This window comes from Microbulbifer maximicatervae (SeqCode) (assembly GCF_052467695.1).
The window spans coordinates 180,515-295,857 of sequence record NZ_CP174320.1; the positions used below are offsets into that span (position 1 = coordinate 180,515).

Sequence of the window (115,343 nt, forward strand, 5' to 3'; positions counted from 1 at the left end):
AAACGATATCCGCGCTCAGCAGCGGGCACTACCTGCAGTTTGGCCAAGTGGAACACAAGGGTAAGAGCGAGCAGGCACAGCAGGACCGCCACCAGCGCAAAGCGCCAGCGGGCTATACCCGGCTGAATATCCTTTTTTTTGACTGCGCCCATGTTTTCCCAGTTGGCGTTATCTATTTATTTTGCATCCCGGCTGAGCATGCCACTCTCCAGGGCCTGAACTCCAAAACTCAATTAACGCAAAATTCTTTATAATTATTTAAAGGCCAAAGCCCCCAAACGCAGAAACCCCACCGGGCAAGCAGTGGGGTACTTACGTCTTAATCCAAGGCGGTTAAAACTTAATCCGCCACTACCAATACCTGTTCCGAAGGTGCTGGCATATGCATTTTTAATTTTTCTCGGGCGACCTGTTCGACCCGGCTATAGGCAGACCAGGCACTTTTCTCCAAAAGGAGACGCTCCTGCTCATAGCGCAATTCATCGTGGGCTTTTTGTGCCTTACCCAGCTCAGCAGTTAACTCTCGGCTTTGTTGGGTGGTATGAATAACGGACAGCGACGACAGTATTACCGCTATCCACATTACCCCCACTCCAAGTAGAGCCTTTCCAGACATAAACTCAGCTTCCCGCCAGCTTTTCTGCCACCCGCATTACTGCACTGCGGGACCGCTGATTTTCATCCACTTCAACCGTATTGGCTTTCACTGCCTTGCCCACCGAGCGCAGTGACTTGGCTATCTGACTATCCATAACCGGAAGGCCACGAGGCAACTGGGGACCGCGCTCTTTTTCCCGAATAAAACGCTTCACCATTCGGTCTTCAAGAGAGTGGAAACTGATAATCACCAAGCGCCCACCCGGTGCCAGCAACTGCAGGGATTTATCCAATGCGCTCTGCAGATCATCCAACTCGCCATTAATATGGATACGAATAGCCTGAAAGACTCGGGTAGCGGGATGTTTACCTTTTTCCCAAGCCGGATTCGCCTCTTTCACAACCTCGGCAAAATCGAGGGTGCGCTCAAATGGTTTTTCCAGCCGGCGCTTCACAATGGCAGCAGCCATTCGACGGGCAAAACGCTCCTCGCCGTACTCTTTAAACACCCGGGCCATTTCGGCCTCAGCTTCAGTGTTGACCCACTCCGCTGCACTGATACCCCGACTGGTATCCATACGCATATCCAGGGGGCCATCCTGCATAAAGCTGAAACCGCGCTCGGCCTGATCCAGTTGCGGCGAAGACACTCCCAGATCGAGTAATATTCCACTGACCTTGCCGGCAGCTTGCCCGGCAGCCTTATCCATATCGGCAAAAGACCCATGCCAAATGGAAAAACGGGATTCACCGGAAAACCGCTGCTCTGCAAATTCAACAGCCTGGGGATCTTTATCCACCCCTACCAACTGGCCATTGGGCCCCAAGTGCTCAAGGATTGAGGCGCTGTGCCCACCCCGGCCAAAGGTGCCGTCGATATAAAACCCATCCGGCTCAGTCACCAGAGCGTCTACGGCCTCGCGTAACAACACACTGCGATGCAATTCTTGAGACACCCGGTACTCCCCTTATAAAGAGAGGGATGCCATTTCCTCAGGCATACCCTCTTCGTCTTCACTATCATCGAGCCAGGACATCCAGCGCTCCTCACTCCAGAGCTCCAGCTTTTTCCCCTGACCCACTAACATCAATTTCTTTTCCAGCCCCGCGTACTCTCGCAGAGTTGGCGGAATCAATACCCTGCCATTGCCATCCACCTGCAGCTCACAGGCATACCCGATCAGCAGGCGCTGAGCGCGCCGAGCCACTTTGTTAAAGCTGGGCAATGCTTCAATCTTCGGGAGAATTTGCTGCCACTGGGGCGACGGATACACCAACAAACAGCGTTCCTCTGTATGGGCAGTCACCACCAAGTACCCCGCACACTCATCCAACAGCCTATCGCGGACGCGTGCCGGTATTGCCAGACGCCCCTTGGCGTCCATATTGATTGCATGGCTGCCCAAATACACGTTTAGTGGTTCTCGCTTTGGAGATCGCGCCTTTCGCGACTCACTCCCATATGGCGGGTCAATGGAGAAAGATGTTCGACTTTAACCTGGCGGTGTGAACACCCACTTACTTATCGCGAATAAACCACAAATTTCCACGATTTTCCACTTTTTCCCACTCTCGACACTATAAAACTGGTCGACACAAAGTCAAGGAATTCGACCCCAAAGTCCCCATAACCCCTTGTAAAATCGCGGCCTCCAGAGAAGTGGCGCATATTGGCACATTGAAACTAGTCGGAACAGCCCTATCTGGCACGATCGCCCCCTTAGCAGTTAATCAATTTTTTTACGCCAAGAAGAGGCTTTAGCCGAAATTAAACGAGAAGAAATAGGCGAATACAAAGAGGGCTACCGGAGCCGGGACCACCACATCAGGCAAACAAAAAAGCCCGGCGAATGCCGGGCTTTTGAAATTGTTGAGCTGGCCTGTAAGCCGGGTTCTGTCGAGGACAATCATTCATCTGGGATGCCTGTCACCAGACACCTCAAGCGACCTACCCGCCCTCAGTGCGGGTCACACCTATAGAGGGCCTATTTGGTCTTGCTCCGAACGGGGTTTACCATGCCGCGGACTGTTACCAGCCGCGCGGTGCGCTCTTACCGCACCCTTTCACCCTTACCTGTACTCCCCAAAAAGGAGCCATCGGCGGTCTACTCTCTGCTGCACTTTCCGTAGGCTCGCACCCCCCAGGCGTTACCTGGCGTTCCACCCTATGGAGCCCGGACTTTCCTCCATCGCACAAGGCGACAGCGATTGCCCGGCCAGCTCGCGGCGAAGAGTAAAGAGGCGACAGACGGATTGCAACAGGCAATTGCAGCAATCAGTGCCTTATTTTTGCTCCAGGCTCCAGTTGTACAGGACTTTCTTTTTCACTCCAGTAATTTCGGCAGCGATCGCCGCCGCCTTTTTCGGCGGTAACTCCGCCAGCAACAGCGACATTACACGCTGTGCCTCCCCATCCAGCTCACTTTCGCGAGAGCGCTCTGCACCACGCACCATCAAAACAATCTCACCGCGCTGCTGATTGCTGTCAGCTCGGACCCACTCAACCAACTCAGCCAGAGGCATCAACTGAAAAGTTTCAAAGGCTTTGCTGACCTCGCGGGCTATCACCGCCTCTCGATTACCGCCGAATACGACAGCCATTGCTTCCAGAGTATCAGCAACCCGATGCGGGGCCTCGTAGAACACCAGGGTACGGGTATCACTGGCCAATTCCTGCAGGGCTCGCTCACGGGCACCGGACTTGGCCGGCAGAAATCCCTCGAAACTAAACTTGTCACTGGGGAGTCCGGCGGCACTCAGTGCAGAGACAAAAGCACAAGCCCCCGGTATCGGAGAGACTTTGATTCCTCGCTCCCGGGCTTCACGCACCAGGCGATAACCGGGGTCTGAGATCAGTGGGGTGCCCGCATCGGAAATCAGGGCAATGGTCTGGCCCTGCTCCAAACGCTGCAAAATCTGCTCTGTGCGCTTGTCATCCGAGTGATCGTGATATGCCATCAATGGCGTATCGATATTAAAATGGGAAAATAATCGCTGACTGTGACGTGTGTCCTCCGCCGCAACCAGATCGGCACATTGTAGAACTTCGATCGCTCGCGGTACCATATCGGCCAAATTACCAATGGGCGTAGCGACAATATAAAGCAGCGCCTGATCCGGCCCCATAGCTGTTCACTCCAAATATAAATATTGCGGGAGAAGATTATGTCCGCCTCTTCCCGGCGCACCTCTACTGTAATCACCAGAATGGCAGCTGCCTCACTGGCAGTCGCACTGGCTGCTTGCCAGACACCGGCTTCCCGGCCAAACGTTTACCAGCCGGATTATTCGGCCGGCCACACCGCAAGCCGCAGTGAAGCTGTACGTATGCTGCGCAGTGCCGACACCCTGCCGGCACCGGCGCGGGATCAACAGCGCCTGCAAGCGGCCGCTATTCTATACGAGCTGGGAGATAAAGAGACGGCAAAAGAGGCGGTAATCAAAATTACGCCCGAACAGCTGGACGACAACCACTTCGCCAGCTATGCACAGGTCTATGGCAGCCTACTTGCCGCAGACGACGACTTCTTTGAGGCCCTCGACCTGGCAGCCTCTCCACGCCTGGAAAATGTGTGGTCGGAGTTGCCACAGAAGACTGCCTTACCTCTACGCAGCCTGCGCGCTGACCTATGGGGACTTCTGGGAAATCTCGACAGCGCTATTAGTGAGCGGCGCGAAATCTCCTATATCGCCCAGTCCGACGAAGCGATCACAGAGAATAACAACGGCTTTTGGCATCTCTTGACCCAGCTGCCCTCCAGTGAATTGCAGGCTCGCGCCACCCAAAGCAATGACACCCAGATGCGCGCCTGGTATCAACTCGCCCTGCTGGGCCGCGACACCCAGACGGATATCAGCTCACAGCTGACCGCACTCAGCCGCTGGCGCGAGCGCTGGCCCGCCCATAGTGCCAATTCCCATCCGCCACAGGCATTGCAGCTGTTAGAGCGCTTGGCCGCCCAGCGGGCAGACCGCGTGGCGCTGCTCCTGCCACTGTCCGGCCCCCTGGGCAACGCCGGCAGGGCAATCCGGGATGGCTTTATGGCCGCCCACTACACCGCTCTGAATGCTGGCGGCGCAACTCCGAAAGTGATGGTTTACGACACCGGTTCCGGTCAGCCATTCGAGGAAATTTACCAGAGCGCCGTAGATGCCGGTGCGCAGATGATTGTTGGCCCACTGGATAAGAGCAAGGTAGCCAACCTGCTTGCCACAGAAAAACTGCCAGTGCCTACTCTCGCCCTCAACTACGGCGATGAGGGGCGCCTGACCACAGACCTGGTCCAGTTTGGTCTGGCAATTGAAGATGAAGCGCGGCAAATTGCCCAGCACGCTTACCGGCAGGGCAAGCGACAGGCAATGGTCCTCACCGCTGACAATAGCTGGGGGCAGCGCGGCGCTGAAGCATTTGAAGAAGAGTGGCTGCGCCTCGGTGGCTCAGTCAACATTCGCCGGACATTTAAGGACAACAGCAAGTTCTCAGCCCTGATCAGCGATGCCCTGTTAATTCCCGCCAGCAACGCGCGCAAGAAGGAATTGCAGAGTCGCCTGGCGGCAAAGCTGGAATTTACCCCCAGACGCCGTGACGATGTCGATATGGTATTCCTGGCAGCACAACCCCAACAGGCGCGCCAGCTCAACCCCATGCTGACCTACTACTACGCCAGTGACCTGCCCGTATACGCTACCTCTCATGTCTTTGGTGGCAGCATCAACCGCAATCGCGACAGGGATATGAACGGTATTCGCTTTACCGCCCTGCCCTGGCTGTTTGAAAGCAATCAAACCAAGCAGGATATCGAGGAGCAGGCGTCGCCCGCACCGGCTTTTGCCAGACTGTATGCCCTAGGTGCCGATGCCTTCCGCCTCTACCCGCGCTTGCCGATGTTGCGCCAATTCCCGGAACAGAAAGTACACGGTCTCACCGGCGCATTGAGCCTGAGCGCTGATGGCCGCATAGTGCGCGAACAAATGTGGGCGCGAATCGACAAAGGGGTGCCGGTGCCCATCACTACCGTCGAGCCCCAGTTGCCGCAGCGGGAGCCGATCGAATTAAGTGGGAATCGTGAGGCTTTTTAAGGGCTCAAGCGGCACTATCGGCAGCCAAATGGAGGCTGCCGCGGCCCGCTATTTGCAGCGCGCGGGGCTCACCTTATTGGAGCGCAATTATCGCAGTTCACACGGAGAGATAGACCTTATCGCCCGTGAAAGCGATACTGTCGTGTTCGTGGAGGTGCGCTTCCGCCGTAAGAGCCAGTTCGGCGGGGCCGCAGCCAGCGTGGATTCACGCAAGCAAGCTAAGCTACTGGCCACTGCCAGCCGCTATTTGCAGCAACATAAACTGGACTGTCCGTGCCGCTTCGATGTCCTTGCCATAGATGGCGATGCACAAAACATCCAGTGGATTAAAAGCGCCTTCGAAACCTGAGGCAAAACCGAGATTTACCCCGTCAAGTTATGGTGAGTTCGAGCTCACCTGAATTAAGGACACAATGGAACAGCGAGTCGTAACCCTTTTTCACCACAGCCTTGAAGCCACAATGAACGCTGGCGAGATACTGGCCCCGCTGATTGCAGAAGCCAGCGAAATGGTGGTGCATACACTCTTGGCAGAGAGCAAAGTCCTGCTCTGTGGCAATGGTGTCAGTGGCGCATTGGCGCAAAGTTTTAGCTCGCAACTGACCGGCGGCTTCCAGCGCGAACGCCCCGGCCTACCGGCTATGGCCCTCAACAGCGACGGCGTCTCCATGGGCACCGTTGCCTCGAACCACGGCGGTGCAGACACCTTCGCACACCCGGTTCGCGCCCTGGGGCAGCCCGGTGACCTTCTCGTAATTATCAGCAGCGATGGACGCGACTCAAACCTGGTTCAGGCCATGCGTGCGGCTCGGGACCGGGATATGGGCATACTCGCACTGACCGGCGGTGATGGCGGCGACTGCGCCGCCCTGCTCGATACCCATGATATTGAACTACGGGTGCCATCCGATGTCGCAGCAGAGGTACACCAAGTACATCTTCTGACAATTTTTTGCCTGTGCGACCTAATCGACAGTAGTTTGTTTGGTGGCTACGAGGAATAAACGATGAACAACAAAAAGTTGACCCTGGGGAAATATCTCCTGGCTGCCCTTGCGGCAACCACCTTGTTAGCGGGATGCAGCACTGTATTGGAGGCCACCCATGACGGCCCCATACAACAGGACCCCGGCGAGCGATCTTTTGGCACCTATATTGATGACCAACGTATCGAGACGGTGACCACAGTCAATATCAACAAAGCTCACCCGGACCTGAAAACCTCGAATATCAATATCAATTCTTTTAATGGTGTTGTACTGCTCACCGGCCAGGTGCCCAGCCAGGAACTGCGCCTGCTCGCCGGACGCACGGCGGAACAAGTACAAAATGTTCGCCAGGTCTACAACGAAATTCAGGTGCGCGGTAAAGTCACTTTACTGGCTAGCACCAGCGATACCTGGCTAACCACCAAGGTGAAAAGCAACCTGTTTGCCAATAAGGAAGTAGACAGTGGTCGCATCAAAATCGTGACCGAGAATGGAGTTGTTTATTTGATGGGACTGCTAACTCCTGCCGAAGCGGAACGGGCAGCCGAAGTGACCCGCTCGGTAGGCGGGGTACAGAAGGTTGTAAAAGCAGTGGAATACATCAACTAATAGTTCCCGCACTACACAAACAAAAACGGAGGCAACTGCCTCCGTTTTTGTTAGCGCTCAAGTCTGTAACTTATACGCGCTCGATAGCAACCGCTGTAGCCTCACCGCCACCAATGCACAGGCTTGCCACGCCCTTCTTGGCATCACGCTTTTCCATCGCTGCCAACAGGGTAACCAGGATACGGGCACCGCTAGCACCTAACGGGTGGCCGAGGGCACAGGCACCACCGTTAACATTGACCTTTTCCCAGGGCAAATCGAGCTCACGCATTGCAGCCATAGTCACTACCGCAAATGCTTCATTAATCTCGAATAGGTCCACATCCGCCGCAGACCAACCGGCATTTTCCAGCAGCTTGTGCATAGCGCCGACCGGAGCCGTAGTGAACCACTCGGGCTCACGGGCAAACTGGGATTGCCCCTTGAGAACAGCCAGAATTTTCAAGCTGCGCTTCTCAGCTTCACTTTTGCGCATCAACACCAGCGCCGCAGCACCGTCAGAAATAGAGCTTGAGTTCGCTGCAGTTACAGTGCCGTCTTTACGGAACGCCGGTTTTAGCTGAGGGATTTTGTCTGGACGGGCATTACCTGGGGCCTCATCGACGCTCACCTCAATCTCACCTTTGCGAGAGGCAATCGTGACCGGGGAGATTTCACGAGTAAAATCACCACCTTCAATCGCGGCCTGGGCACGCGCCAGAGATTCCAGGGCAAAAGCGTCCTGCTCTTCGCGGGTGAAATCGTACTTATCGGCAGTAGATTCGGCGAAAGTACCCATCAGCTTGCCATCTGCAGCATTTTCCAGGCCATCCAGGAACATGGAATCTTTGACCTCTCCATGACCGAGGCGCATACCAGAGCGGGCCTTGGCCAGCAGGTAGGGGGCATTGCTCATGCTTTCCATACCACCAGCAACGATAACCTTACCCTCACCCACCAGCAGGGCATCGCGGGCCATCATCACAGTCTTCATTCCGGAGCCACACACCTTGTTAACAGTGGTGCAAGGAGTGCCGACAGGGATGCCTGCACCCAGTGATGCCTGGCGTGCCGGAGCCTGACCGACACCTGCCGGGAGCACACAACCCATGAGCACTTCATCCACATCGGCAGGTGCCACACCCGCGTCCTCAAGGGCTGCGCGAATCGCCGCAGCACCCAACTGCGGGGCAGTGAGGGCTGAAAGGCTGCCCTGCATAGCGCCCATTGGCGTACGCGACATTCCGACAATCACTACAGGGTCCGAAGTTACATCACTCATTCTGGCTGCTCCAAGTTCTGTGCCGCCATCACTGTGGTGGCGGCAATTGTTTTAATGTCGCCGCATTATAGCCGAAGCCCCACCCCGCTCCGCCAGGGGTGCGACCGGTGCGTATCAGTATCAGCCCATCGTGTTACTATTTACGCCACCAACAGGGATAAATAGGGGAGCGTTATGGGGTCTACGGGACTTATTGTGCTGGCGGTGGTCATCGCACTGTTCTTTTTCATCATCAGTATCTTTAACAAACTGGTTTCACTGAAAAACCACAGCGAAAATGCTTTTGCGCAGATAGAGATACAGTTAAAGCGACGCCACGACCTGGTACCAAATCTGGTAGAGAGTGCCAGGGCATACCTAAATCACGAGAGGGAAACCCTGGAAGCGGTAATCAGTGCGCGTAATACCGCAATTTCAGACCTTAAATCTGCCGCTAAAAACCCTACCAATCCGGCCGCTATCGATAAGCTCGGCCGCGCAGAAAGCCTTCTCAACAGCGCTCTGGGTCGCCTGAATATGGTGATTGAGGCCTACCCGGAATTGAAAGCCGACCAGACCCTTCGCGAACTCAACGAGGAGCTAAACAGCACCGAAAACCGCGTGGCATTTGCACGCCAAGCTTTTAACGACTGCGTCACCAGCTACAACATCTACAAGCAGAGCTTCCCCCCAGTATTTCTGGCCGGCTTTTTTGGCCACAGAGCCAACGCCCAACTGCTTGAGTTCGCAGACTCAGAAACCTTTCAAGTCGCGCCACGTATCGAGTTTTAAATATGAACTTTTACGTTCATCAGGACAAAGCCAAGCACAGCAGTCGTTTGCTGGTTTTCCTGTTCAGCCTGGCCCTCATTGCCCTAATTAGTTTGAGTACCCTGGCTACGGCGGCCATGGTGTCACTGTCTCGCGGCCAACCATTTACTCCCTTTGAAGTTGTGCAACTTCTGGGCTGGGAGACCCTTGGCTCAATAGCCTTTGTCATCGGTACCGTCGTTATCCTGGGCAGTCTGTACAAGTTCCATCAATTATCCCCTGGGGGAAAGGCTGTGGCGGAATCCCTAGGAGGGCACAAGCTTAATACTTCCGCGCGAACTGAGCGGGAAAAGAGAGCACTCAATGTTGTGGAAGAGATCGCTATTGCAACAGGTATTCCGGTACCCGATGTCTACATCATTGAGGACAGCACCATCAATGCCTTTGCCGCTGGCCAAAACCCTACCGACGCCATTATTGGCCTGACGCGGGGCTCCTTGGAAAAGCTTACCCGGGAGGAGCTACAAGGAATTGTTGCCCACGAGTTCAGTCATATTCTCAATGGAGACATTCGTCTAAACACCCAGATCACCGGGCTGTTACATGGAATCTTAATTATTGGACTTTTGGGGCAGCTCCTTGTCAGAAGCCCGGCACCCCACAGGCGCATAACCCCCATAAGATATCCTCTACTAGGCCTGGGAATAACTCTGATTATCCTCGGCTACACCGGTACGCTAATCGGCAACCTGATCAAGGCCGCTGCCAGTCGGCAACGGGAGTTTCTTGCCGATGCCTCCGCAGTACAATTTACTCGCAACAACCTCGGTATTGCCAACGCACTGAAAAAGATCGGTGGCCGCGATTTAGGCTCAGAACTCAGCAGCCCCAACGCAGCAGAGTTTAACCATATGTTGTTCGCGGTTGGGGTAAAACACTCGCTGCTCAGCCTTTTTGCCACTCACCCTCCACTACCGGTGCGTATAAAGAGGTTAGAACCCGCCTGGAACGGCCTATTCGCCAATACGGAAGAACAGGTAAAAAGTGAAGCCCAGACTGTAAAACCCAGTGAATTGCAAAATCCTCAGTTCGCCATGGCCGCTCCTACAACGCCTTTCCAGGCTGCTCTGGATGCGGTGGACAACAGCATTGCCAAACCAGATACACACCAAGTTGAGCTTGGGCATCAACTGCTGGGTTCTATTCCACCTCTGATCCAACAGGCTGCACACGAACCTTTTACCGCCCGGGCACTGGTTTACTACCTTCTTCTGCACAAGGATAAAACCGAGCGAGACAAACAGCTTAACCTCTTGGAGAAAATTGCCCATCCCGCTGTTATCCGCGAGATGAAAAAACTCACACCACATATGGAATCACTGCCGAGCAACGCCCGCCTCGCATTGATTGACCTATGTATCCCGGCCTTACGTGCCCTAGTCCCTCAGCAGTACCAGATCTTTAAACGAAATCTTATCAAGCTTCTTCACAGCGATGGGAAAGTTGAAGTTTGGGAATGGGCCCTGTACCGGGTATTAATGCACGCGCTCGACGGCGCTCCAGATCGACAGCGCCTGTCCCACAGCAAACATGCCAACAAAGATGCTTCACGATTTATCATTGCAGCCATCGCCCATGCGGGAAACAGCCAATACCTTCCAGCAAAACGTGCTTATGAGAAGGGACTCAGTGCTCTCAGGCTTGAAATAACCCCGCTACCAGGCATCGCTGATATCACCCTGCCACGACTGGACAAGGCCATTGCAATCGCCAGCCTTATACCGCCCCTGGAGAAACCTGACTTACTGAAAGCGATTGTGATCACCTTGAATCACAATGGGGTAATTAAAGCGGAGGAGATCGAACTGTTAAGGGCCGTCGCTGACAGCCTGGACTGCCCTATGCCACCGATTATCGATAAGTCTAGGTAGCCGCACAACGCCAGCACAAATGCTGGCGTTGTGAAGCCTTAATAGGCGTGGTGCTGATAAACCGGCCCGATGCCCACACTCCATAAAATGACGGAGCCAATAAGCACCGTAACCATCATTACCAGGGCAACGGTTAATACTGCACAGGCATACAGAAATGCTCGATCCTTATTCATATTCATCAGGATCGGAATGCCGGCAAAGACCAGGTAAATAGAATACATCCCGGCAATGCCTACCGACGCCATCGTGAGCCAGGGGTGCGGATAAAGGACGACGATACTCGCCAGGAAGATTGGCGTAGTAATAAACACCGCAAGTGCCGTCCCTTCATAATGGCGCGTGGGCTCATCGCCCTCAACCCCGTAGGATCGCGCCATCCAGTTAATAAACTCTCCGAGGCAATAGACGCCAACCAGCAATGCAAAGTAAGTAACAACCGACAGAACAGCTGCACTTTCAGGTGTCAGCTTTGCTAGATGTCCCCCAACCTGAAAGCCTACCCGGGTAACCCCAAAGTAACCGGCCACAGTAGGAATCAACGCCAGAAGCGGCACATGAGTTACAAACACCTCAAAAAAAGAATGGCGATCAGCGCGTATCGCTTTCCACTCTTTTTCCGGGTTGGTAAGAATACCTATTGTATGACTGAGTATCCGCACACCAAATCTCCCTTCCAATACCCTGCTTTGCAGTATCGGTGGCGCACAACAGATTGACCAATGCCAAAAGGGAATTAAGCGTCACTTTCAAATTTACTTGATTTATATCAGCTGTGGACCGACAGGCAATTTCGCCCGCTGCGCTTTGCTTTATAAAGCGCTTGATCAGCCGCTTTAAGGATATTCTCGGGTTTCTTTAGTTTTTTATTGCGGTGGGCAACGCCAATACTCACAGTAACTTTTACTGGCCTCCCTCCGCCCTTCCCCCTTAGTGAGGCCCCTGCGGCAAGACGCCCCGATGACCTTAGGCGCAGCGGGTAGCTTGAGATTTTCTCCCTGATTTTTTCCAATAAAGCTTCTTTCGCCTCGCGACTGCGGCCCGGAAGGTAAATAACAAACTCCTCGCCACCATAGCGAAACACGGCACCGTGAGAGTGGCGCGCGAGTTGAGCCGCAACCATTTGCAAAGCCTGATCACCCACTTGGTGCCCATAGCGATCATTCAGCCTCTTAAAATGATCGATATCAACCATGGCAAGGCTGTAATTCCATGTTGGCGTCAGCATCTGATAGCGGAAGGCCCGCCTGGAATGAAGCCCAGTCAGCTCATCGCGAAACGCCAATTCATAACTGGCCCCAAGCAGCGAAGCGACCAACAATATTCCCGCTACAGACCCGGTAAACTCGAGAGGAAAGCCCAACCAAACACTGCACAGCAGCAAAATAGAACAACTAAACAGACCCATAGCGGTGGGGCCAGGGTAGAGAAAAAGTAAGGCAAAAGCACCGAGAGCGGAGACACTGCCGATCAATTGTGGCAACGAAAATGCGTCGGGTAAAAACCCGGACAACCCCCTGGGTAAATTCTCGACCGGAAATGCCAGCCTCAGCGGCGCGCAGCAATCGTAGAGCAAGACAAAACCCACCCCCTCAGCCAGCAAAAACAGGCCCCACAGCAGCCCAAAAATACTGAAGACACTGCGATCACGACTGCAAGTAAAGAGAACAAGATTTACCGCTACCAGTGAGAGATATAGCGGGAGATCCCTGTCCAAGCTGGGGAGCAACTGGGAGTGAGCCGCGATGTATAGGGCCATGATAAGCAGCGCTGAAAGCGCAACCCGGCTTGAGCGAAAACCAAAACTGAGCAATGCTGCCATAGCCAATAGCAACACAGGCAGCTGCGGACTGTATAAGTGGGTCAGATCGATCCAGGGAAGATACTGCGCAACGAGAAGCACCAGAAGCATCCCTGGCAGCCAAATAAAGCGCAGCCATTGAAGGTACGGCGGCATGACATTCGCGGCAATAAAAGATAACGCGACATTATACGGACTTGGGACAAGCGTATACCCGGAACTAGATCACAAAATTGAAGCAGGGGCGGGGGGGACTGGCAGGGCTTCAGAAATCTGCCCTACCAGCGAAAAGGAGCACTATTTAACGACACGCAGAGCCGGTTTTTTCACCGATTTTTTACCCAAACTGGTGGGTGGCGTCGGTTCGGGCGGCTCTGGAGTTTCCTCGGCCTCAAATACCATCCCCTGCCCATTTTCCCGCGCGTAGATTCCGACCACAGACCCCACAGGAACTTGGATATCTGTCGGAACCCCGCCAAAACGGGCGTTAAACCTGATGGCGTAATTATCCATAGTCAGACTGGCAACCGCTGATTCCGAGATGTTCAGCACTATCTGACCATCGTCGTTCACATGTTGTTGCGGCACCAAAACACCGGGGAGGTGCGTATCAACCAGAATATAAGGAGTGCACCGGTTATCGGTTATCCACTCGTAAAACGCCCGCAGAATATAGGGACGATTGGATGTCATGGCCGGCTTGCTCACCAGTATTCCCTCAACGCATTTCCCGTTCGTATTCGGTCAGACTTTGCTGGAATGCCTCGCGGGCAAACAGGCGGTCCATATAATCCAGCAACGGCTTAACCTGCTTGGTTTTCGGAAGGCTGATCTCAAACTGCTCGAGGCGCCACAACAGCGGGGCCATGCAGCAATCTACCAGAGAAAACTCTTCATTAAAGAAGTACGGCAGGTCGGTAAACATCGGAGCGATACCAACCAGGTTGTCGCGCAGTTCTTTGCGAGCGGAGGCCGCGTCCTTACCACCGGCAAGGATCTTGTCCACCAGAGGACACCAATCGCGCTCGATACGATGCATGATCTGGCGGCTCTGCGCGCGGGCAACCGGGTAAACCGGCAGCAGCGGCGGATGCGGGAAACGCTCGTCCAGATACTCCATCATCACTTTGGTCTCGAACAGAACCAAGTCGCGATCTACCAGGGTTGGCAGGGAGTTGTAAGGATTGAGGTCAGCGAGTTCAGCTGGTTTATCATCGGCGTCCACATCGGTGATATCGACGGAAACCCCTTTCTCTGCAAGTACGATACGTACTCGGTGGCTATAGTGGCTGCGACCATCGGAGAAGAAGGTCATCGAGGAGCGCTTGTTGGTAGGCACACCCATGTTCAAACTACCTCAAACTTTAAGCCGGCTAGAGCCGACCATTTATTCAAAATATAAAAGGGCAGTGAGTAAACCCACCACCCATTAGAGACAAACTAGCGACGGCTTTAGTGGTGCACGTCTTTCCAGTATTCGCGGTTCAGCAACCAGGCGAAGATAAAGAACACAAAAATAAACGCCAGCACATAGAAGCCAACACGTTTGCGATCTTCAGCCATCGGCTCAGCAATGTACTCCATAAAGTTGACGAGGTCATACATTGCCCCATCAAACTCTTCAGGTGTCATAGAGCCTTTCACCTTACCGACCTCCAGGCTACCACAGGCGGCATCCATAATCGGGTTGCCCAGCTCATCGCGGACAACTTTACCGTGGTCGCGCTTGGGACCAGGGGCACACTCCTGCAAGCCTTGCAGCTCCATCAGAACGTGAGGCATGGCCACACTCGGGAAGACCTTGTTATTTACCCCGGTAGCACGACTGTCGTCCTTATAGAAGCTGCGGAGGTAAGTGTAGAGCCATTCCGGTGAGCGAGAACGAGCAACCAGCGTCAGGTCCGGCGGCGCGGCGCCGAACCATACTTTGGAATCATCTGGACGCATGGAGATCGTCATCAGGTTGCCGATTTTGTCGTCACCCAAAACCAGGTTCTCCATCATCAACTCAACCGGGATATCCAGGTCAGTGGCCACACGCTCCCAACGGGAGTAATTGGCACTGTGACAACCCATGCAATAGTTGACGAAGTACTTGGCACCACGCTGCAGAGACGGCTTGTCCCGCAGGTCGATATTGATGTGATCCAGCTCCACTTCAGATTCTGCACCTACCGCTTTAATCGGGATAAAGGTCAGCAGGCCGACAACGATAATACCGATAAACAGGATGCCGAAAGTTTTACCACCAGACGGGCTGGTTACACGCTCAGGCTCAGGGTAGACCTCATCGCGATTGGTAATCCAGGGCAGCAAAGTAAAGAAGGCAGAGAGCAGCAGAGTTACAACCACCATGAAAGTATTCACGGAGTAATTAGCTACCGCCATCCACAAGAACAGCACGCCGAAGATGACACAAACAGCCCAGGAGCCAATGCCTTTCTTACTCTTCGGATTCGTCCAAACCGGCATGGTCAGGAAGAAGGCGAAGTAGAACAGCGTCGCTACCTGAGACAGGAAGTTACGATCCGGGGTCGGAGATTTAACACCCAGGTAGCCAAGGATAATAAATACTGCAGCAAACAGAAGCAGCAAGCCCTTCGGCAACCAACCCTTGTAGCGGATCGAGCGAACCGGGCTCTTGTCCAGCCAAGGCAATACAAACAGCACAGCAATAGCGGCACCCATGGCTACCAAGCCAAGGAATTTCGCAGTAAGCGGACCGATATCCATGGTAACCGCACGCAGGATTGCGTAGAACGGCGTGAAGTACCAAACCGGAGCAATATGCGGTGGTGTCTTCAGCGGGTTCGCTTCTTCGAAGTTAGCGTACTCCAGGAAGAAGCCGCCCATTTCCGGGAAGAAAAACACAACAGTTGCGAAGATAAACAGGAATACCGCGATACCTACCAGGTCGTGAACAGAGTAGTAAGGGTGGAAAGCAATACCGTCTTTGGGGATGCCATTCTCATCCTTGTTCTTCTTGATCTCGATGCCGTCTGGGTTGTTGGAACCCACTTCGTGCAACGCCAGGATATGCAGAACTACCAGCAATACCAATACCAGCGGCAACGCAATAACGTGCAGGGAGAAGAAGCGAGTCAGGGTAATACCAGAGATCAGGTAGTCTCCGCGAATCCACTCAACCAGGCTATCGCCAATGCCGGGAATTGCTCCAAACAGGGAAACAATTACCTGGGCACCCCAGTAGGACATCTGGCCCCAGGGCAGTACGTAGCCCATAAAGGCTTCTGCCATCAGCACCAGGTAGATACACATACCGAAGATCCACACCAGCTCGCGGGGCGGCTTATAAGAGCCGTACATCAAACCGCGGAACATATGCAGGTATACCACCACGAAGAAGGCAGACGCACCTGTGGAGTGAAGATATCGTATCAACCAACCCCACTCCACATCGCGCATGATGTATTCAACCGAGGCAAATGCCTCCTCGGCAGAGGGGTTGTAGCTCATAACGAGCCAAATACCGGTCAACAGCTGGTTGACCAGGACCAATAGGGAGAAAACGCCGAAGAAATACCACAGGTTAAAGTTTTTGGGCGCGTAGTACTTGCCCATGTGCTTATCCCAGGCCTGGTAAATGGGTAGTCTCTGATCTACCCAATCACCGAAATCTGCGAGCCATTTCATGCGGTGCCCTCCTGGTCTACGCCAATCACGATTACATCGTCGTTTTCATAGGAATAAGGCGGCACCTCCAGGTTGGTAGGCGCGGGAACACCGGTATAAACACGGCCAGCCATATCGTATTTGGAACCGTGACAGGGACAGAAGAAGCCACCCATCCACTCATCGCCACCCAGATCGGCAGCACCCACTTCCGGGCGGTACATAGGCGCGCAGCCAAGGTGCGTACACAGGCCAACCAACACCAACAGCTTTGGCTTGATAGAGCGGTTTTCCGGATCTACATAAGCTGGCTGGATAGACTCCTCGGAGTTAGGGTCGCGCAGTAGAGGCTCCACTTTCTCCAGGTCTTGCAGTATTTCATCGGTACGGCGCACAACATAGACCGGCTTACCTCGCCACTCTACTGTGACCATTTGGCCCGGTTCAACTTTGCTAATGTTGTATTTAACCGGAGCGCCCGCAGCTTTCGCCTTGGCACTCGGCTTCCAGGAAGCGACGAAGGGAACGGCAACCCCCACCGCACCCGCGCCACCAACAACTGAGGTGGCAGCGGTTAGAAAACGGCGCCGTCCTACATTTACACCGTCATCACTCATGACGTAGTTCTCCCATCACAGCGACCCCGATAACCCGGAGATTCGCTGGCCCAAACCCAAAAAGTCTTGAAAGAAGTCCCGCCCCGGCAGATTGCCCGCGCGAATAAACCCCACAAATCAAGCGGATACAAATCGGCGCAATGTTAAAGAAAATGCCAATTTGATACAAGGCAATGCTATGGGGAACGTCGGGAATCACGCGGCGAAACCGCGATAAATCCAGCAAAAGTCATAAGAGCGCTGGATAACCACAGATACGGGAATATAAAAAAGCCCGGCAAAAGCCGGGCCAAAAAGAAAGCTTAACGCTTGGAGAACTGCGGCTTCTTACGCGCTTTGCGCAGACCCACTTTCTTACGCTCAACCTCACGGGCGTCGCGGGTAACATAACCAGCGGCGCGCAGCGGTTGACGCAGCGCTTCGTCGTACTGCATCAGGGCACGGGTCAGGCCGTGACGGATAGCACCCGCCTGACCAAAGGAACCGCCACCTTTAACAGTAACAGTGATGTCGAATTTCTCGACCATTTCAACCTTTTCCAGCGGCTGACGCACGATCATGCGAGCCACTTCACGGCCGAAGTATTCGTCCAGAGTGCGACCGTTTACGGTGATCTTACCTTCGCCTGCTGCGAGGAATACACGAGCAGTAGAGGTCTTGCGGCGGCCGGTACCGTAGTATTGAGTAGTTGCCATCAGATTTATTCCCGTTTAGATCGCCAGTTCAATCGGCTGTTGAGCCACATGAGGATGTTCACTGCCGCTGTATACTTTCAGCTTCTTGAACATGGCACGACCCAAAGGACCTTTCGGCAGCATGCCTTTAACGGCGCTTTGAACGGTGCGCTCGGGCGCTTTTTCGATCAGCTTTTCGAAGCTGATGGATTTAAGACCACCAGGGTAGCCGGAGTGGCTGTGGTAGATCTTGTCTTTGGCCTTGTTACCGGTCACGCGAACCTTTTCTGCGTTGATTACAATGATGTAATCGCCAGTGTCCACGTGGGGCGTGTATTCAGGCTTGTGCTTGCCGCGCAGGCGGGTTGCGATCTCGGCAGAAATACGGCCGAGGGTCTTGTCCGCAGCGTCAACAATGTACCAGTCGCGTTTTACCGCCTCTGGCTTGGCACTGTAAGTCTTCATGTTATAAACACCTGTAATATGACCCCCAGAATTAGGGGCCGTCCCACAAAAGAGCGCGGATAGTACAAAAGGAGTGTATGCTTTTCAAGCGGAATTTACCCCGACTCGACAGACTTATTCGGGGCGATGGGGCCGCTCCAGATATTCGCGGGACTGCATCTCCAAAAGCCGACTCACCGTGCGCTCAAACTCAAACTTAAGATTCCGGCCGACGTACAACTCCTCAGCTGGAACCTCCGCAGAAATCACCAACTTCACGCACCGGTCGTAAAATTCATCTACCAGATTAATGAAGCGACGCGCCTGGGCATCCATACGCTCATCAAACTTGACCACCGACCCCAGAAGCACCGTATGGAACTCCCTGGCCAGCTCGATATAGTCATTTTGCGATCGCGGCCCATCGCACAGATCCACAAAATCAAACCAAGCAACATCATCCGCTACTTTCAAGGCTCGAATTGGGCGCCCCTCCACTTGCAGCTGAACCTCGCTACGAGCTTCGCAGCCGCTGACACTCAGCTGTGAAAAACTCTGCTCCAGACTGTTATCCGCCTCAGGTCCCAGCGGAGAATGATATAATTCCAATATCTCCAGGGTGCGCAGCCGGTAATCGGTACCGCTATCGACATTAACCACCTTGGTGTACTTCTCCAGCAGATCAATGGCCGGAAGAAACCGTACCCTCTGCAACCCATCCTTATATAAGCCTTTGGGCACAATATTCGAGGTCGCCACCAGGGCCACCCCCCGGCGGAACAACGCATCCAACAGGCCGGCCAATATCATGGCATCGGCAATATCTGAGACGAAAAACTCATCAAAGCAGAGCACCCGAGCGCGGCGGGCAATCTTATCTGCCACCTTCTCCAGCGGATTCTTCTCCCCTGCGTACTCCTTTAGATCCTGGTGAACTCGACGCATAAAGCGATGAAAATGGGTACGCTGTTTTTCCGCGAACGGCAGGGACTCAAAAAACGCATCCATTAGGTAGGTTTTTCCGCGGCCTACCCCACCCCAAAAGTAGAGCCCCTTCTCCGGCTCATTAGCGCCACTGCGAATACGGGACCAAAAACTGACGATCGCACCGCGCTCAGACCGAGCCACCAAGCGTCGGTGAAGATCCTGCAACTCCTCAACTGCCTGACGCTGAGATTGATCCTCAACAAAGTCAGGGCGCTGAAGGTCACTCTCATAACGCTCAAGAGGGGAAGAAAATAGTGGTTTGGCGGGCAACATAGAGGAAAATTTCTTCGACTACTGAATAACTGGCGCGCACTCTATCAAATTCAACCAATCTACGCATAGACCGCAGAGCGACGGGGTTGGCATCCTTTACAACAGTGCAACCACCCGAAATAGCCAGCCCTCCCCGCAAACTGGAACCAGGCACTAACCATTCTGTCGCAATTGACCGACAACATTAATTGTCAGCGTAATAATCGCGTATACTGGCCTCTCTATTATGAGGGGCAATAGCCACGAACGCGGGCTACCCAAAGTGCAGAAACCGGCTGGGCCAAGATTGGCAGCCTCATCTCTCCACGAGGCGATCTGTACAATAAAAAAGCAAGTTGAGGAGGTAGTAAGTGCACTCTACATCGGTATTAATTCTAGTCGGCGTCCTCGGTATGACCCTGGGTGCATTCCTCGCATTCCTGGCTGTGCGCGGGCGTACCAGTGTGGAGCGCTCAGAGGAACTGGAGCAGAGACTTCGCGAAGCCAACAACAAACTCGAAGATTTCCAGTTGCAGGTCAACGATCACTTTGACCAAACGTCACAACTTGTTCACAACCTCACCGAGAGCTATAAAGAGGTTCACGAATACCTATCTAATAGTGCGCTGCGCTTATCCAGCCAGGATATTGGCCGCCAGATGCTAAAAGCCGGCAGTGGAAAATTAAAAGACAACGATGAGAAATTGCAGGATATAGAGCCGCCTCGCGACTGGGCCCCTAAAGAGCCTGGCGCCAAAGGTACCCTCGCTGAGGACTATGGGCTCGAAAAAGAGGCCCATGAGAGCAGCTAATAATTAACAAGCTGTACGAGATGATGAAACGCAGATTTCCAAGAAATAAAAAAGGCGGGTAATCACCCGCCTTTTTTATTCAGAACTTACAGGCTCTGATAGTAATCCATCAAAATCTGCGCCACTTCAGGGCGAGAAAACTCTGGGGGCGGCGCAATACCATCACCCAACATTTCACGCACTTTAGTACCTGAAAGCAGAATAAAGTCTTCTTTCGTGTGATCAGGAACATCACGCATCATCACCACCTTATTCAGTTTTTTGGAATAAGCAGTGTGGTCAGCACGGAAAATCTCAATCTCTAGAGCGCCTTCAGGCACCTTTTCATCGAAGATTGTCTGAGCATCGAAAGCGCCGTAGTAATCGCCAACGCCGGCGTGATCGCGACCGACAATCAGGTGACTACAGCCACAGTTCTGGCGGAATACCGCATGCAATACCGCTTCGCGCGGGCCCGCATACAGCATATCGAAGCCGTAGCCGGTCACCATCACAGTATTCGCCGGGAAGTACAGCTCTACCATCTTGCGAATGGAAGCATCGCGCACCGGAGCGGGGATATCACCGGGCTTCAGCTGGCCAAGCAGCATATGAATCAGCACACCATCGGCCTCTACCCCGTCGAGGGCCATCTTGCACAGCTCTTCGTGCGCGCGGTGCATCGGGTTGCGAGTCTGGAAGGCTACAACCTTATTCCAGCCACGCTCCTTGAATTCATTGCGAATCTCTACCGCAGTGCGGAAAGTATCCGGGAAGTCATTCTGGAAGTAGCTAAAGTTCAGCACTTCGATCGGGCCCGATACTAGAGTTCGACCCGCAGACTTAAAGGTTGCGACACCGGGGTGTTTCTCATCCAGAGTGCCAAACACCTGCTCAGCCATGGTGTCCATTTGCTCTTCTGAAATGGTTTCGATCGCCTCAACATCCATCACGGCGAGAACCGGATTACCCTCGACATTTGGGTCACGCAGGGCAATACGGGAGGCACCCTCAATTTCACTCGCGTCTTTAACAACATTAACAACCGGCACCGGCCAGAACAGGCCATCTACTGTGCGCAAGGTTTCAGCAACACTCATGGCATCTGCCAGGTTCATATAGCCGTGTAACGGATTGAAGTATCCTGCCCCGAGCATCACCGCGTTGGCGGCAGCTGCCGAACTGACCACGATTGACGGCAGGGACTCCGCTTCATGCATCAACTGGTGATGCCTCTCACTGTCATATACAAAGCGTGGCTGAAGTTCAACGCTGCCATGGGGGCGAACTAGGGACATTTAGGTCTCCAAAAACAGTAGTTACCGGTTAGTCTTAAAATTTCGATTGGCCATTATACGCATCTATCGTAAGCGACCAATGTCATTGCCATACAGGAGTTAGATTATACCTCCCAAATTCCACTCCCTGAGCAACTCCAGGGTCTCAATAACCAAGTAAGCAACCCGGGTACTGGACAATCGCTATATAGTAGAGTGAGAAATACAAGCGCCCTCCATTTAGGCTCACAAACTACCCCTCTATTCAAGCTATTTTGTAGAGCCCTTACATGCTAATTGTTGTGACGTGAACAACCACCCCGCCAAAAGAAACAATTTCCTCTAACAAACGCCATGTGCAGCGATTCCGCTTGGAGACGTGTGTATAATCAGCGCAAAGAGGAGTCACGAGTGTCCCAAAACCGATTTTTACAAGATTGGATCCTACCAACCCTGGTAGGCCTTGCCATGGCTGCCCTGCTCTTGGTTATATTCCCACAACTGCGCGGTGTCGCCCCCGAGGCCAATGGAAATAATACCCAAGGTCCGGTTTCCTATGCCCACGCTGTCAATGTGGCAGGCCCAGCTGTAGTCAATATCTACACCCGAATGGCCATGCCGCAGCGCCAGCACCCCCTGTTTAATGACCCCCTTTTTAGGCGCTTATTCGACAACATGGATGTCCCACAAAGACAGAGGATGCAATCCAATCTTGGCTCAGGTGTCATTGCCAGTGACAACGGTTATATCCTGACTAATCATCATGTGGTCGACCAGGCAGATGCCATTGTTATTCTTTTAGCTGATGGGCGGGAAGCGCAAGCAAGACTCGTCGGAAGCGATACAGATTTTGACTTAGCCGTCCTCAAAATTGACCTCGACGGCCTGACCTCCATTTCTGTTGGCGAGCCCGACAGGGCACAAGTGGGCGACGTCGTCCTAGCAATCGGCAACCCTTTTGGAGTTGGGCAAACAGTGACTCAAGGTATTATCAGTGCGAAAGGCCGCCACCTTGAAAACTCAGGTACCGGCAGCTACTTACAGAACTTTTTGCAGACAGATGCTGCGGTCAACCCTGGAAACTCTGGTGGCGCACTGGTTGACTCACAAGGGCGCCTACTCGGCATCAACACCTCAATTCTCAACCAATCCGGCTATTCAGGCGGGATCAGCTTTGCCATTCCCGCCAATATTGCCTTCAAGGTAATGCAGGATATTATTGCTTATGGCCGCGTCGTACCCGGCTGGCTGGGCATTGAAGCTACTGGCATTAGCCCTCAAATGGCCAAGGAGTTCAATTTAAACTCTACTGGTGGCGTATTAGTAACAGCTATTTACAACGAGGGCCCCGCGCACATTGCAGGTCTTCAGCCAGGAGATGTCATCACGCATATTGACGGTCTCCCTATCGGCGATGGCAAACAGGGCGAGGCCACTATGGCCACTCTGCGCCCCGGTGATACCATCTCAATAACCTTCATTAGAGAAGGCACTTCCCATACGGTTAATGCCACAGTTTCAGAAGAGCCACAGACAAAAACAGCAATAGAATAACCCCTCAAGGAGGAGCCTCCATGCGCTCAATGGTTTTAGCTCTGCTTTTTACAATAACTGTAACTCCCGCAGTAGCGGAAGATAAAGAAGACTTACAAAAACTGCTGATTGATTTTATCAGCAAAGCTGCCTCTGATCCCCTGGCCCACCAACGCTTTTGGGCCGAGGACCTGGTATACACCAGCTCAAACGGAAAGCGCTTTGGCAAAAGCGAAATTATGCAAGGAATGCAAACACCTCCCACTGAACCAGTGACAACGAGCTATGCCGCCGAGGAAATTGACATTCGATTGTTAGGAGATATCGCTATTGCTGCATTTAAACTATCGGCTAAAGACAGCAGTAAAGGGGAACAAAGCTATTACTTCAACACCGGCATGTTTGTTAAACGAGACGGTGAGTGGCGCGCCCTAGCCTGGCAGGCTACCCGCATACCCCCTACAGAATAAGTGCACTATGTACACACCCCGCATAGAGGAATCTGTCGGGGTGTATTACTCAGAAATCCTTGACCCGAAAACCCGCAGAGCGGGCATGAGCTTCTAACCCCTCCCCGAGCGCAAGAGTATGCGCTACGCGCCCCAAGGTATCAGCACCTTTTTCAGAACAGTAGATCACCGAACTGCGCTTCTGGAAGTCGTAAACTCCCAGCGGTGAGGAAAAACGGGCAGTGCCACTGGTAGGAAGGACATGATTAGGACCAGCACAGTAGTCCCCCAATGCCTCTGCCGTATAGCGCCCAAGGAAAATGGCTCCGGCATTCCGGATCTCAGGAAGGTATGCCTCAGGGTTATCTACTGAAACTTCCAGGTGCTCCGGCGCAATCCGATTAGAGATTTCGATCGCCTGCTGTATGGACTCCACTTGGATCAACGCTCCACGATCAGCAAGGGAACGGGAAGCAATCTCAGCCCGAGGTAACTCGACCAAAAGCCTTTGCAGCGAACTCTCAACCCGATCTAAGTACTTGGAGTCAGGACACAACAGAATTGACTGCGCCTGTTCATCGTGCTCAGCCTGTGACAACAGATCCATGGCAATCCAGTCAGGATTTGTTTGCCCATCACAAATCACCAGAATTTCAGAGGGGCCAGCAATCATGTCGATAGCAACATGACCAAAAACAGCTCGCTTGGCACTGGCCACAAAGATATTCCCCGGGCCAACTATTTTATCCACCGCGGGAATAGACTCAGTACCATAGGCTAGCGCCGCTACTGCCTGGGCACCACCAATCGTAAACACCTGGTCCACTCCAGCTATTGCCGCTGCCGCCAACACCAGGTCGTTCAGCTCCCCCTTCGGAGCCGGCACCACCATATATACAGTATCTACGCCAGCTACTTTTGCTGGAATTGCATTCATAAGCACGGAGGAAGGGTAACTAGCCTTCCCGCCGGGAACATAAATGCCAACACTTTGCATAGGGGTAATCTGCTGCCCCAAGACAGTCCCATCGGCTTCCGTATAGCGCCAGGACTCCTGCCTTTGATGCTCGTGATAGCGCCTCACCCTATCAGCGGCTGCCTCCAGGGCCTCGCGCTCCTCGATACCAATACGACCTAGAGCTGCGGTAAGCTCAGCGGCCGATAGAGCAAAGTCTTTCGCGCTTTCCAGATGCCGATGATCAAAGCGGTTGGTGAACTCGATAACAGCCTTATCACCAAGGGAGCGAACACGCCGCAATATTTCTGCAACGATACTTTCGACCTCTTGATTCGCCACTGCCTCCCAAGCCAATAGCTGCTTCAATTGGCCATCGAAATCTCTATCGACCGTATTTAGCCGACGAATTACTTTGCTCGTCATAATGCTTCGGGTATCTATTTGGTTTGTGCCACAGCCGATGCCAGCCTCTCAATCAAACTATTGATTGGCGCATATTTCATCTTCATGGCTGCCTTGTTGACGATCAATCGACTGCTGATTTGCGCAATAGTCTCTCGGGCTTCAAGGCCATTGGCCTTTAGCGTATTGCCACTATCAACAATATCGACAATCTCGTCGGCCAAATTCATTAGCGGAGCAAGCTCCATAGCCCCATACAACTTAATAATGTCAACCTGACGGCCAATCGAGGCATAGTGCTTTTTGGCACTCTGTACAAACTTGGTAGCGACCTTAATTCGGCCACTGGGCAGTTGCCCCCCCTTAACACCAGCGGTCATCAGGCGGCAGCGGGCAATGCCCAAATCGAGAGGCTCGTATATACCATCAGAACTATGCTCAAGTAGAGTGTCTTTCCCCGCCACACCTATATCTGCGGCTCCATGCTGCACATAAGTGGGCACATCCACTCCCCTCAGGAGGAGGAGATGCACCCCTTCGCGATTCGTCGGAAATATCAACTTTCGACTTTTAGTTAGGTCTTCAGCAGGCTCCAACCCCGCCGCCTTAAGAAGCGGTAGGGTCTCCTGAAGAATCCGCCCTTTTGTCAGTGCGATTGTAATTTGTGCAGTCATTTCGATTTACGCCAGTCCGTCATTGGCTCTTGGGATTAACTTCGTAGCAATCAGCCGGGAACACGCCGAATATTCGCGCCCAGCTGTCGGAGCTTCTCTTCAATACACTCGTAGCCGCGGTCAATATGGTAAATACGATCCACCATAGTAGTGCCCTCTGCCACCATACCAGCAATAACCAAGCTAGCTGACGCGCGCAGATCTGAAGCCATTACTGGAGCGCCCTTAAGCTTCTCCACCCCGGTAACAATTGCCGTATTGCCTTCCAGGGTGATATCTGCTCCCATTCGATTCAGCTCATGAACCTGGATTAAGCGGTTTTCAAAGATTGTCTCAACTACAGTCCCCTTTCCTTCGGCTACAGCATTCATTCCTGTGAACTGGGACTGCATATCTGTAGGGAAGGCTGGGTAAGGCGCTGTACGGAAGCTCACCGCTTTAGGGCGATTGCCTTTCATATCCAGCTCAATCCAATCGTCGCCACAACTGATATGAGCTCCGGCCTCCTCGAACTTAACCATAACCGCATCGAGGATATCGGCACGAGTATTGAGCAGGCGCACTTTGCCCCTCGCCGCAGCAGCTGCCGCAAGGAAGGTTCCGGTTTCAATACGGTCCGGCATAACAGTGAACTTGCAGGGGGTAAGCTTAGGTACACCGTGAACACGCAGGGTGTCAGTGCCAACCCCTTCAATCTGAGCCCCCATAGCAATAAGGAACTCTGCCAAATCGACGATTTCAGGCTCGCGAGCGGCGTTGTGCAGAGTCGTAGTTCCCTCTGCCAGTGCCGCTGCCATCAACAGGTTTTCAGTGCCGCCAACTGTCACTTTCTCCATGACAATATTGGCTCCCTTAAGACGACCATTGGAGCGCGCCCGAATGAAACCACCATCGATGGTTATCTCAGCACCCATTGCCTCAAGGCCCTTCAGGTGAATATCGACTGGGCGGCTACCAATTGCACAACCACCAGGAAAGGAGACATTCGCAACCCCATGCCTAGCCAACAGGGGCCCAAGAACCAAGATTGAGGCCCGCATTGTCTTAACCAGCTCATAGGGAGCGGTCAGGTCATTGACTGAGCGAGGGTCAATCTCAACTCCCAACTTTTCATCAATAGTGACATCACACCCCATACACCGGAGCAAGGTGATCATGGTGGTAATATCATTGAGATGCGGCAAATTATCGATTTGCACAGGCCCGTCAGCCAATAAAGCAGCAGCCAATATCGGCAAGGCTGAATTCTTAGCTCCAGAAATCCGCAGAGTCCCGGAAATTGGGCTGCCGCCCTCTATTATCAACTTATCCATTCAATCTCTTTCTAGATAGCCAACACCTCAGTGGCAATGGCAAGTTAACGACTGGCTTCTTCTGGGGTCAGAGTCTGCATTTGCACGGCATGCAAGGTGCCATCGGCGATTTTTTCACCAAGAGCGGCATAGACAAGCTGTTGCTTTTTTAAACGACTCAGACCCTCAAAGGAACTGCTCACTACAGTGACCATCAGGTGACTACCTTCAAAAGCCACTTCAACAGTACTATCGGGAATTTGCCCTTCGATTAGGGCCTTGATTTCGTCTGGTTGCATAGGAGGGACTTGCGATTGGTTAAAAACAGCACGCAAGTGTACTTGAATCAAGCGGAGTGCGCAGCTACGCACTCCAAAGTTCGCGGATCAACTCACTTTATTTGCGGCATCGTCTGCCGCTGACCAATTAGAAATCACCTTGTCGATGTCCCCATAAGTCTGCATTGACTGCGAGAACTGACTGCGGAAAGTCTTACCCAGGTTGACCCCATTCAGAATCACATTGATCAACTTCCACTGGCCTGCCCGATTGCGCACCAAGGTATACGAAACTTTTGTTATACCCTCTTTGCTGCGAACTTCCTGCAGCACATTTACACGATTACCTTGAGGTGTGGTGCCGGGATTGACCACTTTTACATCCAGGTCGCCAAAATTTGCCACGCCGCGAGCAAATGTCGCTACAAGATCGCGACGAAAAGCATCCGTAAAGCGAGAGCGTTGGTCGGCAGTCGCCTGCTTGGCATAGCGCCCCATTACACCGCGAGCGATAAAGTCAAAATCAACAACCGGGGTCAGCACCCCTTCAACAGCACTGTAGTATCTTTGTGGGTCTGAATTTGCATACTGAGCGTTGGTACGAATTACCCCCAAAAGCTCATCGGAAACCCCTTTAATCATTACATATGGATTTTGGGCCGCATTGGCTGCAGGCACCACTGCAGAAGCAAAAACAACACAAAGCGCAAATCTAATCCACCGCGACAAACCGTTTCGGCCAAGCCAAAATGATGCGTTCACAAATTATCTCCAGTTAGCAAATCATTCCTTGGACGCATATGACAGAATTTAGTGCCATAGCAATACCACATATCAACCTTCCCGCAGCCCAACTGAGAGTGTGTCGATCATCCATTGAGTGACATAGCTGACAGCGGAGACGGCAAACTATACCATGGCCACACCCGGCAATGTGGCGGTGTACGAGCGTGTCATTTGACACATCTAAAGTGCGCACTGGCTTTTTCCGCCACCAGCAGCCCGCTAATATAGATTAGCACGACAGCAAAAGATCGAGTCGCCTTTAAATATTGGACTCATATGACAAAAATTATCCACGCTGTCGCATAAGTAAATATCGAAACTGTCGCATAATAAGACAGTTTTACGAGAACTTGTTAGAGCACTAGTAAGCGATTGAGGCAGTTGATGACACAGGATTTGATTTTGGAAGCTGGGCGTCGCACCGTCCGCATGGAAACTGAAGCGGTGGCGGCACTGGAACACAGGGTTAATGGCGAATTCCAGCGAGCCTGTGAAATGATCATGCAATGTCGCGGCCGCACAATTGTTACCGGCATGGGGAAATCTGGGCATATTGGCCGCAAGATCGCCGCTACCCTTGCCAGCACTGGCACACCGAGCTTTTTTGTTCACCCCGGCGAAGCGAGCCACGGTGATCTCGGCATGATCACTCGGGATGATGTTGTCATAGCCATATCCAATTCTGGCTCATCCGCTGAAGTCCTCACCCTGCTGCCTCTGCTAAAACGCCTGGGCATTCCACTAATTAGCATGGCAGGAAAAACCGACTCCCCTTTGGCTCAAGCTGCGGAAGTCAATTTGGATATATCGGTAGCCACAGAGGCCTGCCCCCTCAACTTGGCCCCCACCTCATCAACAACAGTTACCCTGGTGATGGGAGATGCACTGGCAGTCGCCCTGCTCGAGGCCAGAGGTTTTACTGCCGAAGATTTTGCCTTCTCTCACCCCGGCGGTGCCCTCGGGCGCCGGCTTCTTCTAAAGGTTGAGGATGTGATGCATGCGGGCGACGAACTCCCCCAGGTAACTCCAGAGACGCTGCTATCAAAAGCCCTGCTAGAGATGACCAGCAAAGGGTTCGGCATGACAACAATTGTAAATAGCGACGGTGAATTACTGGGCGTCTTCACCGACGGTGACTTGCGCCGAGTAATAGATCAAAAAATCGAACTCGATAAAGCATTAATGGAAGAGGTCATGAGTCGCCGCCCTAAAACGGTTTCTGCTGACACCCTCGCTGCAGAATCCCTGAGGATTATGGAGGACTATAAAATCACTGCATTAGTGGTAGAAGATGAAGCCCACCACCCTGTTGGCGTACTCCACATGCACGATATTCTGCGCGCCGGAGTTATCTGAGATAATACTGGACAATTGATACGCAGGTTTTGCCCTCACAATCAAAGGCGAAGAGAGATTACTCCGGTGATGCCCGAACAAAAATTAAATGACTCCCTGAAAAATATCCGCTGGCTTGTTCTGGATGTGGACGGTGTTCTGACAGATGGCAAGCTTTATTTTGACAATAGCGGCAACGAGCTCAAAACCTTCCACACACTGGATGGGCACGGCATTAAAATGCTGCAAAACTCTGGAGTACGTGTAGCAATCATTACCGGCCGGCGCAGTAATGTTGTAGAGCGCCGAGCGCACGACTTGGGTATCAATAAATTGATTCAGGGCCGGGAGGACAAGTTTGCCGCACTACAGGAGCTACTTTCTGAAGAGTCATGCCGCCTGGAAGATATCGCCTATGTCGGGGATGATTATCCCGATCTACTGGTAATGACCAAGATCGGGTGCCCCATCGCACCACCTAATGCAGCCCCCCCCGTACGGGAGCGAGCCCTTTGGATCACAGAGGCTCGTGGCGGCGAGGGTGCTGTACGCGAAATCTGCGACCGCATTATGATTGCACAAGGGACCTTTGACGCGGCGCTCGCCCCCTATATCGGAGAAAAATGATGCGCTCGTGGTTGCCTCTCATACTGGTCATTCTGCTTATAAGTGCCGGGCTCTGGTTTTCCGAGAGTCCGCCAGAACAGTTCTTAGGCAAAAGGCCCACTCCTCAGCAACAAAATCGGGCTGCGGACCTTATTATCAAAGGGGCTGAAACTCGCCATTTTGACCAGGCAGGCAACCTAGCTTATCGAGTGGATGCAGAGCAAATCACCTACTTTCAATTTAAACGCCGGGATCGAGCCAACCTTAAAGAGCCGCGTATGCTGTTCTATACGGACGACCAGCCCAAGTGGGCAACTCGGTCCAAAAGGGGTGTGGCCTTCAATCGAGGAAAACGTATCGTACTTAGTGGCGACGTTCAAATTGATGAACTCCCCGGCCCGAATGGCATCCAATTGGAAACACCGCGAATCACAATCTTCCCTGACAGGGAATTCGCCGAGACCGACAAAGTTGTTACTATTAGCTCCGGCCCCAACCGCACTGAAGGAACGGGGATGCGCGCTTACCTGAAAGAAAACCGGATGGAAATTCTATCCGACGTGAAGAGCAGCTATGACACCCAATAACCCCTATCCCTCAATACTTAAAACCTTCACTGCAATTACGCTGGCAGCTATTGCCACCGTAGCACAGGCTTTACCTGACGATAGAACCCAGAGAATCTCTGTGGGCTCGGAATCTATGTCAGCCGACCGCGCCAATAATTTAGTGGTTTATAGTGACAATGTGGTCATCACGCAGGGCTCCCTCCAAATCAGAGCAGATCGCGTGGAAGTGTACTTTACGGCTAGCGATGAAATCAGCCGAGTCATTGCTGTGGGCCGCCCCGCGCACTTCCAACAAAAGATATTGGAGAGCGAAGAGCCTGTTAAAGCCCGTGCTGAGCGCATCGAGTATGTCATCAGCTCTGAAGAACTGCAGCTCACAGGGCAAGCTTATATCGATCGCGATGGCAACACCCTAACTGCCGAGAAAATCGACTACGATCTCGCCACTGAGCAAATGAGCGCTCGCAGCCAGCCTGGCCAAGGCAGAGTTGAAATGATCTGGAAACCTGAGAGCACCGAATCCAGCGAGCCTGCTGAAGCAAATACCGACACAGACCAGTAGTTCATCCAAATTTCAGTGCCTGTAAAACAGCGCTACTTACAATGATGTAATCCGCTGCCCCTCTCGGCCGCGGTTAGATTTCAGGACTCATTATGCCAACGCTACAAGCGTTACACCTCGCCAAACAATATAAGAAAAGAAAAGTTGTCCAAGACGTCTCTGTCAGCGTCTCAAGTGGACAGGTCGTTGGCTTACTTGGCCCCAATGGAGCTGGGAAAACCACCTGTTTCTATATGATCGCTGGGCTGGTGCAGGCCGATGCAGGGCAAGTCCTAATCGACAACGAAGATATTACCCGCCTATCAATGCACGGGCGCGCCCGCAAGGGAATCGGTTACCTGCCCCAGGAAGCCTCTGTTTTTCGACGCCTGTCAGTGCGTGACAATATTCTCGCAATCCTCGAAACCCGAAAAGGACTCAATCGTGCAGAGCGCGAAGAGCAGGCCCAGGAGTTGCTCGAAGAGTTCAATATCACACACATTGAAAACAGCCTAGGAATGGCCCTATCCGGCGGAGAGCGGCGCAGAGTGGAGATTGCACGAGCCCTGGCTACAGACCCAAGCTTTGTCTTGCTCGATGAACCCTTTGCTGGTGTAGACCCTATTTCAGTTAACGATATCAAACACATTATTCGCCACTTGCGGGACAGGGATATCGGCGTTTTGATCACAGATCACAACGTAAGGGAAACCCTGGATATCTGTGAAACTGCTTATATCGTTAGCGAGGGACATATTATTGCCTCAGGCACGCCCGATGATGTCCTCGCTAATCAGCAAGTGCGCGAAGTCTATTTGGGACACGAGTTCACCATTTAATGGTAAATGATGACAAGCGTAACAAAATAGGCAAAATCTCGAAAAACATATCATATCCCACATAGAAATTGACCTTCTGGCAGGCAATAGTCGGCACGCTTATTGCTTGTAATAGTTTGAGGGCCAAGGTAGTCTGCGCCATCTCGGGTTAATTTTGACGAACCCTTTGTCGCACTGGCCTGCAACTTTAAATTATGAAGCAGTCTCTCCAGCTCAAGCTCGGCGCACAGCTAACCATGACCCCCCAGTTGCAGCAGGCAATACGCCTCCTGCAGCTCTCCACACTAGATTTACAGCAAGAAGTCCAGGCAGCCCTCGACAGCAATCCAATGCTGGAAGCTGAGGGTGAAGATCTGGCTCAACAAGTAACCGCCGATACTGAGAGCAACGCACAACAAGAGCCGCCAGCCGCTGCAGGGGAGGATTTAACCCACACAGCCGCTGAGGAAAAAGAGCTTGGTGATTCTGAATGGAACCAGGATATTCCAACAGAGCTGCCGGTTGATTCTCACTGGGACGACATTTACAGCAGCTACAGTGGTCCCGCCGTGGGCGACGACCCCAATTTTGAGCGCAACTCTTCCACCGACACACTTCAAGACCACTTGCGCTGGCAATTAAACCTGACAGCACTTTCCAGTCACGATAAATGGATCGGCGAGCACCTTATTGACGCCATCGACCCAAACGGTCTCCTCAATACCACCGTTGATGACGTGGCCAACTCCCTTCAGCTCGAAGAAGATGAGGTAGTTGCAGTCCTTAAAGCTGTACAACAATTCGAACCAGCTGGCTGTGGGGCCAGAAGCCTCCAAGAGTGCCTTCAACTCCAGCTCAAGCAGCTACCAGCGGAAACTCCGTGGCTAAACGAAGCGCAGACCATCATTGAGCGCCACTTGGAATTACTTGGAAAAAGGGATTTCAGGCAACTCACCCGACGCACACGTCTCAACGAAGCCCAGCTCGGCGAAGTAATCCGCCTTATCCAGACACTAACCCCCAATCCAGGTGAGGAGTTCAGCGGGGAACAGCCCGCTTATGTCATTCCCGATATTATTGTGTCCCGCAAGGATCACCGCTGGCTGGTCGAACTCAATCCAGAAATCACTCCCAAGATCCGGATTAATGGCCACTACGCCTCCTTGGTAAAACGGGCAGACAACTCCCGAGAAAACAATTTCATGCGGGATCACTTGCAGGAGGCCCGTTGGTTCTTGAAGAGCCTGCAGAGCCGCCACGACACACTGCTAAAGGTCGCTACGTCCATTGTGGATAAGCAGCAAGGCTTTTTTGAAGAAGGCCCAGAGGCAATGCGACCAATGGTTCTGGCAGATATTGCTGAAACCATTGGCATGCATGAATCAACCATATCCCGAGTGACCACTCAAAAATATATGCTGACTCCACGGGGAGTTTTCGAACTCAAATATTTCTTCTCAAGCCACGTCAGTACAGATTCCGGTGAGGATGCTTCATCCACCGCCATTCGAGCCCTGATTCGCAAGCTGATTGACACGGAAGTACCTCGAAAGCCGCTATCAGATAACAAGATCACTCAGGAGCTGGACAAGCAAGGCATCAAGGTTGCGCGCCGAACGGTAGCGAAATACCGTGAATCTATGGGCATCCCCTCCTCAAGTGAGAGAAAGAGGCTCATTTAAGCCACAACCCAAACACAGCCAATTAATCTGACCCCTAACCCACCTCCAGTCATGCGCCACTGGCGCCTTCCGCCCCCAACCTGCAACCAAAATCCAAAATTTGAGTGTATCCTTCCATTCTGGCCCACTTCCTAGTAGGGTTGCGACCCGATAGGGGGTGAGCGCCGGCTTGTGATGCACCTTTAAGGAGAAATCCATGCAGATCAATATTAGTGGCCACCACGTCGACGTTACCTCACCTATGCGCAGCTACTGCGAAAGCAAAATGGAGAAGCTGTCCAGACATTACGACAACATCACCAACGCGCAAGTAATTTTATCCGTCGAAAAACTGATCCAAAAAGCTGAGGCGACGGTACATATAAACGGTCACGACCTCTGTGCTGGATCCGAAGACAGAGATATGTACGCGGCAATTGATGCGCTCACCGATAAGCTGGACCGCCAACTGAAAAAACACAAAGAGAAGTTGCAGAACCATCGCTGAACTATGACACTGGAAGCATTACTCTCTCCCCGCCTTAGCCTTTGCCATCTGGCGGGGAGCAGCAAAAAAAAGCTACTGCTCAATATTGCCCAGGCCATCGCCGAACAATATCCTCAACACGACTCCGATACAGTTTTTAATCAACTGATCGCCCGTGAGCGCCTTGGTTCCACCGGTATCGGCGATGGAGTTGCCATTCCCCATTGCAGGCTGCCCGGCTGTGATAGCCCCATTGGGGTTCTCTGTACCACCCAGCCCGCCATTGATTTTGACTCTGCCGACCGTCAGCCTGTCGATTTGCTATTTACTCTTCTGGTCCCCGAAGATGCTGAACAGGAACATCTGGATACACTAGCCGAAATCGCCGCTCTGTTTTCCAACAGCCTGGTTAGAGATAAGCTAAGGCAAGCACAAAGTAGTGATGAGCTATATGCCCTCGCTATTGATAGTACCGCAGCCGCCTAGAGGAGGTTTTGTTAGTAACTGAGTCTCAGAGCTGACATTCGCCTCATTGTTCAGGTAGTGCAACAAGCGAAATAATAAAAACTTGATCAAAGAAAAGGGCTCTCCATGCGCTTGGTGATAATTAGTGGACGCTCCGGCTCCGGAAAAAGTTCTGCACTGCAATTACTGGAAGATGTCGGCTTCAATTGTATCGACAACCTTCCCACCAGCCTGCTCCCGGAGCTGGTTAAGAGGGTCAAGGCACAACCGCCAAAAGAAAACACACCTCTGGCCCTGGGTGTCGATGCCCGCAATCTCTGGCAAGACATAAGACAGGCTCCCAGTGTTATTGAGTCCTTGCGCGAGACAGGGGTTCAATGTGATGTTATCTATCTCGATGCCCGCGAGCCGGTTTTAGTACAGCGATTCAGTGAGACCAGACGGAAGCACCCTCTCAGCAATGATTGCACCCATTTGCTAGAAGCTCTCAATCAGGAAAAAGAGCTTCTCACCCCTATCTCAACCATCGCAGATATGGTTATTGATACCAGCACCCTGAGCTTGCACCAACTGCGCGAACTGATTAAAAATCGTGTTGTTGGTGAACAATCAAACAGCATGGCGATTCTTTTCCAGTCCTTCGGGTTCAAGTATGGCGTGCCTGTGGATTCAGACTTGATTTTTGACTTACGCTGTCTACCCAATCCCTACTGGGAACCAGCTCTAAGAGAAAAAACCGGTAAGGATATCGAGGTCGCTGAATTCTTGCGCTCTCACCCAGAGACCGCAAAGATGGAGGCTGACATCACCAACTTTTTGGAAAACTGGCTGCCCTCCTACCAGAAAAGTAATCGCAGCTACACCTGTGTCTCTATCGGCTGCACTGGGGGCCGACATCGATCAGTTTATATGGTTGAACAGCTGGTAAAGAAATTTTCCAAAGAGTTTGATAACGTCCAGATACGCCACAGGGAGCAACAAAAATAGATTTTTGTCGAGCAGCGCAATGCAGAAACACCAACTGACCATCATCAATAAACTCGGCTTGCACGCCCGCGCTGCAAGCAAGTTCGCGCAGACTTCCTCCAAGTTCTGCTCCAATATTAAAGTGCATTGCCAGGGTAAAGCCGTAGATGGAAAAAGTGTGATGGCCCTAATGTTACTAGCTGCAGGCAAAGGCACGGAGCTGGAACTAGAAATAGAGGGGACAGATGAAAGTGCCGCCCTGGAAGCTATCAGCACACTGATCTCCGATCGATTCGGCGAAGCTGAATAGAGGCCAGTATACTATTGCCACGAAAAGCTCACTCTAAACATTAAATCGCTAAGCTTTTACATCGCCTCCCAAATCCACCACTAGCAGTAAGGACTTGTTGTGCCCAGCTCTCCCCAAGCCGAAATCAAATTCCGCGCACAGAATCAGCTGGGTGAGCTGTATGCCGCGCTGGATAGCGGTACGGGACAAGAAGTCCGGCGCATGCTCAAGACCCTGACTCCCCAGAGTGTTGCGCAATTGCTGGAGAGCTCTCCACCGCGTATTCGCCAGGTACTTTGGAATTTGGTGGATAGGGAAATAGAGGGTGAGGTCCTGCAGGAACTCACCGACGATGTGCGCAGCCAGATCCTCGCCACTATGGATACCGAGGAGATGGTGGAGGTGATGGAAGGCCTGGATGCCGACGACATCGCCGATATACTTCAGCAGCTGCCGGAGCGAGTTGTTGCCGAAGTGCTCTCATCGATGACGGAAACCGACCGTCTCCGGGTTGAAAGTGTTCTCGCCTATGATGAGAACACGGCCGGCGGTTTAATGGATACGGATACTATCTCTGTCCGCCCCAACCTGACTCTCGATGTGGTACTTCGCTACCTTAGGCGCCATGAACAACTACCGGAATCTACCGACAGCCTTTTTGTGATTAACCGGAGGGGCCAATATATCGGTCTCTTGCCACTATCCAAACTTCTCACCACAGACCCATCGGTGACAGTTCGCGAAGTGGTCAATACCGATGTGGAACCAATACCCGCAGATATGGCCGACACAGAAGTCGCGCGCTTATTTGAGAAATATGATTGGATTACCGCACCGGTAGTCGATGAAGATAACCGCCTGCTGGGGCGAATCACTATTGACGATGTAGTAGATGTTATCCGAGAGGATGCAGATCACTCCCTGATGAGCCTTGCCGGCCTCGATGAGGAGGAAGACACCTTTGCCCCAGTAGGGCGCACTGCGCGGCGCCGGGCCGTTTGGCTGGGTATTAATCTGCTCACAGCTCTGCTTGCCTCCTGGGTGATCAGTTTGTTCCAAAATACCCTGGACAAGGTGGTAGCCCTAGCAGTCCTAATGCCCATCGTCGCCAGCATGGGGGGCGTGGCCGGTAGCCAAACGCTGACAGTGGTCATTCGCGGTATGGCCTTAGGCCAGATAGGACGCAGTAATTTGAGCTGGCTACTTTCCCGTGAGCTGGGTTCAGCGGCACTCAATGCTCTTTTGTGGTCGCTTGTGATGGGCTTGATAACCGCCATGTGGTTTGGCGATATATGGATTGCGGTAATTATCCTTGCCGCCATGATAATCAACCTATTAACCGCCGCACTCGCTGGAGCGATATTACCAGTAGCATTGCGTGCCATGAATATAGACCCGGCACTGGCCGGCGGGGTAGCGCTTACTACAGTCACCGATGTAGTAGGCTTTATGTCTTTTCTGGGCTTGGCCACTTGGTACTTTAGCTAAATCACCTCTGGACCAAGCCCCCTTATTTACCGAAAGCGAATCAAAGATGTACGAATACGACGATTACGATGACGACCTGCCGAAAAGTAAATCTCAGGTCAAAAAAGAAATGCACGAGCTGCAGGATCTCGGCAAGCAACTAACCGAGCTCTCCAAGGCCCAACTGGCTGAAGTCCCCATAGATGAGGACTTACAGGAGGCTATTGCTACGCTACATCGGATCAAATCCAATGAAGCTCGCCGGCGCCAGATGCAGTACATCGGCAAGTTGATGCGCAGTGCCGATCAAGAGGCGATAGAAACAGTGTTGAACCGTTTTAAAGAGCGAGACCACCAATACCTGCGTTTCGATAAAATGGCCGAAGACTGGCGCAAACGACTACTGGAGGAAGGCAGTAGTGCCCAGGGGGAGTTCTTTGACCAGCATACAAGTGTCGACCACCAACAGCTGCGCCAACTGATTAGGGACTCCCATAGGGAAATCAAAAACAATAAGCCACCAACCAATCAACGAAAATTATTCCGCTATCTTCGCGACTTCTTTATCCAGGAAGCGGAATAAGACCTCCGGGCGCTCCAGCGTAAACTGGCTGGCAGCGCCCGCAATCTAGTCATCAGAAGTTATTGCGCTTTCTTATCCCCTGAGGCCGGCACAAAGTCCAAGGCGAGAGAATTTAGGCAGTAGCGCAAGCCAGTAGGCTCTGGACCATCTTTAAAAACATGCCCCAAGTGTTCCCCGCACTTTGATAGCACCTCAGTCCGCTTCAGCCCCCAGCTGTAATCGTCCTTCAAGACAATATTTTGTGGGTAGGCAACATCCCAAAAGCTGGGCCAACCAGTTCCCGATTTAAACTTCTGCTCAGAGCTGAAAACCGGTAGACGGCAACCCGCGGTGACATAGACCCCCTTCTCTTTGTTATACAGAAGCTTGCCACTAAAAGCGGGCTCAGTACCTTTTTTCCAGAGAACCTTGTAGCGATCCTCTGGCAGAATCTGCTTCCACACAGACTTAGGGATCTGATCGAGATCAGTACCCTCTGCAATATGCTTTTTAGCTTGAGCGACCGTCATATTTTGGTCGCGCTGGTGGTCATCTGCCTCAGAGCATGCCGAAAGGGTGACGACGGTAAAAAGAAGGAGGGGCAATAATGAGTGCAACGCCATCTACAGTGCTCCTTTTACAGGGGATCATCACTAAGATTAGATGGCTATTGCACACTGCCTCTGGATATTAAAACTCAAGCTGCAGGAGGGGACCTCTCTTCAGAGCCGACCCCAACCTGTGTCTTGTTCCCCTCATGGTCCAGAACCGCGCCCTCACGTTTGGCGCCATCTCCATCAAACAATTTCTCAAATCGCATTTGTGGGTCTGACCAGCCGCCACTAATTCGGTAACTGACACTGGCGACCTTTTTAACCTGCTTTTTAAAAGCCTTACTGATCAGGTAGACACCCGCAGCCGCAGGCAAGCCACCGGCTAGGGCTGCAACCAGAGCCAGGTTGTTGCCCACCGGCAAAGTAGCCACCAAAGTTAAGTCCAGATCCTCCCGGACCAAGTTAACCCGCCCCGCCATCTGCAGTTCACTGGTGGGACCCTCCACCTGAATGGGTACTGCAATAAGAAGCTGGCCATCACCTTCAAAGACCACTTCTCCACGCACCCTATCAAAAGCCATACCACTCTTGTAAAGGTCGGTGAAATCAAGACGCAAGCGTCGCGCCCAGGTATCAAAATTAAACAGTGACAATAGGCGCAGCACGGTAGAGCCTGTCGCACCGGTTGATCGCAGGAAACGGCCATCGCGAATATCGATCTTAAGCTCTCCGGAGAGAAGACTTCCTTTTACCTGGGTCGGGGCCCCCTCCCACTTCAAAGCAGTCTCAAAGCTCGCCGATTTACTCTCAATCAACGGCTCATGGCCCATGTTCCGCTGGATATCTGCAAGATCATCAGCCACCAATCGACCGATAAACTGTGATGATTGCTGCCCCTCGGCATCCCTCATCCACACCAATTCTGCACCTAGCTCACCACTGTGTTTGCCCTGCCCCTCGATGCGGAACCCTCTCACCGTGCCGTGGATATCACTCACCACCAAACGATCTACAGCTGTCCTCAACTTAAATGACCAGGGGCCCAAGACCTCTTCACCTATTTGAAGGTTATCAGTACTAAAATCGATCTGCGGCAAGCTAGTAAAATCAAACTCCGCCAAAGGGTCCGCTACCACCTCCTCCGCAAAGGGGTCCAAGGGAAAAGCTTCATCACCGATTTCAGCCGGTTTCTCTGGCTGAGGCAGACGCAAATGAGCCAGCTTGAGGCGTAACGGTGTACTGCCATCCAATAGGCCTGTTAGATTTCCTGCAACCATTTCACTGTCAAATTTGAGCTTCCAATCTGTCCCCACTCCCTCACCGGTAACATGGATATGCTCAATTTCTGCAGAGCCCAGCCGAAGCTGATCTGTACTGAGATCCAGACGTATCGGAAGTGGCTCAATAACACTCTCAGCAGCCTCTCCCGGGTTTTCTGCGGTACTTACAACAGCGCTGCTTGGCTTCGCTGGTTCAGACAACTGATAAATATCCAGCAGAGACTGCCAGCGAGGCAAGTCAACAGTAGAAATATCTCCAGTGACCGTCAACTCCCGCTTGGAGGGCAATTTTGCCTCAGCATTCAAGGCGATTGCAGCCCGATCTAACTCTCCATCAATCAGCCAGAATTGACCCTGCAAATGTTCTCCATAGTCCAAGTGGAACAAGCTGCCCTGCTCTCCAATCGGCACTCGCAATACAAAATTGGTTTCTGTTTCCGCCGTCTTGCCAAGTGGGTCAGGCAGGTTCACAGCCACACCGGCCAGGTTGGAAGTGAGCTCAAATACTGCGGCGTAAGGGGTTTCCGCTGATTTTGCAGGAATGGTCACCAGGGCTTGATAATCCATTTCTCCTTCCAGCCACTGCAGTTCTGGCCGCGAACTCCAGGCGTGTACCGACTCAACCAATGCATTGCCGTCGATAACCACCTGGGTATCCCGTGCATCCCCCTCGCCAATATGTTGGATACGAGCAGTCAGCGGGCGGCCCCACAATTTGCCGTTCAGTTGGGTCCCTTCAAGGCCTGTCACACTATCGTATTTCACCAAACCATTTAACGCGGTCGCATCGAGGCGGAGCCCTTTCAGCTGCAGGTCGCCGTGCTTCAGGTTGACTTCAACCTGTTGCTCGGGAACTACTGATGACTGTCCCAAAGGTAGAGTTAAGGATACAACGCCATCCAAACTCCCGGTCAGGCTCCAATCATCAAAGGCACTTCCAAGGTGGTCCCTGAGTGGTGATTCACGCAATAGTCGCAACCCATCAGCAGCGGGTCCAACCACCTCAGTTTGTACATCAAGGCGTGAGCCTCCACCCTTCTTCTGAGGGGTTACCGCAACCAGAATATTTCCAGCATCCATATTCCAGAGCTTGGCTTTATCGGCATTGACCCGCACAGTTTCATCATCAAGCAACAAACGGCCATCCACATCCCTGACCTCAGGCCACTCACTGGCGTAGTCAAGGCTCGCATTTGAAAAGTCGAGCGCCAACTGAATCGTTCTGCGCTTCTGGTGAGTCGCGAATGCTCTAAGGGATTCTTCTTTACCCTCTTTGCTATAACTGCTGCCGCGATAGATAAAGGCCGCACTCTCAACGCGTCCTTGATTGTTCTTACCCAGGCCAGTTTTCAACCAGCTGCGCAAATCATCGCTAACCACAAATGGCACCAGCTCTTCCTGGGTAATAACCCCCGCATCTTTTATCGATAGGGAAAGCACCAGATCCACAGGTCGTGTTTGGGCGTGGAAGGGTAGTGACAGCATAAACTGACCACCGACCTGACCAAGTTCACCGCCAAGCATCAGCGGGCCCGACAATACGTTGACTTCGTTCAACGCCTTATCGACATCCCAGGCTATGGTGCCGCTGGCTTGCTCGAACCCAAAAGCATTCTTATACAGACTGGGAAAGTGCGCCCCGAGGGAGGTACCGTCGAGTTCAACCCGGCCACTGGCGCCCTTAACCTGAAGATAACCACTCAACTGGGTAATTGCCGGGGCTCCTCGAAACGCCTCGACCGCAATATCTTCCAAGTTTGCACTGATCTCTAACTGCCGGTCCGCACCAGCTCGCAGACGCAGGCTGCGCAACTGACCTTGGGGTTTTAGTGCACGCAACCAGTCATCTGCAGCTCCCTCTAGTAACGACAAGCGATTTAAGATGCTGCTCCAACCAGCGAGATCAACCAGATCAGCCATCAGGGCTATACCCTCTTGGTCACTGTTAACCTGCAGGTTCAGCGACGGCATTTTCAAGCCCTGCCAATCGATTTCAATATCCTGCAGCGCTAATCGCCAGTGCTCTCCCGGCAACCAGCGGCCCGACAAGTTGCCAGAAAAAGCGCGCAACGGAGCCAGTGTATGCTCTTCTATATCTTCTCCTGCCCTTTGCATATCGGTCAGGCTTTCTACTTGGGCCAAGTCCACCTGGCCCACTATGCGATAACCACTTACGGCATCACTATGCAACCACAAGCGGCCGTCTGCCCACTTCTTCCCCTGCCAGTGAAACCGGTCGGGTAACGGGGTGAGTTCGTGAAGCAAGCTGACAATGTCTTCATCCAGTAGCAACTCATTAAGCTGCATATAGCCGCGCAGTGAGAAGTGCTCTTTATCTTTGGGATTGCCCCGCCCCTCTAACACAACCCGTAGGGTCTCTTCATCAACCTGGCTACTCTCCCCTTCACGGGAAATAAAAGCCCGTGCAGTCAGTCGGTGAAAATCCCCGCTATTTTCCAGCTGGATTTCAGGCAAATTGATTTCTGCCAGCTGCTCATCGGGAAGGCGCACAGTGATCGCTGCATCACTGATTTGAATTTTGGGGCTCAACTGGAATAGGCGGGCCGGATCTGCCGCTTCGGGATTGGGTGCAGTGCTGCCTTCAAGCTTAAGCGGGGCATCGGGAAACCCCTGTAGATACCAGAGGCCATTTTCATCGCGGTTGAGCCCGGCCGAAAACTGATTCATTTGCAGGTCTTTCCAGACCAATTCCCGGTTCCAGAGACTGGAAAGTAGATCCAGCTGGAACAGGCCGTGCCCCATTTTCAGCTCACCGTGTTCCCCCAGACGCAGTCCATCCAGCTGCAATGCAACTTCAAGGGCCTCCCAACGCAGGGAAATACGATCCATCTGTACAGGAACGCCTAGCTGCTCACTAAGCCAATGACTAATCTGGGGACGATAGTTCTCTACCTGCGGGGACAGCAGTCGGCCTGTTTGCACGATGATTGCCAGCGCAATCACCAAGCTTACCGACAGTAACCAGAACTTTCTTGCAATCCAGCGTATTACAACCATCGCTATACCCTCACCACCAAACAGGCATCGACCGAGCGCTGACAATAAGCTCTCTTAGCTTGCTGGCGAGTGAATAATGGATTACACAAGAACAATGTCATATTGCTCCTGGTTGTAAATGGGCTCTACCTGGAACTGAATCGGCCGACCAATAAATTCTTCAAGATCGGCGACATTAGCCGACTCTTCATCCAGCAAAAGATCTATTACCACCTGACTGGCCAGTACCATAATTTTTTCACTATCGTAAGAGCGCGCCTCTCGAATAATCTCGCGGAAAATCTCGAAGCAAACTGTCTCCGCACTCTTTAAGGTGCCCCTCCCACTACAAACAGAGCAAGGCTCACATAAAATCTGCCCCAGTGACTCACGGGTGCGTTTGCGAGTCATCTCCACCAACCCCAGTTCGGAGACCCCGGTGATACTGGACTTGGCATGATCGCGCTCCAGGGTCTTTTCCAGGGTGCGCAAGACTTGTCGCTGGTGCTCGGGGTCTTTCATATCGATAAAATCAATAATGATAATCCCACCCAGATTCCTCAAACGCAGCTGGCGGGCAATCGCTGTAGCGGCCTCCAGATTGGTCTTGAAGATAGTCTCTTCAAGGTTGCGATGCCCAACAAAAGCACCGGTATTGACATCAATCGTACTCATCGCCTCTGTCTGCTCTACGATCAGATAGCCGCCAGACTTCAAGGTGACTTTGTTGTGTAGTGCCCTTCTTATTTCCTCTTCAACACCGTATAAGTCAAACAGTGGGCGCTCACCGGGATAGTGTTCCAGGCGACCGGCAATTTCCGGCGCATATTTACCGGCAAATTCTGCCGCACGGCCGTGGGCCTCTCGGGAGTCTATACGAATCTTCTCGGTATAAGGGCGCGCAAGGTCACGCAATGCGCGCATAAATAGTGGAAGGTCCTCATAGATAACCGAAGGCACTGGACGCTCCTTAATGCGCTCATCCAGCTCCCCCCATAATTTGTACAGAAAGGGGATATCTCTCAGCAGCTCTTCCTCACTCACCCCCTCGGCAACGGTACGCAAAATAAAGCCTCCATCGGCCGACAAACCATCCTCTGCAAGGCGCAGAGAAGCTGCTTCAACCAACTGGCGCAATCGCTCGCGTTCGTTCTCGTCTTCAATTCGATTAGAGATACCGATATGGCGCGTCTGCGGCATATACACCAGGTAACGTGCAGAAACCGACAGATGGGTAGTCAGCCGGGCACCTTTACTGCTGATAGGGTCCTTCACTACTTGCACGATCAGTGACTGCCCCTCTCTGACTAGCGCGCGGATATCCGCCACCTCGGCATCCCGTGCCTCCATACCTTCTTCGTCGAGAGGTGCAATATCCGAGGCATGGATAAAGCCCGCACGCTCGAGGCCTATGTCGACAAAAGCGGCCTGCATTCCGGGCAGTACGCGAATCACCTTTCCCTTATAGATATTTCCTACAATCCCTCGCCGCGCACTCCGCTCCAGGTAGACCTCCTGGAGCACACCATTTTCTACCAGCGCAACCCGGGTCTCAGTCGGCGCAACATTAATTAACAGCTCTTCGCTCAAGATTGGCCCTCCTGCCAATAGGGAATGCCCGCATGATCCAGCATGGGGACTACAGCTTCCAATGGGAGCCCTACAACATTGCTGTAACTGCCACTAAAAGCTTCTACCAAGGCGGCACCAAAACCCTGAATACCGTAACCGCCAGCTTTATCGACAGGCTCTCCAGTACTCCAGTAATCCGCTATTTGAACTTTGGACAAGTGGCGGAACCTGACTCGAGTTTCCACTACTCGGCTAAACTGTCGATCCTGCGAACGCAAGCACACTGCCGTGAAAACAGAGTGCTCTCCTCCCGATAACGCCAGCATCATGGACTCAAAGTCAGCAAAATCTTGAGGTTTTTCCAGCAGCCTCTCACCTGCCATAACCACCGTATCCGCTCCCAAAGACCAGAGTCCCTGCGGGCTGTCAGCGGCTTGAAACCCGGCGACAGCCTTGTCGTGGGCCAAGCGCTCTATGTACTCAAGAGGGCTTTCAGCAGGTTGGCGTTGTTCTACAACAGCGGGGGACAATTGGGAGAAAGGCACCCCAATCTGGGCCAACAGTTCGGCGCGGCGCGGCGAGCCAGAGGCCAAAAGAAGTCGATTTTCTGAAGCGCTTGTTGTCACTCTATTACATATTCCCTGTGGGTCAGCGGCTGATTATAGCGGCACTGTTCGAAAAATGATCGATTTTTTACACTGATTTACAGTGCCGACGAGACGGTCAACGAACGTGTAAACGCCCGGAAAGCCCCCTGAGCCACGGGGTCACCCAGGGCCAGAGCAGGGCTGTAGTCAAGGCGGGCCACAGGAAGGTCAGCCCGGGTACCGATTTCCCCTCAAGGCCGTGCACCCAGTTGCCCACCACTTGATGAATGCCCACCAGAACAAATACCCACAACAATTGCTGGGCCGGATTAAATGCCCGGGTGCGCTGGTAAGTCAGTAAGCTGAAATAGGCGAGTACCGATAGGGCCAGGGCATGGGTTCCCAAGCTCGCCCCCGTAGCCAAATCCTGGACAATACCGATCATCCAGGCGAAACCCACCCCGAAGGTCTGGGGCATTCGGGTAATCCAGAATATCACCAGCAAAGCCGGAAATGCCGGCCGAAACCAAAGCCACTGCTGTGGCAGGGGCATAACCGAGAGAAGCAGTGACAGCAGAATAGTGACCGCGATAAACCAGCGGTTATTCGCTTGCAACAGAATGTCCTCCACTGCCAATGACCGCCAATACAAAGCGGCTGCGATTCATCCGCCCCCTCGGCAACACTTCAGCCTCCGCAAAAGGTTTACCCGGGTCTCTCTGCACCGAGATGACCTCCCCGACCGGATAACCTGCGGGAAAGCGGCTACCCAAACCGGAGCTGAGCAGCAAATCGCCCTCCCGAATATCACTGGTATTAGCAAGATGACGTAACTTCAGGCGATACAGGTCACCTGTACCCTCGGCGACGGTGCGCATACTGTTGCGCAGAACCTGGACGGGAATGGCATGACTGGAATCAGTTATCAGCAGGATACGACTGTAGGAGTCGCCAGCTTCAATCACCTGCCCCAGCAATCCACTGGCATCCATTACCGGGGTACCGATATCAATACCGTCATCGCGGCCTTTGTCAATCAGCAGCACATGCTCCAAAGGGTCCGGGGTAACGCCAATTACCTGAGCCACCAGTACTCGGTCATCGACCATTTCTGCTGAGTTCATCAGTTCTTTGAGCTGAGTGTTTTCCGCTTTTACGGCCGCCAATAGCTGGCTGCGCTGCTCCAGCAGTAAAACCTGGCGCTTGAGGCGGCTATTTTCCTCCTGCAGTTCTTCGCGCGAGCGAAACTGCTCATCGGCCCAATCACCCACACGCTCGGGGGCTCCTGTAACCCAGTACAGTGGAGCAATAACCCCTGATAAGCGTTCTCTGACAGGCTGAAACCAATTGGTGTAATGATCGGAAACGATCAGCGAGATCGCGAGTATGATGAGAAAGCCCAGGCGGTATTCGGCAGAGGGACCGCGGGTAAATAGCGGTTTCACAGGCAATCCCCTCTTAACAGGTCAATCAAAGATGGTGAGAACAGTACAAGCCATAAAAGATGACTTGCATTTTTTTTTATTACAAGGAGCTTGCGGATATAGCCACAAGCTCCCTCGTAGGTCACATAATACCGATGTCTACTAGTTAGACATCAGGTAGAGGCGGCTGCGATCCAACATATCCAGCGCTTTGCCGCCACCCCGCGCCACACAGGTCAGCGGGTCATCGGCAACAATCACCGGTAAACCCGATTCTTCCATCAACAGACGGTCCAGATCGCGTAACAGAGCACCACCACCAGTCAGCACCATACCGCGCTCAGCGATATCAGAAGCCAATTCGGGAGGGGATTGTTCCAGCGCACTTTTAACAGCCTGCACAATACCAGTCAGAGGCTCTTGCAGGGCTTCGAGAATTTCGTCGGAGTTCAAGGTAAAGCTGCGAGGCACGCCCTCGGCCAGATTGCGTCCGCGCACATCGATTTCGCGAACTTCACTGCCTGCATAAGCACAGCCAATTTCCTCTTTGATCCGTTCAGCAGTTGCATCACCAATTACGCTGCCGTAGTTGCGACGCACGTAGTTGACGATAGCTTCATCAAAACGGTCACCACCGATACGAACTGAATCGGAATAAACCACACCATTCAGGGAGATAATAGCGATCTCAGTGGTGCCCCCACCGATATCCACCACCATGGAGCCGCTCGCTTCCTCGACATTTAAGCCTGCACCTATGGCAGCGGCCATGGGCTCTTCGATCAGTGACACTTCGCGAGCACCTGCACCCAGGGCCGACTCGCGAATCGCGCGGCGCTCCACTTCTGTGGACTGGCAGGGAACACACACCAGCACTCTCGGACTCGGGCGCATCCAGCTATTTTCATGCACTTTCTTGATAAAGTGCTGCAACATTTTCTCGGTCACTTGGAAGTCGGCGATAACACCGTCCTTCAGCGGGCGAATAGCGGTAATATTGCCAGGAGTCCGGCCGAGCATACGTTTGGCTTCTACTCCGACAGCCTCAACGATTTTCTGGCCATTGTAGTGACGGATTGCGACGACAGAGGGTTCGTCGAGTACTACGCCGCGATCGCGAACGTAAATCAGCGTGTTGGCAGTTCCCAGGTCGATGGAGAGATCACTGGAAAACATACCCCGCAAACGTTTAAACATGGAATTCGATTACCTTGTACTAATTATCAGCCCCCAGGTCGGGCACTGCGGGCGCGGCTTCTTTTATGGATACAAATCCTAATTAGTCCGCAAAAATAATTCTGAGTTCCGAGCCGCATTTCGAATCGGATTCTACGCAAAATACCGGAGTCTCTCATCACTCGGCAGGATTCGGCAAACTCTAACAACCGCTAGGCATCAGGGCAAGGCTGAAGGGAGGTCATTTGAGGCTCACTATCCATTACTGCCGGAGCCGGTGAGAATATAACCCCAATGTGCTAAATTTGCCGGTTCTGCCCGCACAATAATCCGGGCAGCTTTTGACTCGCAACTCAAGCTGGAGGAGTCCATCACCATGGCAGTGGATACGCAAACTGTAGAAAAACTCGCGGAACTGGCCCGTATCGCCATATCCAAAGAAACCATCGAAGAAGTCAGCAACCGTCTCGGCGATGTATTGCAACTGGTCGACCAGCTGCAATCCACCAATACCGATGGTATCGCCCCGATGGCCCACCCACTGGATGAAGTCCAGGAGCTGCGCACCGACGCAGTGACAGAGACTGACAAACGCAAAGACTTCCTAGAGTTGGCCCCCCAAACTGAAGAAGGCCTCTACCTGGTTCCCAAAGTAATTGATTAGCCGGCCCAACACTGACGAAGTTCACCTAAATACCCAGCCCTCAGCCCGTCTAGAGCCTTTAAGGGAATAATATGCATCAGCTTACTATCGCCGAGATCATCCGTGGATTGCGGAGCAAAGAGTTCTCGAGTACAGAGCTAACCCGCCATTTACTCGGCCGCATCCAGCAACTGGACAGTAACTACAACAGTTTTATTACCGTCACTGAAGAGAGTGCCCTAGCGCAAGCCGCGGCCGCCGACCAACGCCTGGCCAACGGGGAGGCACCGGCACTGTGCGGTGTGCCCATCGCCCACAAAGATATTATTTGCACTAACGGCGTGCGCACCAGCTGCGCCTCAAAAATGCTGGATAATTTTATCCCTCCCTACGATGCCACGGTGGTAGATAACCTCAACGCTGCCGGAACCGTCTCCCTGGGCAAGACCAATATGGATGAATTCGCCATGGGCTCATCCAACGAAAGCAGCTTTTACGGCCCGGTAAAAAACCCTTGGAATACCCGCTGTGTACCCGGCGGTTCCTCCGGTGGTTCAGCTGCGGCAGTTGCTGCACAACTGATACCCGGCGCCACAGCTACCGATACCGGCGGCTCTATCCGCCAGCCGGCAGCGTTGACAAATACCACCGGGCTGAAACCCACCTATGGGCGCATTTCCCGTTACGGTATCGTTGCCTACGCCTCCAGCCTGGATCAGGCCGGCCCTATAACCCGCAATGCGGAAGACGCTGCTTACTTGCTCTCCGCCATGGCCAGCCACGACCCGAAAGATTCCACCAGTCTGAAGCAACAGCCCACTGACTTTACCGCCGAACTGAATAACCCGATCACCGGGCTGCGGATCGGAGTACCCCGAGAGTACTTTGGGGAGGGGCTTAACCCAGACACCGCAAGCCGGGTTCAGGAGGCTTTGAGAGCGTTTGAAAAGCTGGGGGCTCAACTGGTCGATATCAGCCTGCCACATACCGAGTTAGCGATACCTGCTTACTATGTGATCGCCCCCGCTGAAGCCTCTGCCAACCTATCTCGATTCGATGGGGTGCGCTATGGCTACCGCTGTGAAGAGCCCAAAGACCTGCGCGATCTCTATATGCGCTCCCGCGGTGAGGGCTTCGGCGAAGAAGTGCAGCGTCGAATCCTGGTAGGCACCTACGCCCTGTCCGCCGGTTATTACGATGCTTATTACAACAAAGCCCAACAGGCCCGACGCCTGATCAAGCAGGACTTTGTCGAAGCATTCGAAAAAGTGGATGTGATTATGGGCCCCACGACCCCCTCCCCCGCTTTCGAGCTTGGCGCAAAGAGCGCTGACCCGGTAGCTATGTACTTGGAGGATATCTACACCATCGCCACCAACCTGGCCGGACTACCGGGCATGTCTGTACCCTGTGGCCTGGTGGACAATATGCCGGTGGGCCTGCAAATTACCGGTAATTACCTGGAAGAGGCGCGCATGCTCAATATCGCCCACCAATACCAACAGGTAACCGACTGGCACAAAGCCAGCGCCGTATAAGGAGATAAATTGTGGAATGGGAAATCGTTATCGGGTTGGAAATTCACGTCCAGCTCTCCACCCAGTCAAAACTCTTTTCCGGCGCTAGCATCCGCTTTGGCGCCGAGCCGAATACCCAGGCTTGCGCTGTGGACCTGGCTATGCCGGGCACCTTGCCGGTACCGAATGAAGAAGCATTTCGCTTTGCGGTAATGTTCGGCCTGGCGATGAACGCGGAGATCGGCAAGCGCTCCGTTTTTGAACGCAAGAATTACTTCTATCCCGACTTGCCCAAGGGCTATCAAACCACTCAATTGGAACAGCCGATTGTCGGCCCCGGCGAAGTGGAAATTCACCTGGAAGATGGCAGCAGTAAGAAAGTGCGTTTGCATCACGCTCACCTGGAGGAAGATGCCGGTAAATCCCTGCATGAAGATTTCCACGGGATGTCCGGTATCGACCTGAACCGCGCAGGTACGCCGCTGATCGAGATTGTCTCTGAACCGGACATGCGCAGTGCCGCCGAGGCTGTGGCCTACCTGAAAAAAATTCACAGTATCGTAACCTACCTGGGCATTTCCGATGGTGATATGTCCCAGGGCTCACTGCGCTGTGATGCCAATGTATCCGTGCGCTTGAAAGGCGAAGAAAAACTCGGTACCCGCACAGAATTAAAAAACATCAACTCTTTCCGTTTTGTCGAGCGCGCAATTAAAGTCGAAGCTGAACGTCAGATCGACATCCTGGAAGACGGCGGCACCATTACCCAGGAAACCCGCCTCTACGACGCAGACAAAAATGAAACCCGCTCTATGCGCAGCAAAGAAGTGGCCAATGATTACCGCTACTTCCCCTGCCCTGACCTGCTGCCAGTTGTACTCACCGATGAATATGTCGAGCAACTGCGCAGCATCCTGCCAGAACTGCCCGATGCAAAAGCAGCCCGCTTCCAAACGGAATACCAGCTATCTGCTTATGATGCAGACCAGCTGACACAGGAGCGTGCCAGTGCAGACTATTTTGAAACTGTGAGTAAATCCTGTGGCGAATCCAAGCTTGCCGCCAACTGGATTAACGGTGAACTGGCAGCGCTGCTCAACCGTCGTGAACTTACTATTTCACAATCTCCGGTTTCTGCCGACCAGCTAGCTGGACTAATCGCACGGATCAAAGACAACACCATTTCCAGCAAAATCGCCAAACAGGTATTCGAGGCTATTGCCGACGGAGAGGGCAGTGCCGACGAAGTCATCGAAAAACGCGGCCTGAAACAGGTTTCTGATACCGGCGCTATCGAAAAAATGGTGGATGAAGTGATCGCTGCAAGCGATGCCCAAGTAGAAAACTACCGCAAGGCCGATGAATCAAAGCGCCCCAAAATGATGGGGTATTTCGTCGGGCAAATTATGAAAGCGTCCAAAGGGCAGGCAAACCCGCAGATGATTAATAAAATCCTCAAACAAAAATTGGACGCACTGCTTTAACCCTCAACATTTCAAGACCTGGGCCGGGCTTCGCCCGCCCCCTATTTATGTAGCAAGGATATAGTTTTGAGCCTGAAAAAAGACAAACAGAAAGTACTCGGAGAAGTTTTTGACGAGGAGCGTATTGCTGGATTCTTGATTGGTGAAGCCCCCGCAGGCGTAAACCGGGATTTTCACCTGCTCGAGCGCGCCTACCGAAGCATGAAAGCAGAGAGTTTTGCCACATTTGTTAAGCTGTTTCTCGCTGAAGGCCTGGATCTGAACAGTCCTGGTCCCGATGGGAAAACTCTGCTGGCACGTATTGCTGAACACCGCCAGGGCGCAGAATATAGCGAGATTTTAAAAGCCGCTGGCGCCAACTGAGAACTCTGGAAATTTAGGCATCGTACCAGCGAAAGGTGAGAGTATGACTTCAAATCCCGTTCACGGTATCGACGCATTGGTGCGCGGTATCCACTTGATTACCCGGCGTGAGTTACGCCCATTTATCCTGGTGCCATTACTAATAAATCTGGTGCTGTTTATTATTATCAGTAGCATAATGATTTCACAGCTCGGAGGGCTTACCGATTATATAAGTAGCCTGCTTTCCCACACGCCGGTAAATACGGAGAATATGTCTTGGTGGGAAGCCATTATGGCCAAGGGTGCAGCATGGACCGCCAGTGTTTTTCGCTGGCTCGCCTGGATTATTGCACTAATAGTGCTTTTCCTATTTTTCCTTGCTTACGGCTATTTATTTAGCGTCATCACCAACATTATTGCCGCCCCCTTTAACGGTTTGCTCGCTGAGAAAGTAGAAGAATTGCTAACCGGTAAAGCTCCTCCTGCCGAGCCGATAATGCAAATGGTATGGCGTACCCTGGGCCGGGAATTGCGTAAGCTGGGTTACTTTATATTTTGGGGTTTGATCGTATTTATAATTGCCACCATCACCAGCTGGACCATTATTATCCCCGCAGCGCTCACCGCAGTTTGGGGCGCTTGGTGTATGGCTATTCAATACGTTGACTACCCACTGGATAACCACCAACGGCCATTCGATGAATTAAAAACGGTACTGCGCCGCCGCAAACTCACTAGCCTTACCTTTGGTGGGACCGTGATGCTTGCCAAAATGGTGCCGATTTTAAATATCTTTATTATGCCTGCGGCAGTTGCTGGCGGTACGGCTCTGTGGGTTGAAAGATTGCGTATTGAAGGGGATCTGGGAACTGAAACTCCTATTCTTCAGTAATCTAACTTCAAATGCCCCCCAAAAAAGCCCTCAGGAATAGAGGGCTTTTTATATTAGCGGCCTGTAGCTTTTTTCTTTTTCAGCCAGCGATACCAAGGTTGCCTACCCTTAGAAACACAAGCTGTAGCCGACAAGCATTTTTCCAAGTACTCCAGCTCACTGTTAAGCACCTCGCCCGAGAGACTCTTGCTCCGTATTTGTCGAATCCTGTCAGCCAGTAATGCATCGCGTAAACCCTCTGGTTTTTGAATTCCAGACGCCAAGATTTGTGGGCTCCAACTGAATAAATCCTGCGCTGTAATCCGGTCATTTCCCCACTCAGGATACCCTGAAAAATCACTATCAAATGCCAAGCCAGATTGATTCTTCAAAAAGTGATCATTCAATTGGCGATTTGAATCGCTAAAGTGCATAAAGAAACTTTGGGCATCCTTTTCAGAAGGTACCAACCGAGTATTTTCTTCCAACATCATTGGTTTCAGCTTCAGCAGCTCCGACTCAGCCACTCCCAATTCCAATAACTTGTGAGTCAATAGGAATTCCCTTCTTCCCACCCCCTCATTGACCCGCCTTCCTGAAATGTCTATGTCACCTCCCAGCAATGCGAGAAAGTCACTGACAATATCTCCCCCCTGAAGGGCGTCACGGGTAAAAGAGCGAACGCTTAAAGCAGCCTTGCCGAATACAGACTCCCACAGAATTAACTTGGAGAAATAATCATAGTAAGTCTCGATATCCTTAGTGAAAGCTGGGAAAGCACCTTCACTATGTCCAAACAATTTACTGGAAGAGCTGCGGTAAGCAACAGCTCCTCTGGCTCCTTGCTTTTTAAAGGATATCGCCTGCAAGTCCTGTCTGCGTAAATACACAATCACATTAATTTTATCGAAATACTTGGCACAGGTACGCTGAACCAATTCGACACTTTCACGTTGATGCAAAAAACAGAGATGCTCTGCCGATATTATCGCTTTCTCACCGCTACTTGATGCGAGCAATTCATCCAGTCTTGTATTCAACTGAAATCTGAGCTGACCAGTACAGCTAGAGACTTCCACACATCCCGAAGAGTTACCCTTTTTTCCCAAGGACAAAAACTCATACCCGGCTTCACTCAGAGTTTGTTCCTGCTCTTTCATCGCTAACTGAAGAGAACTTGAGCCGGTTTTATGGAAACCTATATGTAGATAGAGGGTACGCATTATTCGAGTATTTACTAACTTTTTATTGAATGAGGGCTACCAAAGTAAACACTAAGCCCAACACTACAGAGTTAGCCTCAAACTGCTGAGCTTTGATTCTAATCAACTATATCTTTTTTAATTTAGGGGGAAATAAAACCACTAACGTAATTATTTTATATATTCCAAATCCCAGAATAAGTTAAGACATTAAAAAGTAAGAGTTAACAATGACTTTCTCTGGTAAATTGGGGGGCTGCAAGGGACACAAACTCCCTTGCAGCATAAGAAAAAATCAGTGCCGACGTGGACGACGGTGGCCTCCAGAGCCACCGCGACGCCCATCGCGATCGCCGTGACTGCGCTGAACTTTCACTTTGGGTGGCTCAACCAAAAGCTCTTCGGGCGGAACTTCACACTTGAGCTTGCCACCGAGCAACTGCTCAATAGGCTCCAGGCGCATCGCATCATCTTCACAGGCAAAACTGATAGAGGTGCCCGTTTTACCCGCTCGGCCAGTTCGGCCAATGCGGTGAACGTAATCCTCCGGCTCTTCAGGCAAGGTGAAATTCACCACATGGCTGATACCATCAATATGGATGCCACGCCCGGCGACATCGGTAGCCACCAGTACCTTGGTTTTGCCAGACTTAAAGTCATCGAGGGTGCGAACCCGCTTGTTTTGCGCCACTTCACCGGAGAGCAGGCCCGCAGAAATACCGTGGGCCAGAAGCTGCTCGTGCAAGCGGCGGCATTGGTCACGACGGTTGGCAAACACAATCAGGCTGTCCACCTCTTCCCGCTGCACAATGTTGTAAAGCAGGGTGTACTTTTCTTCGCTTGCGGACAGGTAGACATGCTGCTCCACGGAATCTGTAGCAACCCTCTCCGGCTCAATCTCCACAACCACCGGATCATCTGTCCACTGCTCCACCAGATCATCAACTTCAGGAGTGAATGTGGCGGAGAAGAACATGGTTTGACGATGGGTTTTACGCGGCGTCTGGCGAACAATGCGACGCACCTGGGGAATAAAGCCCATGTCCAACATGCGGTCCGCCTCATCAATCACCAGGACTTCCACCTGATCCAGGAAGCAGTCCCGATTACTGACGAAGTCCAACAGGCGACCCGGTGTCGCCACCAGGATATCCACCAACCGCTCATTCAGGTTTCTCTGCTGCTTGTCGTAATCCATACCACCCACCAGAGTGTGGATTTCCAGGTCGGTATGCTTACACAGAGCCTTGGCGTCATCGGCAATCTGCATCACTAACTCGCGGGTCGGAGCGATAATCAGAGAGCGGGCCTCGCCTGCATAGCGCTCCCCCTCAAACGGATGCTTGAGCAAGTCATCAATCACTGTAATCAGGAAGGCGGCTGTTTTACCAGTACCGGTCTGTGCCTTGCCCACCAAATCATGGCCATTGAGGGTGTGGGGCAGAGAGCGCCCCTGAATCGGCGAGCAGTACTGGAAGCCCAGGTCGTGAATTGCGTGCATCAACTCGTTGGGCAGGCCCAGGTCGTGGAAGCGGACCTTGCCCTCCTGTTCTGGAACCTGGAATTCATCCAGGGACCAGGGCGCTGCGGGTGCCGCTGGCTTTCTGCTACGCTGGCGCCCTTTTTGAGCGTTTCTGCTACCGCCCCGGCGCGACTTCCCCTCCGCCTGTGCGGATTTTGTACGCCCCTTGGCAGCCTTATCAGACGGCTTTTGCCCTTCTTTTCGGCGTCCGGAGCTGTCTTCTCCCCGGCGGGAGCCCTTATCCTCTTTGGAGGAGGAACGGCGGAACAACTTTCCTATCAAGTGAAATACTCGCTCAAATGTTCAAATAATCGGCGAGTATACCATCTCTAGGTGGCACTCGGCCCGCTATAGTGACGGCACAGCCAGTAATCCACACTGAAAAACCGCCCTGCCCCACTACAAAATAGCGCTAGCAGCATAATGAAGTAGGTAGCAGCGAACTCAATACCATTTTTCAGGATGGTCACCCCTCCAGTTTCCACCAACCACTCATAGTTGCCGTGCTCCTTGAGCAAGCCGACAATCTTCTCTTTACGCACCGAGGCTTCGTCAATAAGGTCCTTGCGCCATTCCCAGGGCACACTCAGTGTTTTATCCGGTAACGCTGACCAACCGTTCTCCCAGTGGGCCGTAAATGCTGCCACTGCCATCACAAACATCAGGGGAATCGCTACCAACCGAGTCGCTACGCCCAGCAAGATGGCGATACCACCAAAGAATTCCACCAAGGCAGCTATCCACGCCATCAACATCGGCGCTGGAAGCCCCAAGCCCCAATCGGGATTGCCAAACCAGGCAGCGACATCTTCGATGTTATTCATCTTATTCATACCGGCCAGGATAAAAATTGGCGCCAAATAAATCCGTAGTAATAATGGCCCCAGCCAGTCTATTTTGCGTACATAATGTACAAAGCAGTTGTACCAACCGCTCAGGCTATTCATAGCTCCACTCATTTAGCTCACTCTCTTATCAGTGTCTTTGTTCACTTTAGTCGAGTGATATCGCCAACTCTTACACAGCCCGATCTCAGCGCCCCACAAAGCACATCTATGCTTGCAGAACCCAAGTAACTTGAGAGCAACCTGGTGGGGAAAACTTACGTACTGGTCCACGGGCTATTTCATGGAGGCTGGTGCTGGAGCAGGGTCGCCAACCTCCTGCAGCGTAATGGGCATCGAGTATTCACCCCCACCCACAGTGGTCTGGGGGAGCGTAAACACCTACTCTCACCCTCCGTTGGCCTGGATACTTTTATCCAAGACCTGATCAATACAATCCTTTGGGAGGAGTTGCAGCAAGTCACCCTTGTGGGCCACAGCTTTGGGGGAATGGCCGCAACCGGTGCCGCCGACGCTCTACCCGAGCGGGTACACCGATTAATCTACCTGGATGGCGCTGTTCCTGAGCCGGGGCGTCCATTTAGTAGACAGCTCCCCAGCGGTATAGAGGAGCAGCGACTAAAACAAGCGCAGAATATTGACGGCACTCTGTGCATTATGCCGCCGCCACCAGAAGACCTGGGGATAACCCACCCCGATGATATTCGCTGGCTAAACCGCCGTATGACCCCACATCCCATCAAAACACTACTGGACCCGATCCATTTGCAACGCCCCCCAGAACAGGGCCCTCCATGCACTTTTATTCACTGTACCCAACCCGAGTACCCGCCAGCCATCTACAGTAGCCGCAAAGCAAAGCGGATAAGCGGGTGGGTTTATCGGGAGGCAGCAATAAACCACGACTGCATCATTAATAAGGCAGAAATTGTGGCCAAACTACTTGAGGAAAGTCCGTAATCAGCACTGGGCGCAGGCGCCGTTTGTACCGTAGAATGTCGAACCTTTTTGCAGTACTACCCCGCCTTCTCCCGGCAGACTGAAAGCCTCTCAGATCTTTGGCCCGCCGCCCGTTTTCAGCTGTATTTGCGAAGGCCAGGGCCTGTTAACAACCCCCCGCAGGATTAATTTTTTGTCAAAATTAGCCCAGACCCCAGAACCCTCTATCGAGACCAGTAACAAGAGCTCAGGTTTTTCTTTGTTCAAGCTTTACCGAAATGCCACTAAAACCGAACTGTCGCACCTAACCACCTTGGGAGGCCCTCTGGTGGTCAGTAACCTGGCTGTGGTGAGCATGGGAGTTGTCGATACTCTGGTAGCAGGACGCGCTGGAGAAGTAAGTCTCGCTGGGCTCGCCTTGGGAGCCAGTATTTGGGCTGTTTGCGCAGTGACACTAATCGGCCTGCTCGCTGCTATCTCCCCGGTTGTTGCACACTTGCGCGGTGGTCGCGATGAAGCCGGCTGCGCCAGGCAATTACACCAGGCGCTGTGGATCGCACTGATCGGTGGCATTCTGGTGTTTTCCGCCCTGCTTGCGGTTCCTATCTGGAGTCACTGGATAGACACGGAAGAGCCGGTTCGCAAAGTGATGGAGGGCTATGTACTGGCCCTGACTGTCGGCACCCTGCCTTTTGCACTTGGCACGGCGTTGCGCGGTTACTGTGAGGGTATGGGGCAAGTGCGCCCGGTAATGCGTATCTATATCACTGCCGCTATTTTAAATATTCCCCTGGACATTCTTTTGGTATTTGGTGCCGGCCCCATACCGGCGATGGGAGGAGCGGGATGTGGGTGGGCTACCGCAGCGGTCAGCTGCCTGATCGCACTGGCACTCTTCTGGCACGCGAACACTGATCCGGTCTACCACAAGCTAAAACTTAGGCTGTTACCGCCTCGCCCCCACTGGCCAACCCTGCGCCACTTGCTCGCAGTTGGCCTGCCAATTTGTGTGGGTGCGGCCAGTGAAGTTACTTTTTTTGCCAGTCTTACCATTTTGCTTGCCCCCTATGGCGCAGCCATTGTCGCCGCCCATCAGATCAGCATGAATGTGGGCTCGATTTTTTACTTGGTCGCACTCGCACTGGCCCAGGCCCTGAGTATCCGCACCGCCCAACTACTCGGTCAGGGACGGCCAAAGCGCGCGCGCTTCTGTGGCAAAGTGGGCATCAGTAGCGGCCTAATCTACGCACTGGGCACCGGTGTACTTTTGATTACCCTGCGTACCCTGTTTGTTCAGGCCTATACCAGCAATGAAGAAATTATTGCGGTGGCCGCCAACCTGCTATTGCTGTGTGCTGCATTCCAGCTGGTGGATGTCACCCAGGCAATGACCTGGGGCGCACTGCGCGGATATAAGGACACCAGTGCTCCCATGTTTATACAGCTATTTTCCTATTGGCTGGTGGGGCTTTCTACCGCCTACTGGCTGGGAGAGAGCTTCTGGGGGGTATACGGTTATTGGACCGGTGTCTGTATCGGCCTGGGAACGGCTTCAATCCTGCTGGGAATTCGCTTTTGGCGAACCAGCCGCAAAGCCATCGAGCGAACCTACGGATACGCGTAATTCGGCGCGTATCACATTCCTCGGGAACGTATTGACTATACTGGCGCTCCAAAGTCCCAATCTGTGCCGGACACAAGGCTCTCCGGCACACCCAGATATACGAAGTTGACCGGAGTGCCGAATGATCCCGCGCCAATCCTCCCGAAGGACCCGACACCTGCTAAGCCTGGCTTTACTGCTTTCATCCACCCAGGCCCTGAGCGCCGATGACAGCACTGGAGAAGAGACAGAAGCGGTCCCCCAGGCTGCCAATATGCAGCTGGACCAACCGGTGATCACAGAGCTGGGGCCACCCACCAACGTTGCCCCTACTGAGGAGCAATCCCAGTCGACAGATGCTGGTTCTGAAGAAATCTCCCTGCCCCAAGCGGAAAATCTGGAGCTGGACCAACCTATTCAGGAACTGGATAAACCGGCAGCTCCCACCGAGACTGCTCCCACTGCCGATAAAGAAACCGAAACAGTTAAACCTCAACCCGAATTACCGGAGCCCGGCACCATCTCCCTGGTTCCGGGAGAGACTGCCAAGCCTCTGCGATTATTAGGCTCAGAGGTTCCCCCTGCGACTTCTACGCGCCTGGCCTGGTCTCCCAGCCAACACTTCGAAGGGGTCTATAGCCCCACCGCTGTATTGGTGGTTAACGGCGCCAAGCCAGGGCCGGTTCTCTGCCTTACTGCGGCGGTGCACGGTGATGAGTTGAACGGTGTGGAAACTGTGCGGCGGGTTATGTACGACCTGGATGCAGACCATTTAAGCGGTGCGGTAATTGGCGTACCCATCGTCAATCTGCAAGGCTTCCATCGAGGCTCCCGCTACCTGACTGATCGACGCGACCTGAACCGGCACTTCCCCGGCGATCCCAATGGCTCTTCGGCTTCGCGAATTGCCAATTCATTTTTCCACGAAGTGATCAGCCACTGTAACGCCGTGGTGGACTTGCATACGGGTTCTTTTTATCGCACCAACTTGCCACAGTTGCGCGGCGACTTAACCAATCCCAAGGTAGTGAAAATGACCCAGGGTTTTGGCTCCACTGTGGTACTGCACAGCGCCGGAGCCAAGGGTACCCTGCGCCGCGCCGCTGTGGAGGCTGGTATCCCCACCGTCACTCTGGAAGCCGGAGCACCCATGGTGCTGGATGAGCTATCGGTAAGTCACAGTGTGAAAGGTATACGCACTCTGCTCAACCAGCTGGGTATGGTGAGTAAATTCCGCCTCTGGGGCGATCCCGAACCGGTTTACTACACCTCCACCTGGCAGCGGACATCGACCGGCGGGGTTATCTTTAGTGAGGTACAGCTCGGTGAGTTTGTGCGTAAAGGCGATTTACTGGGAACAGTAACCAACCCTATTACCAATGTGCGCACAGAAATTCGCTCTGAGCACAACGGCCGTATTCTCGGCATGGCATTAAACCAGGTCGTGCAACCGGGATTTGCCGCCTACCATATCGGTATCCAGGCTCCCCAGGAACAAATCAGCCAGCCCCAGGAAGTAGTAGCGGAAGAATCGGTCGCTGACAAATCAGAGAGCAAAGTACCAGCCACCCCAGAAAACCGCCAGCCGCCGACAGAAGGTGAGGAGTAAATCCTCACCTATTAATCACTGACTTTATCGATCACCGTCACTTCGGGCATTGCCAAAGGTTCCGGTTGAAGGGTGATATGGTCGATATCGAAGCGCTTGACCAGGGTTTCCCGCAGGCGCTCCAGTACGCTGGGCCAAGCCTGTAAGTCATCCACCACAATATGGGCCGATAGGGAAATAGTGCTGGAATCCAAGCGCCAAATATGGAGATCGTGCACTGAGCGTACCCCGGTTACCGCCGCCAGTGTCTCACCCACAACCGGAAGGCTCAATTCCCTGGGTACCCGCTCCATCAATACATCGATCGCATCCCTGAGCAGTCGCACGCAGGAAACCAGGATTAACAGGCAAATAAGCAGTGACAGCAGGGGGTCGATGGGTACCCAACCGGTAAAATAAATCACAGCTCCGGAAGCCAGTGCCGCGACAGAGCCCAGCATATCGCCCATCACATGCAAAAGCGCACCGCGAATATTGAGCGTGCGCTCGCCTTTTAATAAAACCCAGGCCGCCAGAATATTAATCAGCAACCCCATGGCCGCAATCAACATCACCGTACTGCCGTGCACCGGCTGGGGATTACGCAACCTATCAATGGCCATAAAAGAAATACCGACCACGATCAGTAGCATAATCAGGCCGTTGGTTACCGCAGCTAAGACCTCCGCTCGCCCCCAGCCAAACGACAATTCCCGATCGGCGGGTTTTTTCGCCAGTACTGCGGCAATAGCCCCCAGCGCCAGGGCAAAAGTATCAGTAAGCATATGGGCGGCATCGCCAAGCAATGCCAGTGAGCCAGATAGCCAACCACCTATGGCTTCAACTATGGAAAAACTGAGAGTGAGAACCAGTGCAATAATTAATGGGCGCAAAGCCCCATTGCCGGTTCGGTGGTGGACATGATCATGCATAGGCTCCCTCCTCAAATCCCTGTGGCAGCTCCGCAGGTATCACTATTTTTGCCCTAAGGTAATTCGCTCCCAACCGGAATAATCCCTGCGACTTGAAACTTTATTCAATCCCGCCGCAGAAAAAATATCCCGCACGCTCTCGGCTTGCTGCCAACCGTGCTCCACCATTAGCCAGCCACCGTTTTCCAGGTAATCACTAGCGGTTGTGGCGATATGTTCAATATCTGCCAAACCCTGTCGCTCTGCCACCAACGCAGTGCGGGGCTCAAAGCGCACATCGCCCTGCACCAAGTGCGGGTCAGATGCATCGATATAGGGAGGGTTGCTGACGATCAGGGAAAACGGCTGTGGCTCCAAACTGGAAAACCAATCGCTCTGGATAACTTGCACATTTTGCAACTTGAGGGAGCGCCGGTTTTCCTCTGCCAGTGCTACAGCAGCCGGTGATTTCTCCGCTGCAATAATTTCCCATCCCGGTCGCTCCGATGCCAGAGCCAGTGCGATAGCACCAGTGCCAGTGCCCAGGTCCAATGCTCTCAACCTACCCTGGGGGAAAAACTCCAGCGCGGTCTCCACCAACAATTCAGTGTCCGGGCGGGGGATCAAGGTGGAGGAATCCACCTTTAGCGGCAGGGACCAAAATTCGCGCTCACCGATAAGGTGTGCCACCGGCTCTCCCGCTTGCCGGCGCTGGAGCAACTGCTCATAGCGCATTTGCTCAGCTTCATTTAATTCATATTCCGGCCAGGTATAGAGCCAGGTGCGCTCGCGCCCCAACACACTGCCGAGCAGAAGCTCTGCATCCAGGCGCGCACTGTCGCTATCGGTTAATTGGGCACAGCGTGCGATATTTTCCTTGACGCTGGTCATGGAGAAAAACCTATAAAAACGCCGCTCGAGGCGGCGTAAAAAATCTGGATTTATTGGGCCAGGGCCGCCAACTGGTCGGCCTGGTACTCCGTGCGCAATGGCCCGATCACCTCCCCCAGAGACCCCTGCATAATCTCATCGAGTTTATAGAGAGTGAGGCCGATACGGTGATCGGTAACCCGGCCCTGGGGATAGTTGTAGGTACGGATTCGCTCAGAGCGATCACCACTGCCCACCAGGCTGCGGCGGGCATCGGAAATTTCCTGGGCCGCCGCCGTTTCCTGCGCAGTATTGAGCTTCGCTTGCAACAGTGCCATCGCCTTGGCTTTGTTCTTGTGCTGGGAGCGCTCATCCTGACATTCCACCACAATCCCCGTGGGAATATGGGTTAAGCGCACAGCGGAATCGGTTTTGTTAACGTGCTGACCACCGGCACCGGATGCACGGTAGGTATCCACACGCAAATCCGCTTTATTAATTTCAATCGCATCGCGCTCATCCGGCTCCGGCATCACCGCGACCGTACAAGCCGAAGTGTGAATACGACCCTGGGATTCTGTTTCAGGAACCCTCTGTACCCGGTGCGCACCGGACTCAAATTTTAATTTTGCGTAGACATCTTCACCGGCGACACGGGTGATAATTTCCTTATAGCCGCCGTGCTCACCGAGATTTTCGCTGACAATTTCTATTCGCCATCCCTGCTTCTCCGCATAGCGAGAGTACATGCGGAACAGATCGCCGGAGAAAATAGCCGCTTCATCACCACCGGTTCCTGCGCGAATTTCCAGGAAAACATTTTTTCTGTCGTTGGGGTCGCGCGGCAACAGCAAAGTCTGTAGCTCTCGCTCCAGCGGCTCCACTTGACCTTCAGCCTCGCGTAGCTCTTCCTGAGCCATTTCGCGCATTTCCGGGTCATCTTCCCCCAGCATCTCCCGAGCCGCGACCATATCTTCCTGCAACTGTTTGTAAGCGCCGTAGCATTTCACCACTTCTTCCAGCTCAGAATACTCGCGGGAAAGATCGCGGAATTGACCCTGATCAGCAATTACGTCGGCGTCGCCCAACAGCGCAGATACTTCCTCGTGGCGCTCAAGCAGGGTTTCCAGTTTATTCAGTAACGATTCTTTCATTGATGCTTTTTCTCTAAATCGATATCGGTGAGATCATCCAACCCAACGACCTCGCGAGCGATACGCAAACGCTCAATATCACCCTCCGCCGTGGCTTTTTTCAGACTGACGGTGGGTGCATGAATTAATTTATTAGTGAGAGAGCGAGCGAGCTGCTCCATCAGTCGACGAGGGTCCTCGCCTTTTTCCAGCTGCAAAAGTACCCGTTCAAGTTCGGAAGTGCTCACTTCCTGGGCTCGCTGCCGGTAGCTGCGAATACTATCCACAGCCTCCAAAGAGCGGCTCTCTTTGGTAAATTCAGCCGCTGCAGCATTTACTATTTCCTGAGCGGCCTCCGCCGCTTTCTCTCGGGAGCGCTTGCCCTCATCAATAACCCCGCGCAGATCGTCCACTGTATACAGATAAACATCATCCAGCTCGCCAACTTCCGATTCGATATCACGGGGTACCGCAATATCCACCATAAACATGGGGCTGTGCCGACGCTTGCGCAGCGCCGATTCGACCGCTCCCTTACCCAGGATCGGCAGCTGGCTCGCGGTGGAACTGATAACGATATCCGCGCGCGCCAGATGCTCGGGGATATCCGCAAGCAGGATTGCCTCGGCACCAAAGCTCTCTGCGAGCAACTGGGCCCGGCTCAATGTGCGGTTGGCAACAATGACCTGCTTGATTCCCTGATCGAGCAAATGTCGGGCAACCAGCTCCACGGTCTCTCCCGCACCGATCAACAGGGCAGTCTGCTTTTTCAGGTCGGTGAAGATACGCGAAGCCAGAGAAACAGCGGCGTAGGCAACAGAAACCGGGTTTTCACCGATTGCAGTTTCGGTGCGAACCTTCTTGGCGACGGTAAACACCCGCTGGAAAACCCGGTGCAGTTCACTGCCCACACTGCCGGATTCCCGCGCCACCGCATAGGCGGACTTAATCTGGCCCAGGATCTGCGGCTCACCCAACACCAGGGAATCGAGACCACAGGCAACGCGCATCATATGGCGTACCGCTTCTTCATCGCTGTACACATAGGCACAGCCCTTGAGCTGCTCCAGGGGCACCTGGTGGTATTCAGATAGCCATTGCAACAGGGCTTCTGACTCCACATTTCCGTATATTTCGGTGCGATTGCAGGTAGACAGGATGGCCAGCTCGCGGCACCCCAGTGCTTTTCGCGCATCTCCCAGTGCGCCGGGCATCACCTCGGGGGCAAAGGCCACCCGCTCGCGCACTTCGACCGACGCGCTATCGTGGTTGATACCCAGGGTAAGAATTGGCATAGACTTCCGTTAGCATTAAATCTTAAAAGGCGGAAACCGCACTGGGAGCGCATTTTCATAGGCAGCCGTCTCCCTTGCAAGCGTAAGAGGCAGTAAAATTGCCCGCCGATTTGGCAAGAGCCCCTGCCCACTACCGCTCCAAACCCGATTCACGACTAGAATTATATGGCGATAATCGTTTAAAACACGCCAGTAATACCCAGCTTTCAGCGACAACGTAACGTATGGACACGATCTATGCTCCCACCTCGCGCACATCAGCTTCCAGCCCGAATTTCCAGCCACTTGCTCAAGCTTGCCGCTTTCCTTGTAGCATCCGTAATGCTTGTTTCTTGCACCCAGCACCAGACGCCGGCGGCTCCCTCTGCAGAGATCGCGAGCACAGCACTGGAGCCGAGCAACCTTAAGGGTAAGGAAACCACTGAGTCAGGTGGGCCGGAAGCTAAAACTTTCCCTATTGATACCTTTTACACCCTTCTGGTGGCCGAAGTCGCCGGTATCCGCGAACAGTACGATGTCGCACTGGCCAATTACTACCACCAGGCGGAGGTCACCAAAGATCCCGGGGTTGCCGCCCGCGCTACACGCATTGCCCGCTTTTTAAATGCCCGCCAGGCCGCCTTGGATTCAGCCCGGCTATGGGTAGAGCTTGAGCCACAAAATGCCGATGCGCAGTTGGCCCTCACAGCCGAGCTGACTCTTTCCGGCGACTTACACACAGCTCTGATTCACGCCAGTAAAACCCTGGAACTCGGCGGCAACCCGCCCATGCAATCTCTCGCAGCAACCGCTATTGGGCACGAGCAACTCACAGATCAAGCCAAGCGGGAGTTTGCCCGGCTGGCAAAAGTCTATCCCCTCGATGACGAGGTCGTGCTCGCCTATGCCATGGTACTGCGCACCGAAAGGGAATTCGCCCGCGCTTTATCCCTGGTGCGCCGCGTTCAGGAGCACCATCCAGATCAACTGGATGCACCACTGCTAGAAAGTCACCTGTTGGTTGATCAGGGCAAGCGCAAGGAAGCCATTTCCCTTCTCGAACGACTCGTCGGCATCCATCCCTCCGAGAGCCGCCTGCGCCTTCAGTACGCCCGCCTGTTGATTCGGGAGGACCTGGCCCTGGCTCGCAAGCAGTTTGCCGAACTGGTTAAGCAGCGCCCTGAAGACGGCAACCTGATTTTGTCGTTGGCCCTAATTCAGTACGAGACCGAGCAAACTGACGAGGCCAAAGTCCTCTTTACCCAACTACTTGAATTACAGCAGCACGAATCCGCTGCTTATTTTTACCTGGGCAGCATTGCAGAAAAATCTGGAGATTTTTCCCATGCAATTAAATATTTCCGCGAAGTGGGGCCCGGTAGTGATTACGTAGAAGCCATTACTCGCGGTACGGAATTACTGGCGAGCCTCGGACAGTACAGCATTAACCGGGAGTGGTTTGCTGAACTGAGAAAAAAACACCCCACTCAGGAAGAACATTTTTATCTGATGGAGGTCGAATTACTTCGCAAAAGTGGTGAAGCCAGTATGGCTTTGCAGCGAATAGACGAGGCACTACAAACCAACAGCACCAGCGGTCGCTTGATGTACACCCGCGCGCTGCTGCATGACCAACTCGGCAACGCACAACAATTCGAAAAGGACTTGAGAAACCTGCTGGAAAGAAATCCCGATAACGCCACAGTTCTCAACGCGCTCGGCTATAAACTGATTGAAGATAAATCCCGGCACACAGAAGCCTACCAATTGATCAGCCGCGCTTTGGAACTCGAGCCTGAGGACCCGGCAATAATCGACAGCATGGGGTGGATAGAGTACCGTCTCGGCAATCACGAAGCTGCGGAAAAGTATCTGCGGCAGGCGATGGAAAAGTTGCCCGACCACGAAATTGCCGCACACCTCGGTGAAGTACTCTGGGTTCAGGGAAACAGAGAAGCCGCCATGAAAATGTGGAGAAAAGGTCTTCTGCTGAATCCCCACAGCAAAATTATTCCGGCTGCCATGAAGCGCCTACAAATCGAAGAGTCACTGGAACAACATGCATCAGATAGCTGACAAGACAACCGCGCGAAGATTCTATCTGTTATTTCTGGCATGTCTGGCAATAATGATTTCCGCCTGTGCCGGACAAAAAACCAAACAGGAACCGGAGCCAGGCTCTCCCACTGAAAATCAAAATCCAGTACCGCAAACAGTAGCTGAATTTACCCAGTGGAATCTCAAGGGCAAGCTGGGTGTTCGCTCCCCCAAAGAAAACGGCAGCGCTAACCTGGCCTGGCTTCAGGGCGGCGCGGAGAATTTTCGCCTGCATCTCAGCGGTCCGCTCGGAGCGGGCACTACCGTCATCACCGGCTCAGCCGGTGGAGTCAGTTTGGTGCGCGGTAGCGAGCCGCCAATTTATGCGCGCAACCCGGCACAGCTAACCCAGGAAGCACTGGGCTGGCCCCTGCCCGCCCGGGAGATGTTCTACTGGGTGCGCGGTCTTCCCGCGCCCGGCGCCAAAAGTGGTGAGCAGCGCAACGCCCAGGGCCAGCTGCAAAGCCTGCAACAATCCGGCTGGGCCTTGAGTTTCAGTGAGTATCGCAGCGAAGGCTCCTTTATGCTGCCAACCCGGATCAAAGCACAAACCAACAGTCCCACTGGCCCGGTATCCGTCACCCTGGTGATTAAAGACTGGGGGTTGTAGAGAGTTTCACATAACTCTGCCAATGCCCAAATCGCAGCATGCAGGTATTATGGCGATCCTGTAATTGATTGACTCCTTTTTGCCTCATGCTGCTAACCCTGCCCGCTCCAGCAAAACTCAACCTGATTCTGCGCATTCTCGGCCGTCGCCCGGATGGCTACCACGAGTTACAAACCCTGTTCCAACTGCTCGATTTCGGCGACTTATTGGAATTCAGTGAGCGCAGCGATGGCATTGTCAGTGTCGATGCCGGCCAGCTGGATGTAGCTGAAGAAGACAACCTGGTTTATCGCGCAGCTCAATTGCTGCGCAAACAAGCTGAGCCGGACCGACAAAATTCTCTCGGCGCCTCTATTCGGTTGATAAAGAAGTTGCCTCACGGCGGCGGCATCGGTGGAGGCAGTAGCGATGCCGCCACCACTTTGCTCGGGCTCAACCACTTATGGCAGTGCAATTTATCGATCGATAAACTGGCAGAGCTGGGACGACAATTAGGCGCCGATGTTCCAGTTTTTGTGCGCGGGCGCACCGCTTGGGCGGAAGGGGTTGGTGAAAAATTAACCCCAATAACCACCGAGCAACGCCACTACCTGGTTGTCTCAACTGGTTGCGAAGTGAGCACTGCAAAAATTTTTCGCGATTCACGTTTGACAAGAGATTCAGTCGCAATTACATTAGCGGCCCTTCGCGAGGAGCAGGCCAACGAGATGCGACTCGGCAGCGAAAAACTGGAAACATTTTCCGGCAATGACTGCCAGCCATTAGTTGAAAAGCTCTACCCTGAAATACGCGATGCCAGAGAATGGCTCGAGCAATTTGCTCCAGCACAACTCACCGGCACCGGGGGCTGCATTTTTGCAGCATTCCCTACGGCAGAGGCAGCCATTGAGGCACACGCCAAACTGCCTGAAGCGTGGCAGGGTTTTACAGCAGCGGGTGTATTGGTTTCACCAACACATCAAGCGCTAGCGAAAATCTCCTCAGATTTTTGAGGAAACATTACTGGGGCGTAGCCAAGCGGTAAGGCAGCGGGTTTTGATCCCGTCATGCGAAGGTTCGAATCCTTCCGCCCCAGCCACTTTCTTTATATGCAATGGCACAGTCAAAAACCGGTTCCGACATGATTCAGTCTACGCTGATCCAGCCGGCCCAGGCCATTCGCACAGGGCTTTACAGAGCCACCCCCCAATTTTTAAAGAATCCTGAAGGCAGGCTTGAGTGCAAGCGCCCGATGGTTGTGCGAGCACGCACCCAGAGCAACCCGTTGAGCAAGGAAAAAAACTGTGGCCAAAACCCTGTTTTTATCCGCGCAACAGTGCGCCGCTCAACACAAAAGTGTTGCAGCAAAAACCCTGACTGCTAGCAAATATGCAGGCATCTACACTTCAATTCACTTCAAGACAGAATTAAAGGAACTCGCAGTGGCTGACTTAATGGTCTTTACCGGCAACGCAAACCCGGAACTGGCACAGAAGGTTGTCGACCATATGGCGATCCCCCTGGGTGAAGCCACGGTCAAGCGCTTCTCCGACGGCGAGATTGCAGTAGAAATTACCGATAACGTACGCGGCCGCGACGTTTTCGTGGTGCAATCCACCTGCCAACCCACCAACCGCAACCTGATGGAATTGATCCTGCTGGTAGACGCCCTGCGCCGCGCCTCCGCCGGCCGCGTTACCGCTGTAGTCCCCTACTTTGGCTACGCCCGCCAGGATCGCCGCGTAAGATCCCAGCGCGTGCCGATTTCCGCAAAAGTGGTTGCCGATATGATGGTAAGCGTAGGTATCGACCGCGTATTAACCGTCGACCTGCACGCGGAACAGATCCAGGGCTTCTTCGACGTTCCTGTGGATAACGTTTACGGCTCCTCTGTCCTGCTCGACGATATCGAGCGCCAAAAGTACCAGAACCTAGTGGTGGTATCCCCGGATATCGGCGGCGTTGTGCGCGCCCGCGCCGTGGCCAAGAGCCTCGACTGCGAACTGGCTATCATCGACAAGCGCCGTCCGGCCGCCAATGTTGCCGAAGTCATGAACATTATCGGTGAAGTCAGCGGCCGCACCTGCCTGCTGGTAGACGATATGGTCGACACCGCCGGCACCCTGTGTAACGCCGCCAACGCCCTGAAAGAGCACGGCGCCGAGAAAGTTGTCGCCTACTGTACCCACCCGGTACTGTCCGGCAACGCCATCACCAACCTGAACAACTCCGTTCTGGATGAGCTGGTGGTTACCGACTCCATCCCCCTGGGTGACAAAATGGAGAAGGCACCAAAAATTCGCCAGCTGACCCTGTCTGCAATGCTGGCCGAGTCCATGCGCCGTATCAGCAATGAGGAATCCCTGTCCGCAATGTTCCGCTAGGAGCTTGCCGGTCAAGGTATCCCAGCGCCCCGTATACCGGGGCACTTTGCCTTTAGCGCTGATTCCCGTAGAATACGCGCCCGCCCGGCACTGCCGGGCAATTACTTTTGGGCCCAGTGCCCATTTAACATCCATGCCAGAGCGGTCCGGTCGCAGGTCACTCTGGACAGACAACCCGAGGTTTATCCCATGTCTGATATTAAATTGAACGCCATTGCCCGCAGCGATGAAGGGAAAGGTGCGAGCCGCCGCCTGCGTCGCCTGGAAGGCCGTGTACCCGGCATCATCTACGGCGGTGAAGCAGAGCCTGCTTCTATCTCCGTGCTGCACAAAGACCTGACCAAAGCTCTGGAAAACGAAGCTTTCTTCTCCTCCATGCTGACTGTTGACGTAGACGGCAAAGAAGAGAAAGTTATCCTGCGCGACCTGCAGCGTCACCCGGCTAAAGCCCTGTTGCTACACATCGACTTCCAGCGTGTATCTGCCAACACCAAAGTACACGTTAAAGTACCTCTGCACTTCCTGAACGAAGAGAGCAGCAAAGGTGTTAAGGCTGGCGGTATCGTTTCCCACACCCTGACCGAGCTGGAAGTTAACGCTCCTGCCGGCAAGCTGCCTGAGTTCATCGAAGTGGACCTAGCCGACCTGGAAATGGACGGCGTACTGCACATCTCCGACCTGAAACTGCCGGATGGTGTTGAGTCTGTGGCACTGAGCCACGGTGCAGACCACGACCTGGTTGTAGCTTCTATCCACAAGCCTCGCGGCGCTGTAGAAGCTGAAGCCGAAGCTGGCGAAGGCGAAGAGTAATCGCCTTGGCTGCGGCACCGGATACTCCGATCCAGTTGATTGTCGGCCTGGGAAACCCCGGACCGGAATACGATCGGACGCGACACAACGCCGGTGCCGACTTTGTTGTCGAGCTGGCCCGCCAACAAGGCACCCAGCTCAGCCTCGACAGCAAGTACCACGGCCTCACTGGCCGTGTGCGAGTCGGCAGCCAGGATATCCGGCTGCTGATTCCCACCACCTATATGAATCGCAGCGGCCAATCTGTCGGCCCACTGGCGAACTTCTTCAAGATTCCCCCGGAAGCCATTCTGGTCGCTCACGATGAGCTGGACCTAGCCCCCGGTACCGCGCGCCTGAAAGCCGGCGGCGGTCACGGCGGACACAACGGCCTGCGGGATATCATTGCCGCACTGGGCAACAACCGAAACTTTATGCGCCTGCGACTCGGCATTGGCCACCCCGGCAGCTCGAGCGAAGTGGCCCGGTTTGTACTCCAGCGAGCCCCCAGGGCGGAACAGGAAACACTGGCTGATGCGATCGATCGCTCGATCGACGTTCTGCCCACCGCCGCTTCCGGCGACTGGGGCGCAGCCATGAAAACGCTGCACACCAACAAATAGATCCCACCCGCCGGCTTGCCTTTTGCCGCGGAAATCTCGATAGTGTGCTGCGCTAAATTGCCGGTATTTTCCCGGCTGGCCCGGACCCTGTGGTGGCCGAGACATCCCGCCCATCCAAAATCCCGCCAGCGCAATCACTACCGGACCTCAAACGCAATTAGCAGAGCGCGCTGTATGCGCCTCGGGCAAACGGAAAAATATCACCATGGGTTTTACTTGCGGTATTGTCGGCCTACCTAATGTGGGCAAATCCACCCTATTCAACGCATTGACCAAAGCGGGTATCGATGCGGAAAACTTCCCCTTCTGCACCATCGAACCCAATGCCGGTGTCGTGCCGGTACCAGATCCCCGCATCGACAAGCTGGCTGAGATCGTCAAACCGGAAAAGGTCATTCCCACCACCATGGAATTTACCGATATCGCCGGTCTGGTTGCGGGCGCCTCCAAAGGTGAAGGTCTGGGTAACAAGTTCCTCGCCAATATCCGCGAGACCGACGCTATCGCCCACGTTGTGCGCTGCTTCGAAGACGATAACGTTATCCACGTCGCCAACCAGGTACACCCGGTAGCGGATATCGAGGTGATCAACACCGAGCTGGCCCTGGCCGACCTGGACACTGTGGAAAAGGCCCTACAGCGCTTTACCCGCGCCGCCAAGGGGCAGGACAAGCACGCGATCAAGATGAAAGCGTTGCTGGAAAAAATCCAGCCACACCTGGATGAAGCCAAGCCGCTGCGCTCTTTCGAGCTTTCAGAAGACGAACTGGCGGACCTGCGCGAACTGAGCCTGCTCACTATCAAGCCCACCATGTATATCGCCAACGTGGACGAAGATGGTTTCGAGAACAATCCGCACCTGGATGCTGTAGCTGCCATCGCTGCTGAAGAGAACGCGGTACTGGTACCTATCTGCAACAAGCTCGAAGCGGAAATTGCCGAGCTGGACGACGAAGAGAAGCAGGAGTTCCTGGAAGAACTGGGTATGGAAGAGCCGGGGCTGAATCGCGTGATCCGCGCCGGCTACCAACTGCTGGGCCTGCACACCTACTTCACCGCTGGCGTGAAGGAAGTTCGTGCCTGGACCATCCCACTGGGCGCCACCGCTCCCAACGCCGCCGGTAAAATCCACACCGATTTTGAAAAGGGTTTTATTCGCGCAGAAGTGATCAGCTACAGCGATTACATTGACAACAACGGTGAGGCCGGTGCTAAAGACGCGGGTAAATGGCGCCTGGAAGGCAAGGACTACATTGTCGCCGACGGCGACGTAATCCACTTCCGTTTTAACGTCTAACCACCTCTCCTTTTTTACCTCCCCTCCCCGGGGAGGCACGCCCACCCGTGTAAATTCCATGGCTCAATCAAACTGGAAAGTCGGCCTGCCCCTGGCACTGATTACCGTATTTATGTGGGCAACCCTGCCCATTGCCCTCAAAGGGCTTCTCGAATACATCAGTCCCGGTACCGCCACCTGGTATCGCTTTGCCGGTGCAGCACTGTTAGCAGGCGTCTACTACGGACAGGCGCGTAAACTACAGCTCAAGCCACTATTCAGTCGCGGCTTGCTGCTTTTCACCTTCCTCGCCGTTGCCGGCCTCCTGGTGAACTACCTCGCCTACGCCAGTGGACTCAATTACATCACCCCTGGTGCCGCCCAGGTTGTGATCCAGCTGGCTCCCCTGCTTCTACTGATATCCAGTGTGCTTTGGCTGGGAGAGCGCTTCTCGCCGCGTCAGTGGAGCGGCGTGGTACTGGTAGTAGTTGGGCTGCTGCTATTTTTTAACCAGCGCCTGGAAGAGCTGACCAGTGGCGCCGGCGGCGAATACCTGCTGGGGCTCGGCTATATCCTGATCGCCGCTGTCACCTGGGCGATTTACGGCTTTTTCCAGAAAAAAATATTGAGCCGCGCAACACCCCAGGATCTACTGGTAGTAATTTATATCGCAGGGACCCTGCTCTTCCTGCCCATGGCGGAGCCAATGAAGGTTTCCCACCTGGGCTGGCTCGAGTGGGTGCTATTGGCATTTCTCACCGCCAATACGCTGATCGCCTATGGGGCTTTTAGCAAGGCACTAGCGCACTGGGAGGCATCCAGTGTCAGCGCAACCCTGTCATTAGTGCCAGTCATCACCCTATTGTTCAGTACGCTGATCAGCTCTATCTGGCCCGACTATATTGCAGTTGAGCCGCTCAACTGGATCAGCTGGGCCGGCGCCGGCGCCGTAGTATTCGGTTCCGCCCTCGCCGCAATCAGTTCCAGGCGCGGTTCTGAGCAGTCCCGGGCATCAGATGAAAAAAATCGCTAACTATCTGAAAAGAATACAAAAAAAGTGTTGACACCCCCGGCCCATCGTTTAATAATGCGCGCCCTCGGGACAGCCGAGACAACAAAAGAAATGGCAAGGTAGCTCAGCCGGTTAGAGCGCAGCACTCATAATGCTGAGGTCGGGAGTTCGAGTCTCCCCCTTGCTACCATTTCAAATCATAGAGACTATTCTTTGTGAAACTTGAAACTGGGGCGTAGCCAAGCGGTAAGGCAGCGGGTTTTGATCCCGTCATGCGAAGGTTCGAATCCTTCCGCCCCAGCCATCTTCCCAAATTATCTAGCAGGCCCAAGTCTGGGCAGCAATCAAAAGCCCAACCGTTTTTTATCTGATTCTGCGAATAGTTCGCCAGAGTTCATCCGGCGAACACAATCCAAAAATCAACTACTCCGGCAGCACCACATCATTCGCTTCCACAACCGTCACTCCGGCTCTATCGGGCTCAAGGGCAGTAGTACCTGAAGTTGCTGCAGGCATTCGCACTTGCTCCCTGCGCAAACCCAGTGCCCGCAGCCACTCGAAACCCGCCAGGCAGCACAGCAATGCCAGCAGCACTAGCGGGCCGCCATATCCCTTCATAGCCTCACTCTCGGATATACAGGTCCACACAAGCTGCACAACGCACAGGAAGGCCACAATCAATAGGGTCGGCTTGCGTCCCAGCAAGCTAACGACAAAAACGCCCAGAGGCGCCCCCAGGGCCACTACCGGTGCTGCCGCCAGCCAATTCCCAAACACCCCAGGCTGCCAATCTCCCGCCAGCGACTTCACTATTACTCCGAGTACCGAGCAAAATGCCATGATCACCACGGATGTAGGGATCGCCACCTTGAGATCCACCCTGCTCAATAGCACAAGAGCCGCATACACCAGCATGTCCACACCCACACCGGTAACTGCCACCACGCAAAAGCCGGCAAAAGCACCCAATAGCAAGCCGACACGAAAATCAGTCGGGCACCGGGGGTCCCCCGCGTGCTCACAATCAGTAATTTCGCTGAGGCGATACAGATGGAAAATGCCAAAACTGCCCCAGAGAACGGCAAAGGAGAGTTTCACCCAGAGTTCGGGTATCAGAGGGGCAAACAGCAGGATACCGGCGGGAGTCGCCAATAGGGAGCCAAGCAGCGCCCCCCGCAACATCGACCAAGCCAGCTGCTGGCGTCGGCAGAGAATAAACAAACTGGCGCTGACCATCCCTATCGACTGAACCGCAAAACTAAAGTCGCGACCCAGGCTTGCCGGCATATCAAAAAACAGCACCAGCACGGGAAACCCAACTGTCCCGCCGCCCATCGGCGTAGAACCTGCGGCATAGCTACCCAGCGCCATCGCCAGCGCCATGGACCAATGCTCGAGCGCCAGGGCCAGGTTCTCGCCCTGTAAAATCAGGAACAACCAAACACCGTAAAACAGAACCAACCAAGCGAACCAATAGCGAAGAGAGAATCGCGCCACATTTTTCATTTTATTATTTGTGAGCTAAAGCGTCAGAGGGAGACAATAGTGGTACGAGTGTGAGGTGGGATCAAGACAAGATTTGGCGAACTCGCCTATTCCAGTCAGGAGGGTCGCCCGACAGCCGCAGCTGCCGGGCAAAGCGCGATTAGTTCAAGCGCTTCTTGCGAATCAGGTTTTGAACCTGCATAGAGGACATCATAGAGGCGTAGATTGCCGGCAGCGCGCCACGTTTACGCAGTTCCAGGAAGTCTTCATCAGACAGCTTGTTAAGCTTCTCTTCATCGATAACAAAGAAACCTGTCAGATCGTAAGGCTTGTCATCTTCGCTAACACGGAGAGTCAGCTTCTTCTGGGTCAGCAAGTCCTTGGAGACCAGGAACTCGATAAAAGACTCAGTCACTGCAACACGCTGTGCAGTTTCAACCACTGCCTGAGCACGATTCTTCAGGAAGTCAGTTTGCTCGCCTTCCCCATCAAACAGCGCTTCACCTTCAGAGTCGCTCAGCATCTTGGAGTCTTCGTCGATGCAAAGAACAGCCTGATCAGCGTTGTCTGGATTCTTCACCAAAACAAACGGGTAAGTGCGCACTTGCACTGGAATGTAGCTGCCATTCCAGCCATCAGCGCCAGAGAACAGGTTTTCACCGGGGCGCAGACCAGTAAGCGCCACAACTTTAAACTGGTCAGTATTCTGGTCTTTAACGAACAGGATCGGGTAGCTCTGGGCTGCCTGTACGATTTCCTGAACCACCAGCGGCAAAATGTGATTACCGCTTACATGGTCAAAAGTAATGTCCTGGGTGAGTTTCAGGTTGGCATGTGCCTTTTTATCCAAAGCTTTGATCTGTGCCATAAGTACAACTCCTAGCTACTTTTATAGTTACTAAATTTTCAGAGATACCCTAACGTACCACTCTTCTACGCATCTACGATGACAAGTGCTTCCCGACAGTCGCCGGAAACCAAAGCCAGCATTAAACAGGGAAGAAGCCCAACTGGCAAACAAAGTCCACCAACAACAACCTAAAGACAAATTTATTTGGTTAAATTCACACAATTCAAGACTGTCGAACCAATTAAATTCACTGCTCCCCCCTTAAAATGACCCGGCAACCTTCAAAATCAACGAATCGAGTATTAGTTAGCCTACCCTGACAGGTAGCGCATTACCTGTATCACCCCTCCCCCACCTCTACAGCTATCGTAACAAGTGGTGCTTTTTTATACGATTGAAGAAGTGGTTGGAGTGAGTTCGATGCAAAAACCGAGGGGCGCCTCATTATGATGAGCCTACTATTTCTCTTCTATCTCCTTGCAATGGCTCTAGCCGTGAAGAATTACCACACCCTAGCAACCGCAACATTCATTTTTGCCTTGATATCAAGCATCGCCTGGCTGGGCTATCACACCGGTGACAATCTCAACTTAGCCTTATAGAGGAGGGTGAATGGGGCAAACATTTCGCGAGCTTAATGCACTGGGCATACTCGCCGTATGTGCCGTACTCGTCGCCGCAGAGTACTTTCAATTAGTGAATGGAGAAATGCCCTGCCCTCTCTGTTTACTTCAACGAATTGGGCTCACAGGAGTCTTATTTGGCCTGATGCTAAATGTACTCTATGGCAACCGCCCTCTACACTACAGCTTGGCAACATTCTCAGCGCTATTTGGTGCCGCTACCGCACTGCGCCAAGTCAGCCTACATGTTATTCCCGGAACACCAGGTTATGGCGATCCATTAATGGGATATCACTATTACACCTGGGCACTAATTATCTTCTATATGACAATTATTGGCATCGCGATTATCGGTGCATTTGATAAGCAATATGGAAAACCCATATTTATCAGTTTCCGCGATCAGGGAGCTCTCGGAAAAATGGCCATAGTAACTGCATTTTCAATTACCGCACTTAATATATTTATAACTTTCGCAGAGTGTGGACCTACTGTCTGCCCGGATAATCCAGACAACTATTGGCTCTTTGGCGCTATCGACGGAATTTAAAAGCAAGCTGAGAAAAGAAAAGGGGTATGGCTATACAAAAGACAGCTTGCCAAGCATATATCCATAGATCAACAGAATAGATGGAGGCCAGGACCGGATTCGAACCGGTGAAAAACGGTGTTGCAGACCGTCGCATTTCCTCTCTGCCACCTGGCCATAAAAAAACCCGGCGCTTCCGCTCCGGGTTCTTTGACTCTCCGGAAGCAAAAAACGCTTCCGAATAAATTTACAGAAGCACGCAGGTTGCCTGGCAGCAACATATAGAAAGAAGTTCTTGCGCGTATTTCATAGTAAATTGTCTTGTTCAAGTTGCCGCCAAGGATAATGGAACAAAAACTCCATTTCAACTCTTTCTAGGTAGCCCCAGAATACTGCCCAACCCTAATCTCATTACCGGGCAACGGCTGCTCTGGAACCAGCTGTGCCAACCCAAGAGAAATTAAGGCCATTAAAGACCCCGCAAAGAATACCATAGGCGGAGAGACAAGCCACAGCAAGCCAAATACTACAGGGATAACTACTGCGGCAATATGATTAATAGTAAAGCTGACTCCAGCCGAAGCCGCGATATCCCGCTCGTCGACTATCTTCTGGAAGTAGGTTTTAATCGCAATTGCCATAGAAAAGAATAAATGGTCAACAATATATAATGCCGCTGCCAGCGCAGCACTTTCTACCAGCGCATAACCCGCAAATACCAGTATCAGGCCAATATATTCCAAAGTGAGGATACGGCGCTCGCCAAACCGAACGATAAACTGTCCGATCTTCGGTGCGATATACAAATTAAGTAAATGGTTTACCGTATAGAGAGCAGCAATCTCCCCCACGCTGTATCCAAATTTCTCCACCATCAAAAAACCAGCGAATACTATAAAGATTTGCCTGCGAGCCCCACTCATCATCGTGAGCGCATAATAGAGCCAATAGCGTTTTCGCAGAATAAGCTTCTTATGCTGGCTGTGGGGCTGAGCAAACTGAGGGAAAAGGACCCAGGCACCTAAAGCAATGACAATGGTCGCGCCACCACCAATTAGATAAACCCAGGAATAATCCAAATCTGCGAAGTTCATTAAACCCCACACCAAACCATAAGCCAGAAGCGCAGCAAAGGAACCTGCGGCAGCCATGCGTCCCATCCAAACTGCTGCTGTTTGTTTGGGGAACCACTGGAGTGCCAGGGACGTCTGCAAGGTCTCATAAAAATGAAATCCGGTAGACATTAAAAGTGTAGTGAGTAACAACCCGGTCAATGATGGATACAGTCCCGTTAGCATCACTCCAAGGCCAGTTGCTACCAGGGAAATTATCGCCAGCCTCTGCTCCCTAACAAAAAGCAAAACAAAGACTACTAGAAAGGCTAAAAAGCCAGGTATCTCACGCACACTTTGCAACAAACCAATATCTGCACCGGTAAATGCTGCCTTTTCAATGACAAAGTTATTAAGTAGCGTATTCCAAACAGCAAATGAGAGCGGCATCGAAGCTGCCAGAATAAGCAAAAGAATTTCAGGCCGGCGAAGACGTTGTAGCATAAATGACCTCCTATAGCTAAGGCCCGCAATATACGCCCTCAATATACGCCCTCAATATCCAACTGTAAAATCATATAAATAGTACCGATAAATATCTCTTTTCATTGAGAATATTGCGGCTCATGTAAATAAATACTGATAATATCATTAAATAGTGATAACACTTTCCAATAGCTTGCTCAACCGCCTGTAAAATCGGTGCATAAGAAGTACCAATTGGCAAAGTAGCAAGCAATCTACTTGTGTATAAATTCCCGCTAACCATGTATTTTTAATGAGGCTAAGACGCTTAGTCCACTATATATAATAACTAGGGAACCTCTGAATAATTCTGAGTCAATTTGGTAATATTCACCTACCCATCAAGACTACGATGAATCATGCACCAAGTCACCTTTGCCGAAGCAGAATATAAGCTAAAGCGCCGTATAACTCGGCGAGAGAAGTTTCTTTCTCAAATGGAAATCCTCATCCCATGGCAGCGACTAGAAGCTCAGATCACTCCTTGTTACCCACAAGGCAAACGTGGCCGACAGCCATATCCATTGAGTGTCATGCTTCGTATTCATTGCATGCAGCTATTTTACAATCTCAGTGATCCCGCTATGGAAGATGCACTGTATGAAATTGAATCCATGCGTAGTTTTGCTGGATTGACTTTGAGTAGCCCAATTCCCGATGAAACAACGATTCTTAACTTTCGCCACTTACTGGAGCTCAATCAGCTAGGTGCAGCTCTTTTTGATGAAATCAACAAACATCTTGCTGAGAATGGCATGGTACTGCGTGAAGGCACGATTGTAGATGCCACTATTATCTCTGCGCCAACTTCAACTAAGAATGAAAAGAAAGAACGTGATCCGGAAATGCATCAAACAAAGAAAGGCAATCAATGGCATTTTGGGATGAAAATGCATATCGGGGTTGATGATGTGCTCGGAGTAATACATAGCATAGATACAACAGCAGCGAATTCGCATGATGTCACAACCACAGAGCGAGTTCTCCACGGGGAGGAGAAAAGAATCTGGGGAGACTCTGGGTACATTGGTGCGGAGAAACGTGAAGAGTTGAAAGAGCGGGAGGCGGATTGGTATATAGCAATGAAGCCGAGCAAGCTAAAAACTCTTCCAGGGCGTGATGCACTCCGTAAAGCGGAAAAGATCAAGGCGCAGATAAGAGCGAAGGTCGAGCACCCCTTCCGCTACATCAAACAGGTATTTGGTTATGACAAGGTCCGCTATCGGGGACTGGTAAAAAATACTGAGAGGCTGTGCTTACTGGCAGGCTTTACCAACTTATTAATAGGGAGAAAATACTTGGCTACCTAGGGGGGGCGCCTGAAATCCGCCTATTGAGGATTTCAGATGAAAAATTAGGGGACTATTACGCGAAAATTACGCGTTTGAGCGTAATAAAGTGAATTTTTCAAGCAGTGTAGCTTAATTCTAGAAAAATGCTTCGTTGATCAGAGGGTCCCTAGAGTCAGACAATTATAACCTTAATTCACCTATGCTTTAACTGCTACATGTCTAGGCGCCTTACACCACAGCATGACTAATTACCGACATAGACAAATCTTGGAGAGAAAAATGCGTATTCATTCCTGGCGAATTTATCATCTCACCTTAGTCATGCTACTTACCACACTCTCTTTTCTACTGACGAACGCCGCTGCTCAAGAAGATAACTTACCTGACAAACTTAAATTAAACGAATGGAAGGTGCCCTGGAAGGGACTCCCCAGAGACCCGCATGTAGACAGTAAAGGTAATGTCTGGTTCTGTGGACAAGCGGGTAACTACATCGGAAAGTTTACACCGACCTCTGAAGAGTTTAAGCAGTATGAAATACCTGAAGGCACTCACCCTCATAACCTGATTGTGGATTCAAACGATATTGTTTGGTATGCAGGTAATCGAAATGCGCATATTGGGCGATTAGACACCAATAATGGACAAATTAAACAATATCCAATGCCTGAAGGTATCAAAGACCCACATACGCTAGCCTTCAATCGAGAGGGAAATATCTGGTTCACAGCCCAGCAAAGTAACCGCATAGGCCTGCTAAATGTACAGAGTGGCAAAGTTCTAAGTGTCACCCCAACAACCCCTAATGCCCGCCCCTATGGTATTAAGATTGATGCCCAGGGAAACCCCTGGATAGCGCTATTCGGCACCAATAAGTTAGCTCGCGTAGACGCAAAAACCATGACCATAAATGAGGTTAACCTGCCACGCCCAAATGCTCGCCCTCGCAGACTGGAAATCGATCCTACCGGCAATATTTGGTACGTTGATTATCCAGAAGGCTATTTGGGGCGTTATACTCCGACGACCAAGGAGTTTAAAGAGTGGAAGCTACCCAGTAAGAATCCACGCCCCTACGGAACAGCACTGGACAACAATAACCAACTTTGGCTCGCTGATACTGGAGAGATTCCAAATATCATTTTTGCCTTTAACACAGAAAAAGAGAAATTTACAAGCAAGACCCCAGTTCCAAGTGGTGGAAATATAAGATATATGTATTTTAACAATATGGATGGAAGTTTTTGGTTTGGTGTTGATTCTGGGTTTATCGACCAGGGAATACCAAAATAGAAGTATATATAGCTCTATTGATATCAATCGATGTATGGCGTCACTGCAATAGTTCTATATATCCTGATACAGGACAAACTATTCAAATACAGACTTCCATTTAGAATTCTAATTTTTTCAGCTCTACTAACAGCCATTCACGGCGCCCTAATGAGGCAACCATTGATGGATTACCTTATTGGCAACCCACTACAAGTTACACTAGCTTAAAATGGCATGAAGTGGCTCGTGTGGATACTCGTGGCGACCGTTATAATTATAGGTGTTGAAGTATTCGCCTCAAATAAATCAAACTCTAACGAATCTACAAAACAAAAAGCGTGCAGCAATCATTAAATAAAACTCATAAACAGAATTTACAATTATGGAACCGAAACAAACCGGGATAGCATACGATACCATCACACATCTATGGGAACGTAAAGAGTTCAACAGGAACAACGGTATTAGCCAGTATAAGCGGGCACTTGGCTTTGTAAAAAATAGAGGCTCCGCACTAGATGTAGGGTGTGGCTGCACAGGAAGGCATATCGAGCTTCTGCTAACTGAAGGATTTTCTCCCGAGGGAATTGATGTTTCTGAGAAAATGATAGAGATCGCCAGGGATAAGCACCCTAATGTCAACTTCTATCTAGAGGATATATGTAAGTGGAAAGCCACAAGAAAATATGACTTTATAAGTGCGTGGGATAGCATCTGGCATATACCAATTGAAAAACAAGAGGAAACAATAAGGAATCTAGCGTCTTACTTAAACAAGGAAGGCGTTCTAATATTTTCCTTTGGTGGAACAGATAAAGAGGACTATCATACGAATGATGCGATGGGACCGGAATTATATTACTCCACCTTAGGCACAAATAAATTTGTACAACTCCTTATTTCATCTGGTTGTATTTGTAGACATCTGGAGTACGATCAACCGTCAGAATTACACGCCTACTTGATTGCTCAGAAGATATAATTATTTAGACCCCGCCCCCTAAATCATGGATAGCCTATATGTTAACCGGAGCAATGCTTGTTTGGTTTATTCTTACCAGTCTCAGCCTAGTTTTTGTTATTTGGGACTCAATCACTAATGCGCCAACCAGCTGGGTTCAGCGCCTGGCTTGGGTATTAGTAATTCTTTATACCGGTGTTATCGGCTTAATCTTCTACCTACTCACCTGTCGCCGTCCTTTTCCTGGCGGCCACGATCAATTCACTAGGGCCACATGGAAGCAAAGTGTAAATAGCGAAATGCACTGTCTAGCAGGTGATGCAACTGGGATCCTTATCGCAGCATCTATTGTACCCACACTGGGCCTCACCAATGGATGGGACTCCATAATTGAGTACTTGGCTGGCTTTGTTTGTGGTTTGTTTATTTTTCAGGCATTGATGATGCGAAGTATGTATCAGGGAAACTACTTAAAAGCAGTGGGTAAAACTTTCTTTGCTGAAACTGTATCGATGAATATGGTTATGGCTGGAATGATACCCGCTATGGTGATACTGACTTCCATATGGCCACACTCTGAAGACCCAACAAATGCTACCTTTTGGTTTCGTATGAGCTTGGCAACCATTGTTGGGGGTATCATTGCTTACCCTATTAACTATTGGCTGGTAAAAAATCACTTAAAACATGGCTGTATGACCCTCCCAAGAAAAGATGGAGTCGCGCCCAATCTTGGTCATTGCCCCCATGAATGCGCCCCAAATTCAGTACCGCACACCTATGGTAATTCACAAGCAGAAACGCCTAAAATGGAAATGCATTCTTTATCTTTAGTGGAATCGAGTATATGGATAGCGGGCACTTTTATAGCTCTTTTTCTTGCAATTTATGTCACAGATAAAATCACACCAATATACTTTTGATCTCAGAACTTTATGCACTCAAAATAATCGCTTAAGCATAAGATTCAAAAAATTTCTTTCTCCGCCTATAGTAAGATTTCATTCTGAGGCTGGTTGCCAATTGATTACCGGGCTTACTCCTTCAGTATTACATAACCAAACAATCGCTTTTATGCCAACCTTAAGCTTCCCCTTAGTATCAATGAGTTTTTCCCAATCGCTGGAATGAAAAGAACGGCCATGGATGCGGAACTGCCCGAGAACCTCCTTCCAATTTGGCATAGTCAGGTTTAGAAACTCATTTGTTCCATGGTCAGTAGCAACCCAAAGCTTAACTCCATCTTTCACCCGCACAAGTTTTGTAATCTCCCCTTGCCATGAAGTTAATTGGTTTCGATCACAGGTCACGTACTCTGGAACAGCTAGCCTTTGAGCCAAAATATTCGGGCTAGCCAAAACAAATAAGCTCAGCACTAAAAATAAATAATGTTCTTTATTCATAATTAAAGAAGGGGGGCAAGCCCCCCTTAACAATTAAAGACCACGATAAGTCGCGCTTTGTTCATCCGCGCGAGTGGCTTGACCTTCAGTGAACTCGTACATACAGCTATCGTCAGTATAATCCATAAAGTTAGTTACCGGATCTTCTCCTTCAGCATTTCTTCCCCTGGTACAGGTATCCCGACCAACAGGGCAGCCATAAGCAGCCGATCTCTCCGCAGGGGTATCTGAGACGTAGTCTCCCCGGCCAAAACATCCACCTTGGAACGTGTGATATAGACCCAACCAGTGGCCAACCTCGTGAGTTAAGGTATCCCCCTCATTGTAGGGCGCAGCATCACCTCCAGGCACAGAACCAGTTAAAATTACCACGCCATCATCAAGTGGATCAGAGGAGTAACTACTTGGGAATGTAGCCCACCCAAGTAGGCCATCACTAATTTCAGCTACATAGATATTCAAATCCCCGGCATCGCCAACTCGTAAGGAAGATTTCATTGACTGCTCAGCCGAAGAATTGTAACCAACGTTATACCAAGAATTATTTGCTGTAACAGTGGCTGAAACTAAATTAAAGGTAAATGGAGTATTTGCGTAAGCATCATTCAATACATCCATTTGCGCATTAATCTCACTATTAGAAAGCGCTCCATTATTAGCAGTGTCAGTAATTACATGAAAGTAAACATCAACTTCTACAGAACCTGCGGGGCGTAATGTGTGCGCCACACTTCTATCACTTGATACACCACGCAGAGTAGAAAAATGCTGCTCTTTTAATGCGGCTTCCTGAATTGATGGGTGGTCTGTACCGCAGCGCTTTAGCCCAACACCATTGTTGGCAGCCTCAACCGAAGAAACACTTTGAGCAAAACCTATAGTTGATGACGCAAGTACGCACAATGATAGAGCAGTTTTTATCGAGATATTGGAAACAGTCTTTCTCATAACCTAAGCCTTAATTTTATTATTTATTTACACTCCCATAAGAGCCCGCCAACTTTCCACGCTTCCATAAACTTTTGTCAATAGCACCAATTCTTAAATTGATGATAATGACATCAAACTCTTTAATAAGGCGTAACGTTCAACAAGAAAAATTTAAATCTAAAAAAATAAAAACTCAAAAAAACAAAATGTAGATACATTTCTCCATGAAATTAGTTACATATGAAATTTTTTCACGAAAAAAACAGGGTGCAACTCACTTAAAAATACGAATGAAAATTCGCGAACCCTGAAATTACTGATAGGTAAAATTCCAACAAAAAAATACCGAATTTTATTTCAATAAAGCGGACAATTACATTTTTTATGATACATCATCGCAAAAATAGCTCGCACCAACTGGGGTTGATAATAAAAAGACATTCCAATCACTAGAGTATCTAACTCAAAAGGCCAATCACAAACAACAAAGGCCACTCACCTCCTGTGGTCATGGAGGTAAGTGGCCTTTATAAATTTTGCAGCTTTTAAACTAGAGTGAACACTCTACTCTGAATTAGCCCCACTGTTTTTGAGAGCTAAGATCATTTCCGCTGCTCGGCGAGCGGCAGGCGGTAAAGTGAAGCTTGTTATAACCTAGCTTATTTTCAGTAATGACTTTTAGAACATCATCTAAATGAATATGGGCCCCCTCTTCAACCAAAATCAAATCATGATCATGAAGACCACTTTGCCAAGCCTTCTTAATATTATCCACATGACCAGGGCTTTTTTCATTATATGAGAGATTATAATTATAAATACTCGCACCACCACCAGCTATCGAGTGAACTTTTCCTGACCCCATATTTAGGAACTCTAAAGTTCCAAATTTTTCTTTACTATTTTCCTCATTGGCAGGCTTACCTGTTTTTGTCAAACTCCTGACTGCATGATCAGAAGACGCCGAACCATGAAATGAGTAGAAGTATAGAGCCAAATTCTCTGGCAATTCAGTCTTACCAAAAGAGCCGTTATCAAATGAACCATGTGCGTAAAGGATCGCCTCATTACCACTGGCTTGTTCTTTTTTATGAATTATTACTTTTCCAAAGTGAACAGTTTTCATCACATTCCTTATCGATCAAAGGTTGGAGAATCTATTTTTTTGACCACACCATCAAGATGCGGTCACAAATTTAAGATTATTCTTTTCAAATAAAACCCACCTGCTTTTAATGGTTGCAGATAAATAAAATTAGATCAACGAAAATAAAATCTATGTAAGCGACTAAAATCCAATCCTCATTACCACCCTCTCATTCGAGCAAAACCGTAATCAAGACAAGTAAAAAAACTATGGACTGCGAAACAAGCGTCATACAAAACCCAAAAAAACCACAAAATCTCAATTAAGGAATTTTTCATCCACATTTCAAACTAGGAGTAAAAGGATTTAAGCTAAATGAAAAACCTCACAAAAAAATGGTTATGTAACCTTCGAAACTGAGACTAAATTTTGCACGACAAAAAGTTCTATCACACATAAAAGACAATATTTTTACCTGTTACAACCATCATATAGTCAAGCACACCTAGCAAACTCTTTGTTCAATTTTTCTTGACTAAAGTTAGAGGTGTAGGGCATGCCACCCCTCATCATTGCTCTAGGAAGAGAGGTCAATAAACTACAAAAACCTAGATTGACAACATAAGCAGCACTATATGAAATGCAGAATTATTTTTTTACAAACATACTAGAGAAAAATCTCTCACAGACGGATAAGACTTAAACAGCTTGACGGCCTACCCTTTCAGTTGGATTACTATTTTAAGCTGATAAGAAAGAATTGATGAGCTGTGGAGGAATGTCTACTCTGAAAAGAGTGGCATATGGCATGGATAAAAATCCCTCACCAAATTAACCTCCAAATATGAGAGATATAAATCGTATGCAGGTTGAAACTGGAAGCTTTCTGGGGCGAAGAAGCGGTGGTGAGCCTCGCATCAAAACTGTTTGGCAGGGACACACTAAACTGCTTTATTACTTGGAGGCAGCGGAGACTTTAAATCGATTTAAAGGGTCTGTATAAAATGTAGTAGTTCAGACTTGTTATGACAATTATCAGCTTTTAAAAAGGTGCCTCATCAGGTCAAATTCAGGTTACAAGTTTTTCCTTCCTGATACTTTTCTATCTTTAAGTGTTGCCATCTGTGTGCTGCGTGCATTTCTTTGTGTCAGAGATGCTGAATCCGGAAAAGATTACGAGCATCGACACGAATGGATTGAAAGCCATATGCATAAGTTGGTCGAGGCGTTTGCGCTAGATATTGCTGCCTATGCGGTAATAAGTAATCACTACCACATAATGCTATACATCGACACAGATTCTGATGATAAGGTAATTACTCGTTGGCAAAAGCTCTTCAAAGCCTCTAGCTTAGTCCAGCGCTATATTCAAGGCGATACCCTCGATCACGCTGAAGTAAACAGACTAAAAGAAGTCGCCTTCCTATGGCGGGAACTCCTAATGAATATCAGCTGGCTTATGCGCTGCCTGAACGAGTCCATCGCCCGCCAGGCCAATGCCGAGGACAACTGCACCGGTTGTTTTTGGGAAGGGCGTTTCAAGTCTCAGGCCTCGCTGGATGAAAGGGCCCTTGCCGCCTGCCTCGCTTACGTGGACCTCAACCCTATCCGTGCCGGTATCGCTAAAACTCCAGAAGAATCCGATTGCACTTCGATCCAGCAACGCATTCACACAGCCATCTCAGGCCAGCAGCCGAAAAGCCTACTGCCACTGGTGGGCGGGGAGCGCCGGGATATGCCTAAAAGCTGGATCACTATTTAGAGCTGGTAGACTGGAGTGGCCGGCAGCTGCACCCTAAATAGCGCGGCGCTATTTCCGAGAACATCCCACCTATTTTAAATCGGCTGGGTATTTCGCCAAAACACTGGCTCTATCTAAACCACAACTTTGAAAGCCGCTTTAAACGCTTGGTGAGCTCGGCGGAAGCGGTACGCCAGGTCTGTGCGCAGCAAAATAAACGCTGGGTACACGGGCTGCGCGATTGCCAGCGCTTTCTTAGCCCCACCCCCTGCTAAATTACAGAAATCCGCTTATCAGCTGCCCCTAGATTCCATCGCTCCCGACTCTACATCCCGCCTGATTCCCTATGGACTCCCCAAATGATCTTTTAACGCCAAATTGCCATCTATTTTGAGACAGATATACCGGCTACCAAGTGGTGGCGTAAAAATTCTTGTCTAGCTTCCGACTCTCCATTCTTTGGATGTCCTGGATTGATTATTTTTACCGGGTAGAGGGCTTTCACCTCCTCTGCCGATTTATCTCGGCGCACTGGATGTCCAGGATGATCTCACTACCCGCCGGGCGGCGGAGTTGAAGTCCTAAATCTATGGGTCCAGAAATGTTCCTATCACATGGGCCACTAACTATGTTTTGAATATTTTAAATTTTTCATGATCTGTAATGGCTAGTCTTCCACCAGAATTATCTACAGTAATATTTTGACACTCACACTCAGAGAAATATCTTGGTTTAGACTCAACTACACCTCCACAAATCAGACATTCATAATAAATAGATTTCCCCGCCGGATACCCTTTTGGTTGGTTAGGTGTGAAATCTATATATTCTCGTTTTCTATTCATCAATCAACCTTCGTGGTTCTCTTAATTTTTCCAGATTTCAAAAGTCCATCTGTTCCGCCCTCAGACTTCGGGACAAAATATTGCATTGCCCCTCCTGGCTCTCCAAACCATGGAGCGATCGGACCAGCTTCAACCTCGAAAGGCTCAACAACTTCATACTGGTGATATGGAGAGTTCATAGTCTCAGGAGGTAGAGCCCTATTCTCGAACGGAGCTCCTACATCTGAAAAATAACTGCCCTTATCATTGAAACCATTATCGTCATACCACCCTCCAAAGCGATCTATTTTCTGACCTGGAGTCATTATAATTTTTTCTCTTATAACCTGATCATTAACACTTCCAAAGCCATCATTTGGAGGCCAGCTCTGAGTTGTAAATTTACCTTTCTTGTCGTGCCAACGACCGTTCTGATCCTTTTTATAAGGTGCATTATCTGGTTGAGCATCAAGTTGTTCTGTGACTGTATTAGATGGCGGGCAATCCTTACTTTTTAAACCGTAAGGATCAATCCACCCAACCGGATTAGGTGCATACCGATAATTATTAACTCCACCTAAAAGTCCAATAGGGTCCTGCTGAGTAAACTCCCCAACCTCTGGATCATAATACCTAAACCGATTGTAGTGCAGCCCAGTCTCTTCATCAAAATACTGCCCCTGAAAACGGATAGGCTGCTCTATCTGATTCTCATGAGCTAATGCAATATTGCCATAGCTCTTATAGGCAACACTCCAAACCACCTCACCTTCCTGATTGGTAAGGGTATCAGGCGTTCCCAGGTGATCCAGATGGTAGTGGTAAACCTGTTCATCTTCTTTCAATGCAACCGGCTTAAAAGTACCCGGTTCAAAATAGTAGGTCCGAGTTTTCAGATCTTGTTGGGTGCGGATATCGGATTTGTTTTCACGAAGCAGGATATCCCCATCCCAGAGGAAGCTGGTTTGTTCACTGTTAGTTACCTTACCAATACGACGGCCGAGCGGGTCGTACTGGTAGTGAATCTCTTGCTGAAGCTGTTCTGCCCCATCTTCCACCTTGAGCTTTTCAACCCGCACCAACTGCTGGCGACTGTTGTAGTGATAGCGGGTTTGCAGTTTCTGCCCTTTACCACGCAGTTCGGCGATACGGTTGCCGTGGATATCGTAGCGGTAGTGGGTATCGCCACGGAAGGCTAGGCGATTGCCCTTGACTTGAGTGGCACTGGCCTGCTGTTTGGCTTCATCTTCTGATCTAGCGGCGGCCAGAATATTGTGGGCAGGGTCGAGCACAAAATATTCGGGGCTGGGGCCATCAACCTGGGTGAGGCGATCCAGGGCGTCGTAATGGTAGCTGCGAGTACCGCGCAGGCTGTCCTCGATTTTGGCAATCTGCCCAGTTTTATTGTACTGGTAGCTGCGCTCCAGGATTGAGTTAGATTCCTGGGTCGGATCTGACACTGGACCACCGGCCTTGCCCAGGCTCAGCTTTTGCAGGCGCCCTTGAGGGTCATAGTCTCGCTGGCTTTTCAGTCCATTACCGTGCTGGCGTTGACTCTCCCTGCCCTGCTCATCATGATTGATATTGGTAATCAGCTGATCGGTGTTGCTGCCTACCGGGCGGCGGTGCAGGCTCTCGAATTGGCCGGCGGGGTTAAAGGCGAAGTTGAGCACTTCACCATCGGGCAAGGTCGTGGCGATGCGATTGCCGGCAGCATCATAGTTATGGGTGAGTTTATCTTTGCCCTGCCAATCCATGGTTTCGCGGTCATTGGCTTCATATCCCTAGCGTCGCTTGCAGTAAGTGTTTTCCCCCTGCGATAAACTGGCCTTTGCAATAACGGCGGAAGCCGGCATTCTCTTGCTCAAACTATTATCCAGTCTTTGCGTCCCCTAGATTTCTCTGACTTCACTTTTTAGGACTGTAATCTATAGGAGTCTAGACATGTGTATCCTGTTGTTGGAGCCACTGCCGGAACCACTACTGCTGGAGCTGGAGCTGGAGCTGGAGCTGGAGCTGGAGCTGGAGCTGGAGCTGGAGCTGGAGCTGGAGCTGGAGCTGGAGCTGGAGCTGGAGCTGGAATTATACGAGGATAGTCTGCCGTCATCCTTAAGCAGATAGCTTTTTGTAACTTCTCCCAACTCGATGTAAGTAAAGGGAATATACAATAACTGTCGTAAAGATAGTTTACTGGAAAACTTTCTTGACTACATCTTAATGAGCATTAGTTGGATAAAACCTGACTTAATATTAAGCACTATTGATGTTTAAATATGGTGGATAGATGCTTGGCATTCACTGCTGAAAAATAAATTGTGGACTACCAAAAAAATAACCCAATCGACTGACTGGGTTATTATTAACAACTAAATATTCTATTTCAAAGAGCATAAGAAATCATTAAAGCTATTCGCAAGGCACCTCAGATTCTTTGCGCCTTCAGCTTCATGATTCCAAAAGTAAATTTTTCCAAAATTAGCTTCATCAACACCAATGCAAAGATTATTCCCTCCTCCGGCCACCGCTATAGGGAAGTACCCTTTAGGTATCCGGGAATTATCTACATAGACCTTTTTTACCCAATCTAAACGCCGCTCTTCTTTTTCAGTGAATCCATAGAATATTCCAAGCTCTCCCTTTGGCCTATCTTCACTACCAATTTCTGAGGTATGTTTATAAAAAAATCCATAAGGATCTACAGAGCAAACATTATTCTCAATTAAAAAGTTTCTATACTCTCTTGGAAATTGATACCCCAGCTCACCCTCAAATTTAGACACCAAATCTTCGGAAGCCTTTTCAGACATTGAAAAAATTTTCACTAAAATTCTCCTCTCCATCTAGCGGTCATATGCTGGCCCAGGCAAATGCCCCAGTCTAACAAACTGATCATGAAGACTCACACCTCCTGTATGGGTAACAGGTCCATGAATTGATCTAGGCACAAGTTGCAACACTCCTAAGTCTTGATGATGATGCCATGTTAAATCATGTTCATCCCTAAAAGCTTTATTAATTCCAGCCAACTCATCCGCTGCTCTAAAGTCATCTAAGTCACTTCCCGTTAATTTGATTTTAACTGTATTCGCAGTCAAAGATTCATGTATGAATACGTGATCATTAAATACAGGAAAGCCTTCGGAATCATATCGAACCACTGTACCATTACCTAATTTTACTGAATTTGTCCAGGGAGTTTGGTTATCTATCGCATCCGCTGGACTACCACTATTAACTTCTATTATGCGGCCACTAGCAGCACTAACATTACGCCTTTGCCATGGTCTATTTAACTCACCATTTTCTAGTAGCTGTGCCCGCTGCGAATTCAGAGAATTATATACATTGTTGGTTTCATCATCGAGATTAGAAGCAAATCTAACATTTTCACCATCTAAGGGATTTGTTCGCACAGACCTGTTTGCACCTTCGGAACTACTATCGGCGATGCTGCTGCTTTGATTGGAGCTAGATCTATTAGAAGTAGCAGAGCTGGAATTGCTCGAAGGCGGTCCACTGGACCTTTGCGGCACCGTAACCTCCGAAGAGCTCAGGTCGGAGAAACTTGCACTGCCGCCTTTTGCTTTACCGCCCCTTTTCTTAAGTACCCGCTGTTGCAGCTTCTTCAGTTTAGCGAGCTCCATCATCAGCTCACCGATCTTCTTAAAGGACCTCAGTAAGCGTGCATTTTTGACCATAGATACAGCTGCACCGACGCCCCCAGTTATCGCTGCGAGGACGATAGTAAGGATAATTTCAAATGTTCCGCCACCGGCTATTTCGGTAATTTCCAGACTGTGTTGGGCTTTTACATAATCCTGGGCAAAGCGGAAGATAACCCCGCGCAGGGCCGGATCATCGTAAATAATTTGAGCAACGTCGAATGCCAAATCCAATTGCTGCCGAGTAACCTTTGAAGGGTCAAAACCGAGTACATCCACCACTTCTTTTTGCAGATCCGTAACGTACTCCTGGCCAGATTCTGTAAAGCTCTTGTCATTCCAGAAGTAATTTGCTGTGGCAACACCCAACCTATGCGACTGACGCAGAGGATTCAGCATTTGCGCCACTTCAAGCACATCTTTTGTCCATACCGCCAAGCCCCAGGCGGCATTGCCAAAACCGGTCGCGCCACTTTCAATATAGGCACCCACTTTTTCCAGCGTTGAGCGCTTCCCATGCTGCTGCTGGATTTGGGCCGCTTCTGCCCTCTCCTGGGCAATAATTTGCTGTAGGCCAATACGAATCTTGGCAATCAACTCAGCCTGTTTGTCAGCAATTACGGTAGCTGCTGTTGGAGCTTCTTCAATAATCAGACGATTCTGGATTAAAGCGCGATAAATCTCTCGTTCAGAAGAGGACAAATGGCCGGGCGGCTCAGATAGGGGCCCCAGGAAGATTGTGCCCGAGGTACCCGCTTGAATACTGGTACTGAGCAAATTGCAGGAGCTACCTCCCAGGCTGAAAAAGTGCTGGTAAATTTTCTCAATAACCGCATCGTCGAACATCGAAAGCAAGTGGCCGGCATCGACCTGCATAGGGATCCCCAGCGGGTACGTCCACCCTACTCTCACTTCGTACTGGATGCCTTGCTTATTTTCAACACGTAGCTGCATGATAATCCTTTAAACACTTACGCCTATCTGGACCTAGTGGGGACCTAATTCAGTTAATTCTCACCCGCGAACATTAGGGAACCCCCAAAGAACTCCGGTAAGTTTTCGATTCCGTCTATTTTTCGAGCAAAATACCCTTAAGCTGAAGTCAACCAGACTTCAACTGGTGATTCCTCCGAGCTTTGTCGGCGTCGATTAAAATCGAAATCGCAAGACCAGCCAATACCACGCCATTACACAACGAAGCCGCTGAGAAGAACATTCTCTATCCAAAAAAGGGAGCTTAAGGGCTGCTGTGCTAGAAGAATACTAACGACTAGATTCTTATCTTCCTTTTCACTCTTAAGAAATTAAGAATCTAGGTGGCGCCAAATAAAACATAGGACTGAGATCTACTTCGCGAGGTTACCGCAAATTAGGTAAATACGGTAGATAGCAAGTGTTAAGCTGAGTAGCGAAGCTTTCGGGAGCAGAAATTAAAACTTCGATAACACAAAACCGAGCCAAAGTTATCCTCGATTAATTTTTAATAAACCAATAAAAATAGTACCCGTGTATTAAAAAAATATCCCGTAATACAAACCCTATGAACAATTATTATTCATTTGTTTACCGTAATTGGATAATTTCTCTACAGCGAGTATCAATATTCCGTTATTGATAAAAGTAACTAATTGGATAGCGTTTGGCAGGCTGTGAAATTGGATCTTTAAATTTGTGACACTCATCACAAGGGTATCCCAGTTACAAGCAGGGTGAACGGGGAAATCAGCGGACGGGATTGCCTGGAACTGCAATAAAGCGCGGTATGGGTTGAAGAAGGCCCAGTAACCTCATTATCAGGTGCCCGGGCCTTTTTTCAGAAAGCCTATTCGATCTCTTTGATCCGCATGGAGTTGGTATGCCCACCCATATTGAGGCGCTCCCCCTGGGTAATCAGTACCCGCTGCCCTTTCTGCAAATCGATTCTAGAGCTTAATACCTCGATAACCGCTTCGGTTAAATGTCCCAGGGGAACTGAAGCCGGATCAAAGCTCACTGTCTCTACTCCCCGTAACAGCATCAGCTGGCGCGCGATCTTAGGATGCCGGGTTAGTGCATAGATCGGCAAGCGAGTATTTGCACGGGACATCATTCTCGGTGTGCGGCCTGACTCGGTCAGTGCGGCTACAGCACAGAGATTCTCCACTCGCGTTGCAACATCAATCGCCGCTTGGGCAATCACAGTATCGATTAAAGCTGAAGAACCGTGGTCCTCTGCAGTATAGGGAACACTGCCCAAATACTGTTCAGCGCCGATAATCACTTCACTCATAGATTCCACGGCGGCAACCGGGTAATCACCCGCTGCTGTTTCCGCCGACAACATAACTGCATCAGTACCGTCCAGCACCGCATTGGCAACATCCATCACCTCGGCACGGGTGGGAGTCGGGCTGGTAATCATCGACTCCATCATTTGTGTTGCAGTGATTACGGCGCGATTGAGAGCATTTGCGCGGTTGATCAGTTTTTTCTGCACCCCGACCAGAGCGGGATCACCGATCTCTACCCCTAGGTCACCTCGAGCTACCATAATCGCATCGGAAGCCAGGATTAGGCTGTCCATTTGCTCGTCATCGGCAACAGCTTCGGCCCTTTCAACTTTGGCGACGATCGCCGCTTGGCTACCAGCCTCTGCCATGGCTTTGCGAGCAGTATCCAGATCTTCTGCACAGCGCGGAAAACTGACCGCGAGGAAATCCACTTCGAGATCTGCTGCCAGCTTGATATCCCGGTAGTCTTTTTCTGTCAGAGCCGGTGCAGACAGGCCGCCGCCCAGCAAGTTGATGCCCTTGTTATTCGACAGCTTACCGCCCTGTAAAACTCGGCAATAGAGCTTGCTTGGCGTAGTGCCGGTTACTTCGAGACGAATCTTGCCGTCATCCAACAGCAGGATATTGCCGGACTGGCAGTCGCTGATCAGGCTTGGATAATCCACTCCAACGCGGTGCTCATCCCCCCCTTCAACCGGGCAATCCAGGTCGAGGGTAAATTCGTCATTGTTTTCAAGCTGTACACTGCCCTTGGCAAAACGGGCAATGCGGATTTTGGGACCCTGCAAGTCCCCCAAAACCGCAACAATTTTTCCCTGCGCTTCGGCGGCGTTGCGCACCTCTGTAACGCGGCGTCGGTGATCCTCTGCCGATCCATGAGAAAAGTTCAGACGTACAACGTTCACCCCTGCGCGAATCATTTCATCAATTACGCGAGGCTTGTCCGTACCCGGGCCTAAGGTTGCTACGATTTTTGTATGGCGAATCATAAGATCCCGTCATCTAATAATTTGAGAAGGAGGTTCAGAGGGCTATCAAATAGGAATTCTATGTCCATTTAATGGCCCTCAGTAATTGAATTACCAAAATATGGTAAATGAGGGGAATCAGGCGGATTCAGCAACAGGCTGCTTCAACTGAAGCGTTTCAGCCATCGCCAAACTGGTATCCAACATGCGGTGGGAGAAGCCCCACTCGTTGTCATACCAAGCCATGACCTTCACCAAGTTACCATTCACACGGGTGTGGTTTGCATCAAAGTGACTGGAGGCACTGGTGTGATTGAAGTCTACAGATACCAAGGGCTGATCGCAGTAGGTCAGTACACCGCCACTGGCCTTAGCAGCTTCCTGCATGATGCGGTTAACTTCTTCGGCGGTGGTGTCACGGCCAGAAATAAACTGGCAGTCCACCAGAGACACATTGCTTACCGGCACACGGACGGCCATACCGTCGAGGCGACCTTTTAACTCAGGCAATACCAAACCTACCGCTGCAGCCGCACCTGTTTTGGTAGGGATCATATTATCCGCCGCCGCACGGGCACGATAAATATCTGCGTGCACCGCATCTTGGGTATTCTGGTCATTGGTATAGGCGTGCACGGTGGTCATAAAGCCGCGCTCAATACCCAATTCACGATGCAGTGCTTGAGCTACAGGTGCCAGACAGTTGGTGGTGCAGGATGCATTGGATACCACACGGTGATCCGCAGTGAGATTGCTGTCATTTACACCGTAAACAACTGTGAGATCCGCATCTTTTGAGGGTGCAGAAATCAGCACTGCGGCGGCACCGGCTTCAATATGGGCAGAAGCGGAAGCGCGATCGGTAAAGCGGCCAGTACACTCCAGGACTAAATCCACACCCAGTTTCTTCCAGGGCAATTTGGAAGGGTCGCGCTCCTGGCAAACCTGAACTCGATCACCGCCAATAACCAGAGCATCACCATCGACTTTGACGTCTGTACCAAAGCGACCGTGAATAGTATCGAAGCGAGTCAGGTGAGCATTAGAAGCTACCGGAGCGAGATCATTAATCGCGACCAATTGAACACGATCGCTGTAGCCTGATTCATAGATAGCTCGGGTGACATTTCTACCGATACGACCGTAACCATTAATGGCAATTTTAATTTTCATCTCGCTTTACCCTCTTTATATGCTTCTGGTTTTTCAAGTGGCACCCGCTTGCGAGTGCACCATACCGAGTGTGTGTTATTTCAATTCCGCAGCTTGTTTTGCCAGACGAGTAATCTCTGCCCAGTTCTTTTCACGAACCAGAGTACTACTCGCCATCCAGGAACCACCGACACAGACCACATTGTTCAGAGTCAGAAAGTCCGGGGCATTTTGAGGCCCTATACCACCGGTGGGACAAAAGCGAACGTCCTGTAGCGGACCGCCAATGGATTTCAGCATTGGCACTCCCCCTGCCGCCTGGGCTGGGAAAAATTTCTGGTAGCGATAACCACGCTCGTAGAGGCGCATCACTTCTGAAACACTGGCAGCACCGGGCAGCAGCGGTACTTCACTGCCTTCAGCAGCATCCAGTAAGCGGTCGGTTGCGCCGGGGCTCACCATAAAGCTGGCGCCGGCTTCGATAGAGCGACGCAGATCATCACCATTGAGCACCGTGCCAGTTCCCACATGGGCTTCCGGCAGGTGTTTTGCAATTTGTTCAACAACTTCCAGGGCTGCCTCAGTGCGCAGGGTTACCTCAAGTACTTTCAGGCCACCTTCAATCAAAGCGCCGGCAAGAGGGAGGGCATCTTCAACTTTATCTACAACCAGTACTGGGACAACGCCAGCTACCTGCAAAATCTCGGCGATATTTTTCTGCATCAGATAATTCCAAATCTTTCGTTAAGGCGCCCAGTAAACAGTGACTGGTTTCAGCCCCTGCTTAAGAATACTGCGCACCGGCATTTCTAACTCATCACTGCCGAGCAACGCCTCGCGATAAACTTTTAGCTTCTCTTCGCCAGTGATCAATAACTTGATATTGCGCGCTTGCAAAATTGCACTCAGGGTCAAAGTCATACGCTCGGTATTGGAGCCGGTAACTTCACTTTGATTAGCAGTAATTGCCTTGCACAACTTTTGTGATTCAGGATTTAGTGCATCCTGTAAGCCCTGTGCATGGGGGAATAGTGATGCGGTGTGGCCGTCACTGCCCATACCCAGCAGACAAACATCAAACGGTTTCTGCAACTCGCTATATGCGCGCTCACAGGCCTCTTCACCTTCAGCGGCTGATGCATGTGAATTTTTCATACCCAGAAAATTGGCTTCGGCGCCAAAATTCTGTAAAAGCGACTTTTCAATAAAAGCTGCGTTACTACCGCTTTCGGTTTTTTCTACCCAGCGCTCATCAACGAGAGCCGCTGTAATTTGCGACCACGGAAGCGGGCGTTTGGATAGCTCGCGATAAACTGGTTCCGGTGTACTGCCGCCTGATACCAGGAAACTTGCGTGATTATTTTCTTTAATACCTTTTTGCAGTTCGCAAGCACAATCGTGGGCTAGAGCCTGCACCAGGCGCTCGCGATCTTGGAAAAATTTTTCTTCAGCCATGGATTCTTCCATTTCTCTTAGTGGAAACCGGCGCGGTAAAATTAATAGCTGCGCCGGCTTTCCAAATTATTACTGCGCGTTAAACCAATGACGATCACTGCGTGACAGCAGTTTTTCTGCCTCTTCTGGCCCCCAGCTACCTGCAGGATAGGGCTGCGGCTGATTAGCCGTTTCGCGCCAATGCTCAATAATTGGATCCACCCACGCCCAGGCAGCAGCAACTTCGTCACGGTGGATAAAAAGCGCGGGATTATTTGCTGCAGCATCCAACATCAGGCGCTTATAAGCGTCGCTGCGGAAGCTGTCGTAAGTATCAGAAAGGGTTAAATTCAATTCAGCCGGTTGCAACTCGGTGGTGAGACTGTCCATTTTCTTCGCCATCAAAACCAGTTTGATACTTTCTTCTGGCTGTAAGCGAATAACCAAACGGTTGGGAACAATCTTTCCGGCTGACTCATCGTACACATGATGAGAAACATTTTTGTACTGCACTACAATTTCGGCACAGCGCTTTTCCATGCGTTTACCAGTACGCAAGTAAAACGGCACCCCTGCCCAACGCCAACTATCGATATGCGCTCGAATGGCAACGAAGGTTTCGGTTGAACTGGTTCCACCGTCGAGCTCATCGAGGTAACCAGGAACATCATTGCCATTGATTTGCCCAGCTATATACTGGCCACGCACAACGTTTTTATCGACCAAGTTTCCGGTAAGCGGGCGCAAAGCCTCAAGCACCTTAATTTTTTCTGCACGGATATTCTTCGCCGACATACTGTTGGGAGATTCCATGGCGATAAGGCACAGCAGTTGCAGCAGATGGTTTTGCACCATATCCCGCATAGCACCAGTTTCATCATAAAAACCCGCACGCCCTTCCAGGCCTACGGTTTCTGAAATACTGATCTGGATATGATCAATGGTTTTTGCATCCCAAAGATGCTCAAACAATACATTGCTAAAACGCAGTGCAAGAAGGTTTTGGACAGTTTCTTTACCCAGGTAGTGATCGATACGGAAGATACTATCTTCCGGGAAATAACTGGCAATTTTACTGTTAATTTCATCAGAGGTTTGGGCGTTATAGCCCAGTGGCTTTTCCACTACGACTCTGGAATTTCCAGTAATCAGGCCTTTTACGGAGAGGTTTTCACAACAGGGGCCGAATACCGCGGGCGGTATTGCCAAATAGAAAATACGAACCCGCTCTGAGTCGGAACCGAGAATTTCTGCCAGGTGATCCCACTGGCTATCCGGTACGGCAATGTCCAGTGCGATCGGACAAAGTAATTGGCTAAATTGGTCCCAGCTCGAAGCACTGTACTCACCCTCACGGAGATATTTTTGCAGTGCCTGGTGGGCTGTTTCGATATATTGATCAACATCTGATTGGCGGCGACACACCGGAAGGATGCGACAGCCCTCAACCAAGCTGCCCTCTCTAAATGCTCGGTAAAGTGCCGGTAGTAACTTGCGCAGTGCAAGGTCTCCGCCTCCACCAAATAACACCATATCAAAAGGGTTAATCATAAATTTTGCTCTGAGATCGTTCTTTTCTCGGAGCCTGTTTGGCTCCGTAATAATCAATAAAGAATACTTGCACCGGTCTCTGCACCGCTGGCAAGCCCGCGCATATTAGCGAAAAGTTCACGGCCCGTACCACGGGCACTTTCAGACAGATCACACTGGGCCGGTTGGCGGGCATTAAATTCAGCTTCATCTACCAGCACGCGTAAAATACCGGCCTCTGAATCGAGCTCAATCATGTCGCCCTCTTGCACCTTGGCAATCGCACCGCCTTCTACGGCTTCCGGTGACATATGAATGGCAGCAGGGACTTTCCCGGAAGCGCCGGACATACGCCCATCAGTGACTAACGCCACTTTAAAGCCACGATCCTGCAGCACCCCCAACGTCGGTGTTAACTTGTGCAGTTCCGGCATACCGTTGGCACGAGGTCCCTGGAATCTCACTACAGCTACAAAGTCACGCTCTAGCTCACCGGCTTTGAATCGCTTGAGCAGGTCGTCCTGGTTATCCAGAACAATGGCCGGAGCCTTCACTTTGAGGTGCTCAGATTTAACCGCAGAGACTTTGATTACACTGCGCCCAAGATTTCCTTCGAGCAACTGCAAACCACCATGCTGGGAGAAAGGGTCTGTGGCTGGACGAATGACCGTCGTATCACCGCTCTCTTCTGGAGTGGGTTTCCAAACCACACCACCGCCAGCATCACTGTTGAGGAAGGGGTCTTCACAGTAAGGTTCGAGACCGGAATTACCGAGTACTGTGTGCACATCATCGTGTAAAAGGCCAGCGGAGCGGAGTTCGCGAATCAGGAACTGCATACCGCCGGCTGCGGCAAAGTGGTTGATATCCGCAGTACCGTTCGGGTACACATGACAAAGCAACGGCACCACTTCAGAGAGGTCGGCCATATCCTGCCAAGTCAACTGAATACCTGCTGCACGCGCCATCGCAATAAGGTGCAATGTGTGGTTTGTGGATCCGCCGGTAGCGAGCAGTCCCACCACTCCGTTGACGAATGCTTTTTCGGTGAGAATTTTAGCTACCGAAGTGTGCTGGCTAGGTTCAGTAATTTTTACCAATTGCGCCACGGCAGCTTCATTTAATGCCGAGCGCAAATCAGTACCGGGGTTTACGAAGGAACTGCCGGGCAATTGCAGCCCCATAATTTCTACCAACATCTGGTTACTGTTGGCAGTGCCGTAAAAGGTGCAGGTGCCGGCACTATGGTAGGAAGCACTCTCGGCTTCCAATAGTTCAGACCGCCCTACTTTTCCTTCAGCATACAGCTGGCGAACCCGGACTTTTTCCGCATTGGACAGGCCTGTGGGCATTGGACCCGCAGGAACAAAAATTGAAGGCAAGTGGCCAAAAGAAAGAGCACCAATAACCAGGCCGGGGACAATTTTGTCGCAGATACCCAGGAATATGGCTCCTTCGAAAACATCATGCGAAAGCGCGATTGCTGTAGACATGGCAATCACATCCCGCGAAAACAGGCTGAGTTCCATCCCTGCACGCCCTTGAGTCACCCCATCGCACATTGCCGGAACGCCACCGGCAACCTGGGCCGTTGCGCCATTGCGCGCAGCTGCCTCTTTCAATTGAGCAGGGTAGGCACCATAAGGCTGATGAGCGGACAACATATCGTTGTAGGCGTTGACGATACCCAGGTTCGGTCCCCGACCAGAGGCGATCAACTGCTTATCACCCTCTGGAGATGCGGCTATTGCGTGGGCCAAGTTTCCGCAAGACACATGTGCCGCTGCCCGCCCTTCAATATGCGCTTTCTCAACCTGCGCCAGATATTCTGCACGAGTTTCTTCACTGCGCTTTATGATGCGTTCGGTAACGGTCTGAAGCTTGCTGTGAACCATGACTATTCCGTAATAACTCTGTTGAGGTGGTCTCTAGTTACAAAAACCACCAGGGTCACATTTCAGTGGCATCAGCCACCTGTGATTATCTTTCCGTGGAGCGCCTTTCGGCGGAATGGCTCCCACTGCAACCCTTTGGTTGTAGTGCCATCAATGTCCTATTGCCCAATCGTAAATCTGAAGCAGGAGGAACAAAGTTGCTTTTATCAGATCGCTGGAAACCCAATCATTCCAGCGGACAACCTTTCAGCCCACGGCAAGACTGCTTATGGAGACACATGGGAAATCCTGTTATCGGGTAGAAATCTCACTTCCGAACCTCTTCCCGCTCTTAGAGCTGAATGTTAGTGATCCAACAATGCCGGAACCTCCTCCCCACTGAGGTGGTAGAGACTTTGGACGCCCGGCTTGAGTAATTCACCCAATCTGTAGCCACTCAATCTTATTGATACGCATTATGTAGTAAAACTACAAAAATTTTCAAGAGGCTTTAAATAGTGATTGAAGATGTTGACCAGGGGAGACAGGCATACAGGAAGTATTTAGCGTAAAAGCCATCATTTTCTTTAATACTTGGAAACTTAATGCCTTCATTCAGTCACAAAGTGAAAGATTGGCCTTACTTAGGTGTAGGATTTTTACAGGCAAACGATAAGGTCTAGGAATCTCAAAGAATTGGGATAAAAAACTACAAATTACCCACAAATTAAGAAAGGAGGCGCACCCCATAAGCTAATTGCAGACTCATAACTGTTAAAATCCCACCTTCCAGCAATACTTACTTGTCGATGCCAGCAAGGGCAAGGCTCAGATAGAACTAGTTGATGCATGAAAGTCACAATTAACGATGTTGCCGAGCGCGCCGGCGTATCTATCAAAACAGTGTCCAGGGTGATCAATAATGAGCCCTCTGTACGCGCAGCCACTCGGCAAAAAGTGCTCGACGCAGTCAAAAGCCTGAACTACACACCCAGTCTGGCAGCGCGGAATCTGGCGGGCACACACGCCTATTCCATCGCATTTATTTATGACAACCCTAATGCCCACTACGTTATCGATATGCAAAACGGCATATTGGAAGCCTGCAGAGCAAAAGGGTATGAGCTACTTATCCATCCTTGCAATTCGAAATCTCCAGTTATCCACAGCGACCTAAATAAACTGGTCGAGCACGGCAAAGTAGCCGGATTGGTCCTGACCCCCCCTTTTTCAGAGTCACCTTCTTTTATCGATATGCTCCAATCCATGAATGTGGAATTTGTGCGAATTATATCCTCCACCAATACAGAGAAAGCAAAGGGAAAGTCTATACAGATTGACGACCGCCAGGCCGCCTACAATATTACCCAACATCTACTTTCACTCGGGCACAAGCGTATCGCTTATTTAAGCGGAGGCGAGGAGCACCTTTCCACATTGGGGCGCCAAAATGGATACCGCCAGGCACTCGAAGATGCAGGAATAGCAGTAGACCGACATTTGATTGTTGAAGGGAAATATTCATTTGAATCGGGCGAGATCAATGCAAGAAAGATCCTCGACAGCGACAAACCTCCCTCAGCAATATTTGCCGCTAATGACGAAATCGCAGCGGGCGCTCTATTTGCCGCCCGTATGTTAAAGATTGATGTTCCCGGGCAAGTCTCTATCGCAGGATTTGAAGACAGCCCATTTTCTCGACAAACCTGGCCCAAACTTACAACCGCACACCAACCCAATCAGGAAATCGCCCGCTCGGCAGCAGAATTACTGCTTGAGAAAATTCAGTGTAAAAGTTCAAAAGAACTTAATGGTTCTGGGCAAGAGGGTGAAACGTACCGCAGCTTCACCCCCGAGTTAATTATTCGACAATCCACTGGCCCCGCGCCCAAATAACCCCTTCAGCTTAAGAGAGATCTGGAAAGTTAATTCCGTCGATAAATTTCACGCCCCAGGCTCCAGGTCCTATTCACTTGCAGATCCTCACCTAATAAAACCATATCCGCTCGGGCCCCTTCAGTGATTACACCTGCTCCCAGACCAAGGAACTGCGCCGGATACAAACTTGCCATGCGCAGTGCTTCCGGCAATTCAATCCCACACCAGTCGCGGATATTTTTAACCGCGCCGATCATATCCAAGTGAGAACCCGCTAATTCTCCGGTACTGGAGGTCAGTTTATCCCCTTCCCGTGTAACCACTCGATCAAATAGGGGAAAACTGGTGGCATCACTGCCCACTAGCGACATTGCATCGGTTACCAGTAACAACTTACCGCGAGGTTTTGCTTTCAAAGCTAACGCCATAGCGCCGGTACTGACGTGGTGGCCATCGGCAATTAATCCACACCAGGCATCATCCCGGATCAGGGCTGCCCCCACCATACCCGGCTCACGCGAATGAAGCGGGGACATTGCATTGTATAAGTGGGTAAATCCTGTCGCACCAGCATCCAACGCAGCTTCAACAACTTCAGCACTCGCATTCGAATGGCCGAGACAAACATGAACCCCCAGGGAAACCAACTTTCGGATATCGGATACCGATACACACTCTGGCGCCAGAGTGACCAAGCGGATTCCCAGGTCTTCCCGGGCGTAGAGGGAGAGTTCCTCATGACTCAAAGAGCGGATAAACCCTCCTTCATGGGTACCCTTTTTGGCCTCACTTAAATGCGGCCCCTCAAAATGTACTCCAATCACACCCGGAACACCGCTGGACAAGGCCCCACTTACCGCATCAGCTGCCTGCTGCATCACTGGAAAGCTATCCGTAATCAAGGTGGGCAGGAAAGCACTGGTACCAAACTGACTATGGGCTTCGCTTATTTTCTGAAGCGCATTAACTGAGGGCTCCTGATTAAACAGTACACCACCACCACCATTGACCTGGATATCAATAAAGCCCGGCACCAACAAACCCGGTAAGCGCTCAGCATCGGAACTCACACCCCCACCCACTGCGGAAATCAGTCCGCTATCTCCAATGGTGATAGCAACATCTGCAAGTATGCGCTCGCCATCAAATAGCTTTTCAGCAATCAGGATAACCCCCACTTCCCCCTCCCAAATACTATTTTCTGTTTTATTCAGACTGTCTGAGTAACTTTCTTTAAACCCGCCGGCTCATCGGGATTAATCCCCCGACTTACCGCCACGTGGGCCACATCGATATAAAAACGCTGCAACAGCGCCAGTGGAGCCACCCTCGGGTGAACCCCCTTACTCGGCACATGCAAATTAATCAGAGCCGCCCCACGCCGTCGAATTTCATCGATCTGTTGGCTGTGTGTGGGGAATGACTCATCCTCGATTGGAACATTCACCACTGTCAATTTCCCTTCCACCAGCGTAACGGGGCCGTGCAAAAATTCCGCACTGGAATAGGACTCCGCATGGATATTGCAGACTTCTTTTAACTTCAGCGCCAGTTCCCGGGTAATCCCATAACCGGGACCCCGCCCCAAAACTACCAGATTTTGCACCGAGGCCAGGTTTTCCGGACGCAATTGAATTTCTGCCCGCACCGCAGATCTCAAAGTTTCCGGCAACTTTTCCAGAGCATTACAAAGAGCGGGATCCTGCGTCCAATTGGCGACCATCTGCAGTATCGCAGATAGGGTCGCCAGATAACTTTTCGTAGCTGCAACCGCCTTTTCCGGACCAGCCTTTAAGGGAATTACCAGGTCAACCACATCTTTAATCGGCGCATCTTCATCGTTAAGCAAAGCGACTGTATAAGCCCCCTGCTCTCTCGCCATGCGGGCCTGGGTCAGAATATCTGGGCTTCTCCCAGACTGGGAAATGACGATAACCAGGGCCTCATCGAGCTTTAATTTGCGACCATAAACACTGGAGACCGACGGTGCGGCAGCAAAAGTAGGGGTACCAGTTTCAATCTCTATCAGATACTTGGCAAAGACGCCCGCATGATCAGAAGAACCCCTCCCCACAATCATCACAAAACGAGGAGGCTTCTGGCGCAGCCGCTCTCCCAGATGAGACATTATATTGGCATTGGAATGCAGCTGTTCAGCAATCCTATCCGGCGCCTCACGAGCCTCAGCCTCCATGACCGTGGTAACCATAATACTTCCTACCTGACTCACTCAAAATATGAACCCAGTTCTCATATTAATACCGAGCTCCATCAATCAGTCTATGCCCAGCAGTAGTTCACCTCGGTTAATTGACGCCATTAATCGTCCTGCTTTGTTTTCAAACGTCCACTAGCTCGCCAACCCGAAACCCCATGACTGTCACAACAAAACTGGAATTGGGTATACCTTTTTAATCTATGCTTAAGGCACCCCTATCAGTCGCTGCCGATCATATCTACAGGAAGGATCAATGCCCCAAACCCCGGGCAGTTGCACCACACAAAAATGGCGTTTAATCATTCTCCTTGTAGTTGCGAGCTTACTTAGCAGCTGCTCCAGCATTCAATTCGTCTATAACAACATTGACTATTGGATTCGCTGGAAGCTTCGTGACTATGTCGACTTAAATTCCCAGCAAGAGCTGGAGTTTCAAGGGGCTCTAAACAGCTTCTTTCACTGGCACCGCCAAACACAGCTACCAAAATATGCCGATTTCCTGAGCCAACTGGCAGATAAAGTAGATCAAGGCCAACTTGAGAATCCTCAGCTGGCCCCAGTTGAAAAAGAGGTGTACCACTTCATCGAAAGCGCCAGTAACAACGCCTTCAACTTAATGCTTCCTATTGTGGCGCAGTTAACACCACAACAGATTGATCGCCTGCAACACAACCTGGCCAAAAAGCAGCAGAAAACACTGGAAAAATGGCAGCGCTCGCCGTGGAAAATACAACGACACCGCGACCGGCAAATTCGCCGGGAGAGCAGGCGATGGCTGGGAAGTTTAACCGAGCAACAAAAGCAGCTGATCGCAGCCTGGGTAAAGCAGGTAGAGTACAACCCTGTTTTACGTAACGAACAACATATGATTTGGCAGCAACATGCCATTGAGCTTCTCCGAGAGAAGCCTGATGGATACCAACAACAGTTGCGCGGCCTACTGGAAAAGCCTGACCAACTTTGGTCCGACGAATATCGCAAGGCGCAAGAGCAGCGCAAAACCCAAGCTCGCGAACTGGGAGAACAAATTCTGTCCAGTACCAGCCCCACACAACGTCGTCACCTAAGCAAAACTCTGCGCGACTATGCCCAGGACTTCCGCTCTCTAGCCAGCCAATAATCAGATGCCCAGCCCCCAACACCACCGCCGAACTAATGAACGACATGACACCTCAAAAAGCTAGCGTGTTCAGGATAAATTCCACCCAATAGATTCAAGAGAAACTAATAATCATGTGTGATTTCCTGCTGACGAAAGCGACCTAAGGCTGATAAGCTCGCCAACTCACATTACCAGCCAGGGGAATTCAAGTGCATATCGAATCCGCCACACAGGAACAATTGATCGAGTGGGAAAAAGAATTAAGCACCCACTACAACAAGATCTGTCAACACGAGTTAAGCCTGGATATCACACGTGGAAAGCCCTCGGCGGAGCAATTAAAACTTTCCGATAAACTTGATGGAATCCTCTCCGGTGACTATCGAGCGGCAGACGGTACCGACACTCGCAACTACGGTGGCCTCATCGGTCTGACCTGCGCAAGGGAGCTAGGAGCCGAAATGCTTCAAGTGCCGGTCAGCGAAGTGATTGCCGGAGGCAACAGCTCTCTCACACTGATGTATCACGCCCTAGTCACCGGTTACCTGTTCGGCTTTGCGGGCACTACCCCCTGGCGCGAATTAAAAGCTCCCAAATTTCTCTGCCCTGTTCCCGGCTATGACCGCCATTTTACGATCTGTGAGCAGCTGGGTATCGAGATGATTAACGTGCCGATGGGAGAGCAGGGGCCCGACATGGAGCTTGTGGAAAAGCTCGTGCGTGAAGACGCAGAGATTGTTGGTATCTGGTGTGTGCCCAAGTTTTCAAATCCAACAGGAGCCACTTACAGCAAGGAAACTGTAGAAAGATTGGCACAGTTGGGACAATTTGCCGGCGCTAGCTTCCGGATATTTTGGGACAATGCCTATTCGGTGCACGACATTGGCAACTATGTAAATCTGCCAAATATTCGCACAGCAACCCTGGAAAATGATACTGCAGACTCCGTAATACAGTTTGCCTCAACTTCAAAAGTCACCCTCGCTGGCGCAGGCGTTGCGTTTGTGAGCGCCAGCCAGGCAAATCTCGATTCCCTCAAAGGCCAAATGCAGGCAATGACCATTGGTCCTGACAAAGTCAACCAATTGCGTCACTCGAGATTTTTTACCGAACACACCAGTCTGACAGAACACATGCATAAACATGCAGATATTCTTCGCCCGAAGTTCGAGTGTGTTCTGGAGCATTTACATAATGCCCTCACCGATGCAGATATGGGTACTTGGGAAAAACCTGAAGGGGGTTATTTTGTTTCCTTTAATACCCTTCCCGGTTGCGCAAAAGCAGTGGTTAAAATGGCTGCGGATGCCGGAGTAAAATTAACACCTGCCGGCGCTACCTTCCCTTATGGTAAGGACCCTGAGGACAGCAATATTCGTATTGCACCCAGTTTCCCACCGCTGGAAGAACTGGATACCGCAATGTCTGTTTTCGTCCTCTGTGTCAAACTGGTGAGTCTACGTAAAAAGCTTGGCAAAATTTAACCATCCAAAATGTCAGGTGAGATTTCCTGAATCATCAAAAAAGGCAGCTTTACGCTGCCTTTTTCATAAAGAGCCGCTTCTAAGTCAGCTGGATAAATAACGTTTAGCAAACTTCTCGTCCACTTTTGATAAATCAACAACGACCAGCCCATCCACAGCATCGCAAAAATCCGGGTCAATATTAAAGGCGTGGAAACTGGTCCCTCCCGTTTTAGTAACAGAGGCATACTTTTTAAATAGGGGAGGTAGCATAACGCCCTCCTCACGCAAAATATGCTTCAATTGACGCATATCTGACACCGAATCCCCAAGTAATTCAGGCAGTTCAGATTGTGCTTCCGGAAATGGCAGTCGAGCATCCCCCAAGGAGTTTTCAGGAGCAAAATAATGGGAAAAATAGCGCACAATAACGGACTTCGCTCTCACGGAAAATGTACCGGGCATAGACACTGGGCCAAATAGGTAGCGTACCTTATTGCGCAATACCCACTGTCCAATAGCACACCAGAGCAGGTCCAACCCGCGCCCTCTCCAATATTCCGGCAGTAGGAAGCTACGCCCTAGCTCAGCAGAATCTGGCAGGCACTGCCGAGGAGGCTGCGGGTAATTAAATAGCGTACTGCTGTATATCTGATCATCCGAGAGCGCCTCGGTCGCTGCTATGCGGTAAGCTCCTGCAATCTGTCGATTTTCTGCATCCCACAACAATAGATGGTCGTAATGAGCATCAAACGCATCCCAATCCCGACTCTGGCCGGTCCCCTCCCCCACTGAGCGAAAGGCAATCTCCCTCACTCTGGCCAATTCCCGCATGACGGGGCAATCTGCTTTCTGCCGATATAAACGCACAGAAAAATTACCCAGTTCAGAGAGTGATACACAGGACTCAACCACTCGCGCTACATCGACTTTTGGCTCAGCTTCAACAATTAATTCCGGCCCCAGAGGGGCGGGCGAACGATGTAACTGGTAGACATGTTTACGCCACAGAGCAGCCTTGGCGCGGGGTGTTAGCGGCCAGCTACGAAAGTGTTCCGCTTCCAAGGGACGTCCTATACGAATATCGATACTGCGGCTGGCCTGTTTAAACATCTCCCTGATCAACCATAAAGTCGAGAGGGGCTTGTTCAACATGGAGAGGCCATAGAACCACCAGGAATTCCTCCCTAAAACCTGCACCGGCAATATCGGCGCATTGGTTTTTTCCGCAAAACGGGCAAAGCCTGAATTCCAGCGTCCATCCCGAACCCCATGGGGGGTGAGCCTGGATACTTCGCCCGCCGGGAAAATGATAATCGCTCCCCCGTCACCTAAATGGCTATAGATACCTTCAATATCGGCTCGACGGGTACGCCCATTAAAGTTATCTACGGGCAATAAACAGGGGCGCAGGGATTTTATGTTCCATAATAATTGGCTTGCGACAGCTCGAACATCTTTCCGTACCCGCGCCACCATATCGATCAGAGCGAGACCATCCAGGCTTCCTAAGGGGTGATTAGACACAATCACCAGCGGCCCACTAGTGGGAACCCGAGCCAACTCTGATGGATTTAATTCGTAGCGAAAATTCAAGTCATCGAATACCTGGCGAATAAAATCCAGGCCGCCAAGGTGGGGGTAACTGCTGGTAAATTCCTGTAGCTGCTCCTCACAACAGATTTTCTTTACTGTGGCAGAAACCAATTTTCGCGTGGTTTTTTGTGGTGCCGCGCTGTACCAGGCGTTTTTCTGCAAAAGAGTCTCAAGATGAATCATGCCGCAACCACCTCTGTCATTATGCTGGCAATTTTTGGAGTCCGATACCAATGTAAAAGATCTAAATTGCCATCTTGTTGTTCTACAACCGCACTCATAGAGTCGACCCAATCACCACAATTCGCATAGGTCACAGCATCCCCACACACTGTTTTATTTCTAAGGGCAGGCCTATGGATATGGCCACAAATAACACCATCAAATCCCCGCGATATCGCTTCACGGGTGGCGACATCCTCAAAATCACTCATCATTTGTCGAGCGGCACCCACACGATTTTTTATCTGGCTGGCCAGCGACCACCAAGGCTTATTAAATCGATTGCGCCAATAATTGATCCAGCGATTAAAGCGCAACATCAGGTAATAACTGCGATCGCCGATATGGTAACTGATTGGATTTATTTTAATTCGGTGTTCAAACTGATCGCCGTGGGTCACCCAAAAGCGGCGCCCATTGGAAGCGGTGTGGATATAGTCTTTTTCAATTCGGATATTGCCGAGCCGCTTTCCGGCCCAGCTGCGCATTGGAGCGTCGTGGTTTCCAGGAATATAAATGACTTCAGGCGTCAGGCTACTTAATTCGGAAAGCATTTCCAGTAGCAGCGAAGAGGCCTGGCACCATGTACCTCGTCCTTGAGCGAGTGCCTGCATATCAAAAATATCCCCAACCAGATAGACCGTATCGGCGCGATTCTGAGCCAGAAAATCTGCAAGTCGATGGGGCTCACTGTCTCTGCTGCCCAAATGGACATCGGAAATCCACAGTGCGCGATAGCGATTGCTCATAGCAAAGTTCCAGTCTGTACCAGTTATCAACCCATAAAAATCAGGGCAGATACGCGGCAAAAATGTAGGTCGTCGCTTGAGCTAACTTGAGAAAAATCGATAAATCCGTATTTGCTCTCTTGCTAGCAAATTGAGATCAACTAAATACAGAACGTCGTTGATCGTCAGCGCAACCACTTTGCAGCGATTTGATGACAGTCAGGAGGATTTTTATTGAAGCTTATATTGCAGAGGAAAAAAAGGTGCAGCGGATGATTTTGGCGCTAAAAACCGGGCATAGAGCCCGGCCTGATTCAGAGTAAAAATAAAGCTTACTCTGTGTCCTGGGGATGACGGATAGGCGGAGCAAAAGGAAACTTGGCAACTTTGTCACCCTTTACTTCAACAATCTTGCCGGTGCCCTCTTTTTCCACTTCATCGATACGCACGATGCTGTGCGTCGGAATATAGGAACGGGTTACCGAAGCAAATTCGGTTTTCAGCTTTTCCTCACTGGGATCGACCACAAGCTGAGCCTTTTCCCCAAATACAAACTCCTCCACCTCGATAAAGCCGTACATATCACTTTGATAGATGGCCCGAGCGTAGAGTTCGTACACTTGGTTTTGATTGTGGAAAATAACTTTATAAATCGGGTTGGCCATAAGTCTCTCAGGATGGGGATGACCCCGAAGCTCAAATTGATCAAAGAACGGGCAAAGCCCGAAAAAGCGCGCAAGAATAGCACAGGTTCGCAACAGCTAATATAGCCATCTATGCAGTGCCGGGTCGTATCGCTATAATGCCCCACCCTAATTGTTGACCAGTTTTTAACCAGGCGCGATATGTCCGAAACATCGGTGAAAAAGCTATATATTAAGACCCACGGCTGCCAAATGAATGAGTACGATTCCGCGAGGATGCGCGATCTGCTCGGCGAGTCCCACGACATGGTACCTACCGACGATCCCGACGAGGCGGATGTACTATTGGTCAACACCTGTTCTATCCGCGAGAAAGCCCAGGAAAAGCTGTTCCACCAGCTGGGCCGTTGGAAGCACCTGAAGGAAAAAAATCCCGACCTGGTGATTGGTGTTGGCGGCTGTGTAGCCAGTCAGGAAGGCGAGGCGATTGCCAAGCGCGCACCCCATGTAGACTTGATCTTTGGTCCCCAGACCTTGCATCGCCTGCCGGAGATGATGGAGACCAAAGAGCAAAAAAGCGGCGCAGTTATCGTCGATGTGAGCTTCCCGGAGATCGAGAAGTTTGATCGCCTGCCCCAGCCAGAGGCCGACGGCGCCACCGCATTTGTCTCTATTATGGAGGGCTGCTCCAAGTACTGCACTTTCTGCGTGGTTCCCTACACCCGTGGCGAAGAAGTCAGCCGCCCTGTGGCCGATGTACTCGAAGAGATCGCCCACCTGGCAGACCAGGGTGTCCGCGAGGTGAACCTGCTTGGGCAAAACGTAAACGCCTACCGCGCTACTGGAGAAGATGGCCACGAAGTGGATTTCGCCGAGCTGATCACTTATGTGGCAGCGATTGATGGAATCGACCGTATCCGCTATACGACCTCTCACCCGGTAGAGTTCTCCGATGCGCTGATCGATGTCTACGGACAGGTGCCAGAACTGGTTAGTCACCTTCATCTGCCCGTACAAAGTGGCTCCGACCGCATTCTGATGGCAATGAAACGCGGCCACACCGCCCTGGAATACAAATCCAAGATCCGCCGCTTGAAGAAAATTCGCCCGGATATCTGCCTGTCTTCAGACTTTATTATCGGCTTCCCCGGCGAAACTGACAGGGACTTTGAAGCGACCATGAACCTGATCCAGGACGTGGGCTTCGATATCTCCTTCAGCTTTATATACTCCCCCCGCCCAGGCACCCCGGCTGCCGACTTGGCCGATGACACCCCGGAAGAGGTGAAAAAGCAGCGCCTACAGCTGCTGCAAGCGCGGATTAACCAGCAGGCTGCAGCTATTGCCCGCCGCATGGTTGGCAACACCGAGCGTGTACTGGTAACCGGCGTTTCCAAAAAGGACCCCGGACAGCTGCAAGGCCGCACCGAGAACAACCGGGTAGTCAACTTCCGTGCGGACGACCTCGCCCTGATCGGCAAATTTGCCGATGTTGTGATTGAAGAGGCCCTGCCAAACTCCCTGCGCGGTATTTTAGTCACATCTGAGCTGGAAGAAGATCTGTTCTAAGACTTTGTGATTACCTCAAATAGCGGCAAGATGTACTTCGAAAGCACATCCTGCCGCCAAATTAGGCTCAACTTACCCCCCAAATTACGCCCCGTAATTAAAATCAGGTAAAGTTAGAACCTATTTGTAGGAATCACCTCTTTCCCCTTTAGGGAAAATGGGTATACCCTAGCAATATAACCCCTGGATTAAAGGTGCCGGAAACCAATTTGGAAACACAAACCCTCGCTCACAGCATCACTCTCGAGCCCAACGACGCACGCCGTCTCGCCAATCTCTGCGGTCAGTTCGACCAACACCTACGCCAAATAGAACAGCGCCTGGATATCGAAATTCGAAATCGCGGCAACCAGTTTTCATTTTTCGGCGATGCCAAATCGGCGCGTGCCGCTGGCGAACTACTCAGTAGGCTCTATAAGGAAACCGGTACTAAGGACTATCTCACTCCAGATGAGATTCACCTGGCTCTGCAGCAAGCGGGAGTTGAAGAACTCACCGGCCAAGATGGTAGCGGTGATTCCAACGAAGCTGACCAAGTAGTACTGATTCGCACTAAGAAGTGCTCGGTACGCCCCAGAGGGCTCAATCAGCGTAAATACGTTCGCGCTGTGCAGACCAATGATATCAATTTCGGTATCGGACCCGCCGGTACCGGTAAAACTTATCTGGCGGTAGCCTGTGCTGTGGAGTCTCTGCTCAAGGATGAAGTTGAGCGAATCCTCCTGGTCCGCCCCGCCGTTGAAGCCGGCGAGAAATTGGGCTTCCTGCCCGGTGACTTGAGCCAAAAGGTAGACCCTTACCTCCGCCCACTCTACGACGCCCTCTACGAAATGCTCGGTTTTGAAACTGTTGGCAAGCTGATCGAGCGCAACGTTATCGAAGTGGCTCCCCTTGCCTATATGCGCGGGCGCACCCTGAACAATGCCTTTGTTATTCTCGATGAGAGCCAAAATACCACCCGCGAGCAGATGAAAATGTTCCTCACGCGGATTGGCTTTGGCTCCACCGCCGTAATTACCGGTGACCCCAGCCAGGTCGACCTGCCCCGTGGCCAAGCTTCCGGTTTGCGCCATGCTGTTGGAGTACTGGGGCGAGTTAATGGAATCAGCTTTACCCACTTTGGAGCCAAGGATGTGGTTCGCCACCCCCTCGTGCAGCGCATTGTGGAGGCCTACGATATTCATGAAGCTGAGCTGGAAATGGCCTCAGCAGATCGAATTTCCAATAAAGCCGATGAGAATGCCGCTTAGAGTCCGCACCTGAGTTATGACTGATTTAACAATCGATGTGCAGCGGGTCAGCCGCTGCCACGACATCCCTTCCGATGAGGCTATCAGCAACTGGGCATCCAAGGCTTTGACCGGCCACCGCAACGAAGCGGAACTGTCGGTGCGAATCGTGGACGAAAGTGAGAGCCAGGAACTTAATCACCAGTACCGAGGCAAGGATAAACCCACTAATGTTTTATCCTTCCCTACCGATTTCCCTGCGGAGCTGGATCTCCCAATGCTTGGAGATCTTGTGATCTGTGCCCCAGTAGTTGAACTGGAAGCGGAGCAACAGAGCAAATCACTATCGGCGCACTGGGCACATATGGTGGTCCATGGCACACTGCACCTTCTAGGTTATGACCATATCGAAGATGCAGACGCTCAGGTTATGGAAAGCCTGGAAACGAAGTTGCTCGCCAACCTCGGCATTGCAGACCCCTACGCCCCACTGGATGAAGTGGGATGATAGCCGCTGTACCACCGAAGTAATGGCAAACTGCTACTGAATTTTATCTACAAACGAGAGAACCCCGGAGCATGGCCACTTCCATGACCACAGACGAGCCCCCAAGTAGTCACTCAGCGAGCAAATCCCGCGCGAGTGAAAAAAGTTGGCTGGAAAAGCTGTTCAGCGCCTTTTCAGCTGAACCCAAGTCTCGCGACGAATTATTGGACATCATTAAGGACGCCGCTGAAAATCAGCTGGTAGATGCTGAAGCGCTCTCTATTATCGAAGGCGCACTGGACGTTTCCAGCCAGCAAGTCCGCGAGATTATGATTCCACGCTCGCAAATGGTTGTGGTAGGCCTTCACGATAAGCCGGAAGAGTTCCTCCCCAAAATTATTGATTCGGGGCACTCCCGATTCCCTGTCGTCGGCGAAAGTGTTGATGATATACGCGGGATATTGCTCGCCAAAGACCTGCTCCCTCTCCTGTTGAAAGGTTTCGACGGATTTCAGCTCGAAGACCTGATCCGCCCAGCCAATATTATTCCCGAGAGCAAGCGCCTCAATATCCTGCTGCGCGAGTTCCGTGAGAACCGCTACCATATGGCGGTCGTGATAGACGAATACGGCGGTGTATCCGGTGTTGTGACTATCGAAGATATTCTCGAGGAAATTGTCGGTGAAATCGAAGACGAGACCGACGAGGAAGAAGCGGATAGTTATATCCGTAAAGTTGGGGAAAACGATTTTATCGTTAAAGCTCTGACTCCCATTGAGGAGTTCAATGAATTTTTCGAGAGCGCCTTTAGTGATGAAGAATTCGACACTGTCGGCGGTCTTATTATGCAGTCATTCGGCCATTTGCCAGGCCGCGACGAAGTCACCCGACTGGGTGACTTTATGTTCCGGGTACTCTATGCAGACAGCCGCCAGATACACCTTTTGCGGGTTGCCCATATGCGCAAACCGCCAGAAGAAGACAGCTGAGCACTACAAGCTTTAACACACTGATACCCTTAGAGAACGGGGTATCCTGACAACAACTTTATGCGTAGATTATTTTCTCCTCTCGCCAGCGTTGTAGCTGGCGGGTTGATGACACTTTCATTTGCCCCATTTAACTATTGGGTATGCGGCCTGCTGTCCCTGACACTATTCGCCTGGATTCTGCTCTCCGCAGCCAAAGGGCAGGTGCTACCGGGCCGCAAAAGCTTCTGGCTCGCCCTCTGCTATGGATTGGGCCTCTTCGCCAGCGGGGCTTCCTGGGTCTACGTTTCGATTACAAGTTTTGGCAACTCATCGGTGCCATTAGGACTAGCCCTCACCGGAAGCTTCGTCGTTATTATGGCGCTGCTGTTAGCCGCGCCCTTCTACATTCTGGGCCGCTTCACAGATAATAAATTCAGCTTCGCCCTGGCTTTTGCCGCACTGTGGTTTATCAGTGAATGGCTGCGCAGCTGGGCCTTTACCGGTTTCCCCTGGCTCTTCGCCGGCTATGGCCATACGGAAACCTGGCTAGCGGGCTGGGCGCCGATGTTGAGTGTCTACGGCATAGGCCTGCTATTGGCATTTACCGGCGCAGTGCTGGCCCTGGTTGTCAGCGGCCGCCTATCCCCGCTCAAGCGTCACAGCCATATCATTCTACTCACTGCGGCACTGGCCCCCTGGCCAATAGGAGCTGCCCTCTCCCAAGTGGAGTGGACCTCCGCAAAAGGTCCTCTTATCAGCGTTGGGCTGGTGCAGGCTAATATTCCTCAGGAAAAGAAGTGGTTGCCAGAGTTTCGCGGGGAAACTATCAGTC

The 115,343-nt window shown here is 51.3% G+C and carries 109 protein-coding genes, 4 tRNA genes and 1 other RNA gene (2 of these 114 running past the window's edge); 56 read left to right on the forward strand and 58 right to left on the reverse strand.

Annotated elements, in window-relative coordinates; translation table 11 throughout:
- The 6 genes from ACJJI8_RS00775 to rsmI form a co-directional block, all read right to left on the reverse strand.
- Positions 1-152 carry the 5' portion of a peptidoglycan D,D-transpeptidase FtsI family protein gene (locus ACJJI8_RS00775; RefSeq protein ID WP_444933962.1) on the reverse strand. 1,609 nt of this gene lie to the left of the window's left edge, so 152 of the gene's 1,761 nt are visible here — the first part of the coding sequence; the start codon lies at positions 150-152; the stop codon falls past the left edge of the window.
- A gap of 188 nt (positions 153-340) precedes the next feature.
- Positions 341-616, reverse strand: coding sequence for a cell division protein FtsL (ftsL, locus tag ACJJI8_RS00780; protein ID WP_413663017.1), 276 nt, complete (start codon positions 614-616; stop codon positions 341-343).
- Between the two features lie 4 nt (positions 617-620).
- Positions 621-1,553, reverse strand: coding sequence for a 16S rRNA (cytosine(1402)-N(4))-methyltransferase RsmH (rsmH, locus tag ACJJI8_RS00785; RefSeq protein WP_444907502.1), 933 nt, complete (start codon positions 1,551-1,553; stop codon positions 621-623).
- A gap of 12 nt (positions 1,554-1,565) precedes the next feature.
- Positions 1,566-2,009 (reverse strand): division/cell wall cluster transcriptional repressor MraZ, encoded by a 444-nt coding sequence (gene mraZ, locus ACJJI8_RS00790; protein WP_444915745.1) that lies wholly within the window; start codon positions 2,007-2,009, stop codon positions 1,566-1,568.
- A 455-nt stretch (positions 2,010-2,464) separates the two neighbouring features.
- Positions 2,465-2,821: RNase P RNA component class A (gene rnpB, locus ACJJI8_RS00795), an RNA gene on the reverse strand.
- A 59-nt stretch (positions 2,822-2,880) separates the two neighbouring features.
- Positions 2,881-3,723, reverse strand: coding sequence for a 16S rRNA (cytidine(1402)-2'-O)-methyltransferase (gene rsmI / locus ACJJI8_RS00800; RefSeq protein ID WP_444911383.1), 843 nt, complete (start codon positions 3,721-3,723; stop codon positions 2,881-2,883).
- 39 nt (positions 3,724-3,762) lie between these two features.
- Here rsmI and ACJJI8_RS00805 point away from each other — a divergent pair, with 39 nt between their 5' ends.
- From ACJJI8_RS00805 to ACJJI8_RS00820, 4 genes are all read left to right on the forward strand, one after another.
- A complete protein-coding gene (locus ACJJI8_RS00805) occupies positions 3,763-5,676 on the forward strand; it encodes a penicillin-binding protein activator (RefSeq protein ID WP_444933963.1) in 1,914 nt (637 codons plus the stop codon).
- Entirely contained in the window at positions 5,663-6,025 is a 363-nt protein-coding gene (locus ACJJI8_RS00810; protein WP_444933964.1) for a YraN family protein, read from the forward strand. Before ACJJI8_RS00805 ends, ACJJI8_RS00810 begins: the two co-directional genes overlap by 14 nt.
- Before the next feature lie 64 nt (positions 6,026-6,089).
- Positions 6,090-6,680 carry an SIS domain-containing protein gene (locus ACJJI8_RS00815; protein ID WP_108734203.1) on the forward strand — a complete coding sequence of 197 codons (591 nt, stop codon included), beginning with the start codon at positions 6,090-6,092 and terminating at the stop codon, positions 6,678-6,680.
- A 3-nt stretch (positions 6,681-6,683) separates the two neighbouring features.
- Positions 6,684-7,274 (forward strand): BON domain-containing protein, encoded by a 591-nt coding sequence (locus ACJJI8_RS00820; RefSeq protein ID WP_413663022.1) that lies wholly within the window; start codon positions 6,684-6,686, stop codon positions 7,272-7,274.
- Between the two features lie 70 nt (positions 7,275-7,344).
- On the opposite strand, the gene ACJJI8_RS00825 is transcribed toward ACJJI8_RS00820, so the two are convergent.
- Positions 7,345-8,535, reverse strand: coding sequence for an acetyl-CoA C-acyltransferase (locus tag ACJJI8_RS00825; RefSeq protein ID WP_444933965.1), 1,191 nt, complete (start codon positions 8,533-8,535; stop codon positions 7,345-7,347).
- Positions 8,536-8,709: 174 nt separating this feature from the next.
- Between ACJJI8_RS00825 and ACJJI8_RS00830 the strand changes: the two genes are divergently transcribed.
- Both ACJJI8_RS00830 and ACJJI8_RS00835 read left to right on the forward strand, forming a co-directional pair.
- A complete protein-coding gene (locus tag ACJJI8_RS00830; protein ID WP_444893025.1) occupies positions 8,710-9,306 on the forward strand; it encodes a LemA family protein in 597 nt (198 codons plus the stop codon).
- A 2-nt stretch (positions 9,307-9,308) separates the two neighbouring features.
- Complete coding sequence (locus ACJJI8_RS00835) at positions 9,309-11,216, forward strand: M48 family metallopeptidase (RefSeq protein WP_444933966.1); 1,908 nt, start codon at positions 9,309-9,311, stop codon at positions 11,214-11,216.
- A 38-nt stretch (positions 11,217-11,254) separates the two neighbouring features.
- Here the strand turns inward: ACJJI8_RS00835 and ACJJI8_RS00840 are convergent, their stop codons facing one another.
- The 9 genes from ACJJI8_RS00840 to zapE form a co-directional block, all read right to left on the reverse strand.
- Positions 11,255-11,878, reverse strand: coding sequence for a Yip1 family protein (locus ACJJI8_RS00840; RefSeq protein WP_282933883.1), 624 nt, complete (start codon positions 11,876-11,878; stop codon positions 11,255-11,257).
- 107 nt (positions 11,879-11,985) lie between these two features.
- Positions 11,986-13,173, reverse strand: a complete 1,188-nt coding sequence (locus ACJJI8_RS00845) for a GGDEF domain-containing protein (protein ID WP_444915738.1) — start codon at positions 13,171-13,173, stop codon at positions 11,986-11,988.
- A 141-nt stretch (positions 13,174-13,314) separates the two neighbouring features.
- Positions 13,315-13,710 carry a ClpXP protease specificity-enhancing factor gene (locus ACJJI8_RS00850; protein ID WP_108735312.1) on the reverse strand — a complete coding sequence of 132 codons (396 nt, stop codon included), beginning with the start codon at positions 13,708-13,710 and terminating at the stop codon, positions 13,315-13,317.
- Positions 13,711-13,735: 25 nt separating this feature from the next.
- Entirely contained in the window at positions 13,736-14,362 is a 627-nt protein-coding gene (locus ACJJI8_RS00855) for a glutathione S-transferase N-terminal domain-containing protein (protein ID WP_108734210.1), read from the reverse strand.
- A gap of 107 nt (positions 14,363-14,469) precedes the next feature.
- A complete protein-coding gene (locus ACJJI8_RS00860; protein ID WP_444915737.1) occupies positions 14,470-16,671 on the reverse strand; it encodes a ubiquinol-cytochrome c reductase in 2,202 nt (733 codons plus the stop codon).
- Positions 16,668-17,267: a ubiquinol-cytochrome c reductase iron-sulfur subunit gene (gene petA, locus ACJJI8_RS00865; RefSeq protein ID WP_413663029.1), complete on the reverse strand. Its 600-nt coding sequence runs from the start codon at positions 17,265-17,267 to the stop codon at positions 16,668-16,670. The genes ACJJI8_RS00860 and petA overlap by 4 nt, the downstream gene beginning before the upstream one ends.
- 302 nt (positions 17,268-17,569) lie before the next feature.
- On the reverse strand, positions 17,570-17,962 hold the full coding sequence (gene rpsI, locus ACJJI8_RS00870; protein WP_282933887.1) for a 30S ribosomal protein S9: 393 nt from the start codon (positions 17,960-17,962) through the stop codon (positions 17,570-17,572).
- 15 nt (positions 17,963-17,977) lie between these two features.
- Positions 17,978-18,406: a 50S ribosomal protein L13 gene (gene rplM / locus ACJJI8_RS00875; protein WP_444893021.1), complete on the reverse strand. Its 429-nt coding sequence runs from the start codon at positions 18,404-18,406 to the stop codon at positions 17,978-17,980.
- A 114-nt stretch (positions 18,407-18,520) separates the two neighbouring features.
- Positions 18,521-19,645: a cell division protein ZapE gene (gene zapE, locus ACJJI8_RS00880; protein ID WP_444915736.1), complete on the reverse strand. Its 1,125-nt coding sequence runs from the start codon at positions 19,643-19,645 to the stop codon at positions 18,521-18,523.
- A 350-nt stretch (positions 19,646-19,995) separates the two neighbouring features.
- Here zapE and ACJJI8_RS00885 point away from each other — a divergent pair, with 350 nt between their 5' ends.
- Positions 19,996-20,436, forward strand: coding sequence for a Z-ring associated ZapG family protein (locus ACJJI8_RS00885; protein WP_157954137.1), 441 nt, complete (start codon positions 19,996-19,998; stop codon positions 20,434-20,436).
- A gap of 86 nt (positions 20,437-20,522) precedes the next feature.
- Here ACJJI8_RS00885 and sat read toward each other — a convergent pair whose 3' ends face one another.
- Positions 20,523-21,713, reverse strand: a complete 1,191-nt coding sequence (gene sat, locus ACJJI8_RS00890) for a sulfate adenylyltransferase (protein WP_413663032.1) — start codon at positions 21,711-21,713, stop codon at positions 20,523-20,525.
- Positions 21,714-22,103: 390 nt separating this feature from the next.
- Between sat and ACJJI8_RS00895 the strand changes: the two genes are divergently transcribed.
- On the forward strand, positions 22,104-23,246 hold the full coding sequence (locus ACJJI8_RS00895) for a S1C family serine protease (RefSeq protein ID WP_444933967.1): 1,143 nt from the start codon (positions 22,104-22,106) through the stop codon (positions 23,244-23,246).
- Between the two features lie 20 nt (positions 23,247-23,266).
- Complete coding sequence (locus tag ACJJI8_RS00900; RefSeq protein WP_444933968.1) at positions 23,267-23,695, forward strand: nuclear transport factor 2 family protein; 429 nt, start codon at positions 23,267-23,269, stop codon at positions 23,693-23,695.
- Between the two features lie 49 nt (positions 23,696-23,744).
- Here ACJJI8_RS00900 and hisD read toward each other — a convergent pair whose 3' ends face one another.
- From hisD to ACJJI8_RS00925, 5 genes are all read right to left on the reverse strand, one after another.
- Complete coding sequence (gene hisD, locus ACJJI8_RS00905) at positions 23,745-25,055, reverse strand: histidinol dehydrogenase (protein ID WP_444933969.1); 1,311 nt, start codon at positions 25,053-25,055, stop codon at positions 23,745-23,747.
- Between the two features lie 14 nt (positions 25,056-25,069).
- Entirely contained in the window at positions 25,070-25,708 is a 639-nt protein-coding gene (gene hisG / locus ACJJI8_RS00910; RefSeq protein ID WP_444933970.1) for an ATP phosphoribosyltransferase, read from the reverse strand.
- A gap of 50 nt (positions 25,709-25,758) precedes the next feature.
- Positions 25,759-27,021 (reverse strand): UDP-N-acetylglucosamine 1-carboxyvinyltransferase, encoded by a 1,263-nt coding sequence (gene murA / locus ACJJI8_RS00915; protein ID WP_444933971.1) that lies wholly within the window; start codon positions 27,019-27,021, stop codon positions 25,759-25,761.
- A gap of 44 nt (positions 27,022-27,065) precedes the next feature.
- On the reverse strand, positions 27,066-27,299 hold the full coding sequence (locus tag ACJJI8_RS00920; protein WP_444896351.1) for a BolA family protein: 234 nt from the start codon (positions 27,297-27,299) through the stop codon (positions 27,066-27,068).
- A gap of 87 nt (positions 27,300-27,386) precedes the next feature.
- The gene (locus ACJJI8_RS00925) at positions 27,387-28,040 is read right to left on the reverse strand and encodes an MlaC/ttg2D family ABC transporter substrate-binding protein (protein ID WP_444933972.1); all 654 of its coding nucleotides are present in this window, start codon (positions 28,038-28,040) and stop codon (positions 27,387-27,389) included.
- A 408-nt stretch (positions 28,041-28,448) separates the two neighbouring features.
- On the opposite strand from ACJJI8_RS00925, the gene ACJJI8_RS00930 reads away from it, so the two are divergent.
- The 12 genes from ACJJI8_RS00930 (at position 28,449) to yjgA (ending at position 37,851) form a co-directional block, all read left to right on the forward strand.
- The gene (locus tag ACJJI8_RS00930) at positions 28,449-29,420 is read left to right on the forward strand and encodes a KpsF/GutQ family sugar-phosphate isomerase (RefSeq protein ID WP_444933973.1); all 972 of its coding nucleotides are present in this window, start codon (positions 28,449-28,451) and stop codon (positions 29,418-29,420) included.
- Positions 29,421-29,489: 69 nt separating this feature from the next.
- Complete coding sequence (locus tag ACJJI8_RS00935; protein ID WP_444915730.1) at positions 29,490-30,026, forward strand: KdsC family phosphatase; 537 nt, start codon at positions 29,490-29,492, stop codon at positions 30,024-30,026.
- A complete protein-coding gene (gene lptC / locus ACJJI8_RS00940; RefSeq protein WP_444933974.1) occupies positions 30,023-30,592 on the forward strand; it encodes an LPS export ABC transporter periplasmic protein LptC in 570 nt (189 codons plus the stop codon). The genes ACJJI8_RS00935 and lptC overlap by 4 nt, the downstream gene beginning before the upstream one ends.
- Positions 30,579-31,136, forward strand: coding sequence for a lipopolysaccharide transport periplasmic protein LptA (lptA, locus tag ACJJI8_RS00945; protein ID WP_444915728.1), 558 nt, complete (start codon positions 30,579-30,581; stop codon positions 31,134-31,136). The genes lptC and lptA overlap by 14 nt, the downstream gene beginning before the upstream one ends.
- A gap of 92 nt (positions 31,137-31,228) precedes the next feature.
- Positions 31,229-31,954 (forward strand): LPS export ABC transporter ATP-binding protein, encoded by a 726-nt coding sequence (gene lptB, locus ACJJI8_RS00950; protein ID WP_444907485.1) that lies wholly within the window; start codon positions 31,229-31,231, stop codon positions 31,952-31,954.
- 194 nt (positions 31,955-32,148) lie between these two features.
- The gene (locus tag ACJJI8_RS00955) at positions 32,149-33,615 is read left to right on the forward strand and encodes an RNA polymerase factor sigma-54 (RefSeq protein ID WP_444933975.1); all 1,467 of its coding nucleotides are present in this window, start codon (positions 32,149-32,151) and stop codon (positions 33,613-33,615) included.
- Positions 33,616-33,811: 196 nt separating this feature from the next.
- Positions 33,812-34,102, forward strand: coding sequence for a ribosome hibernation-promoting factor, HPF/YfiA family (gene hpf, locus ACJJI8_RS00960; protein WP_108734230.1), 291 nt, complete (start codon positions 33,812-33,814; stop codon positions 34,100-34,102).
- Between the two features lie 3 nt (positions 34,103-34,105).
- The gene (ptsN, locus tag ACJJI8_RS00965; RefSeq protein WP_413663046.1) at positions 34,106-34,567 is read left to right on the forward strand and encodes a PTS IIA-like nitrogen regulatory protein PtsN; all 462 of its coding nucleotides are present in this window, start codon (positions 34,106-34,108) and stop codon (positions 34,565-34,567) included.
- 105 nt (positions 34,568-34,672) lie between these two features.
- A complete protein-coding gene (gene rapZ, locus ACJJI8_RS00970) occupies positions 34,673-35,533 on the forward strand; it encodes an RNase adapter RapZ (protein WP_444907483.1) in 861 nt (286 codons plus the stop codon).
- 19 nt (positions 35,534-35,552) lie between these two features.
- Positions 35,553-35,822: an HPr family phosphocarrier protein gene (locus tag ACJJI8_RS00975; protein ID WP_444907482.1), complete on the forward strand. Its 270-nt coding sequence runs from the start codon at positions 35,553-35,555 to the stop codon at positions 35,820-35,822.
- 99 nt (positions 35,823-35,921) lie between these two features.
- A complete protein-coding gene (gene mgtE / locus ACJJI8_RS00980; RefSeq protein WP_444933976.1) occupies positions 35,922-37,289 on the forward strand; it encodes a magnesium transporter in 1,368 nt (455 codons plus the stop codon).
- Between the two features lie 46 nt (positions 37,290-37,335).
- Positions 37,336-37,851, forward strand: a complete 516-nt coding sequence (gene yjgA / locus ACJJI8_RS00985; protein ID WP_444933977.1) for a ribosome biogenesis factor YjgA — start codon at positions 37,336-37,338, stop codon at positions 37,849-37,851.
- A 59-nt stretch (positions 37,852-37,910) separates the two neighbouring features.
- Here the strand turns inward: yjgA and msrB are convergent, their stop codons facing one another.
- The 7 genes from msrB to ACJJI8_RS01020 form a co-directional block, all read right to left on the reverse strand.
- Entirely contained in the window at positions 37,911-38,453 is a 543-nt protein-coding gene (msrB, locus tag ACJJI8_RS00990; protein ID WP_444933978.1) for a peptide-methionine (R)-S-oxide reductase MsrB, read from the reverse strand.
- A 74-nt stretch (positions 38,454-38,527) separates the two neighbouring features.
- Positions 38,528-42,727, reverse strand: a complete 4,200-nt coding sequence (locus ACJJI8_RS00995; RefSeq protein WP_444933979.1) for a YhdP family protein — start codon at positions 42,725-42,727, stop codon at positions 38,528-38,530.
- A gap of 36 nt (positions 42,728-42,763) precedes the next feature.
- Positions 42,764-44,251: a ribonuclease G gene (rng, locus tag ACJJI8_RS01000; RefSeq protein ID WP_413663053.1), complete on the reverse strand. Its 1,488-nt coding sequence runs from the start codon at positions 44,249-44,251 to the stop codon at positions 42,764-42,766.
- Complete coding sequence (locus ACJJI8_RS01005) at positions 44,248-44,859, reverse strand: Maf family protein (RefSeq protein ID WP_413663054.1); 612 nt, start codon at positions 44,857-44,859, stop codon at positions 44,248-44,250. The genes rng and ACJJI8_RS01005 overlap by 4 nt, the downstream gene beginning before the upstream one ends.
- A gap of 97 nt (positions 44,860-44,956) precedes the next feature.
- Complete coding sequence (gene mreD / locus ACJJI8_RS01010; protein ID WP_444896337.1) at positions 44,957-45,436, reverse strand: rod shape-determining protein MreD; 480 nt, start codon at positions 45,434-45,436, stop codon at positions 44,957-44,959.
- The gene (gene mreC / locus ACJJI8_RS01015) at positions 45,423-46,265 is read right to left on the reverse strand and encodes a rod shape-determining protein MreC (protein ID WP_413663056.1); all 843 of its coding nucleotides are present in this window, start codon (positions 46,263-46,265) and stop codon (positions 45,423-45,425) included. The genes mreD and mreC overlap by 14 nt, the downstream gene beginning before the upstream one ends.
- Positions 46,266-46,406: 141 nt before the next feature.
- A complete protein-coding gene (locus tag ACJJI8_RS01020) occupies positions 46,407-47,441 on the reverse strand; it encodes a rod shape-determining protein (RefSeq protein ID WP_020412569.1) in 1,035 nt (344 codons plus the stop codon).
- Between the two features lie 355 nt (positions 47,442-47,796).
- Here ACJJI8_RS01020 and gatC point away from each other — a divergent pair, with 355 nt between their 5' ends.
- The 5 genes from gatC to cysZ all read left to right on the forward strand — a co-directional run bounded on the left by gatC (position 47,797) and on the right by cysZ (position 52,301).
- Entirely contained in the window at positions 47,797-48,084 is a 288-nt protein-coding gene (gene gatC, locus ACJJI8_RS01025; RefSeq protein WP_444896336.1) for an Asp-tRNA(Asn)/Glu-tRNA(Gln) amidotransferase subunit GatC, read from the forward strand.
- A 71-nt stretch (positions 48,085-48,155) separates the two neighbouring features.
- Positions 48,156-49,601: an Asp-tRNA(Asn)/Glu-tRNA(Gln) amidotransferase subunit GatA gene (gene gatA, locus ACJJI8_RS01030; protein WP_444933980.1), complete on the forward strand. Its 1,446-nt coding sequence runs from the start codon at positions 48,156-48,158 to the stop codon at positions 49,599-49,601.
- A gap of 11 nt (positions 49,602-49,612) precedes the next feature.
- Complete coding sequence (gene gatB / locus ACJJI8_RS01035; RefSeq protein WP_444933981.1) at positions 49,613-51,064, forward strand: Asp-tRNA(Asn)/Glu-tRNA(Gln) amidotransferase subunit GatB; 1,452 nt, start codon at positions 49,613-49,615, stop codon at positions 51,062-51,064.
- A 66-nt stretch (positions 51,065-51,130) separates the two neighbouring features.
- Positions 51,131-51,427: a PA4642 family protein gene (locus tag ACJJI8_RS01040; protein ID WP_108734243.1), complete on the forward strand. Its 297-nt coding sequence runs from the start codon at positions 51,131-51,133 to the stop codon at positions 51,425-51,427.
- 43 nt (positions 51,428-51,470) lie between these two features.
- The gene (gene cysZ, locus ACJJI8_RS01045; RefSeq protein ID WP_444933982.1) at positions 51,471-52,301 is read left to right on the forward strand and encodes a sulfate transporter CysZ; all 831 of its coding nucleotides are present in this window, start codon (positions 51,471-51,473) and stop codon (positions 52,299-52,301) included.
- A 53-nt stretch (positions 52,302-52,354) separates the two neighbouring features.
- On the opposite strand, the gene ACJJI8_RS01050 is transcribed toward cysZ, so the two are convergent.
- The 3 genes from ACJJI8_RS01050 to ACJJI8_RS01060 form a co-directional block, all read right to left on the reverse strand.
- Complete coding sequence (locus ACJJI8_RS01050; protein ID WP_444915720.1) at positions 52,355-53,503, reverse strand: hypothetical protein; 1,149 nt, start codon at positions 53,501-53,503, stop codon at positions 52,355-52,357.
- A 274-nt stretch (positions 53,504-53,777) separates the two neighbouring features.
- Positions 53,778-55,286, reverse strand: a complete 1,509-nt coding sequence (rhlB, locus tag ACJJI8_RS01055; RefSeq protein ID WP_444933983.1) for an ATP-dependent RNA helicase RhlB — start codon at positions 55,284-55,286, stop codon at positions 53,778-53,780.
- Between the two features lie 47 nt (positions 55,287-55,333).
- On the reverse strand, positions 55,334-55,951 hold the full coding sequence (locus tag ACJJI8_RS01060; protein WP_444933984.1) for an HvfX family Cu-binding RiPP maturation protein: 618 nt from the start codon (positions 55,949-55,951) through the stop codon (positions 55,334-55,336).
- 144 nt (positions 55,952-56,095) lie between these two features.
- Here ACJJI8_RS01060 and ACJJI8_RS01065 point away from each other — a divergent pair, with 144 nt between their 5' ends.
- The 3 genes from ACJJI8_RS01065 to ACJJI8_RS01075 all read left to right on the forward strand — a co-directional run bounded on the left by ACJJI8_RS01065 (position 56,096) and on the right by ACJJI8_RS01075 (position 60,000).
- On the forward strand, positions 56,096-56,809 hold the full coding sequence (locus ACJJI8_RS01065; protein ID WP_444933985.1) for an alpha/beta fold hydrolase: 714 nt from the start codon (positions 56,096-56,098) through the stop codon (positions 56,807-56,809).
- Positions 56,810-56,981: 172 nt separating this feature from the next.
- Positions 56,982-58,412 (forward strand): MATE family efflux transporter, encoded by a 1,431-nt coding sequence (locus ACJJI8_RS01070; protein ID WP_444933986.1) that lies wholly within the window; start codon positions 56,982-56,984, stop codon positions 58,410-58,412.
- Positions 58,413-58,533: 121 nt separating this feature from the next.
- Positions 58,534-60,000 carry a succinylglutamate desuccinylase/aspartoacylase family protein gene (locus tag ACJJI8_RS01075; protein ID WP_444933987.1) on the forward strand — a complete coding sequence of 489 codons (1,467 nt, stop codon included), beginning with the start codon at positions 58,534-58,536 and terminating at the stop codon, positions 59,998-60,000.
- 11 nt (positions 60,001-60,011) lie between these two features.
- Here ACJJI8_RS01075 and ACJJI8_RS01080 read toward each other — a convergent pair whose 3' ends face one another.
- Genes ACJJI8_RS01080 through hemA form a run of 4 tightly spaced genes read right to left on the reverse strand, consistent with a single transcriptional unit; the run spans position 60,012 to position 64,188 of the window.
- Complete coding sequence (locus ACJJI8_RS01080; RefSeq protein WP_444892994.1) at positions 60,012-60,911, reverse strand: cation diffusion facilitator family transporter; 900 nt, start codon at positions 60,909-60,911, stop codon at positions 60,012-60,014.
- A gap of 42 nt (positions 60,912-60,953) precedes the next feature.
- Positions 60,954-61,781: a peptide chain release factor N(5)-glutamine methyltransferase gene (prmC, locus tag ACJJI8_RS01085; RefSeq protein WP_444915715.1), complete on the reverse strand. Its 828-nt coding sequence runs from the start codon at positions 61,779-61,781 to the stop codon at positions 60,954-60,956.
- Positions 61,782-61,831: 50 nt separating this feature from the next.
- Complete coding sequence (gene prfA, locus ACJJI8_RS01090) at positions 61,832-62,914, reverse strand: peptide chain release factor 1 (RefSeq protein WP_444933988.1); 1,083 nt, start codon at positions 62,912-62,914, stop codon at positions 61,832-61,834.
- The gene (gene hemA / locus ACJJI8_RS01095; RefSeq protein ID WP_282933939.1) at positions 62,911-64,188 is read right to left on the reverse strand and encodes a glutamyl-tRNA reductase; all 1,278 of its coding nucleotides are present in this window, start codon (positions 64,186-64,188) and stop codon (positions 62,911-62,913) included. Before hemA ends, prfA begins: the two co-directional genes overlap by 4 nt.
- Positions 64,189-64,425: 237 nt before the next feature.
- Between hemA and ACJJI8_RS01100 the strand changes: the two genes are divergently transcribed.
- From ACJJI8_RS01100 to ACJJI8_RS01150, 11 genes are all read left to right on the forward strand, one after another.
- The gene (locus ACJJI8_RS01100; RefSeq protein WP_444933989.1) at positions 64,426-66,243 is read left to right on the forward strand and encodes a tetratricopeptide repeat protein; all 1,818 of its coding nucleotides are present in this window, start codon (positions 64,426-64,428) and stop codon (positions 66,241-66,243) included.
- Positions 66,227-66,874, forward strand: coding sequence for a lipoprotein insertase outer membrane protein LolB (gene lolB / locus ACJJI8_RS01105; protein ID WP_444933990.1), 648 nt, complete (start codon positions 66,227-66,229; stop codon positions 66,872-66,874). Before ACJJI8_RS01100 ends, lolB begins: the two co-directional genes overlap by 17 nt.
- Positions 66,875-66,960: 86 nt before the next feature.
- Positions 66,961-67,866 carry a 4-(cytidine 5'-diphospho)-2-C-methyl-D-erythritol kinase gene (ispE, locus tag ACJJI8_RS01110; protein WP_444933991.1) on the forward strand — a complete coding sequence of 302 codons (906 nt, stop codon included), beginning with the start codon at positions 66,961-66,963 and terminating at the stop codon, positions 67,864-67,866.
- Positions 67,867-67,877: 11 nt separating this feature from the next.
- Positions 67,878-67,952 (forward strand) — tRNA-Gln (locus tag ACJJI8_RS01115).
- Positions 67,953-68,307: 355 nt separating this feature from the next.
- Positions 68,308-69,237: a ribose-phosphate pyrophosphokinase gene (locus ACJJI8_RS01120; RefSeq protein ID WP_282934570.1), complete on the forward strand. Its 930-nt coding sequence runs from the start codon at positions 68,308-68,310 to the stop codon at positions 69,235-69,237.
- 189 nt (positions 69,238-69,426) lie between these two features.
- Positions 69,427-70,047 carry a 50S ribosomal protein L25/general stress protein Ctc gene (locus ACJJI8_RS01125; protein WP_444933992.1) on the forward strand — a complete coding sequence of 207 codons (621 nt, stop codon included), beginning with the start codon at positions 69,427-69,429 and terminating at the stop codon, positions 70,045-70,047.
- Positions 70,048-70,052: 5 nt separating this feature from the next.
- The gene (pth, locus tag ACJJI8_RS01130) at positions 70,053-70,649 is read left to right on the forward strand and encodes an aminoacyl-tRNA hydrolase (protein WP_444933993.1); all 597 of its coding nucleotides are present in this window, start codon (positions 70,053-70,055) and stop codon (positions 70,647-70,649) included.
- A gap of 205 nt (positions 70,650-70,854) precedes the next feature.
- Entirely contained in the window at positions 70,855-71,946 is a 1,092-nt protein-coding gene (gene ychF, locus ACJJI8_RS01135) for a redox-regulated ATPase YchF (protein WP_413663075.1), read from the forward strand.
- A gap of 58 nt (positions 71,947-72,004) precedes the next feature.
- Entirely contained in the window at positions 72,005-72,958 is a 954-nt protein-coding gene (locus ACJJI8_RS01140) for a DMT family transporter (RefSeq protein ID WP_444933994.1), read from the forward strand.
- Between the two features lie 92 nt (positions 72,959-73,050).
- A tRNA-Met gene (locus tag ACJJI8_RS01145) sits at positions 73,051-73,127 on the forward strand.
- A gap of 39 nt (positions 73,128-73,166) precedes the next feature.
- Positions 73,167-73,241 (forward strand) — tRNA-Gln (locus tag ACJJI8_RS01150).
- A gap of 119 nt (positions 73,242-73,360) precedes the next feature.
- On the opposite strand, the gene ACJJI8_RS01155 is transcribed toward ACJJI8_RS01150, so the two are convergent.
- Entirely contained in the window at positions 73,361-74,443 is a 1,083-nt protein-coding gene (locus ACJJI8_RS01155; protein ID WP_444933995.1) for a sulfite exporter TauE/SafE family protein, read from the reverse strand.
- Between the two features lie 139 nt (positions 74,444-74,582).
- Positions 74,583-75,290, reverse strand: a complete 708-nt coding sequence (locus ACJJI8_RS01160; protein ID WP_444907459.1) for a SapC family protein — start codon at positions 75,288-75,290, stop codon at positions 74,583-74,585.
- Positions 75,291-75,721: 431 nt separating this feature from the next.
- Between ACJJI8_RS01160 and ACJJI8_RS01165 the strand changes: the two genes are divergently transcribed.
- Positions 75,722-75,874 carry a DUF5993 family protein gene (locus ACJJI8_RS01165; RefSeq protein WP_444935135.1) on the forward strand — a complete coding sequence of 51 codons (153 nt, stop codon included), beginning with the start codon at positions 75,722-75,724 and terminating at the stop codon, positions 75,872-75,874.
- Between the two features lie 10 nt (positions 75,875-75,884).
- Entirely contained in the window at positions 75,885-76,445 is a 561-nt protein-coding gene (locus ACJJI8_RS01170; RefSeq protein ID WP_444933996.1) for a disulfide bond formation protein B, read from the forward strand.
- 81 nt (positions 76,446-76,526) lie between these two features.
- Here the strand turns inward: ACJJI8_RS01170 and ACJJI8_RS01175 are convergent.
- Both ACJJI8_RS01175 and ACJJI8_RS01180 read right to left on the reverse strand, forming a co-directional pair.
- Positions 76,527-76,601: transfer RNA gene (locus ACJJI8_RS01175), tRNA-Cys, on the reverse strand.
- 197 nt (positions 76,602-76,798) lie between these two features.
- Positions 76,799-77,980 (reverse strand): MFS transporter, encoded by a 1,182-nt coding sequence (locus ACJJI8_RS01180; protein ID WP_444933997.1) that lies wholly within the window; start codon positions 77,978-77,980, stop codon positions 76,799-76,801.
- A 380-nt stretch (positions 77,981-78,360) separates the two neighbouring features.
- Between ACJJI8_RS01180 and ACJJI8_RS01185 the strand changes: the two genes are divergently transcribed.
- The 4 genes from ACJJI8_RS01185 (at position 78,361) to ACJJI8_RS01200 (ending at position 82,452) form a co-directional block, all read left to right on the forward strand.
- The gene (locus ACJJI8_RS01185; RefSeq protein WP_444932661.1) at positions 78,361-79,311 is read left to right on the forward strand and encodes an IS5 family transposase; all 951 of its coding nucleotides are present in this window, start codon (positions 78,361-78,363) and stop codon (positions 79,309-79,311) included.
- 261 nt (positions 79,312-79,572) lie between these two features.
- Positions 79,573-80,586, forward strand: a complete 1,014-nt coding sequence (locus tag ACJJI8_RS01190) for a Vgb family protein (RefSeq protein ID WP_444933998.1) — start codon at positions 79,573-79,575, stop codon at positions 80,584-80,586.
- A 364-nt stretch (positions 80,587-80,950) separates the two neighbouring features.
- Positions 80,951-81,550, forward strand: a complete 600-nt coding sequence (locus tag ACJJI8_RS01195; RefSeq protein WP_444933999.1) for a class I SAM-dependent methyltransferase — start codon at positions 80,951-80,953, stop codon at positions 81,548-81,550.
- 38 nt (positions 81,551-81,588) lie between these two features.
- Positions 81,589-82,452, forward strand: a complete 864-nt coding sequence (locus ACJJI8_RS01200) for a DUF4396 domain-containing protein (protein ID WP_444934000.1) — start codon at positions 81,589-81,591, stop codon at positions 82,450-82,452.
- A 78-nt stretch (positions 82,453-82,530) separates the two neighbouring features.
- Here the strand turns inward: ACJJI8_RS01200 and ACJJI8_RS01205 are convergent, their stop codons facing one another.
- The 3 genes from ACJJI8_RS01205 to ACJJI8_RS01215 all read right to left on the reverse strand — a co-directional run bounded on the left by ACJJI8_RS01205 (position 82,531) and on the right by ACJJI8_RS01215 (position 84,988).
- Positions 82,531-82,932 (reverse strand): hypothetical protein, encoded by a 402-nt coding sequence (locus ACJJI8_RS01205; protein WP_444934001.1) that lies wholly within the window; start codon positions 82,930-82,932, stop codon positions 82,531-82,533.
- Between the two features lie 33 nt (positions 82,933-82,965).
- The gene (locus ACJJI8_RS01210) at positions 82,966-83,880 is read right to left on the reverse strand and encodes a zinc metalloprotease (protein ID WP_444934002.1); all 915 of its coding nucleotides are present in this window, start codon (positions 83,878-83,880) and stop codon (positions 82,966-82,968) included.
- Between the two features lie 556 nt (positions 83,881-84,436).
- Positions 84,437-84,988 (reverse strand): putative adhesin, encoded by a 552-nt coding sequence (locus ACJJI8_RS01215; RefSeq protein ID WP_444934003.1) that lies wholly within the window; start codon positions 84,986-84,988, stop codon positions 84,437-84,439.
- Between the two features lie 1,087 nt (positions 84,989-86,075).
- On the opposite strand from ACJJI8_RS01215, the gene ACJJI8_RS01220 reads away from it, so the two are divergent.
- Positions 86,076-86,711, forward strand: coding sequence for a nitrogen fixation protein NifB (locus ACJJI8_RS01220; protein ID WP_444934004.1), 636 nt, complete (start codon positions 86,076-86,078; stop codon positions 86,709-86,711).
- A gap of 605 nt (positions 86,712-87,316) precedes the next feature.
- Here the strand turns inward: ACJJI8_RS01220 and ACJJI8_RS01225 are convergent.
- A complete protein-coding gene (locus tag ACJJI8_RS01225; RefSeq protein ID WP_444934005.1) occupies positions 87,317-87,535 on the reverse strand; it encodes a hypothetical protein in 219 nt (72 codons plus the stop codon).
- Positions 87,535-89,271 (reverse strand): glycohydrolase toxin TNT-related protein, encoded by a 1,737-nt coding sequence (locus tag ACJJI8_RS01230; protein WP_444934006.1) that lies wholly within the window; start codon positions 89,269-89,271, stop codon positions 87,535-87,537. Before ACJJI8_RS01230 ends, ACJJI8_RS01225 begins: the two co-directional genes overlap by 1 nt.
- 187 nt (positions 89,272-89,458) lie before the next feature.
- On the opposite strand from ACJJI8_RS01230, the gene ACJJI8_RS01235 reads away from it, so the two are divergent.
- Positions 89,459-89,635, forward strand: coding sequence for a hypothetical protein (locus tag ACJJI8_RS01235; RefSeq protein ID WP_444934007.1), 177 nt, complete (start codon positions 89,459-89,461; stop codon positions 89,633-89,635).
- 254 nt (positions 89,636-89,889) lie between these two features.
- Here the strand turns inward: ACJJI8_RS01235 and ACJJI8_RS01240 are convergent, their stop codons facing one another.
- From ACJJI8_RS01240 to edd, 8 genes are all read right to left on the reverse strand, one after another.
- Entirely contained in the window at positions 89,890-90,336 is a 447-nt protein-coding gene (locus tag ACJJI8_RS01240; protein ID WP_444915694.1) for an SMI1/KNR4 family protein, read from the reverse strand.
- Positions 90,337-90,354: 18 nt separating this feature from the next.
- Positions 90,355-92,130 carry an HNH endonuclease gene (locus ACJJI8_RS01245; protein ID WP_444934008.1) on the reverse strand — a complete coding sequence of 592 codons (1,776 nt, stop codon included), beginning with the start codon at positions 92,128-92,130 and terminating at the stop codon, positions 90,355-90,357.
- An 868-nt stretch (positions 92,131-92,998) separates the two neighbouring features.
- Positions 92,999-94,435, reverse strand: coding sequence for a pyruvate kinase (gene pyk / locus ACJJI8_RS01250; protein WP_444907446.1), 1,437 nt, complete (start codon positions 94,433-94,435; stop codon positions 92,999-93,001).
- A 117-nt stretch (positions 94,436-94,552) separates the two neighbouring features.
- Complete coding sequence (gene gap, locus ACJJI8_RS01255) at positions 94,553-95,587, reverse strand: type I glyceraldehyde-3-phosphate dehydrogenase (protein WP_444934009.1); 1,035 nt, start codon at positions 95,585-95,587, stop codon at positions 94,553-94,555.
- A gap of 75 nt (positions 95,588-95,662) precedes the next feature.
- Positions 95,663-96,289, reverse strand: coding sequence for a bifunctional 4-hydroxy-2-oxoglutarate aldolase/2-dehydro-3-deoxy-phosphogluconate aldolase (gene eda / locus ACJJI8_RS01260; RefSeq protein WP_444934010.1), 627 nt, complete (start codon positions 96,287-96,289; stop codon positions 95,663-95,665).
- 21 nt (positions 96,290-96,310) lie between these two features.
- Complete coding sequence (pgl, locus tag ACJJI8_RS01265) at positions 96,311-97,021, reverse strand: 6-phosphogluconolactonase (RefSeq protein WP_444934011.1); 711 nt, start codon at positions 97,019-97,021, stop codon at positions 96,311-96,313.
- 69 nt (positions 97,022-97,090) lie between these two features.
- Positions 97,091-98,551: a glucose-6-phosphate dehydrogenase gene (zwf, locus tag ACJJI8_RS01270; protein ID WP_444934012.1), complete on the reverse strand. Its 1,461-nt coding sequence runs from the start codon at positions 98,549-98,551 to the stop codon at positions 97,091-97,093.
- 53 nt (positions 98,552-98,604) lie between these two features.
- On the reverse strand, positions 98,605-100,425 hold the full coding sequence (edd, locus tag ACJJI8_RS01275; RefSeq protein WP_444934013.1) for a phosphogluconate dehydratase: 1,821 nt from the start codon (positions 100,423-100,425) through the stop codon (positions 98,605-98,607).
- Between the two features lie 828 nt (positions 100,426-101,253).
- Here edd and ACJJI8_RS01280 point away from each other — a divergent pair.
- Positions 101,254-102,300 carry a LacI family DNA-binding transcriptional regulator gene (locus tag ACJJI8_RS01280; protein WP_444934014.1) on the forward strand — a complete coding sequence of 349 codons (1,047 nt, stop codon included), beginning with the start codon at positions 101,254-101,256 and terminating at the stop codon, positions 102,298-102,300.
- Positions 102,301-102,329: 29 nt separating this feature from the next.
- Here ACJJI8_RS01280 and nagA read toward each other — a convergent pair whose 3' ends face one another.
- On the reverse strand, positions 102,330-103,460 hold the full coding sequence (gene nagA / locus ACJJI8_RS01285) for an N-acetylglucosamine-6-phosphate deacetylase (RefSeq protein ID WP_444934015.1): 1,131 nt from the start codon (positions 103,458-103,460) through the stop codon (positions 102,330-102,332).
- Positions 103,461-103,492: 32 nt separating this feature from the next.
- On the reverse strand, positions 103,493-104,491 hold the full coding sequence (gene nagB-II, locus ACJJI8_RS01290; protein ID WP_413663100.1) for a glucosamine-6-phosphate deaminase NagB-II: 999 nt from the start codon (positions 104,489-104,491) through the stop codon (positions 103,493-103,495).
- 262 nt (positions 104,492-104,753) lie between these two features.
- Here nagB-II and ACJJI8_RS01295 point away from each other — a divergent pair, with 262 nt between their 5' ends.
- Positions 104,754-105,620, forward strand: a complete 867-nt coding sequence (locus ACJJI8_RS01295) for a DUF6279 family lipoprotein (protein WP_444934016.1) — start codon at positions 104,754-104,756, stop codon at positions 105,618-105,620.
- A 191-nt stretch (positions 105,621-105,811) separates the two neighbouring features.
- Positions 105,812-107,086 (forward strand): aspartate aminotransferase type Ic, encoded by a 1,275-nt coding sequence (locus tag ACJJI8_RS01300; protein ID WP_444934017.1) that lies wholly within the window; start codon positions 105,812-105,814, stop codon positions 107,084-107,086.
- Between the two features lie 84 nt (positions 107,087-107,170).
- Here the strand turns inward: ACJJI8_RS01300 and olsF are convergent, their stop codons facing one another.
- From olsF to ACJJI8_RS01315, 3 genes are all read right to left on the reverse strand, one after another.
- On the reverse strand, positions 107,171-108,844 hold the full coding sequence (olsF, locus tag ACJJI8_RS01305) for a bifunctional ornithine lipid synthase OlsF (protein WP_444907436.1): 1,674 nt from the start codon (positions 108,842-108,844) through the stop codon (positions 107,171-107,173).
- Positions 108,841-109,632 carry a UDP-2,3-diacylglucosamine diphosphatase gene (locus ACJJI8_RS01310; RefSeq protein WP_444896292.1) on the reverse strand — a complete coding sequence of 264 codons (792 nt, stop codon included), beginning with the start codon at positions 109,630-109,632 and terminating at the stop codon, positions 108,841-108,843. The genes olsF and ACJJI8_RS01310 overlap by 4 nt, the downstream gene beginning before the upstream one ends.
- Before the next feature lie 311 nt (positions 109,633-109,943).
- Positions 109,944-110,276 (reverse strand): DUF1820 family protein, encoded by a 333-nt coding sequence (locus ACJJI8_RS01315; protein ID WP_444934018.1) that lies wholly within the window; start codon positions 110,274-110,276, stop codon positions 109,944-109,946.
- A 180-nt stretch (positions 110,277-110,456) separates the two neighbouring features.
- Between ACJJI8_RS01315 and miaB the strand changes: the two genes are divergently transcribed.
- The 5 genes from miaB to lnt all read left to right on the forward strand — a co-directional run.
- Positions 110,457-111,824, forward strand: coding sequence for a tRNA (N6-isopentenyl adenosine(37)-C2)-methylthiotransferase MiaB (gene miaB / locus ACJJI8_RS01320; protein WP_444934019.1), 1,368 nt, complete (start codon positions 110,457-110,459; stop codon positions 111,822-111,824).
- A 194-nt stretch (positions 111,825-112,018) separates the two neighbouring features.
- On the forward strand, positions 112,019-113,074 hold the full coding sequence (locus tag ACJJI8_RS01325) for a PhoH family protein (RefSeq protein WP_444934020.1): 1,056 nt from the start codon (positions 112,019-112,021) through the stop codon (positions 113,072-113,074).
- A gap of 16 nt (positions 113,075-113,090) precedes the next feature.
- Positions 113,091-113,561, forward strand: coding sequence for an rRNA maturation RNase YbeY (gene ybeY, locus ACJJI8_RS01330; protein WP_444934021.1), 471 nt, complete (start codon positions 113,091-113,093; stop codon positions 113,559-113,561).
- A 71-nt stretch (positions 113,562-113,632) separates the two neighbouring features.
- On the forward strand, positions 113,633-114,529 hold the full coding sequence (locus tag ACJJI8_RS01335) for a CorC family transporter (RefSeq protein ID WP_413663108.1): 897 nt from the start codon (positions 113,633-113,635) through the stop codon (positions 114,527-114,529).
- A gap of 60 nt (positions 114,530-114,589) precedes the next feature.
- Positions 114,590-115,343, forward strand: partial view of an apolipoprotein N-acyltransferase gene (gene lnt / locus ACJJI8_RS01340; protein ID WP_444934022.1) — the 5' portion only. The gene runs 812 nt beyond the window's last position; the window shows 754 of its 1,566 coding nt (coding positions 1-754); it begins with the start codon at positions 114,590-114,592; the stop codon falls past the right edge of the window.

Coding starts and splice junctions, on each gene's coding strand:
- ftsL (WP_413663017.1), bottom strand. CDS start 616: ATGTCTGGAAAGGCTCTACTTGGAGTGGGGGTAATGTGGATAGCGGTA.
- rsmI (WP_444911383.1), bottom strand. CDS start 3,723: ATGGGGCCGGATCAGGCGCTGCTTTATATTGTCGCTACGCCCATTGGT.
- ACJJI8_RS00805 (WP_444933963.1), top strand. CDS start 3,763: ATGTCCGCCTCTTCCCGGCGCACCTCTACTGTAATCACCAGAATGGCA.
- ACJJI8_RS00815 (WP_108734203.1), top strand. CDS start 6,090: ATGGAACAGCGAGTCGTAACCCTTTTTCACCACAGCCTTGAAGCCACA.
- ACJJI8_RS00820 (WP_413663022.1), top strand. CDS start 6,684: ATGAACAACAAAAAGTTGACCCTGGGGAAATATCTCCTGGCTGCCCTT.
- ACJJI8_RS00825 (WP_444933965.1), bottom strand. CDS start 8,535: ATGAGTGATGTAACTTCGGACCCTGTAGTGATTGTCGGAATGTCGCGT.
- ACJJI8_RS00830 (WP_444893025.1), top strand. CDS start 8,710: ATGGGGTCTACGGGACTTATTGTGCTGGCGGTGGTCATCGCACTGTTC.
- ACJJI8_RS00835 (WP_444933966.1), top strand. CDS start 9,309: ATGAACTTTTACGTTCATCAGGACAAAGCCAAGCACAGCAGTCGTTTG.
- ACJJI8_RS00845 (WP_444915738.1), bottom strand. CDS start 13,173: ATGCCGCCGTACCTTCAATGGCTGCGCTTTATTTGGCTGCCAGGGATG.
- ACJJI8_RS00850 (WP_108735312.1), bottom strand. CDS start 13,710: ATGACATCCAATCGTCCCTATATTCTGCGGGCGTTTTACGAGTGGATA.
- ACJJI8_RS00855 (WP_108734210.1), bottom strand. CDS start 14,362: ATGGGTGTGCCTACCAACAAGCGCTCCTCGATGACCTTCTTCTCCGAT.
- ACJJI8_RS00860 (WP_444915737.1), bottom strand. CDS start 16,671: ATGAAATGGCTCGCAGATTTCGGTGATTGGGTAGATCAGAGACTACCC.
- petA (WP_413663029.1), bottom strand. CDS start 17,267: ATGAGTGATGACGGTGTAAATGTAGGACGGCGCCGTTTTCTAACCGCT.
- rpsI (WP_282933887.1), bottom strand. CDS start 17,962: ATGGCAACTACTCAATACTACGGTACCGGCCGCCGCAAGACCTCTACT.
- rplM (WP_444893021.1), bottom strand. CDS start 18,406: ATGAAGACTTACAGTGCCAAGCCAGAGGCGGTAAAACGCGACTGGTAC.
- zapE (WP_444915736.1), bottom strand. CDS start 19,645: ATGTTGCCCGCCAAACCACTATTTTCTTCCCCTCTTGAGCGTTATGAG.
- sat (WP_413663032.1), bottom strand. CDS start 21,713: ATGTCCCTAGTTCGCCCCCATGGCAGCGTTGAACTTCAGCCACGCTTT.
- ACJJI8_RS00900 (WP_444933968.1), top strand. CDS start 23,267: ATGCGCTCAATGGTTTTAGCTCTGCTTTTTACAATAACTGTAACTCCC.
- hisD (WP_444933969.1), bottom strand. CDS start 25,055: ATGACGAGCAAAGTAATTCGTCGGCTAAATACGGTCGATAGAGATTTC.
- hisG (WP_444933970.1), bottom strand. CDS start 25,708: ATGACTGCACAAATTACAATCGCACTGACAAAAGGGCGGATTCTTCAG.
- murA (WP_444933971.1), bottom strand. CDS start 27,021: ATGGATAAGTTGATAATAGAGGGCGGCAGCCCAATTTCCGGGACTCTG.
- ACJJI8_RS00920 (WP_444896351.1), bottom strand. CDS start 27,299: ATGCAACCAGACGAAATCAAGGCCCTAATCGAAGGGCAAATTCCCGAT.
- ACJJI8_RS00930 (WP_444933973.1), top strand. CDS start 28,449: ATGACACAGGATTTGATTTTGGAAGCTGGGCGTCGCACCGTCCGCATG.
- ACJJI8_RS00935 (WP_444915730.1), top strand. CDS start 29,490: ATGCCCGAACAAAAATTAAATGACTCCCTGAAAAATATCCGCTGGCTT.
- lptC (WP_444933974.1), top strand. CDS start 30,023: ATGATGCGCTCGTGGTTGCCTCTCATACTGGTCATTCTGCTTATAAGT.
- lptA (WP_444915728.1), top strand. CDS start 30,579: ATGACACCCAATAACCCCTATCCCTCAATACTTAAAACCTTCACTGCA.
- lptB (WP_444907485.1), top strand. CDS start 31,229: ATGCCAACGCTACAAGCGTTACACCTCGCCAAACAATATAAGAAAAGA.
- ACJJI8_RS00955 (WP_444933975.1), top strand. CDS start 32,149: ATGAAGCAGTCTCTCCAGCTCAAGCTCGGCGCACAGCTAACCATGACC.
- hpf (WP_108734230.1), top strand. CDS start 33,812: ATGCAGATCAATATTAGTGGCCACCACGTCGACGTTACCTCACCTATG.
- ptsN (WP_413663046.1), top strand. CDS start 34,106: ATGACACTGGAAGCATTACTCTCTCCCCGCCTTAGCCTTTGCCATCTG.
- rapZ (WP_444907483.1), top strand. CDS start 34,673: ATGCGCTTGGTGATAATTAGTGGACGCTCCGGCTCCGGAAAAAGTTCT.
- ACJJI8_RS00975 (WP_444907482.1), top strand. CDS start 35,553: ATGCAGAAACACCAACTGACCATCATCAATAAACTCGGCTTGCACGCC.
- yjgA (WP_444933977.1), top strand. CDS start 37,336: ATGTACGAATACGACGATTACGATGACGACCTGCCGAAAAGTAAATCT.
- msrB (WP_444933978.1), bottom strand. CDS start 38,453: ATGGCGTTGCACTCATTATTGCCCCTCCTTCTTTTTACCGTCGTCACC.
- ACJJI8_RS01020 (WP_020412569.1), bottom strand. CDS start 47,441: ATGTTTAAACGTTTGCGGGGTATGTTTTCCAGTGATCTCTCCATCGAC.
- gatC (WP_444896336.1), top strand. CDS start 47,797: ATGGCAGTGGATACGCAAACTGTAGAAAAACTCGCGGAACTGGCCCGT.
- gatA (WP_444933980.1), top strand. CDS start 48,156: ATGCATCAGCTTACTATCGCCGAGATCATCCGTGGATTGCGGAGCAAA.
- cysZ (WP_444933982.1), top strand. CDS start 51,471: ATGACTTCAAATCCCGTTCACGGTATCGACGCATTGGTGCGCGGTATC.
- ACJJI8_RS01050 (WP_444915720.1), bottom strand. CDS start 53,503: ATGCGTACCCTCTATCTACATATAGGTTTCCATAAAACCGGCTCAAGT.
- ACJJI8_RS01060 (WP_444933984.1), bottom strand. CDS start 55,951: ATGAATAGCCTGAGCGGTTGGTACAACTGCTTTGTACATTATGTACGC.
- ACJJI8_RS01075 (WP_444933987.1), top strand. CDS start 58,534: ATGATCCCGCGCCAATCCTCCCGAAGGACCCGACACCTGCTAAGCCTG.
- ACJJI8_RS01080 (WP_444892994.1), bottom strand. CDS start 60,911: ATGCATGATCATGTCCACCACCGAACCGGCAATGGGGCTTTGCGCCCA.
- prmC (WP_444915715.1), bottom strand. CDS start 61,781: ATGACCAGCGTCAAGGAAAATATCGCACGCTGTGCCCAATTAACCGAT.
- prfA (WP_444933988.1), bottom strand. CDS start 62,914: ATGAAAGAATCGTTACTGAATAAACTGGAAACCCTGCTTGAGCGCCAC.
- hemA (WP_282933939.1), bottom strand. CDS start 64,188: ATGCCAATTCTTACCCTGGGTATCAACCACGATAGCGCGTCGGTCGAA.
- ACJJI8_RS01100 (WP_444933989.1), top strand. CDS start 64,426: ATGCTCCCACCTCGCGCACATCAGCTTCCAGCCCGAATTTCCAGCCAC.
- lolB (WP_444933990.1), top strand. CDS start 66,227: ATGCATCAGATAGCTGACAAGACAACCGCGCGAAGATTCTATCTGTTA.
- ispE (WP_444933991.1), top strand. CDS start 66,961: ATGCTGCTAACCCTGCCCGCTCCAGCAAAACTCAACCTGATTCTGCGC.
- ACJJI8_RS01120 (WP_282934570.1), top strand. CDS start 68,308: ATGGTCTTTACCGGCAACGCAAACCCGGAACTGGCACAGAAGGTTGTC.
- ACJJI8_RS01125 (WP_444933992.1), top strand. CDS start 69,427: ATGTCTGATATTAAATTGAACGCCATTGCCCGCAGCGATGAAGGGAAA.
- ychF (WP_413663075.1), top strand. CDS start 70,855: ATGGGTTTTACTTGCGGTATTGTCGGCCTACCTAATGTGGGCAAATCC.
- ACJJI8_RS01140 (WP_444933994.1), top strand. CDS start 72,005: ATGGCTCAATCAAACTGGAAAGTCGGCCTGCCCCTGGCACTGATTACC.
- ACJJI8_RS01155 (WP_444933995.1), bottom strand. CDS start 74,443: ATGAAAAATGTGGCGCGATTCTCTCTTCGCTATTGGTTCGCTTGGTTG.
- ACJJI8_RS01160 (WP_444907459.1), bottom strand. CDS start 75,290: ATGGCACAGATCAAAGCTTTGGATAAAAAGGCACATGCCAACCTGAAA.
- ACJJI8_RS01165 (WP_444935135.1), top strand. CDS start 75,722: ATGAGCCTACTATTTCTCTTCTATCTCCTTGCAATGGCTCTAGCCGTG.
- ACJJI8_RS01170 (WP_444933996.1), top strand. CDS start 75,885: ATGGGGCAAACATTTCGCGAGCTTAATGCACTGGGCATACTCGCCGTA.
- ACJJI8_RS01180 (WP_444933997.1), bottom strand. CDS start 77,980: ATGCTACAACGTCTTCGCCGGCCTGAAATTCTTTTGCTTATTCTGGCA.
- ACJJI8_RS01185 (WP_444932661.1), top strand. CDS start 78,361: ATGCACCAAGTCACCTTTGCCGAAGCAGAATATAAGCTAAAGCGCCGT.
- ACJJI8_RS01190 (WP_444933998.1), top strand. CDS start 79,573: ATGCGTATTCATTCCTGGCGAATTTATCATCTCACCTTAGTCATGCTA.
- ACJJI8_RS01195 (WP_444933999.1), top strand. CDS start 80,951: ATGGAACCGAAACAAACCGGGATAGCATACGATACCATCACACATCTA.
- ACJJI8_RS01200 (WP_444934000.1), top strand. CDS start 81,589: ATGTTAACCGGAGCAATGCTTGTTTGGTTTATTCTTACCAGTCTCAGC.
- ACJJI8_RS01205 (WP_444934001.1), bottom strand. CDS start 82,932: ATGAATAAAGAACATTATTTATTTTTAGTGCTGAGCTTATTTGTTTTG.
- ACJJI8_RS01210 (WP_444934002.1), bottom strand. CDS start 83,880: ATGAGAAAGACTGTTTCCAATATCTCGATAAAAACTGCTCTATCATTG.
- ACJJI8_RS01215 (WP_444934003.1), bottom strand. CDS start 84,988: ATGAAAACTGTTCACTTTGGAAAAGTAATAATTCATAAAAAAGAACAA.
- ACJJI8_RS01225 (WP_444934005.1), bottom strand. CDS start 87,535: ATGAATAGAAAACGAGAATATATAGATTTCACACCTAACCAACCAAAA.
- ACJJI8_RS01230 (WP_444934006.1), bottom strand. CDS start 89,271: ATGGATTGGCAGGGCAAAGATAAACTCACCCATAACTATGATGCTGCC.
- ACJJI8_RS01235 (WP_444934007.1), top strand. CDS start 89,459: ATGTGTATCCTGTTGTTGGAGCCACTGCCGGAACCACTACTGCTGGAG.
- ACJJI8_RS01245 (WP_444934008.1), bottom strand. CDS start 92,130: ATGCAGCTACGTGTTGAAAATAAGCAAGGCATCCAGTACGAAGTGAGA.
- pyk (WP_444907446.1), bottom strand. CDS start 94,435: ATGATTCGCCATACAAAAATCGTAGCAACCTTAGGCCCGGGTACGGAC.
- gap (WP_444934009.1), bottom strand. CDS start 95,587: ATGAAAATTAAAATTGCCATTAATGGTTACGGTCGTATCGGTAGAAAT.
- eda (WP_444934010.1), bottom strand. CDS start 96,289: ATGCAGAAAAATATCGCCGAGATTTTGCAGGTAGCTGGCGTTGTCCCA.
- pgl (WP_444934011.1), bottom strand. CDS start 97,021: ATGGCTGAAGAAAAATTTTTCCAAGATCGCGAGCGCCTGGTGCAGGCT.
- zwf (WP_444934012.1), bottom strand. CDS start 98,551: ATGATTAACCCTTTTGATATGGTGTTATTTGGTGGAGGCGGAGACCTT.
- edd (WP_444934013.1), bottom strand. CDS start 100,425: ATGGTTCACAGCAAGCTTCAGACCGTTACCGAACGCATCATAAAGCGC.
- ACJJI8_RS01280 (WP_444934014.1), top strand. CDS start 101,254: ATGAAAGTCACAATTAACGATGTTGCCGAGCGCGCCGGCGTATCTATC.
- nagB-II (WP_413663100.1), bottom strand. CDS start 104,491: ATGGTTACCACGGTCATGGAGGCTGAGGCTCGTGAGGCGCCGGATAGG.
- ACJJI8_RS01295 (WP_444934016.1), top strand. CDS start 104,754: ATGCCCCAAACCCCGGGCAGTTGCACCACACAAAAATGGCGTTTAATC.
- olsF (WP_444907436.1), bottom strand. CDS start 108,844: ATGATTCATCTTGAGACTCTTTTGCAGAAAAACGCCTGGTACAGCGCG.
- ACJJI8_RS01310 (WP_444896292.1), bottom strand. CDS start 109,632: ATGAGCAATCGCTATCGCGCACTGTGGATTTCCGATGTCCATTTGGGC.
- ACJJI8_RS01315 (WP_444934018.1), bottom strand. CDS start 110,276: ATGGCCAACCCGATTTATAAAGTTATTTTCCACAATCAAAACCAAGTG.
- miaB (WP_444934019.1), top strand. CDS start 110,457: ATGTCCGAAACATCGGTGAAAAAGCTATATATTAAGACCCACGGCTGC.
- ybeY (WP_444934021.1), top strand. CDS start 113,091: ATGACTGATTTAACAATCGATGTGCAGCGGGTCAGCCGCTGCCACGAC.
- ACJJI8_RS01335 (WP_413663108.1), top strand. CDS start 113,633: ATGGCCACTTCCATGACCACAGACGAGCCCCCAAGTAGTCACTCAGCG.